The organism is Lelliottia sp. SL45 (genome assembly GCF_026672535.1).
GTDB lineage: Bacteria > Pseudomonadota > Gammaproteobacteria > Enterobacterales > Enterobacteriaceae > Enterobacter > Enterobacter nimipressuralis.
On the sequence record NZ_JAPPRH010000003.1, the window covers coordinates 2,218,347 to 2,333,689 of the forward strand.

The window sequence follows — 115,343 nt, forward strand, 5'->3', positions numbered from 1 at the left end:
CGTGATCCTGCCGGGCGCGCTGCCGTCGATTATGGTCGGCGTGCGTTTCGCCCTCGGTCTGATGTGGCTGACGCTGATTGTGGCGGAGACCATCTCGGCCAACTCTGGGATCGGCTATCTGGCGATGAACGCCCGCGAATTTCTGCAAACCGACGTGGTGGTGGTGGCCATCATTCTTTACGCCCTGCTCGGCAAACTCGCCGACGTCAGCGCCCAGTGGCTTGAGCGTAGCTGGCTGCGCTGGAACCCGGCCTATTCCACGAAGGAGGCAAACGCATGAATACGGCTCGTTTAACCCAGGGGACACCGCTGCTGCTTAACGGCGTCACCAAACGCTACGGGGATAACACTATCCTGAACGCGCTGGATCTGCATGTCCCTGCCGGACAATTTGTTGCGGTTGTCGGGCGCAGCGGCGGGGGCAAAAGCACCCTGCTGCGCCTGCTCGCCGGGCTGGAGGCACCGAACGGTGGGGAATTGCTGGCGGGCAATACGCCGTTGGCGGATATTCAGGACGATACCCGCATGATGTTTCAGGATGCGCGCCTGCTGCCGTGGAAAACGGTTATCGACAACGTGGGGCTGGGGCTGAAAGGTAACTGGCGGGATAACGCACGTCAGGCGCTGCGCGCCGTCGGCCTCGAAAACCGTGCGGACGAGTGGCCTGCTGCCCTCTCCGGCGGCCAAAAACAGCGTGTGGCACTGGCGCGCGCGTTGATCCACCGGCCAGGCCTGCTGCTGCTGGACGAACCGCTCGGGGCGCTTGATGCCCTGACGCGCATCGAAATGCAGGATCTGATCGCCTCCCTGTGGCAGGAGCACGGTTTTACCGTGCTGCTGGTGACGCATGATGTGAGCGAGGCCGTGGCGATGGCGGATCGGGTGCTGTTAATTGAAGAAGGCAAAATCGGCCTGGATCTGGCAGTGGATATTCCTCGTCCACGACGGCTCGGTTCTGTAAGACTGGCCGAGCTGGAAGCAGAAGTGCTGGAGAGAGTGATGAAGCGTGGGGCAACTGAAGAGAAGGCCCGGCGTCATGGATAAAGAAGGCAATGCTTGAAAGCCTCTCCCGCAGAAAACGGTTAAACCCATAAAAAACGGCAACTTGCGTTGCCGTTTTGTTTTTACTTACCAGTGCTACCCGGTATTAACGTCAGGCCAGCGCCTTCGTAATCTTCTCGAACAGGTCGCCCGACAGATTTTCCAGCCCTTTTAACTGCTCAAGCGCAGCACGCATTTTCGCCTGACGCGCTGCGTCGTAGCGTTTCAGGCGGATCAGCGGCTCAATCAGACGCGATGCCACCTGCGGGTTACGGCTGTTAAGCTCAGTCAGCATTTCCACCATAAACTGATAACCGCTGCCGTCTTCCGCATGGAAGGCCGCTGGGTTGCTGCTGGCAAACGCGCCAATCAGGGAACGCACGCGGTTCGGGTTGCTCATGGTGAAAGAGCGGTGTTTAAGGAGATTGCGTACATTGCTCAGCACATCCGCCGCCGCGCTGGTGGCTTGCAGGATAAACCACTTATCCATCACCAGGCCGTCCTGATGCCACTTATCATCGTACTCTTGCATCAGCGCATCACGGCACGGCAGCTCTGCCGCCACGCTCGCCGCCAGGGCCGCTAAGGCGTCGGTCATGTTATCGGCTTCGTGATACTGCTTACTGACAAGCGCGTTCGCCAGTTCCGTTTCACCAAATGCCAGATAGCGCAGACAGGTGTTACGCAGGGAACGCTTGCCGATATCCGCGTGTTCCACACGGTATTCGTCAAGCTTGTTGGCGTTGTAAATGGCCAGGAATTCATCGGCCAGTTCGGTCGCCAGCGTGCGGGTCAGGGCTTCACGCACGGCGGTAATGGCGATGGGATCGATAATCTCGAACAGCTCGGCGATTTCGCTCGCGGACGGCAGCGTCAGGATCTCTGCGGCCAGCGCCGGATCGATTTTCTCATCCAGCAGAATAGCGCGGAACGCATCGGCAACGTGAACCGGGAGCGACAGCGGCTGACCCTGTTGGTGACGGTTCACGTTCAGTTTGATGTAGGTCGCCAGCAGACTCTGCGCCGCATCCCAGCGGGAGAAATCGTTGCGCGCATGACGCATCAAGAAGGTGAGCTGCTGATCGCTCCACTTATATTCCAGTTTCACCGGTGCGGAGAATTCGCACAGCAGCGCCGGAACCGGCTGGAAGTAGACGTTATCAAAGATGAAGGTCTGTTCCGCCTGGGTTACGTTCAGCACGTGATGCACCGGATGACCGCCCTTCTGCAGCGGGATCACGTTGCCTTCGTTATCGTACAGCTCAATGCTGAACGGAATGTGCAGCGGGTGCTTCTCTTCCTGCTCAGCCGTCGGCGGCGTGCGCTGGCTGATGGTCAGGGTGTACTGCTCGGTTTCCGGATTGTAGTCATCTTTAACGCTGACGATCGGCGTACCGGCCTGGCTGTACCAGCGGCGGAAATGCGACAGGTCGACGTTGGACGCATCTTCCATCGCCTGGACGAAATCGTCGCACGTCGCCGCGCTGCCGTCGTGGCGTTCGAAATAGAGCTGCATCCCTTTCTGGAAGTTCTCTTCGCCGAGCAGGGTGTGGATCATACGAATGATTTCAGAACCTTTCTCGTACACCGTCAGGGTGTAGAAGTTGTTCATCTCAATCACTTTGTCAGGGCGAATCGGGTGCGCCATTGGGCTGGCGTCTTCGGCAAACTGCAGGCCGCGCATGGTGCGCACATTGCTGATGCGGTTGACGGCGCGTGATCCCAGATCGGAGCTAAACTCCTGATCGCGGAACACGGTCAGGCCCTCTTTCAGGCTCAGCTGGAACCAGTCGCGGCAGGTGACGCGGTTCCCGGTCCAGTTGTGGAAATACTCGTGACCAATCACGCGTTCGATATCGAGATAATCTTTATCGGTGGCGGTGTCGGTACGGGCCAGCACGTATTTGGAGTTAAAGACGTTCAGGCCTTTGTTCTCCATCGCGCCCATATTAAAGAAGTCGACGGCGACGATCATATAGATGTCGAGATCGTACTCCAGGCCGAAACGCTCTTCGTCCCACTTCATAGAGTTAATCAGGGACGTCATCGCCCACGGCGCGCGGTCGAGGTTGCCACGATCGACAAACAGCTCCAGCGCGACGTCGCGGCCGGAACGGGTTTTAAACGTATCGCGCAGCACGTCGAAATCACCCGCGACCAGGGCAAACAGGTAGCATGGTTTCGGGAACGGATCCTGCCACTGTGTCCAGTGACGGCCATTTTCCAGCTCGCCCTGCCCCACACGGTTACCGTTGGAGAGCAGATACGGATAACGCTTTTTATCGGCAATAATTTTGGTGGTGAAACGCGCCAGAACGTCCGGGCGGTCCAGATACCAGGTAATATGGCGGAAACCTTCGGCTTCGCACTGGGTGCAAAGCGCCACGCCTGACTGATACAGGCCTTCCAGCGCCGTATTGGACGCCGGGCTGATTTCAGTCACGATGCGCAGGGAGAAACGCTCTGGCAGATTGTTGATGACCAGCTGGTTCTCTTCTTCTTTATAGTCAGACCAGGCTTCGTCGTTCACGTGGACTGAGACCAGCGTCAGGTCTTCGCCATCGAGACGCAGCGGAACAGCCGTCGCACTTTGGCGTGTGACCTGGCTTACGGCCGTGACAACGGTTTTGGTGGCATCCAGGTCAAAAGTCAGATCGATATCGCTAATCAGGTATTCCGGCGCACGGTAGTCGTGGCGGTATTTGGCTTGTGGCTGTTGTGTCATAGAAAACCTTATGCATCGTTTGTCGAATAACGAATCCAGTCTATTCCTGTTGTGTAAAACGCGCTACGCAGAATGTTCATCTTTTCAGGCGGAAAAACCATTTTTGCTACATTTGTATAACACGGGGCACGAAATGCCCTCGACCATAACGGCAGCTTATGTTGTGATCGGGGTTCAATAAATCGCTAAACAAGGTATACTCCAGCGGTTTCAATAGTTGTTTATTGTACTAAACGCTCCCGTGAGAGGATGCTACTGCGCACCTATGACTCAATTCGCTTCCCCTGTTCTGCATACACTGCTGGATACCGATGCGTATAAACTGCATATGCAGCAAGCCGTTTTTCACCATTACTATGATGTAGAGGTAGCGGCTGAATTTCGCTGCCGCGGTGATGACCTGCTCGGTATTTACGCTGATACCATCCGTGAACAGGTCGATGCCATGCAGCATCTGACTCTTCAGGACGACGAATACCAGTGGCTCTCTGGTCTCCCCTTTTTCAAAGCCGACTATCTCAACTGGCTGCGCGATTTTCGCTACAACCCTGAACAGGTTACCGTCACCAACAATAATGGCAGGCTGCACATTCGCCTCGCCGGCCCGTGGCGTGAAGTGATCATGTGGGAAGTGCCGCTGCTGGCGGTGATTAGCGAGATTGTGCACCGCTACCGTTCTCCCGAAGCGAGCGTTGAACAGGCGCTGGCGACGCTGGAAAGCAAGCTGGTTGATTTCCACCAGATGACAGAATCGATTGATATGTCCCGTTTCCGACTGATGGATTTCGGCACGCGCCGTCGTTTCTCCCGCGAAGTGCAGCAGGCGATTGTGGAACGTCTGCAGCAAGAGCCGTGGTTTGTCGGGACCAGCAACTATGATTTGGCGCGTCGCCGTAATCTGACGCCGATGGGTACACAGGCTCACGAGTGGTTCCAGGCGCATCAGCAGATAAGCCCCGATCTTGCCACCAGCCAGCGCGCGGCGCTCGCCGCATGGCTCGAAGAGTATTCAGATCAGCTGGGTATTGCCCTCACCGACTGTATTACCATGGATGCATTCCTGCGCGATTTCGGCCCGGAATTTGCCAATCGCTATCAGGGTCTGCGCCATGACTCCGGGGATCCGGTTGAATGGGGTGAGAAAGCAATCGCCCATTATCAGAAGCTCGGCATCGATCCGCTCACCAAAGTGCTGGTCTTTTCCGACAATCTGGATCTGACAAAAGCGGTCGATCTTTACCGCCAGTTCTCCTCCAGGGTTAACCTCAGCTTTGGCATCGGTACCCGCCTGACGTGCGATATCCCGCAGGTAAAACCGCTGAATATCGTCATCAAACTGGTGGAATGTAACGGCAAGCCGGTCGCCAAGCTCTCTGACAGTCCGGGTAAAACCATCTGCCATGATAAAGCGTTCGTGCGCGCACTGCGTAAAGCCTTCGATCTGCCACAGATTAAGAAAGCCAGTTAATCCTCTTCAGGGGGGCTTATCGGCCCCCCGTCCAAATTTTTACTAATTTCTCTCTTTTCCCTGCGAAATCTGCTTGTCTGATGGCGGATGCCAGGTAACATAGATATCCCCCTATAAGGGTGAACAAGTGTCTATTTTTTCCGACTATTAACAGAGAGAATATTATGAGCGTTGTGCCTGTAGCCGACGTACTCCAGGGCCGCGTCGCCGTTGACCAAGAAGTCACCGTGCGCGGATGGGTGCGTACTCGCCGAGATTCTAAAGCTGGCATCTCCTTCCTTGCCGTCTATGACGGTTCCTGCTTTGATCCTGTACAGGCCGTTATTAATAATTCTCTGCCCAATTACAATGACGAAGTTCTGCGCCTGACCACCGGCTGTTCCGTTATCGTGACGGGTGTCGTGGTTGCGTCTCCAGGCCAGGGTCAGAGCTTCGAAATCCAGGCGACGTCTGTTGAAGTGACCGGCTGGGTTGAAGATCCAGACACCTATCCAATGGCGGCAAAACGCCACAGCATCGAATATCTGCGTGAAGTGGCTCACCTGCGCCCGCGTACCAACATGATTGGTGCCGTCGCACGCGTTCGTCACACGCTGGCGCAAGCGCTGCACCGCTTCTTCGACGAGCAGGGTTACTTCTGGGTCTCCACGCCGCTGATCACCGCGTCCGATACCGAAGGTGCGGGCGAAATGTTCCGCGTTTCTACGCTGGATCTGGAAAATCTGCCGCGCACACCAGAAGGCAAAGTGGATTTCGACCAGGACTTCTTCGGTAAAGAGGCGTTCCTGACCGTTTCCGGCCAGCTTAACGGCGAAACCTACGCCTGCGCCCTGTCAAAAATCTACACCTTCGGCCCAACCTTCCGTGCTGAAAACTCCAACACCAGCCGCCACCTGGCGGAGTTCTGGATGCTGGAGCCAGAAGTGGCGTTTGCCGATCTGAATGACGCGGCGGCTCTGGCTGAAGCGATGCTGAAGTATGTCTTCAAAGCGGTTCTGGAAGAGCGCGCAGACGACATGAAATTCTTCGCCGAGCGTGTCGACAGCGATGCGGTTGCCCGTCTGGAGCGTTTCGTCTCTGCGGACTTTGCGCAGGTCGATTACACCGACGCGGTAGCGATCCTGGAAAAATGCGGTGAGAAATTCGAGAATCCGGTTTACTGGGGCGTGGATTTATCTTCTGAACACGAACGCTACCTGGCTGAGAAACACTTCAAAGCACCGGTGGTCGTGAAAAACTATCCGAAAGACATTAAGGCCTTCTACATGCGCCTTAATGAAGACGGTAAGACCGTTGCGGCGATGGATGTGCTGGCGCCGGGCATCGGTGAAATCATCGGTGGCTCTCAGCGTGAAGAGCGTCTGGACGTACTGGACGCGCGTATGGAAGAGATGGGCCTTAATCCAGCGGATTACAGCTGGTATCGCGACCTGCGCCGTTACGGTACCGTGCCACACTCAGGCTTCGGTCTGGGCTTTGAACGTCTGATTGCATACGTCACCGGCGTTCAGAACGTGCGTGACGTGATTCCATTCCCACGTACTCCGCGTAACGCCAGTTTCTAATCCTCACAATTAATAACGGCCAGCAACTGCTGGCCGTTATTTTATTCTGTACTGTCAGTTTATGTCAGTTGAAAGTCAGTATCTTCAAAGTGCAACCCCGCCAAATATTCCACCTGTTACGTTTTATTTCCATGAAATATCTACGAACAAAAAATAAACCCCATTCTTATTGCGCCTTATTACCTTTGCGTGCTTTAGCACAAAAAATACCCACTTACACAGCCCTCTGGATGGCTAATGTATACAATAAGAAAAAGTGGATTGTTTAACTTCTGTTGATACGAAAAGCCTTTATCAAAATTAAATATAAGCAATTCATATATATAGGAATGGGTTAGTGTTTTTATTCAGCAATCAGTTCCGAAATTTGAGGTGCTTCACAAAGTTCCGAATAATACACATTTAGTTACACATAATTTCTTTTTGTTACTCAATCTTTATCTTTGTAGCACTTTCAGGCTAGCGAAACGGTTATATGAATGGAAAGATGCCTGTCAGATACATAAAGACACCAAACTCTCATCAATAGTTCCGGAAATATTTATTGACAGAATTTATTGTGGGCAGTGGCGAGTGTCATAAAAAAACCAATGAGGGTAATAAATAATGATGAAGCGCAATATCCTGGCAGTGGTTATCCCTGCCCTGCTGGTAGCCGGTGCAGCAAACGCTGCAGAAATCTATAACAAAAACGGCAACAAACTGGACTTCTACGGTAAGGCTGTAGGTGAACACCAGTGGACTACCAACGGTGACTCTAACAACAATGACACCACCTATGCCCGTATCGGCTTCAAAGGTGAAACCCAGGTTAATGACCAGCTGACCGGTTACGGCCAGTGGGAATACAACATGGATGCTTCCGCACAGGAAGGCGCTCAGGGTACTAAAACCCGTCTGGCATTCGCTGGTCTGAAAGGCGGCGACTACGGTTCATTCGATTACGGCCGTAACTACGGTGCGTTCTACGATGCACTGGCATCTACCGATATGTTCGTTATCTGGGGTGGCGACTCCCTGGCAGCAACAGACAACTTCATGACTGGCCGTAGCACCGGTCTGGCAACTTACCGTAACTCCAACTTCTTCGGTCTGGTTGACGGTCTGAACCTGGGTCTGCAATACCAGGGTAAAAACGAATCTGGTCACACCCCAGCTCGTCAGAACGGCGACGGCGGCAGCTACTCTCTGGGTTATGACTTCGCTGAAGGCTTCAACGTAACTGCAGCATACACCAACTCTGACCGTTCTTCTGATCAGTCTGCTGACGGCAAAGGTAAACGCGCTGAAGGTTGGGCAACTTCTGTTAAATACGATGCGAACAACCTGTACGCATCTGTTATGTACGGCGAATCCCGTAACATGACCCGCGAAAACGACGACGAATTCGCAAACAAAACTCAGAACATTGAAGCAGTAGTACAGTACCAGTTCGACTTCGGCCTGCGTCCATCCCTGGGCTACGTACAGTCTAAAGGTAAAAACCTGAGCGACCGTAACGGCTTCGCTGGTGGCGACGCTGACCTGGTTAAATATATTGAGCTGGGTACCTGGTACTACTTCAACAAGAACATGAACGTATACGCGGCTTACCGTTTCAACCTGCTGGACGATAACAGCTACACCCGTGCGGTGAGTCTGTCTACCGACGACCAGGCTGGTGTTGGTATCGTTTACCAGTTCTAATAAGCAGCCCTCTCTGCTAAATGCCTTAAAAACAGGACTTCGGTCCTGTTTTTTTTATGGCTGAAAGCAAAAAGTAGCGACTTTTGAAAAGGCGCACGCTTTTCGTCGCAAACGGTTGGCATTTTGTAAATCTACCGTTAACCTGATAGCGGATTTCACTTCTGTAATCACAATGGAACCTCGTCATGTTTGAGAACATTACCGCCGCCCCTGCCGACCCTATTCTGGGCCTGGCCGATCTGTTTCGTGCCGATGACCGCCCTGGAAAAATCAACCTGGGTATTGGTGTCTATAAAGATGAAACCGGCAAGACTCCGGTCCTGACCAGCGTTAAAAAAGCTGAGCAGTATCTGCTGGAAAACGAAAACACCAAAAACTACCTCGGTATCGACGGTATCCCGGAATTTGGTCGCTGCACTCAGGAGCTGCTGTTTGGAAAAGGCAGCACGATCGTTAGTGATAAGCGTGCCCGCACAGCCCAGACCCCAGGCGGTACCGGCGCATTACGCGTCGCGGCGGATTTCCTCGCGAAAAACACCGCTGTGAAGCGCGTTTGGGTGAGCAACCCAAGCTGGCCGAACCACAAGAGCGTGTTTAACTCTGCGGGGCTGGAAGTGCGTGAATATGCTTATTATGACGCGGCAAACCATACGCTCGACTTTGACGGCCTGCTCTCCAGCCTGAACGAAGCACAGGCGGGTGACGTGGTGCTGTTCCATGGCTGCTGCCACAACCCAACCGGTATCGATCCGACGCTGGAACAGTGGGAACAGCTGGCAAAACTGTCTGTAGAAAAAGGCTGGTTGCCGCTCTTCGACTTCGCCTACCAGGGCTTTGCTCGCGGTCTGGAAGAAGATGCAGAGGGCCTGCGCGCCTTTGCTGCTGTTCATCAGGAACTTATCGTCGCCAGCTCCTATTCCAAGAACTTTGGTCTGTACAATGAGCGTGTTGGCGCCTGTACGCTGGTGGCGGCCGATGAGCAAACCGTTGATCGTGCGTTCAGCCAGATGAAATCGGTGATTCGTGCTAACTACTCCAACCCACCGGCACACGGTGCGTCTGTCGTAGCGACCATCCTCAGCAATGACGCCCTGCGCGCCATCTGGGAACAAGAGCTGAACGACATGCGTCAACGCATCCAGCGCATGCGTCTGCTGTTTGTGAACACGCTGGCAGAAAAAGGGGCGGATCGTGACTTCAGCTTCATCATCAAACAGAACGGGATGTTCTCGTTTAGCGGCCTGACCAAAGAACAGGTTCTGCGTCTGCGCGAAGAGTTTGGTGTGTATGCTGTCGCTTCTGGACGTGTGAACGTCGCGGGAATGACGCCAGACAACATGGCACCGCTGTGCGAAGCGATTGTCGCTGTACTGTAAAATTAGTACGCAGTACGCACAAAAAAGCCTGCTGATAGCAGGCTTTTTTAATGGAGTTTACCAGACAGGCATTTCATCCTGCAGGAACGGGTTGTGCACCCGCTCATATCCTAGCGTCGACAGTGGGCCATGGCCTGGAATAAACGTCACATCATCACCTAACGGTAATAACTTCTGTTTAATCGACTGGATCAACTGACCGTGGTCGCCGCGCGGGAAGTCGCTGCGTCCTACGCCGCCTTTGAAAATCACGTCACCCGAGACGAGCAAACGCGATTGATCGTCAAAGAAGACGATGTGCCCCGGGGTATGGCCCGGGCAATGCAACACCTGTAGCGTCACGTTTCCGACGTTAACGCTCTCGCCTTCATTCAGCCAGCGATCGGGCGTCAGAGGCTGACACTCATCAAGACCAAACATACGGCTTTGGGCAGGCAAGCCCTGCAGCCAGAACTCATCTTCTTTTTCCGGTCCAATGACTGGCACACCGTAATGTTGTGCCAGCTCTGCCGCAGCCCCCACATGGTCGAGGTGACCATGGGTCAGCAAAATCTGCATCAGCGTCACACCGGACGCGTCGACTTCCTGCTTGATCTTCTCAGCATCTCCGCCGGGATCGACAAGCGCGGCCAGTTTGGTTTGTTCACACCAGATTAATGAACAGTTCTGGGCGAACGCAGTCACCGGAATAATACGATAGTTCATACTGCTCCTTCATTATTACCAGTGCCGTGTTGGCCCGGTATCAATATGCACAAAGTTGCTACGTGGATAATATCCTACACCACCTGCGCGCATAGATAACGCAGCTTTGCGAATATTGGCTAATGAAACGCCTTCGATATGAAAGTCCATCGCCTGTCCTTTAGTGTGATAGCTTTTTTTGGCTACCCCACGGCTATGGGCGCGCAGTTCGTTATTGGTATCAATAGAGCGATAACCGGAAACGAGTTGCACCGGCTTGCGGGTTCCGAGCAGGCCCTGGAGGCGGAAAAGCTGATCAAATAATCCTGGGTCGATGGCTTTTATTTTATTCGCGCGGTAATCACGGAAAAAATGGTTGAGTCTTGCTAATTCATCCTGAATATAGCCTCTGCCATCGAAAAACTCCGCTTTTAACGTCTCACCAGTGTGAAGATTGTTGAGCGTTAAAATACGCGGACGTGGTGTCGAGAGGGTGGCAAATGCTGGCGTCGGTAAGATGGCCGCTGCGCCCAGCGCAACACCACCTAACGCCAGCAGCTTGCGGCGATTAGCGTCAAATTTGTCCATGATAATCAGGTCTACAGGTCAATGTTATCGTAAATATGCTTAGCGCACGAAGGGCACCATAACCGCCAGAACAGCCAACGTCAAGGCACCCAACCCCAGTAGATACGGGGCTTACAGCGATATAGCCTCTTCTCTACCATAACTTACGACAATCATTTTTCCCGAACTACTTCATTTACCTGATTAATTGTTCGGCTTTTGGCAAAATTTGTGCGCCAGATCGCGCGGTGAGATCGTAATTGTAAATATCTGTACGATATTGGGTACGTCCATCAGCACCAACAAACGCGGTCAGATAGTAAAGATTGACCGGAATATTTTGTCGAATATTCACGTAGCGCGTATTCCCTTCTTTCAGCGCATCGGATATCCGCGTGTTGTTCCAGCCTGCGTCACCCAACAGCATATTCGCCAGTTCGGAGGCCTTATTTACGCGAACACAGCCGGAACTGAGCGCGCGCGTATCTTTCTGGAACAGGTTGTGGTTGGGCGTGTCGTGCAGATAGATTGCATCGGAACTTGGCATATTAAATTTATAGCGGCCAAGCGAGTTACGCTCACCCGGAGCCTGCTGGAAACGGAATGGCAGATTTGTCGCCGTAATCGTCGACCAGTCGACCTGATACGGGTCAATCGCCTGATTGCTGTTCCAGCCGCGCATCACCGTATAACCGTGGCGTTCGAGATAACCCGGGTCATTCCACAACTTCGGCAGAATATCTTTGCGCGCAAGCGTCGGCGGGACGTTCCACGGCGGATTCACCACCACGTTGTTCAGCGCGCTGCTCATCATCGGCGTTTTACGATCCGGTCGTCCGACAATGACTCTGGAGGCCAGCACTTCGCTGCCATTCTGGTAATAAACCAGCGAATAGGCCGGTATGTTCACCATAATTCCGGTAGAAAGGGTTCCTGGAAGCAGGCGTAAACGCTGAATATTCAGGGCCAGCACGCCTGCGCGCTGCGCCGGTGATACGTTCAGCCAGTCGCGCGTTGACTGTCCAATGACCCCGTCAGCCCCCAGGCCCTGAGCCGTCTGGAACGCTTTTACTGCAGCAACCAGTTCACGGTCATAGGCAGCAGGTTTATCGACCGGAACGGCAGATTTTTTCTTCTGTACAGGCGCTGATGGGCTGACCACCACGCTTTGCGGATCATCCCCCGGCAGCGCAATTTTCGGCCCTGCATCGGCCTCACCAGAGCGGCGAAGAATTTCGCGCAGCGCAGGAACATCACTGCTCCACTGTCCTGGACGCAGCGTAGAGGTGCCACGCAGCTGCGGCCACGGGCGCGTATCCGCCACCAGTTGCAGCAACGACTGATGCATGGTGGCATATTGCGGATGGGCCGGTGCCAGACTGGCGATAAAGCGTACAAGCGTGCCCTTATCCAGCGACACTTGCCACTGGTTGATCACAGAGAGTGCGGGTGTCGCCAGCTTGTAAGGTTTTTCGCTGTACAGCCAGCGATTGCCATTGACCGGAATACCCGCCACAAACTGCAGATAGCCCATCATGGCATCGGAAAGAACTACGTCGCGCGCCATCCCCGTCACCGTCGGGTCAGTCAAAAGCTCAACCCACGCGGTAAACTGCGGCTGGAAACCGGCGATAGCCACTTCCGCCAGCTGCTGCTGGAAAGCGCGCACCGCATCGCGATCGTCCCACATCGGTTTCATCTCGCGCGCGGCATACAGTAAGGTCAACTGATTAAGATAGGCGGGCGTGTAGCCGGACGGCAGTCCGGATTGCAGCTGCTGGCGCACGGCTTGCGTATCCACATCCGCAGGCAGCGTTTTGATACCTGCCATAATGGCGGTCGCGGAAGATTGTTCCAGTGGTTGCAGCAGCGAAGTGGGCTGTGCGCCCATCGTCGCCGAACTGTCGACAGGAACCACTTCAGGCTCATCAGCCTGGGCATTAAACAGTGGAGCGAATATTAACGTCAGGCACACACTGAGTGCGGATAGCTGACGACCATGAATTTTCTTTAGCAACATCCCTTGCCCCCTGTTTGCTTTACGACCTGCCCACAACACCGGGGCTTTTCTTCAGTATAGAAAGGCATAGACGCTACTGCCTTGCCTTATGTAAAGAAGTTTAAAGATAACGCAGCCCTGAGCGCAAGTTAAGCAAATAAAAAGGGCAGCACCTGTGTGCCGCCCTTTTTATCAAAACGCGTTAAGACGCGTCAGCCGTACCCGGTAACGACTCCGGCGGCTGCGGCGCAAAACCGCGCAGCCCCACGACGTGAACATGTTCGGTATTATTAAACACTTTACGCACCAGTTTGTACGTCGTGCCTTTTTCCGGACTGATGTTCTCAGGTGCCGCAATAATCAGCTGCATATCCAGACGGTCGCACAGCTCAAACAGCGTTGCGATTGAACGGGCATCCAGACGCGCGGCCTCATCGAGGAACAGCAGGCGACACGGCGAGATATCTTTGCCACGCAGGCGGCGCGCTTCATCTTCCCAGCTCTGCACGACCATCACCAGAATCGACATCCCGGTACCGATCGCTTCGCCGGTAGAAAGTGCGCCGGATTCTGCACGCAGCCAGCCGTCAGAACCACGGTTAACCTCAACTTCCATTTCCAGATAGTTACGGTAATCCAGCAGCTCTTCACCAATGGTTTGCGGCGTACGCTGGCCCATATCAATCTGCGGATTCAGGCGCTGATACAGTTTCGCCAGCGCTTCGGAGAAGCTGAGACGGTTGCTGTTAAACAGATCCTGATGCTGCTCGTGCTGCTCAGAGAGCACATCCAGCAGCGTGGCGTGCGCTTCACGGACGTTAACGTTCAGACGAACGCTGTTCACCTGGCCGAACGACACACTCTGCAGACCCTGGTTGAGCATCCGGATACGGTTCTGCTCGCGCTGAATCGTTTTGCGAATAATGTTCGCCACGCTGCGAGAGCTGATGGCCAGCTTCTGTTCGCGGGAGGTCAGCTCTTCTGTCAGGCGACCCAGTTCGATCTCCATCTGTTCGATCGCTTCGACCGGATCGTCCGTGCGAATGATGTCCTGGCGAATACGTTCACGCAGGTGCTGATAAACCGCCACGAAGAACTGAATTTTGCGCTCAGGACGTTTTGGATCTTCAGACATACGCAGCACATCGCGCAGATGTTCGTTGTCCGCCACCGCAAGACGTAGAGCACCCAACGCTTTATCCGACATCGAACGCAGCTCATCGCCAGAGAGATAGGCCAGCTCGCGACGGTGCAGACGACGCTCGACGCCATTGTCTTTCACCATGCGCATCACCGCACACCAGCCCGCCTTGGCGGTCACGACCTGCTCGCGCATCTCGTGGTAATCGCGTTCCAGCTTACGCAGGCGACGGGTCAGGTTATCCATCTCCGCTTCGCACAGTGTCAGGGCTTTTTCCAGCTGGTGACGGCGTGAACGGTTATTGCTCAGCTGGCTGTGCAACTCATCGCGGCGAATGCGCGCGCGCTCTTCCGCCCCGCTGTCCGCGCGAACGCCGATATCCTGCAACTCTTTATGCAGATCGGTGAGCAGCTCTTTCTTGGTGTCGAAGGAGCTTTTCAGCGATGCCAGCACCTGATTGTACTGACTCAGCTGTGCGGCATGGCTGCGCAGCGCATCGCGGCTGCGGCTACGTTCTGCTTCTGCCTGCTCCAGACGCTGGCGCAGTTTTTCGTTCAAATCACTGTTGCCACTCAGCATTTCTGCCGAGTCGCTATAACCAAAGTGCGCGCGACGCTGCACCACTTCGGTCAGTGCGAACGCCTGCTGGCGCGCATCACGCTGCACCTGCTGGGAGTACGCATAATCTTCTTTCAGCTGTTCATACTGTTCCGGATCGCTTTGCAGAACCGACAGCACAGGCTCCAGTTTCGCGAGCTGATTGCCGTGCTGCTGGACGAAGCGCGCGGCTTCCTGAGCTTCATCCAGGCGTTCCTGAATTTCATCCACGCGATCGGCGAGGGTTTCGTCACCCAGCAGATTCAGACGCGGCAGGATACGGTTCAGGGCGGCAACGCCCTCTTTCGCCTGTTCAAACTGTACGCGGCTCTGCTGATTATCATTTTCATGATTGCTCAGGGCGCGCTCAAGTTCGCCGCGACGGGTATTGAGTTTACGGATCTCAGCTTCCGGATCCGGCTCAAAGGCAACCGCAACGTGGCTGCCGATAAAGCGGCTGAAGGCCTGGTGCAAACGCTGGGTTTTCTGCACGTCAAACGACAGGGTCGCAAAGCGTTCAGACAGGGTTTCACGTTCGGCATGCAGGTTTTCGATGCGGTTTTCACGCGCGGCGCGGCCAAAGATCGGCAGCGTCGGGAAGCGAGAATAACGCCACTGGCGATCGGCAACTTTCACGACCACCGCTTTTTCCAACTCATCGACGCTGAACACGCTATCATCGAAGGACTGCGGATCCCCTTCGATCAAATAGAGATCTTCCGGACACTCTTCCAGCCCTTCCAGCTGATCGGCAATCAGCGATAAATCCGGCACGACGATCGCATGACGGGACGGGCCATACAGCGCAGAGTAATACGGCGCATCTTCAAGGCTGACGTCGTCGTAAATTTCGGACAGCAGCACGCCACCAAAACGTTCCGCCAGCGCATTAAGACGCGAATCTTCCGCGCCGCCTGGCTGACTTAAACGTTCAATCTCTTCATCGACGGCATTTTTACGCGCGCCGATTTCGTCACGCTCAACAATGGCTTCGCGCTCGCGCTCAAGCAGCTGTTGCAGGTATTCGGTTACTTCTGAGCTAGACTCGAACTCTTCGCCACACTGCTCGCTCAGCTGGTTCAGGCTGCTTTGCGCAGCCAGCCAGACTGGCGCACGTCGCAGCAGCGTCTGGGTGCGCGACTGTAGCTGTTCCAGCTCCTGGCGCAGAACCATGCGCTGCTCGCTGGCGCTGGAGACGCTATCAGACAGAGACGCGATACGCGCTTCCAGCTCCTGATGCAGCGTTTCCAGATCGTCGATATCGACATGCTTACCCTGGCGCTTGCAGAATTCGGCCAGCAGGCGTTCCGCCTCTTGCTGTTCACGCAGACGCTGTTCAAGCTCGTTCAGACGCATACGCAGCGGCTGAACCTGCTCCGCCAGATGGCGCTGATTGACGCCATCGCGCAGCAAGTCGCGCGCCACTTCCCAGGCATCACTGCGCGCCAGCGGGCCGTTGATCGCCGCAACCAGCTGATATGCCTGTTCGAACTGACTGTGCGCGGCCTGCGCCACGCTCATTTTCTGATCGAGGGAGAGCAATTTCTCCGTCGCTTCCTGTTCTTTTGCCTGGAAGGTCTCCAGCCACTCGTCGGCACTATCCGGCGTTAAATCCGGGAGGTGGCACAGCTCTTTCGCACGTTGCAGCGCCTGTAATGCCTGGGTGTACTGGATGGCACGGGTTTGCTGAACATCGAGAGCCTGCTGGTAGTCGGCCAGCTGGTTTTTCAGCTCATCCACTTCCAGCTCGGCGGCCTCGGCGCGCGCCTCTTTCTCTTCCTGCATATCGGCGGCTTCTGCCACCACTTCGTTTTGCTCTTCGAGACGGATCTGCAGCTCATCGAGATCGGCTTCGTAGCGCTCGATTTTCTCCTGCTGACGCAGGGCAGTTTGCACCAGATTCAGATGATCGCTGGCCGCCTGATAATCGGCTTCCAGATCGCCTTCGGCACCGTTGTGTTCGCCCAGCTCGCGGGCCATCTCAACGTGTTTGTACTGCTCGGCCACCAGCTGCTTACGGGAGGTAAACAGCTCGCGACGGTACTCCAGCGCTTTATCCAGATGAATGCGACGCTCGTTGGCGTGACGCATGTAGTCCGCCGCCACGTAGTTGGTCGCTTCGCTGATCAGATGTTTAAACAGATCGCGGTCAGACTGGGTGACGCGAATCGCTTCCAGCGTCATGCGGTTTTCACGCAGCGCCGCTTCCATATCCTGGAAGGCTTTGCGCACGCCGCTGTTTTCCGGCAACAGGTAGTCGCGCAGGGAGCGGGTGATGGCGCTGGAAATCCCGCCGTACAGGGAGGCTTCAATCAGGCGATAGTATTTGCTGCGGTCCGACGCGGTGCGCAGACGACGCGCGACAACGCCCAGATCGAACATCAGCGAGTGATAATCAGTGATCGAGTTGAACTGTTTAAACTGGACGCCTTCAATCGCTTCGAGCTTTTCTTTCAGTTCATTCAGCGGCAGCACGCGCGCCTGACGATCGTTAAGGGTTTCCGTCAGCAGTGACGTCGGTTGAACCGACGTTGGCAGCCCCTGGATGGCGAAAGGTTTGATATCGACTTTACGGTCGCGGCCCGCAATTTGTTGCAGGCGCACACCGACCACCACACGCTGGTGTCGGGAGTTGATCACATCCAGCACCGAATAACAGACGCCCGCCTTCAGCTTACCGTGCAGACCTTTATCACGAGACCCGCTCGTCGCGCCCGCTTCGGTGGTGTTACGGAAGTGTAGCAGCGTCAAATCAGGGATCAGCGCCGTGACGAACGCCGCCATGGTGGTGGATTTACCCGCCCCGTTACCGCCGGAGAGCGTGGTGACCAGCTCATCCAGATCGAAGGTTCGGGCGAAGAAACCGTTCCAGTTAACCAGCGTTAGCGAACGAAATTTACCGCGTTCAATCATTACTCTTCCTCCCCGCTATCCGGCTGACTCTCTTCATTCTCATCATTGAGCTGCAAATTATTTTCGATTGGCATGGCTTCACCGTCGCGGATCATGCGCAGCTGCGCTTCACGCGGGTCGTCGCCAGTGCGCACATCAGCGCCAAAGCGGAACACGGATTCAGTAATGCGGAATTTGCTGCTGTCGTGGCCCATAAACCAGACCATCCCCAGACGGCGCAGGCGGTTCAGGGAAGAGCGCACTTTTTCCTGTAACTTCTGGCGGTCAAGATCCGACCCGGTGGAGCGGTTGTTCACAAGCTTAAGCAGTTTGCCTTCGTCTGCGAGGCTCATCAGCTCGTCATACAGCTCTTGCTGAGTGAAGATGCCTTCGTTGGCCAGACGTTCCGGGCTGAGGTAGAGATAGCAAAGAATTTTGCCCACCATCATGTCCAGCTCAGACAGCACAGAGCGTGGGATCAGCGTCGTGGAGCGCGGGCGCAGGTAGAAAAAGCCTTCTGGCGCGCGGATCAACTCGACGTTGTAACGGGTATAAAACTCTTCCAGATACTCCTGGAAGTCCATCAGAAAAGCGTGATTATCCAGCTCGTCAAGACCAATGTGACGACCGGCACGCAGCTGGCTGTCCAGCGCCGGAAATAACGGATTTGCCAGCGCCTGGGCCAGTTTAACTGGCATCACTTGTTCAATATTTGTCAATGACATGCGCCTGTACCTTGGCTCCGTAATCGTTAATCGGCTGCCACTTCGGCGGCAGTCCGGTGAAATCTGCTTGCGCGACGCCCAGGCGAACGGCCTGGTCGACGACGATGCGGGCGATATCAAAATGGCGCGCACGCGGGTATTGCACCAGATAGTCGCGCACCACGAGGCCGAGATCCAGCGGCACTTGTCTGGTTTTGTAGACGGCCAGCTGTTCTTCGATCATCGCGGCAAGTTGCTCACGAATTTCGTTGAATTCTTCAAACTCCAGATCCGGCGGCAGTTCGCCGGTGACCTCTTCGTCGCGCAGTGCCATCTCTTCGTCGCGCATATCCAGCAGACGATCGGCGTTGGCGTAGGTCAGCGCCCATGGCGCATCGAAATAGCTTTGTACCGACTGACGCAGACGCTGGGCGAACACGCGGTTCTTGTCCATGTCGATGGCGGTACGGATGAATTTATGCACGTGGCGGTCATAGCCGATCCAGAGATCGATCGACTGCTGGCCCCAGCTGATAATACGGTCGAGTTTGCTTTGCAGATCGAATACCAGGCGATCGACAAAATGCAGATCGTCATGCGCCAGCGTCGCATCCTGGATGCGCAGCAGATTCGCCTGGAGTTTATCCCCTGCAGCTTCAAGCGTGTCCTGCAGTTCACGCAGGGTCCCGGACGTTTCAGACAACAGCAGTTCACAGCTTGAGATAGCCGCACGCCAGTCTTTATTCAGCAGCTGTGCGATATCGTCTTTCACCTGCTGCTGCTGCTCGTCCATCAGACGCTGGGTGAGATCGATACTGTCGAAAATTTCGGCCACCGAGTATTTCAGCGGCGCGTAGACATTTCGATGCCAGTGGAATTCATCCCCATTTTCGTCCGCAGCATCCGCCGCCCGTTTAAGCTCGCCCGCCACAATCGACAGCTGCATGGAGAGGCGCAGCGTGGAGAATTCGCGCTGACGGATGTAATAGTCCGTAATGCCGATGCCCAGCGGTGTCAGACGGTAGATAGCGTTTCCTTCCGCCTGCTCGCTTGTAAAGCGGTTCAGCAGACGTTGACGCACCATCTCGTTGATCGCGTTGTTGGCACGCACGCTAATGGTTTCGCTGGTTTGCTCAAACGCATCACTGACATGGCGGAACGCGTCCACCAGTTCACCCTCGCTCATTTCTCCATCCAGGCGTTCGCCGTTAAGCGTAGCGACCGCCAGCAGGAAAGAGAGCCTGTCTACCGGCAGCGAGATGGAGAAATCGTTTTTCCTGGCCCAGGCAACCAGTTCGGGGACTGTCTGGGAAAATTCACTCATAAATTATCCTTGCTTCTGCGGCTTGCGCGCGATGACGTGAATATATCGCCCAAGACTGATAAAGGGTTCCTGACGGCAATACCGCGTTTCTATTTCTGTTAAAGCGTCAAGACAGTCATGCTGTTTTTGTTTATCGCGCAGATAATCATGAAAAACCCTGACGCCCGTTTTCCCGGTGATCTCCCACCCCATCTCTTCCAGCCAGCCATAGACCTGCTGCGGATCGCGTGGAAAATCCGGCGAAAGCGTGCGCCGTTTCTTTTTATACATGCCCTGTTGCACATAGCCGAAATTGCCCACCAGCACGTTACGCATCAGCAGGCCGTTAGCATTGTAGAACATCAGCGACAACGCGCCGCCGGGCGTAAGCACAGACCACAGAGTTTTTAACATTTCCTGAGGTTCGGCGACCCATTCCAGCACAGCATGAAACAATATCAGATCAACCTGAGTTTCCAAATGCTGCGCAATGTCCTGAGCGGCGCAATGTATAAAATGCATGTTGTCGCTCACACCTTTCTCTTCTGCCGCACGTTTCGCACGCGCCACCATTTCAGCAGAAAGATCGCAAAGCGTGACGTGATGGCCGCGCTGCGCCATTAAAATGGCCGTCTGACCTTCACCGCCGCCCGCATCCAGTACCCGCAACTTTCGGTCACCAAAGGTGGCCAGCACGTTATCCAGATCCTGCCAGAGGATCGTCTGACGTAACTGCCCCTTGGTGGTGCCGTAAATGTTCCGCGAAAACTTTTCCGCGATGTCATCAAAATTGCGATCCCGCATTGGGAGAGTTCCATCCGCTAGCAGCAAAACCGCTATTTTGTCACACCCGCGCGGAGAATGAACCTCTCTGGTGTAATATCGCGTGTAATCACCTGCTGTATGGTTAAAAAAGGAACCAAAAAGGATGCTTTTTACCCTAAAGAAATACATTGGAGGGATGATGCTTCCCCTCCCTCTCCTGCTGATGTTCATTGCGCTCGGGCTGCTGCTGGTGTGGTTCACCCGTTTTCAGCGAAGTGGCAAAATCGTGATCACCACCGGCTGGCTGGCGCTACTGCTGTTAAGCCTGCAACCGGTTGCGGACAGGTTGTTGCGCCCCATCGAAAACACGTACCCGACGTGGCAGGGAAATCAGAAAGTGGAGTACATCGTGGTGTTGGGCGGCGGTTATACCTGGGACGATAAATGGGCGCCCAGTTCCAACCTGATTAACAACAGTTTGCCGCGCCTCAACGAAGGGATCCGCCTGTGGCTGAGCAATCCGGGATCGAAAATGATCTTTACGGGTGCCGCCGCTAAAACGAATCCAGTCAGCACCGCAGAGGCTGGTGCGCGGGTGGCAGAATCGCTCGGCGTGCCGCGCTCGGCGATTATTACCCTCGACAGCCCGAAAGATACGGAAGAAGAGGCCGCGGCCGTGAAACAGGCTATCGGCAATGCGCCTTTCCTGCTGGTGACGTCCGCCTCGCATCTGCCGCGAGCGATGATTTTCTTTGAACATGCCGGATTGCATCCCCTGCCCGCGCCGGCGAATCAGCTGGCGATCGACGCGCCGCTTAATCCCTGGGAGCGCGTGATCCCGTCGCCGGTCTGGCTGATGCACAGCGATCGCGTCGGGTATGAATCCCTCGGGCGACTCTGGCAATGGCTCAAAGGCTCGTCAGGCGAGCCAGGGCAAGAGTGATTTTGTAGCCATATCGAAGTTCGCGCGGTTAAAACGCCCGGTATTAACGAGCTGCGCGACTTCATCCCACAACAGATACAGCCAGCGGCGCCAGAGGAAAGATTCCGAGACTGGCGCTCGCTGCAGATAGTGCCACATTAAGCTCTCTGCCAGCGCGCTTTCGCCTAAGCGGAACAGTTCATATTCGCGCGGCGCCCACAGCATAATCCCCGGCCCTACCATCGCCAGAAGCTGATCGCTTCGGGCGTCTTTCAGCATGCTGCGAAGGGTAAAGTTGCCGTGAACCAGCACGCAGTTATCGTTAAAGCCCTCAAACATCGTCGGCAAACATTCGCGGGTGCGGAATAAAATACGCTTATCCTGCATGCTCAGGCCGGTATTGTTGAACTGGTTGAGGGTGCCCCAGAGCACTTCGACCCGCTGGCGATACCACAGTGGCCAAAGGTTTTCCTGAGTGCTGTCTACCGGCCCGACCAGCCCACGGCTGTCCTGTCGGTGCCAGGACAGTAGCCCTTCGACGATTTGATCTTTAAGCTGCTCCCAACGATCCGGTGTTCTTGCGGGCGCTTCGACCGGGACACCGCGCAGGCGCTCAATCAGCAGCACATCCGGGCCGGGATGTTCTTCGTGGGTCATAACCCCATACACCGTCGGCATCCGCACCGTCCCGCTACGTGCCAGCATCGACATTTTCCAGGCCAGCTGCCTGGCGACGCCGGGGGAGGTAAAGCTTCTCGCCATTAACGGCATGGGATTTCCGTTACTGTCGTACAGCGACCACAGGGAAGTGTCCGCTTTCTCACTCACGCACTCCACCCGACTGAGTTTCTCACCCAGCAGGTGGCTCAGCTCAGCACGCAACTGTTCCATATGAGATTACCCCCATCAAAACTACTGCTTTCATAATGAGCGTGTAGCTGACAGATGTCACCCTTATGAGATCAATTTGAACGTAGAAAAATGCGATAAAAACGAGGCGGTAGAACATCCCCCCAGAACGGGGGGATGCGGGAGATTTATTTCAGTTCCGCGCGTACGCGTTCGAGATCTTCCTGGGTATCGACGCCGGTTCCAGGCACTTCCTGTGCAACAGCCACATGGATTTTTTCGCCGTACCACAGCACGCGCAGCTGCTCGAGCATTTCGATGTGCTCCAGCGGGCTTGGTGCCCAGGTCACGTAGCGGCGAATAAAGCCCGCCCGGTAGCCGTAAATGCCCAAATGACGCAGGAAAGTATCGCCAATGGCCTCTTTGGACTGCGCAAAACGATCGCGATCCCACGGAATAGTCGCACGAGAGAAGTAGAGCGCGTAACCTTCCGCGTCCATCACCACTTTGACGGCATTGGGGTTAAACGCTTCTTCCGCGTGGTGAATCGGCACGGCCAGTGTTGCCATTCCGACCTGGCGCTGCGCGAGATTTTCCGCGACCTGGCGGATAATCACCGCCGGGATCATCGGCTCGTCGCCCTGCACATTAACGATTACCGTGTCATCGCTAAAACCGCATTTTTCGACGACTTCGGCCAGCCTTTCGGTGCCCGACTGGTGATCCGCGCGCGTCATGCACACTTCGCCGCCCGCCGCTTCGACCGCACGCGCAACCTCTTCATGATCCGTGGCCACAATCACGCGCTCGGCACCCGATTCACGCGCCCGCTCGAGAACGTGAACAATCATCGGCTTACCGTTAATATCGACCAGCGGTTTGCCCGGTAAACGAGTGGATGCGAATCGTGCCGGAATGATGACAACAAAACTCATGGTCTGCTCTCTTCTGCCGCCAGCGTACGGGCTTCGGTTTCCAGCAGGACAGGAATGCCGTCACGAAACGGGAAAGCCAGATTATCCAGTTTGCAAATCAGCTCTTGCTTATCCTGGCTGTAATACAGTTTGCCGTTGCACACCGGGCAGGCAATAATTTCAAGTAAACGGTGATCCATAGTTCCTCCGTATAGGTAATCGTTAAAGCTTACCACATTCCTTTTTCAGGCTATGTCTATTTCCCAGCCACTCCGACAGTCCTCAAATAACCCGTCCGGCAGTCGCCCCAGAGTGATTTGTCGGGCCTGCTGCCAGATGGCGAATTCGTTGAGCGCCAACGTGAGACCTTTTTCAAGCGTTGCACTGACTTTAACGCCCGCTTCCAGATACAACGCAATGACTTCCAGCACGCCTGTCTTGCGGTGCATTTTCGCGTCCATCCGCCCGACCAACCGCCCCTTATGCAGCAGCGGTAACACGAAATAGCCGAACTGGCGTTTCGGCGCGGGCGTGTAACATTCGAGGCGATAGGTAAAATCAAACAGCTGTTCTGCGCGTTTACGATCCCAGACCACCGGGTCGAACGGCGACAATACGGCGCTGTGCGTCGCGGTCAGCTTATCGGCCTGAGCCTGCGCCAAAAGTGGGAGGAGATCCGCATGGAGCCACATTTCCCCCAGCGTTTCCACCTCGACGCGCACGACGCGTTGGTTTTCCTGCCAACGTTCAAGCAGCGGTTTCAGCGCCGGCTGACGCAGACGATAGTAATCCGCCAGCCACTGCGGGCGAAAAATCCCCAGGCCACGGGCACTGTTTTCCAGCATGATCGCTTCGGCAGCGGTTTGGTCCAGCAGATCGCGTTCGTCGTCCCAGTGCGGCATCACCCGGTGGGTGAGATCGTACACGCGCTGAAAATTACGTCGCTCCACCACCATGACTTTTCCCGAGGTAAACAGCCCCTCAAGATGACGCTTATGCGGTTTCCACTCCCACCAGCCGCTCGTGCCTTTACGCGGATGTTCGAAATCGGCAGAACGCACCGGGCCGTTGTCCTGAATATGCGCAATCAGCTGGTCGATTTCGTCGGCATTTTCATGCATCCATTCCTTCCGATACTTCCAGCCCATGTTCTCCGGCAAGAGCATCCGATGCCGCACCAGCCCGAAATCGGTACGCGGCAGAAAACAGGCTTCATGCGCCCAGTATTCCATCAGATCGCCCCGGCTTAGCGCATCATCCAGCCACTGAGCCGGATAATTCCCAAGGCGGCTAAAAAGCACCAGATAGGGACTGCGGGCAACAATATTAATGGTGTCGATTTGCAGCAGGGACATGCGCTGGATTGCAGAGAGAATATCGGCAGGCTGTGCGCGACGGCGGGGCTTTTTCAGTAGACCTTGCGCGGCAAGATGCAAATGTCGGGCGGCGCTAAGTGAGAGTTGCGGTAGTGACATGCGTTTTCCTGTAAGTCATCGCGCTACCAGAACCGCATTCGACTTAGCGCACCAGCGCTATCAGTTCCTGGAGCAGGCGTTCTGGCTGTTCGCCGCTGAGCTGTGCATCAACGGGCAGATACCACCAGTTGGCTTTGGCAAAGGCGCGGCATTTAACGGCGTCTTTTTCGGTCATGATCAGATTCTGCTGAGAAGTCGCCAGAGGTTCAACGCTCTCCAGCGTCAGCGCCTGATGGTCGGCGAGAGGAATTCGATTTTCAAGCTTTGCCCCGCCGCTTTCCAGGGTGGCAAAAAACCGCGGAGGATGACCGATACCGGCCATGGCGACCAGACAAGGCAACGCGGTTATGTCCCGCTGTTCACCGGTCAGTAGATTAACCGCCTGTCCGGGCTTTAATGCCATGGGGATTTCGCCAGCCCGTGCTTCGCCGCCATTCACAATAACGGCATCGACGGAGCGCAGACGAGACGCACGTTCGCGCATTGGCCCGGCAGGTAACCACCAGCCGTTGCCGAAACGACGCTCACCGTCAATCACCACGATCTCTTTGTCTCTCGCCAGGGCGTAATGCTGTAAGCCGTCGTCGGTGATGATAATTTGCAGCGGATGTTCGGCCAGCAATGCCTGAACGGCTTCGCTGCGATTAGGAGAGACAGCGACAGGCGACCCGGTACGCTGAAAGATCAATACCGGTTCGTCTCCGGCCTGTGCCGTGGTGGTCTGTGAGGTCAGGAGCAGTGGATACTGCTCGGCTTTTCCACCGTAACCTCGTGAGACCACGCCGACACGCACACCCCGTTTTGCCAGCTGTTCCACTAGCCAGATCACAACGGGCGTTTTACCGTTGCCTCCGGCGGTAAGATTCCCGACGACCACAACCGGCACCGGTGCTCGCCAGGCTTTTTTCAGCCCCAGGCGATAGCACAAACGGATGATGCCGCTCACCAGGCCGTATAGCCAGGAGAGCGGCAACAGCAGTAGCCAGAGAGGTGATTCCCCGGACCAGATGCGTGCAATCATGCGCCAAACTGCATTTTATGAAGCTGAGCGTAAACGCCGCGATGCTCAATGAGATCCGCATGACTTCCGCGTTCAACGATCAGACCGTCTTCCACAACCACGATTTCATCCGCCTGCTCGATAGTCGACAGACGGTGCGCAATCACCAGCGAGGTGCGGTTTTTCTGCAGTTCATCCAGCGCCGACTGAATGGCGCGTTCAGACTCGGTATCGAGTGCCGAAGTGGCTTCGTCGAGGATGAGAATCGGGCTGTCACGCAGCAGCGCACGGGCAATCGCGATACGCTGGCGCTGGCCACCGGAGAGGAGCACGCCGTTTTCGCCGATCACGGTATCAAGACCGTTATCCATCTTATTGATGAAGTCCATCGCGTAGGCCATACGCGCGGCGTTTTCGATGGCTTCGCGGCTGTACTCTTCGGTACGAGCGTAAGCAATGTTGTTGGCGACCGTATCGTTGAACAGATGAACGTTCTGCGAGACGAGCGCGACCTGATTACGCAGCGACTGCAGGGTATATTCCCGCAGATCGTGACCGTCGAGGAGGATTTCGCCTTCGTCGATGTCGTAGAAACGGGTCATCAGGCTGGCAATGGTCGATTTACCTGAACCAGAGCGCCCCACCAGCGCAACCGTTTTACCGGCTGGAATGTTCAGGTTGATATTACGCAGCGCAGGCGTTTCGCGGCCTGGATAAGTAAAGGTCACATTGCGGAATTCAACGTCACCGTTGGCGCGGTCGATCACGCGTTTGCCTTCGTCTTTTTCCTGTTCCGTATCCAGAATGCTAAACAGCGTCTGGCAGGCGGCCATACCGCGCTGGAACTGGGCGTTGACGTTCGTTAGAGATTTCAGCGGACGCATCAGTGCAATCATCGACGAGAAGACCACGGTGATGGTACCAGCGGTTAAGGTCTCCATGACGCTAGGGAAGCTCGCGGCATACAGTACAAATGCCAGCGCCAGAGAGGCAATCAGCTGAATGATCGGATCGGAGATGGAAGAGGCCGAAACCATTTTCATCCCTTGCAGACGCATTTTGTTGCTGACCTTATCAAAGCGCTTGGTCTCGACATTCTGACCGCCAAAAATAAGCACTTCTTTGTGGCCTTTCAGCATCTGCTCTGCGCTGGTGGTCACCTGCCCCATGGTGTTCTGCATATTTTTACTGATATTGCGGAAACGCTTGGAGACGACGCGGATAGCGATCGAGACAATTGGCGCCAGCACGATGAGAATGATCGACAGCTGCCAGCTGTAGTAGAACATCATGATAAACAGGCCGATGATCGATGCGCCTTCACGCACTACGGTAATCAGTGCGCTTGACGATGACGACGCAACCTGCTCAGAATCGTAAGTGATGCGCGACAGCAAGGTCCCGGTGGACTGTTTGTCAAAGAAGGAGACCGGCATGCCCATCATATGGCTGAACAGTCGACGGCGCATGGTCATGACCACTTTTCCCGATACCCAGGAAATACAGTAGCTGGAGATATAGCTGGTGACGCCGCGTAAGATCATCAGTCCGATAACCACCAGAGGCATCCATAGCAACACTGAGCGATCCGTTTTACCAAAACCGTCGTCCAGTAACGGTTTGAGGAGCGATAGCATGAAGGTATCACTTGCTGCGTTGAGGATTAACGCGACACCCGCCACGATCAGACCTGTTTTAAAGGGTGCAATCATCGGCCAGAGTCGGCGGAAGGTCTGCCACGTGGAGAGATCTTTGTCGTTATGCATTCAAAAAACCAGCATTTGTTGAAATAGCCGCATATTCTACCCGTTATCGACGGGCGCGCCAAACCACTGATGATACCAACGAGGTAAAATTTGATCTCGTAAGCGTCGGATTTGCCAGCCATGTGGCGAAAAATGTACCGATATTTGCCCAGATTGCGGTGTATCGAGCCAAGAATAGCCCTCCTTTATGTAGCGTCGAACGACTTTTGCTGATGGAAAATGCCATGCGTTATAGCGTGCCGCAGAGGCCAAAGCGACCTTCCCTTCCACGCGCTGAATGAGCGTCAGTGATGACGAGGTATTACTCCCATGATGCGGCACCTGGATAAGTGTAGACGTTAGATATTGCCAACGATGACTTAACATCAACTGCTCGGCTTTCGCCTCAATATCGCCGGTGAGTAATACGCTGTGCTCACCGTCATCAATTTTCACTACGCACGAGCGGTTATTTCCCTGCACCTGATACCCTTTCGGCGGCCAGTGCGCCGTAAAGGTCAGGCCCTGCCACTGCCATTGCTCGCCACGAAAACAGGGCTGATGTCCGCCCCAGCCGAGTGGACTTCTTATCCATATTGACGGCCATGCTTTTTGCAGAGAGCGTAATCCGCCAATATGGTCCATGTGTTCATGACTGATAATCACCCCTTCAGGCGTCAGATGGTGCCAGCGCAGCCAGGGGATAATTTGCTGTTGTGCACTGTCGCCCCCCGGCCAGGCTAAGCCGGTATCATACAAAATCGCCCTTCCCTGTTGCTCAACTACCATGGCCAGTCCCTGGCCGATATCCAGCATATGCACCGTCCAGCCCTCGGTTTTCTGAGAGCGCCACAAGGGAAACGTCAGCAATACGCTGATTGCAAGACAGACTGCGGGGGCTGACCGCCAGGCACGTAAACGCCATGCCATCACGGCAATCCACGGAAGACAGGTGACGGCGAGCCAGCGCTCATCAATATCAATCCAGCCATCCGGTAATTTTTTTAGCAATCCAAAAAGCAGATCCAGCGATTTATCAGCCAGAAACCAGCCCTTGATTTCCAATACATTCAACGCACAAAGATGCAGCAACATTCCGGCCAGGATCAAGGGGACGGATATGAATGTAACCAGCGGCACGGCAAAGAGATTCGCGATTACAGAAGAAAGACTCATGCCATGAAAAATGCTGACCTGTAGCGGCAGTAGTAAAAACAGCATCCCAAGTTGCAAATGCAACAGTGCTGGCAGAGGTTTTAACCACCGCGGAAGTTGCCATTTTGGCAGGGGCAGCCACTGATACCAGAAAATAAGGGTTGCAACGGCGAAGGCGGAGAGTGCCAGGCTTTGTGAAAGTACGGCCAATGGATCGATAAACAGGATCGCTGCGACACAACATAACCAGACCTGCCACGGTGACCATTGCCGTCCACTCAGACGCAGCAATGCCAGCACGGTAAGAGAGACGACAGTCCGTAACGCTGGCGGCTGCATTCCTGTAAGCCAGGCATAAAACGCCGCGAAGTAGACTCCGGAGAGTAATGGTGTGCGCCAGTTAATCCAGTGGCATGGGAGTAAAAATTGAAGTCCACGAACGATGAGCCAGACAATCGAGGCTGCAAGCGCAATGTGCAGACCCGAAATCGCCATCAGGTGCAAAGTCCCGGTCTCACGCATCAATTTTTTCACGTCTTGTGAGACTGCCAGACGCTCCCCCATTCCCAACCCAAGAATGACAGAACCCCAGGTATAGGGTGTCAGCGTTGAGGTAAGAGATGTGAGATAGCGGGAGCGCAGGCTGCACGTGGTATCAATCGCCTCGGCATGAGTGAAGCGACCGGTCAGAGGCTGATGCGAAGCAAGCGCATAACGCTGCGAATCAAAACCGCCTTCGTTAAGCTCACCATGCACCGCGCGAAGACGCAGCGTCACCGCCCAGCGTTGCCCTGCACAGACCGCCTGCGGCAAGTAATTTCCGTAGAGTGTGACACCTGTCGTCGAGAACCAGGGCTTGCCGCCAAGGCTGACAATCCTGGCCTGATGGGTGGTGGCGCCATCTGTACCTGTGATGACGATTTCTGCCCGCTGTGGCCCGGCCGTCAGGTTTTGCATCGGCCATACGCACTCAAGCGCCGCCAAGACTCCCCAGGCAAAAAAAACCAGCCATAGCCCCGCATACCGCAGATAAACCAGACGTTGCAGTGCCAGTAAGATGCCAACTGCAATGCACACCCAGACGACTGGCAAACCGGGGAGCGAAGGCAGCCAAAGTAATGGCAAGATAGCTGAAATTAAACATGCACTGATGACCGGAATACCCACACATACCTCCCTGTTTAGGGACAGTTTGCTGTATGGCGTTGGGCGAGTCAGGCAGGAAAATACGCGATTGCAGCCATTGCCGAAGAGAATCTTTCAGGTTGCAGAAACAGCCATGCTGAGTTGCAGCGCTGCTTCAGATATTTAAAAATAGATAAGAAAAAAGCACCCGAAGGTGCTTTCTTTTGAAAACCCAGTTCGCCCGAGGGCTAAAACTCAGTTTCCGTAAATATTGGCGCGATCGCGCAGTTCTTTACCCGGCTTAAAGTGCGGAACGTATTTGCCTTCCAGGTCGACTTTATCGCCAGTCTTCGGGTTACGCCCGGTTCGTGGAGCACGATAATGCAGAGAGAAACTACCGAAACCGCGGATTTCAATGCGCTCGCCTTGTGCAAGAGTCGAGGCCATATGCTCTAGCATCTCTTTCACTGCATCTTCCACTGCTTTTGCGGGGATGTGCGATTGTTGGCTGGCAAGTCTTTCAATCAATTCTGACTTGGTCATGATTCCTCCGGTTCCTTCAAACCAATTAGCTGAACAGCTTATTAAACAAGGGCGGCCGTAGCCGCCCTTTGTTATTGATTACAGAACGAATCCTGCAATCTGTCAAGTCTGCTCGTCATCCTTCGAGCGGTCACTGCGTTAACTTCGCCTTTTACACTCCAGTCATTTACGTGAGTAAGTGGCTGGGGCTTTCAGGCTCGTTGCCTTGTTACCGCCCAAACGATTTAGAGAACTTGAATTACTCGCCTTTAGCTGCTTTGAAAGCTTCAGCCATTGCGTTGTTAGAGAAACCTGCATCTTCCTGTTTGTTAACAGTTGCGATTGCATCTTTCTCATCAGCTTCGTCTTTAGCACGAACAGACAGGCTGATTGCACGGTTCTTACGGTCAACACCGGTGAATTTAGCTTCAACGTCGTCGCCAACGCTCAGAACCAGAGTTGCATCTTCAACGCGGTCACGTGAAGCTTCAGAAGCGCGCAGGTAACCTTCAACGCCGTCAGCCAGTTCTACGGTTGCGCCTTTAGCGTCAACTGCAGTCACTTTACCGTTTACGATTGCGCCTTTCTTGTTCAGTGCAACCCAGTTGTTGAACGGATCTTCTGCGAGCTGTTTAACGCCCAGAGAGATACGCTCACGTTCTGCGTCAACCTGCAGAACAACTGCAGCGATTTCGTCGCCTTTTTTGTATTCACGTACTGCTTCTTCGCCTGCAACGTTCCAGGAGATGTCAGACAGGTGAACCAGGCCGTCGATGCCGCCGTCCAGGCCGATGAAGATACCGAAGTCAGTGATAGACTTGATTTTACCTTCAACACGGTCGCCCTTGTTGTGGGTTTCCGCGAACTGCTGCCATGGGTTGTTTTTGCACTGTTTCAGGCCCAGGGAGATACGACGACGTTCTTCGTCGATATCCAGAACCATCACTTCCACTACATCACCAACGTTAACAACTTTGGATGGGTGGATGTTTTTGTTGGTCCAGTCCATTTCGGAAACGTGCACCAGGCCTTCAACGCCTTCTTCGATTTCAACGAAGCAGCCGTAGTCGGTCAGGTTGGTAACGCGACCAGTCAGTTTAGTACCTTCTGGGTAACGTTTAGCGATAGCGACCCATGGATCTTCGCCCAGCTGTTTCAGGCCCAGGGATACACGAGTGCGCTCGCGGTCGAACTTCAGCACTTTAACAGTGATTTCGTCGCCAACGTTCACGATTTCGCTTGGGTGTTTAACGCGTTTCCACGCCATGTCGGTGATGTGCAGCAGGCCATCAACGCCACCCAGATCAACGAATGCACCGTAGTCAGTGAGGTTCTTAACGATACCTTTAACTTCCATGCCTTCCTGCAGGTTTTCCAGCAGCTGATCGCGCTCTGCGCTGTTCTCGGACTCGATAACGGCACGACGAGAAACAACAACGTTGTTACGCTTCTGGTCCAGCTTGATTACTTTGAACTCAAGCTCTTTGCCTTCCAGGTGCAGCGTGTCGCGAACCGGACGAACGTCTACCAGAGAACCTGGCAGGAACGCGCGAATACCGTTCAGCTCAACAGTGAAGCCACCTTTAACTTTGCCGTTGATAACACCGACTACAGTTTCAGCTTCTTCGTAAGCTTTTTCCAGCGTGATCCAAGCTTCGTGACGTTTAGCTTTCTCACGGGACAGCAGAGTTTCACCGAAGCCGTCTTCTACTGCATCCAGTGCAACGTCAACTTCGTCACCAACCTGGATTTCCAGCTCGCCCTGGGCGTTTTTGAACTGCTCTGCCGGAATGGCAGACTCAGATTTCAGACCGGCGTCAACCAGTACGATATCTTTGTCGATAGCAACAACAACACCACGAACGATGGAACCCGGACGGGTTTCGATTGTTTTTAAGGATTCTTCAAATAGTTGAGCAAAAGATTCAGTCATGTTTAATCTTCAGGTTAATATAACGTCCACCTGGCTCCATGCCGGATGGGGTTGTTTCACATACCCACCGTCAATCCATTGCAGCGGGGCACTACGAATCTGTCGCGATTAAGCGAGTGCCAATTTCTGGCGCGCGTATTGTAACGCTTTTTCAATCACTTGCTCAATAGTTAATCGGGTAGAATCGAGCACTAAGGCATCGTCTGCCGGAACAAGTGGCGCTACAGCACGATTACGATCGCGGTCATCGCGCTCTTTTATCTCGGATAAAAGGCGATCAAAGTTAACACTAAAGCCCTTTTCCTGCAACTGAAGCATACGACGTTGCGCGCGTTCTTCCGAGGAAGCGTCAAGGAAAATTTTCACCGGCGCATCAGGAAACACCACCGTTCCCATGTCACGACCATCCGCAATCAGGCCCGGCGCTTCACGGAAGGCTCGCTGACGACGTAAGAGCGCTTCACGAACGCGCGGGAACGCCGCCACCTGCGAAGCCGCATTTGCCACTTCCTGGGTGCGGATTTCACCGCTCACGTCTTCCCCTTCAAGGATGACTTCAAGATTGCCGTTGGTCGACACAAAGCGGACATCAAGGTGCGCAGCCAGAGGCACCAGCGCCTCTTCAGAAGCCATGTCCACATGATGATGCAACGCCGCTAACGCCAGTACGCGATAGATCGCGCCCGAATCTAAAAGATGCCATTGCAATGCTTCCGCCATCGCTTTGCACAAGGTGCCTTTACCCGCACCGCTTGGCCCATCAATGGTAATTACCGGGGCAATTGCTGTCATCGTTCTCTCCTTCATTAAAGGCGTCAGTTACATAAACGCCGCGCATTATACGCGCCATTGCCCGCAACCGTTAATGTTGCTTGCAAATAACGGAATGTTTGAAGGTGAGTGTAGAAGAAATAGGCATCAAAGGACGGACTGGCGTAAAACCAGCCCGTAAGTCAAAGCGTTACTTCTTATCTGCCGCAATACGGTCGCGGATATGCTGCGCACGTTCTGTCGATGGCGGATGAGAATCAAACAGGGATTTAGCGTGGGCGCTGTCGAGGGCAGCCAGTTTATCGAAACTGCTGGCTAAACCCGCGGTGCTGATTTTACGTTGTTTGAGTAAATCGTAGGAGAAATCATCTGCCTCAGACTCCTGACTGCGCGAGAATGCAGAATTTATCGCCCCTTCCGCAATATCACCTAACTGAGACTGCGTGAGCTGAGACGCCACCCCGCTGGTTGCCGAAACAGCATCGCGAGCGGCAACAGTCGCATAGGCCGTCTGCATCGCTTTACGGGAATGGCCCAGCGCCACGTGCCCCAGCTCATGGCCTAACACCCCTTCGACTTCATTGTCCGTCATCATATCCATCAGACTGCTGTATACACGAACGCAGCCATTGGCCATTGCCCAGGCGTTGATGTCGCTGGTCAAATAGACCTTATAGTTAACCGGCGTGCCGTTAATAGTGTTCCCTAGCGCCTTCGCTATTTTATTGATGCGCTTAGTATATTTGCTTGAGGCGCCCGCAATCTCATTTTGGCTGTCCAGTTCTTTACAGCCGCCGTTGGCGATGGCTTTCGCATCAGCGTCAGAGAGCGTCGCGGCTTTATAGGCCGACATACCGGCGCTCGCAATCCCGTTAGGATCGACGCCGTTCATATTTTTACAGCCAGCAAGAAGCGTAGCGGCAATGGCCAGAGATAAAAGCAGTTTACGATTTTTCATATCTATCTTCCGTTGATTAACATATTGAAAAATTATGGATTAACCCACAACGTTCACGGGAAGATAGCACTCCACGATGTCATGAAAAAAGTTTGAAACGGGACATAAAAAAAGCCGACTCGTGGTCGGCTTTTTCATCTCATCCAGGGAAGAATCAGGCAAGTGTGCTAATGCGCGCCAGCTGTTCGAAATAGTCCGGGAACGTTTTTGCGGTGCATTTCGGGTCCAGAATGGTCACTGGCGTATCGGACAAGGCCACCAGCGAGAAACACATCGCCATACGGTGATCGTTGTATGTCCCGATCTCTGCAACCTGCAGTTTGGCTGGCGGCGTCACGCGAATGTAGTCTTCGCCCTCTTCCACTTCAGCGCCCACTTTACGTAGCTCCGTCGCCATCGCGAATAATCGGTCGGTCTCTTTTACGCGCCAGTTATAGATATTACGTAGCGTTGTGGTGCCTTTGGCAAACAGTGCTGCTGTAGCAATGGTCATCGCCGCATCAGGAATATGGTTCATGTCCATATCGACCGCGTTCAACTCACCGCGGGTACAGGCGATAAAATCATCGCCCCAGGTGATGACGGCGCCCATTTTTTCCAGCACGTCGGCAAAGCGAATGTCGCCCTGAACGCTGTTACGCCCGATTCCGGTGACTTTCACCGTACCGCCTTTAATCGCACCGGCGGCGAGGAAATAGGAGGCGGATGACGCATCCCCTTCCACCAGATAGTGGCCCGGCGACTGATACTGTTGCGCACCACGCACCACGAAGCGCTGATACGCCTGGTTTTCCACCTCGACGCCAAACGTCTTCATCAGATGCAGGGTGATATCAATGTAGGGTTTGGAAACCAGATCCCCTTTGATGGAGATCACCGTATCCTGAGACGCCAGCGGTGCCGTCATCAGCAGCGCCGTCAGGAACTGGCTGGATACGCTACCGTCTACCGCTACGTCGCCGCCCGTAAATCCACCGCGAAGGCGCAGTGGTGGGTAATTTTCCTGCTCCAGATAGTCAATCTGCGCGCCGCCCTGACGCAGGGCATCCACCAGATGGCCGATCGGGCGCTCTTTCATGCGTGGCTCGCCGGTCAGCACAACATTGTTGCTGCCCAGGCACAGCGCCGCCGCCAGAGGGCGCATCGCCGTACCCGCGTTGCCGAGAAACAGCTCCAGCTCGTCGACAGTTTGCAGCGCACCGCCGTTGCCCGTCACTTCACAACGCGTACGATCGGCTGAAAGCGTGTACTGAACACCTAACGCGTTCAGCGCATTCAGCATATGGCGAACGTCGTCACTATCCAGCAGGTTAGTGAGAACAGTGGTGCCATTTGCCAGAGCAGCCAGCAGCAGGGCGCGGTTCGAGACACTTTTTGAACCAGGCAGATTAATGGTGCCATCTACCCGCGCGATCGGTTGTAACGTCAGGGATTCCATGAAACTTAACTCTCAAATCAACATAATAAAAACCCCGCAGCGAAGCTACGGGGGTGAAAAACTCGCGCAATTAACCGTGGCGACGTTCGAAGTCGGCCATAAAATCAGTCAGCGCTTTGACGCCTTCCAGCGGCATCGCATTGTAGATGGAAGCACGCATGCCGCCGACCACGCGGTGGCCTTTCAGGGCATGCAGACCCGCCGCGAAGGACTCTTCGAGGAACAGCTTATCAAGATTGCTGTCAGCCAACTGGAACGGCACGTTCATGCGAGAACGATTCGCGCTGGCCACGTCGTTGCGATAGAAGCCGCTGCCATCAATCGCGCTGTACAGAAGGGTCGCTTTTTGCTGATTGATCTTGTCCATCTGCGCCACACCGCCATTTTTCTTCAGCCATTTGAAGACAAGGCCAGAAAGATACCAGGCGAAGGTCGGCGGGGTGTTAAACATGGAGTCGTTATCATTCAGAACGGTATAGTCCAGAATCGACGGGCAGGCCTGGTGCGCTTTGCCCAGCAGATCTTCGCGGACAATCACTAACGTTAAACCAGCCGGGCCAATGTTCTTCTGCGCGCCAGCATAAATCACGCCGTAGCGGCTGACATCCAGCGGGCCAGAGAGAATGGTTGAGGACAAATCAGCCGTGACAACGACGTTGTCGCCAAAGTTCGGCTCTTCGTGAATGGCGATCCCGTCGATAGTCTCGTTCGGGCAGTAGTGAAGATACGCTGCGTCGCTGGACAGCTGCCATTCACTCATCGGCTTCACGCCGCGCAGGCCATCAACAGTGATTTTGGCGTCGATAACATTCGGGGTGCAGTATTTTTTGGCTTCTTTCACTGCGCTGGCGGCCCAGTAGCCGGCATCAACGTAGTCTGCGGTGGTTTTGTCGCCGAGCAGATTCAGCGGGATGCCCGCAAACTGACCGCGCCCGCCGCCGTGGCAGAACAATACTTTGTAGTTCGAGGGAATATTCAGCAGATCGCGAAAATCTGTTTCTGCCTCTTCCGCCACATGGATAAACTCTTTTCCACGATGGCTAATTTCCATCACCGATGTACCGAGACCCTGCCAGTCGCAAAGCTCCTGCTGAGCCTGTTTAAGCACATCCGCCGGTAGCATTGCCGGACCTGAACTGAAATTAAAGACCTGAGCCATTTACCCTCACCACGCTAAAAGCCATAAGTTATAACTGTGGATATCGGTTTTATCATTCAGTGACACGCGCCGCAATGTCTAAAACTTATGACCGGGAAAATGTGTCCCCGCTCACACAAAACAATCTGCCAGCACGTTGTCACAAAACCGACAAATTGGCTGTCAGGTGACGCGTTTAGCCCGGCTCACCTTCGTCCATACTGGATTCGCACAGCGAGGGCAAAGTTGATGATCGCCCGGCTGCATCGTCAGAACATGGCTACAGCGTCGACAGGCGTACTCTCCTGCCTCCGGGACGGTGGTAAAGCGTTCAACGTATTCATCCGGCAAAATGCATAAACCCGGCTTCACGTCATCGTCGTCATAGTAGTAGACGCTAATCTGCCCGTTCGTTTCCATGATCGCCAGCCGCACCTGGCCCAGCTGTTCCACGCTGTTTAAGCGCAGCTCCATGAAAAACTCAAATTCAGTCATGTTGGCGCTGCGCACCTTCTCCCAGGCCAGTTGCCCCTCTTCGACAATCACCACCGGCTTGCCTTCCAGCAGATCCTCGATTTTTTCGCTTTTCGACATCAGCCACATCACCAGCCGATAGAGCAAGCCCAGCGTGACAAAAACGATCAGCACCGGAATCATCGGCACATCATCATAAAACGCGACGTCACCGGCCGCAGAGCCGAGTGTCAGAATGATCAGGACTTCAAAAAGCGACATCTGTCGAACGCCGCGCCGCCCTGTGATTTTGAGAAACAGAAACACCAGAATAAAGGTGTAGAGGCTGCGCAAAGCCACTTCCCCTAAGAACTCAAGCGGGACTTTGTCGAACGCCATCCGCTGAAGATCGAACGCTTTCATTTTTATTCGCCTTAACAGTAAGTTACTGCTGATAAGCATAGCTGAGTCTTTTATTTTCGCTCTTCTCCTCGCGAAGATAGCGCCTGCCACGCAAAACCCGTATCATTGCGCGCTTTACGTACGATAAAAGTGATCGCCATGACTCAAACATTTATCCCCGGCAAAGACGCCGCTCTGGAAGATTCCATCGCTCGCTTCCAGCAGAAACTGACCGACCTGGGTTTTAATATCGAAGAAGCCTCCTGGCTCAACCCGGTACCTCACGTCTGGTCTGTCCATATTCGCGACACCGACTGTGCGCTGTGCTTTACCAACGGTAAAGGCGCCACCAAAAAAGCGGCTCTGGCTTCTGCCCTGGGGGAGTATTTTGAGCGCCTGTCCACCAACTACTTCTTCGCCGATTTCTGGCTGGGCGAAACCATCGCCAACGGCCCGTTCGTACACTACCCGAACGAAAAGTGGTTCCCGCTGACGGAAGATGACACGCTGCCAGAAGGCATTCTGGATGCGCGTCTGCGCAAGTTCTACGATCCGGATAACGAACTGACCGCCGGTATGTTGGTCGATCTGCAGTCCGGTAACGACGAGCGTGGTATTTGCGCCCTGCCGTTTACCCGTCAGTCTGACGATCACACTGTTTATATCCCGATGAACATCGTCGGCAACCTGTACGTGTCCAATGGCATGTCCGCAGGTAACACCCGTAACGAAGCCCGCGTACAGGGGCTGTCCGAGGTGTTTGAGCGTCATATCAAAAACCGTATTATCGCCGAGTCCATCAGCCTGCCGGAAATTCCGAGCGAGGTGCTGGCGCGCTATCCGGGCGTGGTGGAATCTATCGCTAAATTGGAAGCAGAAGGTTTCCCAATCTTTGCTTACGACGGCTCTCTGGGCGGTAAATACCCGGTAATCTGCGTCGTGCTGTTCAACCCGGCGAACGGCACTTGCTTCGCGTCGTTTGGCGCCCACCCTGACTTCGGCGTGGCGCTGGAACGTACCGTTACCGAGTTGCTTCAGGGCCGTAGCCTGAAAGATCTCGATGTCTTTACCCCACCAACGTTTGACGACGAAGAAGTGGGCGAACACACCAACCTCGAAACGCACTTCATCGATTCAAGCGGTTTGATCTCCTGGGATATGTTCAAGCAGGACGCCGACTATGAATTCGTGGACTGGAGTTTCTCTGGCACCACGGAAGAAGAGTTCGCCACGCTGATGGCAATCTTCAAAGCAGAAGATAAAGAAGTGTACATCGCCGATTACGAGCACCTGAGCGTCTACGCTTGCCGTATTATCGTGCCGGGCATGTCCGACATTTATCCGGCAGAAGATCTGTGGCTGGCCAACAACAGCATGGGCAGCCATCTGCGCGAAACGCTGCTGGCTCTGCCGGGTAGCGAGTGGGAAAAAGAGGATTATCTGAACCTGATCGCCCAACTGGACGACGAAGGCCACGACGATCTTACCCGCGTACGCGAACTGCTGGGCCTGGCAACCGGAAAAGACAATGGCTGGTACACCCTGCGTGTGGGCGAGCTGAAATCCATGCTGGCCCTGGCCGGTGGCGATCTGGATCAGGCTCTGGCCTGGACGGAATGGACCATTGAGTACAACCAGTCGGTCTTCAGCCCGGAGCGCGCTAACTATTATCGTTGCCTGCAAACCCTGCTGCTCCTGTCTCAGGAAGAGGATCGTCAGCCGCTGCAATATCTCAATGCGTTCGTGCGGATGTACGGTGCCGACGCTGTTGAAGCCGCCAGCGCCGCACTGAGCGGTGAAGCGCCATTCTATGGCCTTCAGGCTGTCGATAGCGATCTGAAAGCCTTCCCGGCCCATCAGTCACTGCTCAGAGCTTACGAAAAACTGCAGCGCGCGAAAGCGGCCTACTGGTCAAAATAAGCGCACATAGCATTACAGACAGTAGGCGTATTTCAACGTCTGGGCTATATTACGGGGCAATTTCATTGCCCCGTTTTTTTATTTCTTTTGCAATGAATTTTGATTGTAATAATAAAGTTAATCACGGGTAAATATAATTATGCTTACCTGGGCTTTACTGTTACTTTTTAGGGTAATTACTCCATTTTAATTAACTGCTTCGGGAGAGGTTACAGGAAATAATTCAACTCTTTTCATAACTTTTAAAATTTATTTTTATACGGATAATCAAAAACTTACTCCGCATTTGTTGCAAAACCATGCGCTTTGCGGGCCTATAAGCCAGGCGAGATATGATCTATATCAATTTCTCTTCTATAATGCTTTGTTAGTATCTCGTCGCCGACTTAATAAAGAGAGAGTTAGTGTGAAAGCTGACAACCCTTTTGATCTATTACTCCCAGCTGCGATGGCCAAAGTTGCCGAAGAAGCGGGTGTCTATAAAGCAACGAAACACCCGATGACGACGTTCTATCTGGCGATTACCGCTGGTGTGTTCATCTCCATCGCCTTCGTCTTCTACATCACTGCGACAACCGGTACTGCTGCGATGCCTTTCGGTATTGCAAAACTGATTGGCGGTATCTGTTTCTCACTGGGCTTGATTCTGTGCGTCATTTGCGGCGCCGACCTCTTTACCTCAACGGTGCTTATCGTGGTGGCAAAAGCGAGCGGAAGAATCACCTGGGGTCAGCTGGCGCGCAACTGGATTAATGTCTATGTTGGCAACCTGATTGGCTGTTTGCTCTTTGTACTGCTTATGTGGTTATCCGGCGAGTATATGACCGCCAACGGTGGCTGGGGACTCAACGTCCTGCAAACCGCTGACCACAAAATGCATCACACCTTTATCGAAGCCGTCGCTCTCGGCATCCTCGCAAACCTGATGGTCTGCCTGGCAGTCTGGATGAGCTACTCTGGCCGCAGCCTGATGGACAAAGCCATGATTATGGTTCTGCCGGTTGCGATGTTCGTTGCCAGCGGCTTTGAGCACAGTATCGCAAACATGTTTATGATCCCGATGGGTATCGTAATCCGCAACTTTGCGAGCCCGGAGTTCTGGACTGCAGTTGGTTCAACGCCGGAAAGTTTCTCTCACCTGACTATTATGAACTTCATCACAGATAACCTGATCCCTGTCACTATTGGGAACATTATCGGTGGGGGTCTGCTGGTTGGGTTGACATACTGGGTCATTTACCTGCGTGGCGACAATCATCACTGATGGTTTCTCAGGCAGTAAAGAAAAATCCACTTAAGAAGGTAGGTATCACATGTCCGAGCTTAATGAAAAGTTAGCCACAGCCTGGGAAGGTTTTGCGAAAGGTGACTGGCAGAAAGAAGTCAACGTACGTGACTTCATTCAGAAAAACTATACCCCGTATGAAGGTGACGAATCCTTCCTGGCTGGTGCTACTGACGCAACAACCAAGCTGTGGGACAATGTTATGGAAGGCGTCAAACTGGAAAACCGCACTCACGCGCCAGTTGATTTCGATACTTCCGTTGCCTCTACCATCACTTCTCACGACGCTGGCTACATCAACAAAGCCCTTGAGAAAATCGTTGGTCTGCAGACTGAAAAACCACTGAAACGTGCAATTATCCCGTTCGGTGGCATCAAAATGGTTGAAGGTTCCTGCAAAGCGTATAATCGCGAGCTGGACCCAATGCTGAAGAAAATCTTCACCGACTACCGCAAAACTCACAACCAGGGCGTGTTTGATGTTTACACCAAAGACATCCTGAACTGCCGTAAATCCGGTGTTCTGACTGGTCTGCCAGATGCGTATGGCCGTGGCCGTATCATCGGTGACTATCGTCGCGTTGCACTGTACGGTATCGACTTCCTGCTGAAAGACAAATACGCACAGTTCCTGTCACTGCAATCTGACCTGGAAAACGGCGTAAACCTGGAAGCGACTATCCGTCTGCGTGAAGAGATCTCTGAACAGCACCGTGCGCTGGGTCAGATCAAAGAAATGGCTGCTAAATATGGTTGCGATATCTCTGGTCCTGCTACCAACGCTCAGGAAGCTATCCAGTGGACTTACTTCGGCTACCTGGCTGCTGTTAAGTCTCAGAACGGCGCAGCAATGTCCTTCGGTCGCGTATCCACCTTCCTGGATGCTTACATCGAACGTGACATCAAAGCAGGCAAAATCACCGAGCAAGACGCACAGGAAATGATTGACCACCTGGTCATGAAACTGCGTATGGTTCGTTTCCTGCGTACCCCAGAATATGATGAGCTGTTCTCCGGTGACCCAATCTGGGCAACTGAATCTATCGGTGGTATGGGCGTTGATGGCCGCACTCTGGTAACCAAAAACAGCTTCCGTTTCCTGAACACCCTGTACACCATGGGTCCGTCTCCGGAACCGAACATCACTGTTCTGTGGTCAGAAAAACTGCCTCTGAACTTCAAGAAATTCGCTGCTAAAGTCTCCATCGATACCTCTTCTCTGCAATACGAGAACGATGATCTGATGCGTCCTGACTTCAACAACGACGACTACGCTATCGCTTGCTGCGTAAGCCCAATGGTTGTTGGTAAGCAAATGCAGTTCTTCGGTGCTCGTGCTAACCTCGCGAAAACCATGCTGTATGCAATCAACGGCGGCGTTGATGAAAAACTGAAAATCCAGGTTGGTCCTAAATCTGAACCAATCAAAGGCGACGTTCTGAACTTCGACGAAGTAATGGACCGCATGGATCACTTCATGGACTGGCTGGCTAAGCAGTATGTCACCGCCCTGAACATCATCCACTACATGCACGACAAGTACAGCTACGAAGCTTCTCTGATGGCTCTGCACGACCGTGACGTGGTTCGCACCATGGCATGTGGTATCGCAGGTCTGTCCGTTGCTGCTGACTCCTTGTCTGCTATCAAATATGCGAAAGTTAAACCAATTCGTGACGAAGATGGTCTGGCGACTGACTTCGAAATCGAAGGCGAATACCCGCAGTTTGGTAACAACGACTCTCGTGTCGATGACATGGCCGTTGACCTGGTTGAACGTTTCATGAAGAAAATTCAGAAACTGACTACCTACCGCAACGCTATCCCGACTCAGTCTGTTCTGACCATCACTTCTAACGTTGTGTACGGTAAGAAAACCGGTAACACCCCAGACGGTCGTCGCGCTGGCGCTCCATTCGGTCCAGGTGCTAACCCAATGCACGGTCGTGACCAGAAAGGTGCAGTTGCCTCTCTGACTTCCGTTGCTAAACTGCCGTTTGCTTACGCGAAAGATGGTATTTCTTATACCTTCTCCATCGTTCCAAATGCGCTGGGTAAAGACGACGAAGTGCGTAAAACCAACCTGGCAGGTCTGATGGACGGTTACTTCCATCACGAATCTTCCATCGAAGGTGGTCAGCACTTGAACGTGAACGTGATGAACCGTGAAATGCTGCTCGACGCGATGGAAAACCCGGAAAAATATCCGCAGCTGACCATTCGTGTATCTGGCTACGCAGTACGTTTTAACTCCCTGACTAAAGAACAGCAGCAGGACGTTATCACCCGTACTTTCACTCAATCCATCTAACTGGAATTGACTGAAATCACGCAGTAAAAAGCGTACAATAAAGGCTCCACGTCAGTGGGGCCTTTTTAACACCCTCTCCACACCAGTCTCTTTTGTCCGCTATCTATATACTTAATGGATAACAGCCAAAACAGACTCGACATAGCCGATGAGCTATGCACATAAACAGGTCCCGGACGGACCGAATCTGGAGATATCACCGCAATGTCAACTATTGGTCGCATTCACTCCTTTGAATCCTGTGGCACCGTCGACGGCCCAGGCATCCGCTTTATTACCTTCTTCCAGGGCTGCCTGATGCGCTGCCTGTACTGCCACAACCGCGACACCTGGGACACCCACGGCGGCAAAGAGATCACCGTTGAAGAGTTGATGAAAGAAGTGGTCACCTATCGCCACTTTATGAATGCATCCGGTGGTGGCGTGACGGCCTCAGGTGGCGAAGCAATCCTGCAGGCGGAATTCGTTCGCGACTGGTTCCGTGCCTGCCGCAAAGAAGGTATTCACACTTGCCTGGACACTAACGGTTTTGTCCGTCGCTACGATCCGGTGATTGATGAACTGCTTGAAGTGACCGATCTGGTGATGCTCGATCTGAAACAGATGAACGATGAGATCCACCAGAATCTGGTTGGCGTCTCGAACCACCGTACTCTGGAATTTGCCAAATACATTGCCGATAAAGGAATCAAAACCTGGATTCGCTATGTGGTGGTTCCGGGCTGGTCAGATGATGATGACTCCGCGCATCGCCTCGGCGAATTTACTCGCGACATGGGCAATGTCGAGAAAATCGAGCTGCTGCCCTATCACGAGCTGGGCAAACACAAGTGGGTGGCGATGGGCGAAGAATACAAACTCGACGGCGTTAAACCACCTAAGAAAGAGACGATGGAACGCGTCAAAGGCATTCTCGAACAGTATGGTCACAAAGTGATGTACTAAAAGAGGTCTGAATGACAAAAGCCCGGGCAGTGTGCTCCGGGCTTTTTAGTATCAGGCATGCGCCACTGGCGTCGGATGCTCCCCTGCTTTTCGCAGCAGCATCAGGAGATAGATAAACGACACGCTGGCGATCATGATAAACAGCAGATTATCGGAATAGCTCTGCATCAGCATGGACGTAAACGTCGGACCCAGTAGGCTGCCGATGGTATAGCTCAGAAGCAGTGCCTGATTCATCGCTACCAGCTGGTGATGCTCGACTTTTTCACAGGCCCAGGCCATCGCTACCGGATAGAGCGTAAAGCCCGCAGCCCCCAGGATAAACAGCGCCGGGGCCATCGCCGCATTGCTCAACATCGCCAGACAGCCCATGATCACCACGAAAACCTGCACGCGCAGCACTAGCAGACGACCAAATTTATCGGCCAGTTTACCGATAGGCCATTGCCCCACAATGCCCGCGCTGACCATCACGGCCATCCAGAAACCAATACCGGAATCACTCACACCTTTATGATTCAGGTACAGCGGCATCAGGCCGTACAGCGAGCCGAGTACAATCCCGGAGATAATACAGCCGTTGATACCCAGGCGTGCATGACGCAATCTGAGCATCGGCCAGACCTGCGTCGCTTCCTGATGTTCGCTACCCTGGTTAACAATTCGGGTAAAGAGCAGAGGCAGCATCGCCGCCAGCACCATACCGGTCACCCACGGCAGGACGCTCATCAAATCGGTAGGCAGTTTGCTGATCATCAACTGGCCCAGCACCGTCCCCACGTAATAGACCATCATGTACGCCGCCAGTAAGCGGCCACGATTGCGGGATGTCCCACTGCACATCAGTGCGCTTTCCACCACCACCCAGATCATCGCGCAGCCGACGCCAGCAATAAAACGGAAGCTCATCCAGCTCCAGAATCCGACCATCACGCCCAGACCCACGCAACCGGCCGCGAAGATCAGCGAGGCCAGGTAATAACTGCGGTTGAACCCGAAACGTTTGATCAGTTTACCGGTCAGTAAAGTACCCAGCAGATTACCGGTAAAATAGGATGAGCTGACCATCCCCACCTGCCATGTCGGAAGGTTTTCATGGGCGAGCCAAAGCGGGACGAGCGTATTTAATACCGCTATCGCCAGGGTCAACAAAAGCAGGCCACAGAGCAAGAGCAGCACTGGGCGGGTGTAGGTGGTCATGGATTTTAACCGTGAGGAAGTAAAGATTCGAGCGCATCATGCCACCGGCAAAAACAAAGTCAATCCATGCAGTTAGCGGCCTCGCACGATTTGTTCGCTGTCGATTTAAAAAATTCATCCTCCGTGCACAGCCAATACAATACGTAATAATTATCTGATTGTTTTTATTAATCTCTGAGGCAAATTAACGGCCGCGCTCAGTTGAAAAATTTCATGATAGAAAATAAAAAAGCCGGAGCAATTGCCCCGGCTCGATATAACCAAACGATCGTTTAACTGGCGACAGCCATACCTACCGTCATATGCAGACCGTAGAACACACCGCGACCAATCAGCTCCCCTGCCAGTACCAGCACGAAGGCCAGAGACAGCAGCGGAACGGCCGGTTGATACCCTTTCACCTGCGGGATTACCCAGCAGGCCAGAGCCGCAACCAGCAGTGCGATACGCCAGGCCATCAGCGAACCGTAATCCGGTACCAGCGCCGACGCTTGCTGAATAGAGCTATGGATAGCCGCCAGCTCAGCGCCCTGCATCAGCGCAACCATTGCACTGATCACCAGCGCCAGCAGTGATACCGCCGGCAGAAGGCGCATTGCCCAGCCATCGACACCCGCCACGCGCAGCAGCAGGAAGCCCAGCAGCGGACCACCAATAAACATGGTCAGGAAGAAGCTCATTGGTGTCCAGACGCTGTACCATGTAGGAACGGTATCGATGGTGTTATAGACGCGTACCATCATCCAGACAAATACGACCCCAAGCACCATAGTCACGATCAGCCACACACCGCGCAACCCTGACGGTAACTTCTTCAGTGCTGCCAGCAGCCAGCCAAGACCACCGACAGCAAAGAAGATCGCCCCACTCGCAATTTCATTACTGAGCGAAGAGGCGCCGATACGGTTCAGGGAGTTAAATGCGCGCAGCGGCGAGCCGAGGTGGAGCGTGGAGGCGATAAAGCCAATCCCCATCAGAACCCACAGGCCGAACATACCCAGTATCAGACGCTGTTGCTGTTCAGCGCGTAAATCACCTTTAAGCAATGCCAGAGCGAGGACAATAAACCCGCCCACCACGCACTGTCCGAAGACGGTGAAAATCATCAACGGCCATTCATGCCATCCACTTCCCATCTCACACCTCCTTCGGATTGGCCAGGTAGCCGGTGGTATCACCCGTCGGACGGCTATTGGCATTCGGTTTAATAACGATACTTGGCTTCGTGAAGTGCGCAGACGGCAGCGGCGCGACAGCGGCGAGCTGACCGTGTTTCTGACGCAGCTCTTCAATCGGGCCAAAGTCCAGCGCGCGCAGCGGGCAGGACTCCACGCAGATCGGCTTTTTACCGTCTGCGACGCGGCTGTGGCAGCCGTCGCATTTGGTCATGTGGCCTTTCGCAGCGTTGTACTGCGGCGCGCCGTACGGGCAGGCCATATGGCAGTAGCGGCAGCCGATGCAGACATCTTCGTCCACCACCACAAAACCGTCGTCACGCTTGTGCATCGCGCCGCTTGGGCACACTTTGGTACACGCGGGATCTTCGCAGTGGTTACAGGCGATCGACAGATAGTAGGCAAACACGTTCTGATTCCAGACGCCGTTGTCCTCCTGCCAGTCGCCGCCTGCGTATTCGTAGATACGGCGGAAGCTGACATCAGGAGTTAAATCTTTGTAATCTTTACACGCCAGCTCGCAGGTTTTGCAACCGGTGCAACGACTGGAATCAATGAAAAATCCATACTGGGTAGTCATCGGTTACTCCTTATACCTTTTCAACCTGAACGAGGTTCGTGTGGGACGGATTGCCTTTCGCCAGAGGCGACGGGCGCTGCGTGGTCAGCACGTTAATGCTGCCTGCCTGGTCGATGCGATTGGCATCCGGGTTGTACCAGGCCCCTTCCCCCAGCGCGACCACGCCTGGCATCATACGTGGCGTCACTTTCGCCTCGATATGCACCTCTCCGCGATCGTTAAAGATACGAATGCGATCGCCATTGGCAATGCCACGTTTCTGCGCATCCATCGGGTTCATCCACATCTCCTGGCGGCACGACGCTTTCAGCACATCGACGTTGCCATAGGTAGAGTGAACGCGCGATTTATAGTGGAAACCGGTGAGCTGCAGTGGGTATTTGGCGATGAGCGGATCGTTATAGTTCTCAAAACCAGGGGTGTAGATCGGCAATGGATCGATGACATCCCCTTCTGGCAGCTCCCAGCTGGCGGCAATTTTTGCCAGTGCTTCAGAGTAAATCTCGATTTTGCCAGACGGCGTAGTCAGTGGATTCGCCTGCGGATCTTCGCGGAACGCTTTATAGGCCACATGATGCCCTTGCGGATCGCGCTGTTTGAACATCCCTTGCTTACGGAAGGTGTCAAAATCAGGCAGTTCAGGCATCGCCTTACGGGAGAGTTCATACAGATGACGCATCCACCCTTCCTGAGTACGGCCTTCCGTGAACTGCTGCTCAACGCCGAGACGTTTAGCCAGTTCCGTGGTCATCTCGTAGATGGTTTTGCATTCAAAGCGCGGTTTGATTGCCTGGTCGGCAAAGATGACGTACGACATGTTGCCGCAGGAGGCATCCAGCGCGAAGTCCATCTGCTCAGAGGCGGTGCAGTCCGGCAGCAGGATATCGGCATATTTTGCCGACGAGGTCATATGGCAGTCGATCACCACAATCATTTCGCATTTTTTGTCATCCTGAAGGATGTCATGCGTGCGGTTGATGTCTGAATGCTGATTAATAATGCAGTTACCGGCATAGTTCCAGATCATCTTGATCGGTACATCCAGTTTATCTTTGCCGCGCACCCCGTCACGCAGGGCCGTCATTTCCGGGCCGCGTTCAATCGCATCAGTCCACATAAACATGGAGATACTGGTCTGCACCGGGTTTTCCAGCGTTGGCATGCGTTCGAATGGCAAAGAATAAGAGCCTTCACGCGCGCCGGAGTTACCGCCGTGGATGCCGACGTTGCCCGTTAAAATTGAGAGCATCGAAATCGCGCGAGTGGCAATTTCACCGTTCGCATGGCGCTGCGGGCCCCAGCCCTGGCTGATATAGGCCGGTTTCGCCGAGCCAATTTCACGCGCCAGCTGCACAATACGCTCAACGGGAATGCCTGTGATGGTGGATGCCCATTGCGGCGTTTTCGCCACGCCATCGCTGCCCTGTCCAAGGATATACGCCTTGTAATGACCGTTAGCCGGGGCGCTGGCTGGCAAGGTTTTCTCGTCATAACCGACACAGTATTTGTCGAGGAATGGCTGATCGACGAGATTCTCTGTGATCATCACCCACGCCAGCGCGTTCACCAGCGCCGCATCGGTACCGGGGCGAATCGGGATCCATTCATCTTCACGACCGGCACCGGTATCCGTATAGCGCGGATCGACGATGATCATCCGGGCATTAGATTTTGCGCGCGCCTGCTCGAGGTAATAGGTCACCCCACCGCCGCTCATACGCGTTTCACCCGGATTGTTGCCGAACAGAACCACCAGTTTGCTGTTTTCGATATCGGACGGGCTGTTGCCGTCGGCCCAGCCGCCGTAGGTGTAATTCAGCCCTTCGGCGATTTGCGCAGAGGAGTAATCACCGTAGTGATTGAGATAACCGCCGCAGCAGTTCATCAGACGGGCAATCAGCGTTTTTCCCGGTGGCCATGAGCGAGTCAGGGTGCCACCGAGCGTGCCGGTACCGTAGTTCAGATAGATGGATTCGTTGCCGTGCTCTTTGATCAATCGCTGCATATTCCCGGCGATGGTATCAAAGGCCTCTTCCCAGCTGATGCGCTCAAACTTGCCTTCACCGCGTTTGCCCACGCGTTTCATGGGATATTTGAGGCGATCCGGATTGTAAACACGACGACGCATCGAGCGACCACGCAGGCAGGCACGAACCTGATGTAACCCTTCGTAGTTATCATCCCCGGTGTTGTCGGTTTCGACATATTTGATTTCACCATCGACAACGTGCATTCGCAGCGGGCAACGGCTGCCACAGTTGACGGTACAGGCGCTCCAGACCACTTTATCCGGGGCACTCAGCGGCGCGATAGCTTCAGCCGCGGTTGCCATCCGTGAAAAAGGGAGAGTGAACGCGCTGCTGGCAACGGCCAGGCCACCAATCGCCGTCGTTTTGACTAACCCGCGACGACTCACCTCGGCAGCCAGAAGAGCATCAGGCGCTTTGATTTTCATAGAAACTCACTTTGGTTGCTCACAAATAAATAAAGGTGCGGCACACGCCGCTATATAGTTTTTTATATAACGATTTGATTCGTTATTAGATTTTTATGCTAATAATGAGTGAGGTGAGTATTACTACTTTAGGAGGATAAGTTATTGTCTGGAGTCAAAACGCAGGCATAAAAAAAGCGCCATCAGGCGCTTTTTTGTTTTAGGGCAAATCAACCAATGTACTGCTGGCCTTTCATGTACGGGCGCAGCACTTCAGGGATCTCAATACGGCCGTCTGCCTGCTGGTAGTTTTCCAGCACCGCAACCAGCGTACGGCCCACAGCCAGACCAGAACCGTTCAGGGTATGAACCAGACGGGTTTTCTTGTCAGATTTGCTGCGGCAACGCGCCTGCATGCGACGTGCCTGGAAATCCCAGACGTTAGAGCAGGAGGAGATTTCGCGGTAGGTGTTCTGCGCAGGGACCCAAACTTCCAGGTCGTAGGTTTTACAGGCACCAAAGCCCATATCACCCGAGCACAGCGCCATACGACGGTACGGCAGACCCAACAGCTCAAGCACTTTCTCTGCATGGCCGGTCATCTCTTCCAGCGCATCCATCGACTCTTCCGGGCGAACAATCTGAACCATCTCGACTTTGTCGAACTGGTGCATACGAATCAGACCACGGGTATCACGACCGTAGGAACCCGCTTCAGAACGGAAGCACGGAGAGTGTGCAGTCAGTTTGATTGGCAGATCGTCTTCGTCGATGATTTCATCGCGAACAAGGTTGGTCAGCGGCACTTCAGCCGTTGGGATCAACGCATAGTTGCTGCTGTCTGCTTCTTCGTCCAGCGGACGGGTGTGGAACAGATCGCCTGCAAATTTCGGCAACTGGCCAGTACCGTACAGCGTATCGTGGTTAACCAGATACGGAACGTAGGTTTCACTGTAACCATGCTGCTCGGTGTGTAGATCCAGCATGAACTGCGCCAGCGCACGGTGCAGATGCGCGATCTGGCCTTTCATCACCACAAAGCGAGAACCGGTCAGTTTCACCGCAGCGGCAAAATCCAGACCCGCGTGCATTTCACCGAGGGTGACATGATCGCGCACATCGAAGTCGAATTCACGCGGGGTACCCCAGCGTTTCACTTCAACGTTATCATTTTCGTCTTTGCCGACAGGAACGCTATCGTCAGGAATGTTCGGGATCGCCAGCGCGATATCACGAATTTCGGTCTGAAGAACATCCAGTTCAGCTTTCGCCTGATCCAGCTCTTCACCCAGTTTGTTCACTTCCAGACGCAATGGCTCAATGTCTTCCCCGCGTGCTTTCGCCTGGCCGATGGATTTCGATCGAGAGTTACGCTCAGCCTGCAGATTTTCAGTTTGTACCTGCAGAACTTTACGACGCTCTTCAAGAGCGCGCAGCTTATCTACATCCAGCTTAAAGCCCCGGCGTGCCAGTTTTTCAGCGACTGCGTCTGGCTCGTTACGCAGCAGATTGGGATCGAGCATGCTTATCCTGTGCTTATCGAATTAAAAGAGGAAAAGTGACCACAGCCTGCGGTCACAGGGATACATTGCCAACATTACCGCAACGATCGCGCTAACGGTAGCGTTTTATAGGGCTATTTTGATCCTGTCCGGTAAGCCAGGCGAGCTTTTCACCAATCTTGCCTTCAAGACCTCTGTTAGTCGGGCGATAATAGCGCGTTTGTGCCATTTCCTGCGGGAAATATTCCTCCCCAGCGGCATAGGCATTCGGCTCATCGTGGGCATAGCGATATTCCTGGCCGTAGCCCATCTCTTTCATCAGTTTGGTCGGCGCATTACGCAGATGTACCGGCACATCATAGTCCGGCCGATCGCGAGCATCGGACATCGCTGCTTTAAACGCGGTGTAGACAGCATTACTTTTCGGCGCACAGGCCAGATAGACAATCGCCTGGGCAATGGCGCGCTCGCCCTCTGCCGGCCCTACGCGGGTAAAACAGTCCCAGGCAGAAATCGCCACCTGCATGGCGCGCGGATCGGCATTACCGACATCTTCGGATGCAATCGCCAGACAGCGGCGCGCGACGTAGAGCGGATCGCCACCGGCGGTAATAATGCGTGCATACCAGTAGAGCGCAGCATCTGGCGCACTGCCCCGCACGGATTTGTGTAATGCCGAAATGAGATCGTAAAAACGATCGCCTTTGTTGTCGAAACGCGCGCTGCGCTCTCCGGCAATTTCGGTCAGTAACTCCGCCTTCAGCACCCGCTTACCGGATGCGTCCAGCTCGGCCATATCGGCCATCATTTCCAGCGTGTTTAATGCCCGGCGCGCATCGCCATTGACCAGTTCGGCAATCGCACGACGCGTGTCATCCGGCAGAACGATATCCTGTCCGCCGTAGCCGCGCGATTTGTCTTCCATCGCCTGAGTCAGTACCTGCTCGATATCGTCCGTGGTGAGCGATTTCAGCAGGTAGACGCGCGCACGCGACAGTAGCGCCGAGTTGAGTTCAAAAGAGGGGTTTTCGGTAGTCGCACCGATAAAAAAGATCGTTCCATCTTCAATGTGCGGCAGAAACGCATCCTGCTGGCTCTTATTGAAACGATGGACTTCATCAACAAACAGGATCGTACGACGACCGGCATTGCGGTTTTGACGGGCGCGCTCAATGGCTTCACGAATCTCTTTCACGCCTGACGTGACGGCAGAAAGACGCTCCACGTCCGCATCTGCATAGCGAGCAATCACTTCGGCCAGCGTAGTTTTACCCGTACCGGGAGGCCCCCAGAGGATCATCGAGTGCAGATGCCCGGCTTCGATAGCGCGCGGCAACGGTTTCCCGGAAGCCAGCAAATGCTGCTGACCAATGTACTGCGCTAAATTTTCTGGCCGCATACGCGCGGCCAGAGGTTGAAACGCATTGTCAGAAAAATCGAGCGACAGGTTGCCCACTCACGCCTCTTACTTATTGCGTTGATCGTCCACCGTTACGCCCTGCGGCGGGGTAAAGGTGAATTTCGATGCGTCAATAGCGCCATTTTGCTGAGACTTGAGCTGGTAGCTGCTGCGCTGCTCATCCTGCTCAACGGCGCTGAATTGATTGATAGTCCCGTTGCTGCTCACATTAATGGTGAACTGCTTGAGGTTGCCGTTATTGCCTTTCGGCGTCAGTACAAAATCATCGCCATTCTGCTTAATGTTGTACTGCTGCCAGTCGCTGGTCTGATTACGGGCGATGAGCATGAACGGTGTATTGCTGGTCGCGTCTTTCAGCAACGTTGCCGTCGCCTGCTCCACAAACGGATTGTAGAACCACAGGGTTTTGCCATCGGAAACCAGAATACTTTCATCCGGTTGCGTCATGTGCCAGTTAAACAGATTAGGACGTTTCACCCAGAGATCGCCCTGACCTTCCTGCACCGCATTACCGCTACCATCCGTCACTTTCTGTGTGAAGCTGGCATGGAAGCTGCTGACTTTATCCAGGCGGCTTTTAAGGTCGCTTGCGGCATCAGCCCAGACGCTGCTGGCAACAAAGCTGGTCAGTAGTGCTCCGACGATTGCGATTTTTTTCATTATTAATCCTTAAAATTCGTCATCCCCGAATGGGGTTCTGTCCTCTATTCTGGACCTGCCCGCAGGCAGGCGACAGAAGAAAATGCTTAATTTTTGCTGATTTACCCATCTTTGCAATCGGCGACAGATTACTCGAACGGCGGTGGTGCCAGCACTTCACGGTTACCGTTGTGCCCCTGCTCACTCACAATGCCCTGCGCTTCCATCTGTTCGATGATGCGTGCGGCACGGTTGTAACCGATGCGGAACTGACGCTGTACGCCCGAGATTGAGGCTTTACGTTTTTCCGTCACAAAGTTAACTGCCTGGTCGAATAACGGGTCCAACTCTTCCGCACCGTCAAAACCGCCACCGCCGCTCTCGCTTTCACTTTCAGAGGTGATGCCGTCAATGTACTGAGGACGACCGCGCGCTTTCCAGTCCTGGACCACTGCGTGGACTTCCTGGTCGCGCACGAAAGCACCGTGAACACGCACTGGCGTCGTGGAGTTCGGGCCGGAAAAGAGCATATCACCCATGCCAAGCAGCGATTCTGCACCGGCCTGATCGAGGATGGTACGGGAGTCGATTTTGCTCGAAACGGTGAAGGCGATACGCGTTGGAATGTTCGCTTTAATCAGACCGGTGATGACATCAACGGATGGACGCTGCGTCGCGAGCACCAGGTGAATACCTGCCGCACGCGCTTTCTGCGCCAGTCGGGCGATCAGCTCTTCCACTTTCTTGCCCACGGTCATCATCAGGTCGGCGAATTCATCCACCAGCACCACAATATACGGCAGTTTTTCCAGAACCGGATGCTGAGCATCCATGCTGTCGCCCGGCTTCCAGTATGGGTCCGGGATCGGACGACCCATGCGCGCGGCTTCAGCAATTTTATCGTTATAACCGGCAAGATTACGCACGCCCAGAGCCGACATCAGCTTGTAGCGGCGTTCCATCTCATTGACGCTCCAGCGCAGTGCGTTGGCGGCATCTTTCATATCGGTCACAACTTCGGTGAGCAGATGCGGAATGCCTTCATAGACAGACAGTTCCAGCATTTTCGGGTCGATCATAATGAAACGCACATCTTCCGGCTGCGCTTTGTACAGCATGCTCAGGATCATGGCGTTTACACCCACGGATTTACCGGAACCCGTGGTCCCTGCAACCAGCAGATGCGGCATTTTCGCCAGATCGGCCACCACAGGCTCGCCCGCGATATCTTTGCCCAGCACCACGGTGAGCGGCGACGGATTATCGCGGAACTTAGCGTTATCCAGCACTTCGCGCAGATAAACGGTATGGCGTTTCTTGTTCGGCAGTTCCAGGCCCACGTAAGGCTTGCCTGGAATGACTTCTACCACACGCACAGCCACGGTTGACAGTGAGCGTGCCAGATCGCGTGACAGGTTAGAAATACGTGCCGCTTTAACGCCAGGCGCCAGGTTTAACTCGAAGCGCGTAATGACCGGGCCTGGCGAGTAGTTCACAACATCCGCTTTGATACGGAAATCGGCCAGACGTGTTTCAACCAGACGCGCCATTTGCTCCAGCGCGAAGGTATCCACCGGCTCAACTTCCGTCGGCGGAGAGGTTAAGAGATCCAGCGACGGCAGCGGCGTAGTCGGTCGTTGCACTGGACGACTGTCACCATTGCGCATCAGCAGCGGGTGAATCAGGCTTTCCTGCGGCTGTACGACAGGTTGCTGCGGTTGTGCATATTGCGGTGGTGCAGCAACGGGCTGCTGTGGTTGCGCGTATTGCGGTGGTGCAGCAACGGGCTGCTGCGGCTGCGCATATTGCGGTGGTACAGCGACTGGCTGCTGCGGTTGTGCATATTGCGGTGGCGCAGCAACGGGCTGCTGTGGTTGCGCATATTGCTGTGGAGCGGCAGGTTGTGGAACGTGCGCAGGCTGAGCAGGCGCATAGTGCTGGCGCGGCGGTTCAGCTTCCGGCATAACACTCGGCGTAAACAGCGGTTCACTCGGCGTGTCATCCACCAGATCTTTCATTGGTGAGAATTCAAAATCTGACAGAGAGAAAGGATTCGCATTGGCTGGCTGTTCGCCAGAGTAACGCTGCTCCTGCGAGGCGGCAAACTGACGAGCCAGCTCCGCTTCGGCGGCATCATCTTCGTCGTCCTGAACACCCGGCTGATACTCTTCGCCGTAGCGCTGATGTTGCTGAGCAGCAAACTGGCGGGCCAGTTCGTCCTGCTGCATTTCGTCGGCATCATCTATGTCATCAGGATCGCGCGCTTTTTCCTCAGCCATACGCTGGGAAGGCAGTTTAATCCCGTAGGACGCCAGCTCGCGACGGGTCGGAACGCGCACGCGATTTGGACGTGGCAACTGCGGACCGATACCCTCTTTAACCTGCGGACGCGGCGCGCCGCCCGTAGCCAGACTGAACGCTGCCGCAGAGGCAGTCGCTTGCTTAATACCAGCCGCAACAGGTGCCACGGATGCGGTCGGGTCGAGATCGGGTGTACCAAAAGACGCAGGCGACGCAGAAGGCGTGACAACAGGCTCACTCACTGGCTCCGGCACAGGCTGATACCAGGCCGCAAGCTGCTCGCGTTCACGGGCACGCTTCTCTTCCACTTCTTCAAAATAGTACATCGGTGGACGGGCCGGTTTTACCTCTTCGACTTCAACCTGCGGCTCGACGACGGGCTCAGGCGTGTATTCCTGATAAGTCTGAACCTGAGGCTCAGCATACTGCGGATAAGTTTCTGATTCGTAAACCGGCTCCGGCTGATACGGCTGCTGCCACTGTTCTTGCGGCTGAACGGGCACGTAGCTTTCTGGCTCAGGAGCAATGGTTGGTTCTGGCGTGTGAACGCCTGGCGCCGTTTGCCAGTCGACTACAGGCTGCTGCATTGCAGGCTCGGGTGTCTGCACCGGCGCAGCAGGCATGACAGCTTCGACAGGTGCGGCATAGGCTTGCGCAGCCGTCGTCGCAACAGCCGCAGCGGCAACAGGTGCCGTAACGGAATGACCGTTTAACAGCGGATCGTATTCATCGAAATCACCCGGCGTCGCCCGATTACCGGAGAACAGCACGTCATCCGGATCGGCAGCAACACCGCCCGCGCTGTAGGAGATCTGCTCGTCATCATCCATGCGCTTGCCGGAGAAGAGTGCAGCGTCCGTTTTACGCGCCACAGGATTGGTGAATTTGTCTGCGATGCGTTTACGACGCGCCAGCGCACCACGCATAATGCGCGTACGGCGAGATTCAGTACGATTAGCGGATGACGTCTCTTCTTCATAGTCGTCATCTTCGTATTCTTCTTCATCCACCCAGGTGTCGTCACGACGGGTGCGATTACTGGCGAAAGTCAGAATATTGAGGATAAAGCCGCCAAGTTTCTCGGCGATGCTCACCCACGACCAGCCGGTAAAGAGGGTAAGCCCGGCGGCCCAGATACAGAGCAGCGTAATGGTACCACCGCTACTGTGAAGCATAGGCTTAAGCGCCGTGCTCAGCAGGCTGCCAATCACGCCACCGGAGGCGAAATACCAGATATCATCGGCGTTAATCGCGGCCAGCCCACAGGACGTGAGGATCAGCGCCAGCGCGCCAATCAAACGCAGCGAAACGGCAAAATAGTCGATGTACTCTTCGTTTTGACGGTGACGCCAGGCAAACCAGCACCCGCCGACAATAATGATCGGAATGGTGTAGGCCATCACGCCAAACACGAAGAACAGCGTGTCCGCCAGCCATGCGCCAGGCACCCCGCCCAAATTATGGATCGGTTCATGCCATGCCGTTTGTGACCAGCTGGGATCGGAAGGATTGAAACTGAGTAAGGCGGCCATCAACCAGACGGCAAAAAGGGCAACAAGAATCAGTAACGCCTCAAGGAGTCGGCGCCCGCTGCTTAACTTCGTTAACGTGACTTCTTTGTCTTCAGTATATTCCTGGCTCAAAAAAGGCTCTCCAGGTACCAGGCATTTCCTGCCTGTTTGCTAAAACGGACAACAGCGCCGGGATACCCGGCACTGTTGCTGTATGGATTAACAGGAGTGTAATCAAATTACGCTGATTTTGCACCTGTTCCGTATTAGCGCGTCTTAATAACCAGACGATTGCTCTGTTTGACCTCTTCCATCACCACGTAGGTGCGGGTGTCATTCACGCCAGGCAGTCGCAGCAGGGTTTCACCCAACAGTTTACGATAGGCTGACATGTCCGGTACACGGGTCTTCAACAGGTAGTCGAAATCACCAGAAACCAGATGACACTCTTGAATTTCTTCAAGTTTTTGCACAGCGGTGTTAAATTGCTCAAACACATCCGGCGCGCCACGATTCAGAGTAATCTCAACAAATACCAGAAGTGAGGCATCCAGATAATGCGGGTTCAACAGAGCCGTATAGCCCTGAATAAAACCCTGTCTTTCCAGTCGGCGCACACGCTCAAGGCATGGCGTCGGAGAAAGTCCCACACGTTTTGAAAGCTCGACGTTGGAAATACGCCCATCCTTTTGCAATTCATTCAGAATGTTACGATCGATACGGTCGAGATCTTTGCCAGGGCGCTTCTTGCTATCTACCATTATTATTGTCTCTCTGTATTCCTTCCCTACTCCTGCCTGGACCCTGTGCACATCACTGTTCAGAGCCTGTACCCGTTGCTTATCACATCGCCTTTTATAATTTGTACGCGATGCAGATTCGGGTTCTACGGTGAGAAGACCGTTGCCAGAAGGCTGTCACCGACATCACGCATGGCATCTGTCCACACCATGCGTAGATTTCACTGACCCGGTAAAAATGGCGTTTCCGTGCATGTCTATGCGACACAACGTTAGCGCGGCTTTTTTTTCTTCCTTCAATGTTTTCGCAAAAGCGCAGGGGATTGTCAAAGCAAAACATCGTTTTTTAGTACAACATGCCAGTTATTCATTGCGACCGGGTATTAATCCTCATTCTGACGCCGTATAAACGACCGTTTTTCACCGATAGTGTGATGTTATTACGCCCGAAAAGGGCGTCTCATCGTCCCCGGCTATTACACAAATCGTTTACAAAATTGCTGTGCTCTTTTTTTAAGGCAACAAATTCCCTACAATCCGAGCAAATGTCTGCCAACAACAATGGGGATCTCATGGGCACGGCTAAACACAGTAAGCTGCTAATCCTTGGTTCTGGACCTGCGGGCTACACCGCAGCGGTCTATGCTGCACGCGCTAACCTGCACCCGGTATTAATCACCGGCATGGAAAAAGGCGGTCAGTTGACCACCACAACTGAAGTGGAAAACTGGCCAGGCGATCCGAACGACCTGACCGGGCCGCTGCTGATGGAGCGTATGCACGAGCATGCCATCAAATTCGAAACCGAAATTCTGTTTGATCACATCAACAAGGTTGATCTGCAAAACCGTCCGTTCCGTCTGACGGGCGACAGCGGCGAGTACACCTGCGATGCGCTGATTATCGCAACCGGCGCGTCCGCGCGTTATCTCGGTCTGCCGTCCGAAGAGGCGTTCAAAGGCCGTGGCGTCTCTGCCTGTGCCACCTGCGACGGTTTCTTCTATCGTAACCAGAAAGTGGCCGTGATCGGTGGCGGTAACACCGCGGTTGAAGAAGCGCTTTATCTGGCAAACATTGCCTCTGAAGTGCATCTGATCCACCGTCGTGACACCTTCCGCGCGGAAAAAATCCTCATCAAACGTTTGATGGATAAAGTGGAGAGCGGCAACATCGTGCTGCACACCCACCGCACGCTGGAAGAAGTCACTGGCGATCAGATGGGCGTTGCTGGCCTGCGTCTGCGTGATACGCAAAACAGCGACAACATTGAGTCGCTGGAAGTGGCGGGTCTGTTTGTGGCTATCGGCCACAGCCCGAACACCGCTATCTTCGACGGTCAGCTGGAGCTGGAAAACGGCTACATCAAAGTGCAGTCTGGTATTCACGGCAACGCGACCCAGACCAGCATCCCAGGCGTCTTCGCCGCAGGCGACGTGATGGACCATATTTACCGTCAGGCAATCACCTCCGCAGGCACCGGCTGTATGGCTGCACTGGATGCGGAACGCTACCTGGATGGGCTGGCTGAATTAAGTAAATAATCTTTACAAGTCAGCAACAAACGTAAATAAAGGCGGCCACTGGTCGCCTTTATTTTTTCCCACGTGTAACATGCGGTTGTCTAATTTCTTATAACTCACCTGCAAAGCGCGTAATGGAAAAAACCCGTCAACAAGAGTTAACTCGCTGGCTTAAACAGCAAAGCGTTATTTCCCGCCGCTGGCTGACTATTTCCCGTCTTTTGGGTCTTATCAGCGGTTTGTTGATTGTTGCCCAGGCATGGCTGCTGGCCCGCATTCTTAACCATATGATTATGGAGAACATTCCGCGCGAGGCATTATTGATGCCGTTTGTCGTGCTGGTGCTGGTCTTTGTTCTTCGCGCCTGGGTGGTCTGGCTGCGCGAGCGTGTGGGCTTCCACGCCGGACAAAATATTCGCTACGAAATCCGCCGTAAGGTTCTGGATCGTCTCCAGGAAGCAGGCCCGGCCTGGATTCAGGGCAAACCAGCCGGTAGCTGGGCGACACTGATCCTTGAACAGATCGACGATATGCACGACTACTACGCCCGCTATCTGCCCCAGATGGCGCTGGCAGTCTGTGTTCCGCTGCTGATCGTGCTCGCGATTTTCCCCTCTAACTGGGTGGCGGCGTTGATTCTGCTCGGCACCGCGCCGCTGATCCCGATGTTCATGGCGATGGTCGGCATGGGCGCGGCAGATGCCAACCGCCGTAACTTCCTCGCGCTGGGTCGCCTGAGCGGGCATTTCCTCGACCGCCTGCGCGGAATGGAGACGTTGCGCGTCTTTGGTCGTGGCGAAGCCGAAATCGATAATATCCGTCTCGCCTCACAGGACTTCCGTCAGCGCACCATGGAAGTGCTGCGTCTGGCGTTCCTCTCCTCCGGCGTGCTGGAGTTTTTCACCTCACTTTCCATTGCGCTGGTCGCGGTTTACTTTGGGTTCTCCTACCTTGGCGCGCTGGATTTTGGCCACTACGGCACCGCGGTAACGCTGTCTGCCGGTTTCCTCGCCCTGATCCTGGCGCCTGAGTTCTTCCAGCCGCTGCGCGATCTGGGGACATTTTATCACGCCAAAGCGCAGGCCGTGGGCGCGGCTGACAGCCTGAAAACCTTCCTTGAAACGCCGCTGGCACACCCGGAGCGTGGAGATATCACGCTCAACAGCAAAGAACCAATCACCGTTCACGCCGAAGATTTCTCCATCCTGTCTCCGGAAGGCAACGTATTGGCCGGGCCGCTCAACTTTACACTCTCGGCGGGCCAGCGCGTGGTGCTGGTTGGCATCAGCGGCTCGGGGAAAAGCTCGTTGCTGAATACGTTATCCGGCTTTATGGCGTATACCGGCTCGCTGCAGATCAACGGAACGGAACTGCGCTCGCTTGAGCCTGATGCCTGGCGTAGGCAGCTGAGCTGGGTGGGACAAAACCCACAGCTGCCGGCCGCGACGCTTCGCGAAAACGTCCTGCTGGCCCGCCCCGATGCCCGCGAAGATGAGCTGCAATCGGTGCTCGACCGCGCCTGGGTCAGCGAGTTTCTGCCGCTGCTGCCAAACGGCGTGGACACTGTTGTCGGCGATCAGGCGGCAGGACTCTCTGTCGGCCAGGCCCAGCGTATCGCCGTGGCGCGCGCATTGCTGAATCCAAGCCAGTTAATGCTGCTCGACGAACCTGCCGCAAGCCTTGACGCCCACAGTGAACAGCGCGTCATGCAGGCGCTGAATGATGCCTCTCGCCAGCAAACGACGCTGATGGTCACGCACCAGCTCGAAGGTATTGCCGACTGGGATCAGATTTGGGTAATGGAAAACGGGCGTATTGTTGAACAAGGTGATTACGCCACGCTCGCCGCCGCGCAGGGGCCATTTGCCTCTCTGCTGGCTAATCGTCAGGAGGATATTTAATGCGCGCCCTGCTGCCGTACCTCGCATTGTATAAACGCCATAAATGGATGCTGACGCTGGGCATTGTGCTGGCTATCGTCACCCTGCTGGCCAGTATCGGATTATTAACACTCTCTGGCTGGTTCCTGTCGGCTTCTGCCGTCGCGGGCGTTGCCGGGCTCTACAGTTTTAACTACATGCTGCCCGCTGCGGGCGTGCGCGGCACTGCGATTGCCCGTACCGCCGGGCGCTATTTTGAGCGTCTGGTCAGCCATGATGCGACCTTCCGCGTTCTGCAACATCTGCGTATTTTCACCTTCAGCAAACTTCTGCCCCTCTCCCCTGCCGGGCTGGCGCGTTTTCGTCAGGGTGAACTGCTGAACCGCGTGGTGGCCGATGTCGATACGCTGGATCATCTCTATCTTCGCGTGATCTCCCCGCTGGTTGGCGCGTTTGTGGTGATCGTGACCGTCACGCTGGGCCTTTGTGTGCTCGACGTGCCTATCGCTCTCACCCTGGGCGGCATTATGCTGCTCACGCTGCTCCTGCTGCCGCCGCTGTTTTATCGCGCCGGGAAATCCACGGGTGAAAACCTGACCCGTCTGCGCGGCGACTACCGCCAGCAGTTAACGTCCTGGCTGCAAGGCCAGGCAGAACTGACGATTTTCGGCGCCAGCCGCCGCTACCGCGCTCAGATGGAAAGCACGGAGCTGAGCTGGCACGAAGCCCAGCGCCGACAGTCCGAGCTGACGGCGCTGTCCCAGGCGGTGATGATGCTGATTGGCGGTGTTGCGGTGATCGCGATGCTGTGGATGGCATCAGGCGGCGTGGGCGGAAATACGCAGCCCGGCGCGCTGATCGCGTTGTTTGTCTTCTGTGCGCTGGCAGCGTTTGAAGCACTCGCGCCGGTAACCGGCGCGTTCCAGCACCTCGGCCAGGTGATTGCCTCGGCGGTGCGCATTACCCAGATTACCGAACAGAAACCGGAAGTGGCGTTCACCGCACAGCACGATGTGGCTCCTCAGTCCGTGGCGCTGCAGCTGAAAGACGTGACGTTTGCCTACGACGGGCAGGCGCAAAACGCGCTCGATGCCATCAGCCTGACAATTCCGGCCGGCAAGCACGTTGCCGTGCTCGGCAGAACCGGCTGCGGTAAATCGACACTGCTGCAATTACTGACCCGCGCCTGGGACCCGAGTCGGGGCGAAATTCACTTTAACGACACACCGCTTACGGAATTTAGCGAGCCCGCCCTGCGTAAGGCTGTCAGCGTAGTTCCGCAGCGCGTGCATCTGTTTAGCGCCACGCTGCGCGATAACCTGCTGCTGGCGTCGCCGCAAGCCTCTGACAGCGACTTAAGCGCCGTGCTGGAACAGGTCGGCCTGCAGAAACTGCTCGAGGATGACGGCTTAAACAGCTGGCTCGGAGAGGGAGGTCGTCAGCTTTCGGGTGGAGAGTTACGTCGTCTGGCGGTAGCACGTGCTCTGTTGCATGACGCGCCGCTGATGCTCCTGGATGAACCGACGGAAGGTCTGGACGCCACAACCGAAAGCCAAATCCTTGATTTACTGGCGCAAGTCATGAAAAACAAAACCGTGCTGATGGTGACGCACCGCCTGCGCGGACTGGCGAATTTTGACCAAATAATTGTAATGGACAACGGGCAAATTATTGAGCAAGGTAGTCACGCAGAGCTGTTGGCGAAACAGGGTCGCTATTACCAGTTTAAACAACGTCTGTAGACTATATTTGAACCGATCCTAACTCGCGTATTGGAGTTTCGCAGTCATGCGCCTGGTCCAGCTTTCTCGTCATAATATTGCGTTCCCTTCGCCAGAGGGAGCGCTACGTGAACCCAATGGGCTTCTGGCGCTTGGCGGTGATTTAAGCCCGGCACGTCTGCTGATGGCCTACCAGCGCGGCATTTTTCCGTGGTTCTCACCCGGCGATCCGATTCTTTGGTGGTCGCCCGACCCGCGCGCAGTGCTGCTGCCCGCGCAGTTTCACCTGAGTCGCAGCATGAAGCGCTTCCATGCGAAATCCCCATATCGGGTGACGCTCAATCACGCGTTCGGGCAGGTGATCGAAGGGTGCGCCCGCGATCGTCATGAAGGCACCTGGATCACACACGACATTATCGACGCTTATCACCGCTTACATGAACTGGGCCACGCCCACTCCATCGAAGTGTGGGAAAACGAGGCGCTGGTTGGCGGCATGTACGGCGTGGCGCAAGGCACCTTGTTTTGCGGTGAGTCGATGTTCAGCCGCGCCATTAACGCTTCCAAAACGGCCCTGCTGGTCTTTTGCCAGGAGTTCTCTCTGCGCGGTGGTCAACTGGTCGATTGTCAGGTGCTGAACGAGCACACCGCCTCGCTGGGCGCCGTTGAAATATCACGTCGACATTATCTGGAACAGCTGGATGCCATGCGTTTGCAGAAGCTGCCACAGAACTTTTGGGTTCCCAGAACGCTCTTTATCTCTCAGGCATAAATGTTTTCCGCCCATTTCTGATGAGGAGTGTTATAATTGGTGCCGCAGAGTAGGTTCAGCCTGTTGCCCCGCCGCCGTTTGGGAATCCTTCGCACCAGATAACGTCCTTGCGTTTATCCTGTCGCCTCCCCTTTACGAATGCGCTTCTCGTACGGTTATACCGTGACGACTGGGCAATACGCCGAAACTGTTTTGTTGCGTTTTAAACGCGCAATTCTTTACTTAATTGATGAATTTCGGCATTATCTTGCCGGTTCAAAACTTGGTAGTGATACCCCAGAGGATTAGATGGCCAAAGAAGACAATATTGAAATGCAGGGTACCGTACTTGATACGTTACCTAACACCATGTTCCGCGTAGAACTGGAAAACGGTCACGTGGTAACCGCGCACATCTCCGGTAAAATGCGCAAGAACTACATCCGTATCCTGACGGGCGACAAAGTGACTGTTGAGCTGACCCCGTACGACCTGAGCAAAGGCCGCATTGTCTTCCGTAGTCGCTAATTGTTTTCGCCAGTAAAGGCGTAGAGATATTTAAAAAGGTCGGGGAATCCCCGGCCTTTTTTATTTCCGCTATATACCGCGCCAGGCCGAAAATCTATTACCGTCAGAGACCTCGCCACCGCCTGCGTTATATCCGAACCGGTCACATGCGACAGCCTGACGCGTTCAACCTGCGACCCCCACAAAACACAGGCATAAAAAAACCGGGCTTTCACCCGGCTTTTATTTACGCGATATAACTCAGTGTGCCGCTTCTGGCTTATGCTTCTGCGCACTCTGGAAGTCATACGTCAACTCCCCTTTCGCCTGATCCAACGCGACGGTCACCTGGCCGCCATCCACCAGCGAACCAAACAGCAGTTCGTTGGCCAGCGGTTTTTTCAGGTTGTCCTGAATGGCTCGCGCCATCGGACGTGCGCCCATCGCACGGTCGTAGCCTTTCTCGGCCAGCCAGTTGCGGGCCTCCTGGCTCACTTCCAGCGATACGCCTTTCTGATCCAGCTGGACCTGCAGCTCGACGATGAACTTGTCCACCACCTGATGGATCACCTCGGTAGACAGGTGATCGAACCAGATAATGTTGTCCAGACGGTTACGGAACTCTGGCGTAAAGATCTTCTTGATCTCTTCCATCGCATCGGTGCTGTTATCCTGGTGGATCAGGCCGATAGATTTGCGTTCCGTTTCACGCACACCGGCGTTGGTGGTCATCACCAGCACCACGTTGCGGAAGTCCGCTTTGCGCCCGTTGTTGTCGGTCAGCGTCCCGTTGTCCATCACCTGAAGCAGGATGTTGAACACGTCCGGGTGCGCTTTCTCGATCTCATCGAGCAGCAGAACCGCGTGCGGATGCTTGATCACCGCATCGGTGAGCAGGCCGCCCTGGTCAAAGCCCACGTATCCTGGAGGCGCACCAATCAAACGGCTGACGGTGTGGCGTTCCATGTACTCGGACATATCAAAGCGCAGCAGCTCAATGCCCAGCGCTTTAGACAGCTGCACCGTTACCTCGGTTTTACCGACACCGGTTGGACCGGCAAACAGGAAGGAGCCAACCGGTTTATGGTCGTGTCCCAGCCCGGCACGGGCCATCTTGATGGCTTCGGTTAAGGCCTCAATGGCTTTATCCTGGCCAAACACCAGCATTTTCAGGCGGTCGCCGAGGTTTCTCAGGGTATCGCGGTCGCTCTGAGAGACACTCTTCTCAGGGATACGCGCGATGCGAGCTACCACGGATTCAATGTCCGCCACATTAACGGTTTTCTTGCGCTTGCTGGCCGGCATCAGACGCGCACGCGCGCCCGCTTCGTCGATCACGTCAATCGCTTTATCCGGCAGATGACGGTCGTTGATGTACTTCACCGCCAGCTCCACCGCCGCACGCACCGCTTTGGCGGTGTAACGCACGTCGTGGTGCGCTTCGTACTTCGGTTTCAGGCCGTTGATAATCTGCACCGTTTCCTCAACGGACGGCTCAGTAATATCAATTTTCTGGAAGCGGCGCGCCAGCGCACGATCCTTCTCGAAGATATTGCTGAATTCCTGATAGGTGGTCGACCCCATCACGCGGATCTTGCCGCTCGAGAGCAGCGGTTTGATCAGGTTAGCCGCATCCACCTGGCCGCCAGACGCCGCACCTGCGCCGATGATGGTGTGAATTTCATCGATAAACAGGATGCTGCTGGTGTCTTGCTCCAGCTGTTTCAGCAAGGCTTTGAAGCGTTTTTCGAAATCACCGCGGTATTTCGTGCCCGCCAGCAGAGAACCGATATCCAGCGAGTAGATGGTGCAATCGGCCATCACTTCCGGAACATCGCCCTGCACAATACGCCAGGCCAGCCCTTCAGCAATCGCGGTTTTACCCACGCCCGATTCCCCCACCAGTAGCGGGTTGTTCTTACGGCGACGGCACAGGACCTGAATCGCGCGTTCCAGCTCTTTATCGCGGCCAATCAGCGGGTCGATCCCACCGACGCGAGCAAGCTGGTTAAGATTGGTGGTGAAGTTTTCCATACGATCCTCCCCGCCTGCTTGCTCTTCATTATTATTGACCTGATTGCTGGAATCCGACGCCTGATTCGGCTCGTCTTTTCGCGTTCCATGAGAAATAAAGTTCACCACGTCGAGTCGGCTGACTTCGTGTTTACGCAGCAGGTACGCAGCTTGCGACTCCTGCTCGCTAAAGATGGCAACCAGCACATTTGCGCCAGTCACTTCGCTACGGCCAGAGGACTGGACGTGGAACACCGCACGCTGCAGCACGCGCTGGAAGCTGAGCGTCGGCTGAGTGTCGCGCTCCTCTTCGCTGACGGGTAGCACCGGTGTCGTTTGTTCGATGAAGGCTTCGAGTTCCTGACGTAACGCCACCAGGTCCACGGAGCAGGCTTCCAGCGCTTCGCGGGCGGATGGGTTGCTGAGCAGTGCAAGCAGCAGGTGCTCAACGGTCATAAACTCATGACGGTGCTCACGCGCTCTGGCGAAAGCCATGTTTAAACTGAGTTCCAGTTCTTGATTGAGCATAGGCACCTCCCCCAATTTTATGCCTTTTCAGGCTTTTTCCAGCGTACACAGCAACGGATGCTCGTTCTCCCTTGCATACTCGTTCACCATCGCCACTTTGGTTTCGGCTACTTCGGCAGTAAAAATGCCGCAGATGGCTTTGCCGCGATAGTGAACGGTGAGCATCAATTGCGTTGCACGTTCAACATCATAAGAAAAGAACTTTTGTAGCACGTCAATAACAAATTCCATCGGCGTGTAATCATCGTTCATTAACATAACTTTATACATAGATGGCGGTTTTAGCGCGTCGCGCACTTTGTCTTCCGCCAGCTGGTCAAAATCCAGCCAGTCGTTCGTCTTACCCATTGTCAGTCGTCATCATCGGTTACGGTTTCCGGCAGAACATTTTTCGCTGACAGGCATTGATACATATTCTGAATCTACCTCAGATATCAGATAACAAACATCTATTACTGCCATCCGCGATGTCTGTCACATTCCCGTCAATAGCGTTAACTGCTTCAAATTTTGGTTGATTATTGTCCCAACTCCAGCGCCTGACACTTGACGATAAGGCTGGTTTATCTAAATTGTACAAGCGTGAGTTGGCGAGGTTTTGAACAGCCCCCACTCCACCACCGGTTCATTCCATCTTACTTAATAAGATATACGAAGGATGTCGAAGCATGGAAATGGGTACTGTTAAGTGGTTCAACAACGCCAAAGGGTTCGGGTTCATCTGCCCTGAAGGCGGCGGCGAAGATATCTTCGCTCACTATTCCACCATTCAGATGGATGGATACAGAACACTAAAAGCCGGACAGTCGGTTCGGTTTGATGTTCACCAGGGGCCAAAAGGCAATCATGCCAGTGTCATTGTGCCCATTGAAGCAGAAGCTGTCGCTTAGCCCTCTGATTCATTGTGTACATCCTGTCGGCAAAATGCCAGCCCGATCGGCTGGCATTTTTATTTCCAGCACCGGTCGCGCGACGGCGCGTAACCCGGTAAAACTCACTCGCGGGCCAACGCATCCACCGGATCGAGCCGCGCCGCATTGCGCGCCGGTAGCCAGCCAAACAGCACGCCCGTCGCCGTCGAACATAAAAATGCCGTCAGCAGCGCAAAGGGTGAGAAACCGATCTCCCAGCCCGGTAAAAACAGCTGCAGAGTAAAGGCGATCAGCATCGAAAGCGTGATACCAAACGCACCGCCCACCAGACAAACCAGCACCGCTTCAATCAAAAACTGTTGCAGGACATCGCTTGCCCGCGCGCCAACCGCCATTCGGATGCCAATCTCGCGCGTGCGCTCCGTCACCGACACCAGCATGATATTCATCACCCCAATCCCACCGACGACCAGCGAAATGACCGCCACCAGCGTCAGGAACATCTGAAGAGTACGTGTGGTCTTTTCCGCCGTTTTCAAGACGCCGTCCATATTCCAGGTGAAGAAATCTTTCTTCCCGTGGCGCAGGGTGAGCAGTCGTTCGATCTGCTGTTCGGCCTGAGTGCTGTCGTAACCCTCTTTCACCCGCACGGTGATGGAGTTAAGCCACGACTGCCCCATGATACGCCCGGAAATGGTGGTGTACGGCAGCCAGACGCGCAGGATTTTACTGCTGCCAAACATCGACTGCTTCTCTTCCGCCACGCCAATCACCGTTGCGGGCATATTACCGACCAGAATCACTTCACCGACGACGTTGGTTTTATTCGGGAACAGCTGACGACGCGAGTTATCGTCCAGCACCACCACCTGCGCGCGGCCTGCAAGCTGCTCTGCGTTAAAGGTTGCGCCCTGGCTGAAGGTCATCCCGTAGACGTTAAAATAGTCGCCGCTCACGCCGTTGGCGCTGGCCGCTACGTCAATATTGCCATAGCGCAGACGCAGGTTTTGCGATACCGCTGGGGTGGCCGAGTTCACCCACGGCTGTTTTTGCAGCGCCACCAGATCGTCATACTTCAGCGCCTGCTGGTTTTGCGGTTCATCGTCACCAAAATCTTTGCCCGGATAGACATCGATGGTGTTGGTCCCGATGGCGCGGATATCCGCCAGCACCAACTGTTTCGCCGCATCGCCCACCACCACAATCGATACCACCGATGCAATGCCGATGATAATGCCGAGCATAGTCAGCAATGTGCGCATTTTGTTCGCCACCATCGCCAGCCAGGCCATGGTTAACGCCTCGCGGAATCCGCTGACAAACTGCCCCCAGCCCGTCGGCGGCGGCAGGATCGTTTTCTGCACGCCGACGTGATTGTTCTTCGCCGGCGGGTTGCTTATCAGTTCACCGTCGTGAATTTCAATGATTCTCTCCGCCTGCGCCGCCACCTGCGGATCGTGGGTGACGATAATCACCGTATGCCCCTGATCGCGTAGTTGGTGCAGGATCGCCATCACCTCTTCCCCGGAATGGCTGTCCAGCGCGCCCGTCGGTTCATCGGCCAGAATCACCTGCCCGCCGTTCATCAGCGCGCGGGCAATACTCACTCGCTGCTGCTGGCCGCCAGAGAGCTGCGATGGCTGATAATCGACACGCTCGGCCAGACCCAGACGCGTCAGCAGCGCATGGGCGCGCTCAAGGCGCTTCTTGCGTTCCACACCGGCATACACCGCCGGGACTTCCACGTTTTGCGCCGCCGTCAGATGCGAAAGCAGATGGTAGCGCTGGAAGATAAAGCCAAAGTGTTCACGGCGCAGTTTGGCCAGCGCATCGCTGTCGAGGGTGGAAATATCCGTCCCCGCCACGCGATAGGTGCCGCTGGTCGGTTTATCCAGGCAGCCGAGAATGTTCATCAGGGTGGATTTTCCGGAGCCGGACGCCCCGACGATCGCCACCATCTCCCCGGCTTCAACGCGCAGGGTGATGCCCTTCAGCACCTCCACCGCCCCCTCCCCGGAAGGATAGCTGCGGCGGATATCGTTCAGTTCAAGCAATGCCGTCATTTCGCGGCCCCGGACTGGCTTTCACCCGTCACCACTTCGTCGCCCTCTTCGAGTCCTTTGACGATCACGACGTCCGTATCATTACGCTCGCCAATCTCCACCTCGCGCTCGCGGGTTTCGCCGTTACGCAGCACTTTCACTTTATAACGGTTGTTGCCTGCCGGTTCGCCCAGCGCCGCCAGCGGGACAGTCAGCACATCTTTCACGCCCGTCAGCTGAATATGCACCTGCGCGGTCATATCCAGACGCAGCACGCCTTTCGGGTTTGGCACTTCAAAGCGGGCATAGTAGAAAATCGCGTCATTGACCTTCTCCGGCGTCGGCAGAATATCCTTCAGCACGCCCTCATAGCGGGTATTCGGATCGCCCAGCACCGTGAACCAGGCTTTCTGACCGGGCTTGAGATGGATAACGTCGGCCTCGGAAACCTGCGCTTTTACCAGCATGGTGCCCATATCCGCCAGCGTCAGGATGTTTGGCGCCTGCTGAGCGGCGATAACCGTCTGGCCCTGCAGGGTGGTGATTTGCGTCACTTCCCCGGCCATCGGTGCCACGATACGGGTGTAATCGAGGTTAGTTTTGGCCGTATCCAGGGAGGCCTGGTTACGTTTGATTTGCGCGTCAATGGTGCCAATCTGCGCCTGTTTTACCGCCAGTTCCGTCGTCGCGGTATCCAGATCCTGACGGGAAACGGCCTGCGTTTTTGCCAGCGCCTGCTGACGTCCAAGCGTCACCTGTGCCAGCTTGCGCTCGGCTTCGGCCTGGCTGCGCTGGGCGCGTAATTCCATAAGCGTGGCTTCTACTTCGCGGATCTGGTTTTCTGCTTGCTCAGGATCGATCACCCCCAGCAGCTGACCTTTTTTCACTTTGTCGCCAATCTCAACCGACAGCGTTTTAAGCTGACCGCTAACCTGCGCGCCGACGTCGACTTTTCGCAGAGCATCCAGCTTACCGGTTGCCAGCACGCTTTGTTGCAGCTCGCCCGGCCGCACAATCAGCGTCTGGTACTGCGGCACAGGTGCGTTGAGGACCTGCCACAGCCAGTATCCGCCCACCAGCACGACGACGGCCAACAGTAAAAACAGCTTCCTGCGTTTTCCCTTGAGATTCATAAATATTCCAAATAAATGTTCTGGCAATTATAAATGTCGATTCTATCTAAACTGTTCCTCAACGAAACCCCCGTTTTTTTATCTCTCACCTCATTTGTTGACGAGATGTTGATTAAATGGCTGCTGAAATAGAGATCTCATCCAGAAGCCAGGAATAATCATGTCTTCCATCGCCGATCTACCTTCTTCACAGCTGTCGCAGCCAAAATCAGGCTGGCAGCTTTTCCAGAGCCTTGCATCAGGCGAATTAACACCGGGGCTTGCGTGGCAGAACCCCTCCTATCGGCGTAAATTCATGCTGCGTTCGCTGGCGGCACCGTTCAGCACTGCGCGCCTGCTGGCAAGCCTGGCAAAACAACCGCGATTAATGCAAATGTTGAACGTGCAGCCAGGACTGCCGTGCCGTCTGCACCGCCCATGGCTCTCTGTAGACATGAGCCGTCAGCGCGCGCTCGAGGCGCTGAACTGGCACTACCAGACCATGAGCAAAACCCTTCCGGCAACGCTGATGAACGGGTATTTATCCAAACATGGTGTCACCCTGTTAACGCTGACCGGCAAAGACGAACGCCAGTTTACGATCCGCCTGTGTGCCGATGCGTTCCTCGATAAAGAGGGCGAAGCGACGCTGGCCTTCTGCGATCACCAGAATACGGTGTTGGCCGAGATGACCTTCACCCTGTGTCAGCTCGACGGGAAAACCACCCTGTTTATCGGCGGCCTGCAAGGAGCAAAAGCTTTTGTGCCTCACGAGCTGATCCAGGGTGCAACCAAAGCCTGTCATGGCCTGTTCCCGAAACGTCTGCTGGTGGAAGCCGCTATGACGCTGGGCACCGCGTTCCCGGTGGAGCAGATCTTGGCCGTCAGCAACGCCACGCATATCTATCGCAGCTGGCGCTATCGTAAGAAAAAAGAGGGCAAACTGCTGGCGGATTACGACAGTTTCTGGCGCTCAATGAGTGGCGAACCGCTGGCGAGCGGTCACTTCCAGCTACCGCTCGAGATGGCGCGCAAACCGATGGAAGAGATCGCGAGCAAAAAACGCTCTGAATACCGTCGCCGCTATGAACTGCTGGATAGCCTGATCGAGCAGATCAATCAGGCAACCCGCCGCTAGTCAGCTTTCCCGCGTGCCAGCCACAGCACGCGGGAGAACATTTTACGCAGTAATGTCGGCACCGCCTCGACCCCTCTCCGTCCTGCTTCCGCTGACACTTCAATAGCCAGATCCGGCTTCGATGAGCGATGAATCGCTTTGGCGATCACCCGTCGCATATTCATCGGCACGCCCGGCGGGATCATGGCCACGCGGTGAAACACATCGTCAAACCCCTGACGATACATAAAGTGTTCCATATCCATCGCCGGTAATTCCGTGAGGTGCTCCCGCTCCTCTTCCCGGTTGTTGTTCAGCAAACCGCGTACGGTACTGGCATACTTTTTCCCGGCCTCATCGCCATCCACCAGCACATGCCATTCGATCCCCATCCGGCGGGCAAATTTAATCAGCGGTTTTAATCCCGACTGGGCAAACTCAATGACTTTGATCCCTTCGGCGTCGAAATGGTGTCCACACTGACGCGCCAGTTCGTTGATCACCCAGGTCTCCGTTTCCCCCTCAACCAACAGCCAGCAGCGGGCAAACAGCGACGACGCACGGTTAAAGCGGATATGAAACGCGATACGGCGGCCATCTTCCGGGTTTAATCCACCCGGCCCCAGACGAAACGCGGTGACGCGTGAGGATTCACGCACCAGACGGCAGACATGCTCCACCGGCGTCAAAGAGAGCAATTCCCCGGAGTTAGTGGTCGTGATGCGCTGAAGGGGCAGCAGATTCAGGAGATGCCAGGCCACCGACAGCATGATCGGATGCAGCCGCGTTTCAGGATCTTCCACCAGCAATAAAGGACGCGCGTCGCGGTCCAGCCGTACCGCCCCTTTCGCCTGCAGCAGCGTGGAGAACAGCCCCAGCAGAATCACCCGATGCGCGCGCCCACCGGGTTTGTCGATCATACGGTTGATGATATCCAGATAGCGCCAGCTGCGCTGCTCATCGTGAGAGCGCCTGCGCATCAGGCGGTGGCGGGTTTGTGTCGTGCCCTGTTCGGAAAAGTAGTGTTCCAGCAACTGCACCATCGCCGACAGCCCCTGGCGAATCTGCCCGTCCGTGAGATTTTGCGGACGCGCCACCAGCTCGCGCGCCAGAAAATCCAGCTCGCGGGCGGTGACTTCAACGTCGGGCAAATTAGGCACCGAGCCGTTACGGATCCGGCGCATAAAGCGCGCATCCCGCAGGCGCAGCACCGGCATCAGACGCACCAGATGGGCGGCCTGAGCGTCAATATCCTCCAGCTGAATAGGCTGCCCACGGGCATCCATAAACCCGCGCAGGGTCATCACACTCTCATCTTCCGCCAGCTCGCCTTCCAGGCGATAAAAGATACGTTGATAGCCATCATCGGAGGGCGTCCAGCAGGGAGAAAGTGGCCGGTAGCGGCGAACGCGATGGCGACCGGGCTCCAGCTCGCGAAAGGTCAGAACGATATGCAGATGGTGCTCGCGCCCCTGAATATCCCCCGGCGGAAACCAAAAGTCCTCCCGAACGAAGCTGTAAAGGTCTGCCTCCGGCGAAAGCAGAAGGGTCAGCGCATCCAGAAGGCTGGATTTACCCCAGGCGTTTTCACCGATCAGCACGTTGTTCTGTTCCAGCATTAACGATAAACGGTTAATGCCGCGAAACCCGACGATCTCCACACGTTCGAGAAACATAATGCCCCCTGAAATGCTCACTTTTTCCTTCAAGTTATCAGCAGTATAGCGGCAGGCGGTGTGACAGGACACATTAAGATCGACGGATTATTTCAGGGCGGAGCCTAAAATTCAGAATTTACACCACGACTTTCGTTTGAAACATATTTTCCGGCATAAGATACTTCGCATTCCGAATTGGACTATGCTTTAAATCCATCCAGTCCGAACAAGGATTAACATCACATTGCCATAAATCAAATTAAACAGATTTATTTAACTGGCGAAGGGGTGTTGTTGGTTTTTAAAATAATGGCTCTTTGAGTCGTCATCCCTTTTAGGCGATTTAGTAGCCCGCGCGCAGGACCGCGTGCGGAAATTAACGAGGTGGTTATGTTTAGAAAATTAGCGGCAGAATGCTTTGGTACATTCTGGCTGGTGTTTGGTGGTTGCGGTAGCGCCGTTCTGGCTGCGGCATTCCCGGAATTAGGTATTGGTTTTGCGGGCGTGGCATTAGCCTTTGGCTTAACCGTATTAACGATGGCATTTGCTGTCGGCCATATTTCCGGCGGGCATTTTAACCCGGCCGTGACATTAGGCCTGTGGGCTGGCGGTCGTTTCCCGGCGAAAGACGTGATTGGCTATATTGTGGCTCAGGTGGTTGGCGGCATTATTGCGGCAGCGGTCCTGTACGTTGTGGCCAGCGGTAAAGCGGGCTTCGACGCGGCGGCAAGCGGTTTTGCTTCTAATGGCTATGGCGAACACTCACCGGGCGGCTTCTCTATGCTGTCTGCGATTGTTATTGAAATCGTCCTGACCGCGGGCTTCCTGCTGGTGATTCACGGTGCCACTGACAAACACGCACCCGCCGGTTTTGCCCCTATTGCTATCGGCCTCGCGCTGACTCTGATTCACCTGATCAGCATTCCGGTAACGAACACCTCCGTGAACCCTGCGCGCAGCACCGCAGTGGCGATCTTCCAGGGTGGCTGGGCGCTGCAGCAGCTGTGGCTGTTCTGGGTAATGCCGATTGTCGGCGGTATCCTCGGCGGGCTGCTGTATCGTACGCTGCTGGAAAAACGCGACTGAGTGTACGGCTGTGATGCCGGGTGGCACGTCGCGAACCCGGCTAACAGGTGCAGTCATCCAGGCCGGGTAAGGCGTCACCGCCACCCGGCCTCTATTTTGTACTTTGACTGGCAGACCGGAATTGGGTAGTGTCACTGGCGCTATTCAGACACACAAAAGGACCCGGCTGTTCATGTTTTCAGGACTCTTAATCATTCTGCTGCCGCTGGTAGTGGGCTATCTTATTCCCCTCCATCATGAGTCGGCATTAAAACTCATTAATCGCTTCCTCAGCTGGATTGTCTACGTCATCCTGTTTTTTATGGGAATAAGCCTCGCGTTCCTGGATAACCTGGCCGCTAATTTACTCTCTATTCTCCATTATTCTGTTGTTACTATTGTGGTGATTCTGCTGTGTAATATTGCGGCGCTATTTTGGCTTGAGCGCGCATTGCCATGGAAAAACCATCATCAACAGGAAAAATTACCCTCGCGAATTGCCATGGCGCTGGAGTCATTAAAACTGTGCGGCGTGGTCGTGCTCGGCTTTTTGCTTGGCCTGACCGGTTTAGCGTTTTTACAACACGCCACCGAAGCCAGCGAATATACCCTGATCTTCCTGTTATTCCTGATCGGTATTCAATTACGCAATAACGGCATGACGCTGAAACAGATTGTGCTCAATCGACGCGGAATGATTATCGCGGTGGTCGTGGTGGGCAGTTCGCTGATTGGCGGTGTGATTAACGCATTTATTCTCGACCTGCCGCTGAAAACCGGGCTGGCGATGGCCTCCGGTTTTGGCTGGTATTCCCTGTCAGGGATTTTAATGACCGAATCCTTTGGCCCGGTGATTGGCAGCGCGTCATTCTTTAACGATCTGGGCCGCGAGCTGATCGCCATTATGCTTATTCCGGGGCTGGTACGTAAAAGCCGCTCCACAGCGGTTGGCCTGTGCGGTGCGACGTCGATGGACTTTACCCTGCCCGTTCTGCAGCGTTCCGGCGGGCTGGAACTGGTTCCTGCCGCCATCGTCCATGGCTTTATTTTGAGCCTGCTGGTGCCGATTCTGATGGCGCTGTTCACCGCTTAATACCTCTCTGGCGGTAGGCTTCTGCCGCCAAAATTGCGTTAAATCAATCTCCCTTTACTTTGTCGAAGAAAGACCTTTTCTCTGTTCGGTCACAGGCATAACCTTAAACATGTATCTAAAATATAACTTTAACAGGTGTGATTATGTTTTGTGTGCAATGTGAACAAACCATCCGTACCCCAGCTGGCAACGGCTGCTCCTATGCGCAGGGCATGTGCGGTAAAACCGCAGAAACGTCTGACCTGCAGGATCTGCTGATTGCAGCCCTGCAAGGCCTCTCCGCCTGGGCGGTAAAAGCGCGCGAATATGGCATTATCGACCACGACATCGACAATTTCGCGCCGCGCGCATTCTTCTCCACGCTGACCAACGTCAACTTCGACTCCCCTCGCATCGTGGGCTACGCGCGCGAAGCCATCGCCCTGCGTGAAGCGCTGAAAGCGCAAAGCCTGAGCGTGGACCCGAACGCTGCCGTCGATAACCCCATGGCTGGCCTGCAACTGGTGAGCGACGATCTGGGCGAACTGCAGCGTCAGGCGGCGGAATTCACCCCGAACAAAGACAAAGCGGCGATTGGCGAGAACATTCTAGGCCTGCGTCTGCTGTGCCTGTACGGCCTGAAAGGGGCGGCGGCCTATATGGAACACGCCCACGTTCTCGGTCAGTACGACAACGACATTTATGCCCAGTACCACAAAATCATGGCGTGGCTCGGCACCTGGCCTTCCGACATGAACGCCCTGCTGGAGTGTTCAATGGAAATCGGCCAGATGAACTTCAAAGTGATGAGCATTCTGGATGCAGGCGAAACCAGCACCTACGGCCATCCGACGCCGACTCAGGTCAACGTCAAAGCCACTGCCGGGAAATGTATTCTGATCTCCGGCCACGACCTGAAAGTTCTCTACAACCTGCTGCAACAGACCGAAGGCACGGGTGTGAATGTCTACACCCACGGCGAAATGCTGCCTGCCCACGGCTACCCGGAACTGCGTAAATTTAAGCACCTGGTCGGCAACTACGGCAGCGGCTGGCAGAACCAGCAGGTGGAGTTCGCCCGCTTCCCTGGCCCTGTCGTCATGACCTCCAACTGCATCATCGATCCGACCGTCGGTGCCTATGATGACCGTATCTGGACGCGCAGCATCGTCGGCTGGCCGGGCGTAAGCCACCTCGAAGGCGATGATTTCACCCCGGTTATCACCCAGGCGCAGCAGATGGCAGGCTTCCCGTTCAGCGAAATAGAACATCTGATCACCGTCGGCTTCGGTCGCGAAACCCTGCTGGGTGCGGCGGATTCCCTGATCGACCTGGTGAGCCGCGAAAAATTGCGTCATATCTTCCTGGTCGGCGGCTGTGACGGCGCGCGCGGCGAACGTAACTACTTTACCGATTTCGCCACCAGCGTGCCGCAAGACTGCCTGATCCTGACCCTGGCGTGCGGGAAATACCGCTTCAACAAACTGGACTTCGGCGATATCGAAGGCCTGCCGCGTCTGATCGATGCCGGTCAGTGTAACGATGCCTACTCGGCGATCATTCTGGCGGTGACGCTGGCCGAGAAACTGGGCTGCGGCGTGAACGATCTGCCGCTGTCACTGGTGCTCTCCTGGTTCGAACAAAAAGCGATCGTGATCCTGCTGACGTTGCTGTCGCTGGGCGTCACCAATATTGTGACCGGCCCGACGGCACCGGGCTTCCTGACCCCGGATCTGCTGGCGGTGCTGAACGAAAAATTTGGTCTGCGTTCCGTGACCACCGTAGAAGAAGATATGCAGCAACTGCTGAGCGCGTAAGGAGTTTTTCATGACGATGCCAACCTCACAATGCCCGTGGCGGATGCAGGTTCATCACATCCATCAGGAGACGCCGGATGTGTGGACGCTGTCGCTGTTGTGCCATGATTTTTACCCGTATCGCGCCGGTCAGTATGCGCTGGTGAGTGTACGCAATTCTGCGGACACACTGCGCGCCTACACCCTGTCCTCGACGCCGGGCGTGAGTGAGTACATCACGCTCACCGTGCGTCGAATCGATGACGGTGCCGGTTCACAGTGGCTGACGAACGAAGTGAAGCGCGGGGATTATCTCTGGCTCTCCGACGCCCAGGGGGATTTCGTCTGCGACGATAAAGCTGACGATAAATTCCTGATGCTGGCGGCGGGCTGCGGCGTGACGCCGGTGATGTCGATGCGTCGCTGGCTGGCGAAGAACCGTCCGCAGGCTGACGTACAGGTGATTTTCAGCGTTCGCTCACCGGAGGATGTCATTTTCGCCGACGAGTGGCGCAATTATCCGGTCACCCTGGTCGCCGAGAATAACGCGACTCACGGATTTGTCGCGGGCCGTCTGAGCCGCGAACTGCTGCAAAGTGTGCCAGATATCGCCTCGCGCACCGTGATGACCTGCGGCCCGGCGCCGTATATGGAAATCGTGGAGAACGAGGTGAAAGCGCTCGGCGTGACCCGCTTCTTTAAGGAGCAGTTCTTCACGCCAGTGGCCGAAGCCGCCACCAGCGGGGTGAAATTCACTAAACTGCAGCCTGCGCAGACCTTCTTCGGCCGCGTCGGTACCACGCTGCTGGAAGCGCTGGAGAGCAATAATGTTCCGGTCGTTGCGGCCTGTCGCGCGGGCGTGTGCGGGTGCTGTAAAACGAAAGTGGTTTCTGGCGACTACACCGTGAGCAGTACGATGACGTTGACGGATGCGGAAATTGCCGAGGGTTACGTGCTGGCCTGTTCTTGTCATCCGCAGGGTGATTTGGTTCTGGCATAAACTGTGCACCATATACTATGCACACTATGCCGGGCAGCTTTGCGGTTGCCCGGCCTAACCTTTTCTGGCCCGGTAGATATTAGGCTACCGGGCTTTTTTTATTCTCAACGCCAGGCCGGATCGCGCGCCAGTGAATAACGCCCTGCGCCCATAAAGGCCAAGGCCAGTGCGCCAATAAAGAAATAGACCAGACTTTCAATCGCCCATGCGCCTACCGCATCCAGCGCAAAGGTTTTACCGGTGCCGACCATCAGCCAGGCAACGATCATCGTAAACGCCAGCACCAGCGCCGCCGGACGGGTCAGGATCCCCAGCACAATCAGAACCGGTGCCACCACTTCGCCAATCAAAACGCCATAGGCGATAAACCCCGGCAGCCCTTTTTCCACCAGCATGCCGCTAATAAACCCCACGCCGCCAAACAGCTTGTGCAAACCGTGGAACAGCATCAACCCGCCGACCGCCAGACGTAATAACAATTTGCCAAAATCATCATGCGTTAGCGTTCTATTAACAGCAATTAACAATGATTTAACCATCTGAAATGATTCCTGTTTTCACCCTGTGTGCCATCAGAATATGACGAAAGGTTGTACAAAGAAAGTCACTATTAATCAGGGGGATTAAACGGGCATAACGCCCAGTTTCTTCTAAGCTTGTAAGCGTTATCACAAAACGGAGATGGACAACCATGAAACAGACCGTAGCGGCCTACGTAGCAAAAACCCTGGAACAAGCTGGCGTCAAACGCATCTGGGGCGTCACCGGCGATTCTCTCAACGGCTTAAGCGACAGCCTCAACCGAATGGGCACCATTGACTGGATGCCGACGCGCCACGAAGAGGTGGCGGCCTTTGCCGCAGGCGCGGAAGCGCAGCTGACGGGCGAGCTGGCGGTATGCGCGGGTTCGTGCGGGCCGGGCAACCTGCATCTGATTAACGGTCTTTTCGACTGTCACCGTAATCACGTCCCGGTGCTGGCGATTGCAGCGCATATTCCGTCGAGCGAAATTGGCAGCGGCTATTTTCAGGAGACGCATCCCCAGGAGCTGTTCCGTGAATGTAGCCACTACTGCGAGCTGGTTTCCACACCGGAGCAGATCCCGCAGGTCATGGCGATCGCCATGCGCAAGGCGATCCTCAATCGCGGCGTGTCGGTGGTGGTTCTGCCGGGCGACGTCGCGCTCAAAGCCGCGCCCGAAGGGGCCAGCACCCACTGGTACCACGCCCCGCAGCCGGTGGTAACGCCTGCGGAAGAGGAGCTGAAAAAGCTGGCGCAGCTGCTGCGCTACTCCAGCAATATCGCGCTGCTGTGCGGCAGCGGCTGTGCGGGCGCGCATAAAGAGTTAGTCGAATTTGCCGGGAAAATAAAAGCCCCCATCGTTCACGCGCTGCGCGGCAAAGAGCATGTGGAATACGATAACCCGTACGATGTCGGCATGACCGGCCTGATTGGTTTCTCGTCCGGGTTCCACACCATGATGAACGCCGACACCCTGGTGCTTCTCGGCACCCAGTTCCCGTACCGCGCGTTCTATCCGAGCGACGCAAAAATCATTCAGATCGACATCAATCCCGGCAGCATTGGCGCGCACAGTAAGGTTGATATGGCGCTGGTGGGCGATATCAAAGCCACGCTTACCGCCCTGCTGCCGCATCTGGAAGAGAAAACCGACCGCAAGTTCCTCGACAAAGCCCTGAGCGACTACCGTGACGCGCGCAAAGGGCTGGACGATCTCGCCAAACCGAGCGACAAAGCCATTCACCCGCAGTACCTTGCGCAGCAGATCAGCCATTTCGCCAGCGACGACGCCATCTTTACCTGCGACGTGGGCACCCCCACCGTCTGGGCGGCGCGCTATCTTAAAATGAACGGGAAACGCCGCCTGATCGGTTCGTTCAACCACGGCTCGATGGCAAACGCAATGCCGCAGGCGCTGGGGGCACAAGCCACTGCACCGGAGCGTCAGGTGGTGGCCATGTGTGGCGACGGCGGGTTCAGCATGCTGATGGGCGATTTCCTCTCCGTCGTGCAGATGAAACTCCCGGTTAAAATCGTGGTGTTCAACAACAGCGTGTTAGGTTTTGTGGCGATGGAGATGAAAGCCGGGGGCTATCTGACGGACGGCACCGAATTGCATGACACCAATTTCGCGAAGATCGCCGAAGCCTGCGGGATTCCCGGCATCCGCGTGGAAAAAGCCGCGGACGTGGATGAAGCCCTACAGCGCGCCTTCTCCATCGACGGCCCGGTGCTGGTGGATGTGGTCGTAGCCAAAGAGGAGCTGGCGATCCCGCCGCAGATCAAACTGGAGCAGGCGAAAGGCTTTAGCCTGTACATGCTGCGCGCCATTATCAGCGGGCGCGGCGACGAAGTGATCGAACTGGCAAAAACCAACTGGCTCAGGTAAAACATCTCACATCACCTTTAAAACTATAGGGATGTGAAATGATAGACCTGCGCAGTGATACCGTAACCCGTCCGAGCCGCGCCATGCTCGAAGAGATGATGGCCGCCCCGGTCGGGGATGACGTTTACGGTGACGATCCCACCGTAAACGAACTTCAGCGCTACGCCGCCGAATTAAGCGGTAAAGAGGCGGCGCTGTTCCTGCCAACCGGCACCCAGGCGAACCTGGTGGCGCTGCTGAGCCACTGCGAACGCGGCGAAGAGTATATCGTCGGCCAGGGTGCCCATAACTACCTGTATGAAGCCGGTGGCGCTGCGGTGCTCGGCAGTATTCAGCCGCAGCCGATTGATGCCGCGCCCGACGGCTCACTGCCGCTGGACAAAGTCGCTGCCAAAATCAAAGCCGACGATATTCACTTCGCCCGTACCAAACTCCTGAGTCTGGAAAATACCCACAACGGCAAAGTGCTGCCGCGCGAGTATCTGAAGGCCGCATGGGAATTTACTCGCGAGCGCAAATTGGGTCTGCACGTCGACGGCGCGCGTATTTTTAACGCCGTCGTGGAGTATGGCTGCGAGCTGAAAGAGATCGCCCAGTATTGCGATTCGTTCACCATTTGCCTGTCGAAAGGGCTGGGGACGCCGGTCGGCTCACTGCTGGTCGGCAATGCGGATTACATCAAGCGCGCCAACCGCTGGCGTAAAATGACCGGCGGCGGCATGCGTCAGGCCGGAATTCTGGCGGCAGCGGGGCTGTACGCGCTTAAACATAACGTTGCCCGTCTGCAAGACGATCACGATAACGCGGCATGGATGGCGGCGCAGCTGCGCGAGATCGGCGCGGATGTGATGCGTCACGACACCAATATGCTGTTTGTTCGCGTTGGCGAAGAGAACGCGGCGCAGCTGGGTGAGTATATGAAAGCGCACGGCGTGCTGATGAACGCCTCACCGGTTGTGCGTCTGGTGATGCATCTCGACGTGAGCCGCGAGCAGCTGGCGGAAGTGGTAAAACACTGGCAGACCTTTTTACAGCGTTAAGGAGCACAACGTGCCGCAACGTATTCTGGTGCTCGGTGCCAGCGGTTATATCGGTCAGCATCTGACGACGGCGCTCAGCCAGCACGGACATCAGGTGCTGGCGGCGGCACGCAATGTGGAACGGCTGCAAAAACTCGCGCTGCCCAACGTCACCTGTCACACGGTGGATCTCAACTGGCCAAAAGAGCTACCGACGCTGCTGGAAGGCGTCGATACGCTCTATTATCTGGTACACAGCATGGGCGAAGGCGGTGACTTTATCGCCCATGAGCGTCAGGTGGCGCTGAACGTGCGTGACACGCTGCTGCAAACGCCGGTAAAGCAGATTATTTTTCTCAGTTCCTTACAGGCTCCTGAACACGAGCAATCGGACCACCTGCGCGCCAGGCAGCTGACGGGGGAAATGCTCCGTAGCGCAGGGATCCCACTGACGGAGCTGCGGGCGGGCATTATCGTCGGCGCGGGTTCTGCCGCCTTCGAAGTGATGCGCGATATGGTTTATAACCTGCCGGTGCTCACGCCGCCGCGCTGGGTGCGCTCACGCACCACGCCGATTGCGCTGGAAAACCTGCTGCACTATCTGGTCGAACTGCTGAATCATCCGACGGAAAGCCATCGCGTGCTGGAAGCCGCCGGGCCGGAGGTACTGAGCTATCAGGAGCAGTTCGAACACTTTATGACCGTCAGCGGCCGTCGTCGCTGGCTGGTGCCCGTCCCCTTCCCGACCCGCTGGATCTCGGTGTGGTTTTTGAATGTCATCACCTCCGTTCCACCCACAACCGCCAAAGCGCTGATTCAGGGGCTGAAGCACGATCTGCTGGCCGACGACCGCGAGCTGCGAAAGCTGATTCCACAAAATCTGATCCGCTTTGACGATGCGGTACGCAACACCCTCAAAGAGGAAGAGGAGCTGATGAACTCCAGCGACTGGGGTTATGACGCTCAGGCCTTTGCCCGCTGGCGGCCAGAATACGGCTATTACCCGAAACAGGCCGGTTGCACGGTGAAAACAACCGCCAGCCTGGCGGCGCTGTGGGAGGTGATCAACCAGATCGGCGGCAAAGAGCGCTATTTCTTTGGCAATATTCTCTGGGAAACGCGCGGGATGATGGATCTGCTGGTCGGGCATAAACTGGCAAAAGGCCGCCCTGCGCACCCATACTTGCAGACGGGCGATAGCGTGGACAGCTGGAAGGTGATCATCGTTGAGCCGGAAAAACAGCTGGCGCTATTGTTCGGCATGAAAGCGCCGGGTCTGGGCCGCCTCTGCTTTACCCTAAAAGACAAAGGCGATCACCGGGAGCTGGACGTTCGCGCCTGGTGGCATCCGCACGGAATGCCAGGGCTGTTCTACTGGCTGTTCATGATCCCAGCGCACCTGTTTATCTTCCGGGGGATGGCAAAGCGTATTGCGCATCTTGCAGAAGGAATCACGGAAAAAGTCTGATTTAAACTCTGATTCTTTCACCTTTCCCATTGCATCGTGACGTAATTCACGGAAGAATGCGCACGAAATTCTTTTCAACACAGTGGATAGATATGAAGGTACTGGTTACCGGCGCCACCAGCGGCTTAGGCCGAAATGCGGTCGAGTTTTTGCGTCAGAAAGGCATCAGCGTCAGAGCCACCGGTCGCAACGAAGCGATGGGTAAACTCCTGCAAAAAATGGGCGCGGAATTCATCCACGCCGATCTGACAGAGCTGGTGTCTTCGCAGGCCAAAGTCATGCTCGCCGGAATCGATACACTGTGGCACTGCTCCAGCTTTACCTCTCCCTGGGGAACGCAGCAGGCGTTCGACCTGGCCAACGTTCGCGCCACTCGCCGCCTCGGTGAATGGGCCGTCGCCTGGGGCGTACGCAACTTTGTGCATATCTCCTCCCCGTCGCTCTATTTTGATTATCACCACCATCGCGATATTCAGGAAGATTTCCGCCCGGCGCGTTTCGCCTGTGAGTTCGCGCGCAGCAAAGCGGCCAGCGAAGAGGTGATCGATCTGCTGGCGCAGTCAAACCCGCACACCCGTTTCACCGTTCTGCGTCCACAGAGCCTGTTTGGGCCGCACGACAAAGTGTTTATCCCGCGTCTGGCGCAGATGATGCACCACTACGGCAGCGTGCTGCTGCCGCGCGGCGGCGATGCGCTGGTGGATATGACCTACTACGAGAACGCGATTCACGCGATGTGGCTGGCCAGTCAGTCCGAGTGCGATCATCTGGTGTCCGGCCGCGCCTACAACATCACCAATGGCGAGCCGCAGACGCTGCGCAGCATTGTCCAGCGCCTGATCGATGAGCTTAACATTCACTGCCGCATTCGTTCTGTGCCCTACCCGATGCTGGACATGATCGCCCGCAGCATGGAGCGCTTTGGCAATAAATCGGCGAAAGAACCGGCGCTGACCCACTACGGCGTGTCAAAGCTAAACTTTGATTTTACGCTGGATACCACGCGTGCTGAAACCGAGCTGGGTTATCAGCCCATCGTCACGCTGGATGAAGGGATCGTGCGCACAGCGGCCTGGCTGCGCGACCACGGCAAACTGCACCGGTAATTATCCCTGGCCGTATTTCTCTAACAACGCGCTGGCAATCGCCAGCGTTTCTGCATCGGCAATGCCGTTCCACAGCTGGGGACGGTAGTGCATCTGGAAGACCATAATCACCCGTTTTTGCTGCGCCTCGGAGCTGTTCTCCGGCACGTCATAGCCGTAGCGCGCCAGCAGATCGAGCAATACTGTCGTCTCTACGCGCTCATACTTCGACTTTCCGTTGAGATAAAACGTCACGCGGGCGGGATCGGGCCAGGCACCAATGCCCTGCTGTGCCAGCTGATGCCAGGGGAACAGCGGGCCGGGATCGTCTTTACGCTGCGGGGCAATATCCGAATGGGCCACCACGTTTTCCGGTTTGATGTCATAGCGGGCAATAATGTCTTTGGCGAGGGGAATAAGCGCCGCGATTTGCGCCGGTTCAAACGGGGTGAAGATTTTCTCGCCGTTCGACTTTTGCCAGCCACGGTTTTCCAGCTCAATACCAATCGAGGTATCGTTGATGCGATTCGTTCCGCGCCAGAAACTGATCCCCGCGTGCCAGGCTAAATCCTTCTCCGGCACCAGCTGCCAGATACGCGGTTTGCCGGACGGCTCAGGCGGTCTGGCCGGAATCAGGTAGTGGGAGCTGACGTTTTTGTCCGTGAGCGTCGCAAGTGAGCTGTCAAAATCATCGGCGGTATAGTGAATGACCAGCACTTTGATCCGCGGATACGCCGCCTGCGCCTGATGCCGCGTGTCCAGCTCGTAGGCCCCTTTATCGATAATCCCTTTCTCTGCGCAGCCTGCCAGCAACACCGCCAGCAGGAGCGTGGACCACAAACGTTTCATCGGCGCGTTTTCACCGCCGTACCGCTGACGCTCACCATCAGCATGCTGGCGTCTTTGCCGACCGTTTCGTAGTCGATATCAATGCCCACAACGGCATCCGCGCCCAGGGATTTGGCCTGCTCGCCCAGCTCTTTAAACGCGATTTCCCGTGCTTTGCGCAGCTCTTTCTCATACGCACCCGAACGCCCGCCGACGATATCGCGGATCCCGGCAAAAAAGTCGCGGAAGATGTTCGCGCCAAGGATGGCTTCACCGGTGACAACGCCGCAATACTCGACAATCGGCTGTCCTTCCAGAGTCGGGGTGGTGGAAAATTGCATGTTTATCTCCTTCAATACTCAAAATAGTCACGTAGTCACAAGGCGGCACGTGAGAGAATCCCCCGTAGCTGACCTGAGTCAGTGAACGGGTGAACGAACGCGTTAAATGCATCGGCATGCGGAAGTATGACGATTATTTAACGTTCAATGCGTTAGCGGATTAACTCAGCCGCATTATCGGTTCGTTACGCTATTATTGAAAGGATAGTTAATCATTAAGGAAATCAACATGCGCTATTCTGCTTTGACGCTTTTAGTGCCGTGCGCGCTGCTGCTCAGCGCCTGCACCACCACGGTGACACCGGCTTTTAAGGATATCGGGACACGCAGCGGTCCGTGCATTGACGGCGGCCCGGATGCCGTGGCTCAACAGTTCTATGATTACCGCATTTCGCATCGCAGCAGCGATCTCACCGCTCTGCGCCCGTACCTGAGTGACAACCTGGCGAAACTGCTTAACGATGCCTCGCGCGATCCACAGCACAACGCGCTGCTGAAATCCGATCCGTTCTCCAGCCGCACCACGCTGCCTGACCGCGCAGACGTCTCCAGCGCCTCTACCATCCCGAACACCGATGCGCGCAACATCCCGCTGCGAGTCAAACTGACGCAAGGCAGCCAGACCTGGCAGGATGAAGTGCTGATGATCCGTGAGGGCCAGTGCTGGGCCATCGACGACGTGCGCTACATCGGCGGCAGCGTCCACGCCCCAGCCGGTACGCTTCGCCAGTCGATAGAAAACCGTTAGTCCAAAAAAGTTTCCCCCGTAAAATGTGCGGCATTTCGCGAGGAATGCCGACATTTATTCTCGCCCCCTATGCCCTTCGCTATTTTGTGCTATGTTTAAACGTGAATACGGTTTATATTTAACTTTTAACGCATAAATATTGCATAACTATTCTGTCAACGGTACTATCTGCGGCCTCAATTGCTATAGATTGCCTGGATGAGTAAAGACTGCCCCGATGAGTATTCAACTAAACGGCATTAACTGCTTCTACGGCGCACACCAGGCGCTGTTCGACATCACGCTGAACTGCCCAGAGGGCGAAACGCTGGTTTTGCTCGGCCCAAGCGGTGCGGGCAAAAGCTCACTGCTGCGCGTCCTCAATCTGCTTGAAATGCCACGTTCCGGCACGCTCGCGATTGCCGGAAATCATTTCGATTTCGCCAAAGCCCCTTCTGATAAAGCGATCCGCGATCTGCGTCAGAACGTCGGCATGGTGTTTCAGCAATACAATCTCTGGCCGCACCTCACCGTGCAGCAAAACCTGATTGAAGCGCCCTGCCGCGTGCTGGGTTTAAGCAAAGATCAGGCCCTCGCCCGCGCTGAAAAGCTGCTCGAACGTCTGCGCTTAAAACCTTACAGCGATCGCTATCCGCTGCACCTGTCCGGTGGACAGCAACAGCGTGTCGCCATTGCCCGTGCGCTGATGATGGAGCCGCAGGTACTGCTGTTCGATGAGCCTACCGCCGCACTGGACCCGGAAATTACCGCCCAGATCGTCAGCATCATCCGCGAGCTGGCCGAAACCAATATCACACAGGTGATCGTGACCCATGAAGTGGAAGTGGCGCGCAAAACCGCCAGCCGCGTGGTGTACATGGAAAACGGTCATATTGTTGAACAAGGTGATGCGAGCTGCTTTACCGCCCCGCAAACCGACGCCTTTAAAAACTATTTATCTCACTGATGTGTTAGGGAAAATGACAATGAAAAAAGTACTGATAGCCGCGCTGCTTGCCAGCGTCAGCCTTTCCGCTACCGCAGCACAGACGATTCGTTTTGCCATGGAAGCGTCTTACCCTCCGTTTGAATCCATGGATGCCAGCAATAAGATCGTAGGCTTCGATGTGGATCTGGCGAACGCGCTGTGTAAAGAGATCGACGCCACCTGTACCTTTACCAACCAGGCGTTCGACAGCCTGATCCCAAGCCTGAAGTTCCGTCGTTTCGACGCGGTGATTTCCGGAATGGACATCACGCCAGAACGTGAAAAACAGGTGCTGTTCACTCAGCCGTACTATGAAAACTCGGCCCTGTTCGTCGGTCAGAAAGGCAAAATTGCTGATATCGCCGCGCTGAAAGGCAAAAAAGTCGGTATGCAGAACGGCTCCACGCACCAGAAATTCATCACCGATAAGCACCCGGAAATCACCGTTGTGCCTTACGACAGCTACATGAACGCCAAGCTGGATATGCAGAATGGTCGTATTGATGCCGTGTTCGGTGACACTGCCGTGGTCACCGAGTGGCTGAAAGCCGATCCGAAACTGGCCGCTATCGGTGACAAAGTGACGGACAAAGATTACTTCGGTACCGGTCTGGGCATCGCTGTTCGTCAGGGCAACACTGACCTGCAGCAGAAGCTCAATACCGCGCTGGATAAAGTGAAAAAAGACGGCACGTACGAAACCATCTATTCCAAATGGTTCCAGAAGTAAGATCTGATGAACGAAATTTTTCCTTTAGCAAGTGCCGCCGGGATGACCGTCGGCCTTGCCGTTTGCGCACTCATTATCGGCCTTGTGCTGGCGATGTTCTTTGCGGTCTGGGAGTCAGCCAAATGGCGCCCGGTCGCATGGGCGGGATCAGCGCTGGTGACGGTTCTGCGCGGGCTGCCGGAAATCCTGGTGGTTCTGTTTATCTATTTCGGCTCCTCACAGCTGCTGCTAACGCTGTCGGACGGCTTTACCCTTAATCTCGGCTTTGCGCAGATCCCGGTGCAGATGCAGATTGAAAACTTTGACGTCAGCCCGTTCCTGTGCGGCGTGATTGCCCTTTCTCTGCTCTACTCCGCCTATGCGTCTCAGACGCTGCGCGGCGCGCTGAAAGCGGTGCCCGTGGGTCAGTGGGAATCCGGCCAGGCGCTGGGCTTATCGAAAGCCGCCATTTTCTTCCGCCTGGTGATGCCGCAGATGTGGCGGCATGCCCTGCCGGGTTTGGGCAACCAGTGGCTGGTGCTGTTGAAAGACACCGCGCTGGTGAGCCTGATTAGTGTGAACGATTTAATGCTACAAACCAAAAGCATCGCCACCCGCACCCAGGAGCCTTTCACCTGGTATATCGTTGCGGCGGCTATCTACCTGGTGATCACGTTGCTGAGCCAATACGTTCTCAAACGTATTGATCTGCGCGCAACGCGTTTTGAACGGAGACCAGGCTGATGCTTGAGTATTTACCGGAGCTGATGAAAGGGCTGCACACCAGCCTGACGCTGACCGTGGCGTCAATCGTGGTGGCGCTGATTCTGGCCCTCTTTTTCACCATCGTGCTGACGCTGAAAACGCCGGTGCTGGTGTGGGTGGTTCGCGCCTATATCACACTCTTTACCGGTACGCCGTTGCTGGTGCAGATCTTCCTGATTTACTACGGACCGGGCCAGTTCCCGTCGCTGCAGAACTACCCGGTTATCTGGCATCTGCTGTCTGAACCCTGGCTGTGCGCGCTGATTGCGCTCTCCCTGAACAGTGCGGCGTATACCACGCAACTGTTTTATGGTGCGATTCGCGCCATTCCGGAAGGCCAGTGGCAGTCCTGCGGGGCGCTGGGCATGAGCAAGAAAGACACGCTGGCGATCCTGCTGCCGTATGCGTTCAAACGCGCGCTCTCTTCCTACTCCAACGAAGTGGTGCTGGTGTTTAAAAGTACCTCTCTGGCTTACACCATTACGCTGATGGAAGTGATGGGGCACGGCCAGCTGTTGTACGGACGCACCTATGATGTGATGGTCTTTGGCGCAGCCGGTCTGGTTTACCTGGTGGTGAACGGCCTGCTGACCCTGCTGATGCGTCTTATCGAGAACAAAGCGCTGGCCTTTGAGCGTCGAAACTAACTGCATAATCACTGCATCACGAAAACGGGTAAGTCTAACGACTGCCCGTTTTTTTTATTTCGATAAAAATACTTAATCATAATTATTGCATACAAATTCACTAACTGGCATTGTACATCCATGCCGCAGACACGGCGCATAATGACAAGATTGACAGACGGGAGCATTAAAATGAAAAAGTTAGTTCTGGCTGCATTACTGGCAACATTCGCCGCAGGCGCATCGGCTGCAGATAAAATCAATTTCGGCGTTTCAGCGACCTATCCGCCGTTCGAATCGCTGGATGCCAGCAACCAGATCGTGGGTTTTGATATCGACCTCGCCAAAGCGCTGTGCAAACAGATGCAGGCCGACTGCACATTCACTAACCACGCGTTCGACAGCCTGATCCCGTCTCTGAAATTCAAAAAATATGACGCGGTGATTTCCGGTATGGACATCACGCCAGAGCGTAGCAAGCAGGTCTCCTTTACCGACCCGTACTACGCCAACTCCGCGGTGGTGATTGCGAAGAAAGGGGCTTACACCTCTTTTGATCAGCTGAAAGGCAAACGCATCGGGATGGAAAACGGCACCACGCATCAGAAATACCTGCAGGATAAGCATCCGGAAGTGAAAACCGTGGCCTATGACAGCTACCAGAACGCGATCATCGACCTGAAGAATGGCCGTATTGACGGGGTCTTTGGCGATACGGCGGTGGTGAACGAGTGGCTGAAAACCAATCCACAGCTGGGCACCGCGACCGAGAAAGTGACCGATCCGCAGTATTTCGGCACCGGTCTGGGTATCGCTGTACGCCCGGATAACAAAGCCCTGCTGGAAAAACTGAACGGCGCGCTGAAAGCGATTAAAACTGACGGGACTTACCAGAAAATTAGCGACCAGTGGTTCCCGCAGTAATTTTCAAATGATAGTGCCGGGTGGCGGTTGCGCCGCCCGGTTTTTCTTAAAGCGGCACAAAAAAGCGGAATGTCGCCCCCGGTTCAGAATCCAGCAGACTGATCCCGCCCCCATGTAGCTCCAGCATCTTTTTCACGATTAACAGCCCTAACCCACCGCGATTCTCCCGCGACGCCTGCTGGCTTAACGCCGAGGGACGCTGGAACAATTCTTCGCGCAACGACGCCTCAATGCCCGGCCCGCTGTCGGTCACTTCTACCTGCAGCTGTTCATTCTCCTGCCACACGGAGAGCCGGATATCGCCGCCCGACGGCGTATGACGCACGGCGTTATCCAGCAGATTCGTCACTACCCGCTCGATCATCGACACATCGGCAAACACCAGCGGCAGCGGCCCCGGCACGTCGATATGCAGCCGAAGCTGGCGCGTCTGGGCGGTCAGTTCAAATTTTTGTGCCACGTCAGAGATCAGTTCCGCCATTGCAAAACGCTCGCGCTGCGGCTTGATGCCGCCGTGCTCCAGCCGGGCCAGCTCAAACAGCTGCTGTGAGAGATGACGCACTTTTTGCCCCTGTCTGAGCGCCGTCGCCAGATACTGCTGATGCTGCGCGGCGCTCAGGGTGGCGGATTTCAGCGACAGGGTTTCCAGATAGCCCAGTAACGACGTCAGCGGCGTGCGTAAATCGTGAGAGATATTGGCGATAAATTCCCGGCGCTGCCGGTCGCTGTCGGCCAGCCGGTTCCACTGCGTGGTGATCTGGCGCGCCAGCTCGATAAAGGTATTGCGCAGTTGCGTCACTTCATCCGCCGAACCCGGAACCGGCGTTTGCGCAGCCAGCTGTTTAATGGCGCTGATACTGTCCTGCTCCAGCCCGGACACTTCCGCCGTCAGCCTTTTTACCGGCCGCGTGACCCAGTACCAGACCAGTCCGCCCGCCAGCAGGGCAAAGCCCGCCACCAGCAGCAGAGACCACATTACCGTGCTCCAGAGCGTCTTGTGCCACGCCATATCCGCCAGAGCGTTAAACTCCTCGCCCTGCAGGATAATATACAGATAGCCGCGCAGCTCCCCGTCCTGGCGCAGCGGCGTTACGCTAAACACTTTCTGTTTATCCAGGCTGCGCGGATCGTCACCGTACACCGGCCAGCTGGTGCCACTGAGAAAGGTTTGCAGCGGCGCGATGGCGATTTTTTGCCGCTTAATATGCCCCGGCGGTGCGGCGTCGGCCAGCAGATCGCCATCGGGTGAGATCACGTACAGTTCAACGCTGGGATTAAAGGTCATCAGCCGATCAAACAGCGGTTTCAGGCGGCTGCGGTCAACGCCCCCTTCGGCGTCCAGCACCGGCTCGCGCTGAAGGATCTGCTGCGCCAGACTGCTGGAAAGACGCTGCACCATGGCGTTACCGTACTGTTTGCTGGCGTAGAGCTGCACCACACAGGCCACGGTGGCACAGAGGATCAGCAGCAGGATAAACAGCAGCGTCAGCCGCTGACTGAGGCTAAGACGTCGCATCATGGTTCAGTTCCGCAAATTTGTAGCCTTTGCCCCAGACGGTGCGAATAATTTCCGGCTCGGCGGCATCTTTTTCGATTTTGATCCGCAGGCGGTTAATGTGGGTGTTAACGGTGTGCTCGTAGCCTTCGTGCTGATACCCCCAGACCTGTTCCAGCAGCGCCAGCCGCGAAAAGACCTCGCCGGGGTGACGGGCAAAAAACCAGAGCAACTCGAATTCTCGCGGCGTGAGATCCACCTCTTTGCCGTGCAGACGCACGCTGCGGGCGAGCGGATCAAGCGTCAGCCCGTGCGCGACAATTGTGCCACTGGTCTGCGCCTGCCCCATCGCCTGCTGGCGGCGAAACAGGGCTTTGATACGGGCGATCAGCTCCTGGACGGAGAAGGGTTTGGCCAGGTAATCGTCGGCGCCGGTTTCAAGCCCGGTGATGCGGTCGGTTTCACTGCTGCGGGCGCTGATGATGATAATCGGCAGATAGCGGGTAAGCTGACGGATGCGGCGGCAGATCTCCAGGCCGTCCACGTTCGGGAGCATCAGATCGAGGATCACCGCGTCCCAGTGGGTGCGGTCGAGCAATTGCAATGCCCGCGCGCCGTCCGCTTCGTGCGTGATCGCATAGCCTTCGTCTTCGAGGTTTAATCGCAGCAGTGACGCGATATCGCTGTCGTCTTCCACCAGCAGGATGTGCTTCATCGGTAAGCCTTACTTCATCGTGAATAGTTCAAGCTTACCTGATTTTAGGGCGTGGAAGAGTTCACATTTTGTTGAAGATTGTGCGGGAGGGGGTCGGGCAGCGCTGCGCTGACCCGACTTATCTTTTTTATCTGCGAGTCAGCAGCGTCAACACTTCATAGTGCGCCGTATGCGGGAACATATCGAAAAGCTGTACCCGCTCGACGCGATAGCCCGACAGCATCGCGATATCTTTGGCCATGGTCTGCGCATTGCAGCTGGAGTAGATAAGGGTGTTTGGCGCCATCTGGCTCAGGTATTCGCAGAGAGCTTTACCGATGCCGCGACGCGGAGGGTTCACCAGCACCAGGTCCGGGACGCTGCCCTGCCCCGTGGCGAACTGCGTAGAGTCCAGCGCCTGGAAATGGAGATCCGTTAAGCCCAGCTCGGCGGCAGACTGCTTCGCGCAGGCAATCGCCTCGGCGGAGATCTCGATCCCGGTCAATTTCATGTTCGGCGTCGCGCAGTGCAGGCCAAACCCGCCGACCCCGCAGAAGAGATCCCACATATGATCGATATTTAACGCCTGCACCCAGTCACGCGCCGTGGCGTACAGTCGGCTGGCAACGACCGGGTTGGTCTGGAAGAAACTGTGCGGGCGGATCCACAACGGCACGCCGTTGAAATTCTCGGCCAGCGCCTGCTGTTCAGTGAAGAAGATCTCTTTCTCCCCTTCCATGATCGCCATATGCACCGGCTGAATGTTCGCGGTAATCAGCTTCAGCTGCGGCAGCTGCTGTTGCAGCCAGGGGAGCGCTGCGCGCAGTTGTTCAAGCTTTGTTTCAGAGCGCAGCACAAAGCGGAGCATCATCCCGCCGTCGAGCTGGCTTTCCGTCAGCAGGAGATATTTCAGCTCACCGCGCTGGCGGGCGACGTTGTAAGGCGTCAAACCGGCGCGGGCGATAAAGGGTTTCAGCGCGGCAAACACCGGCTCAAAGGAGGCGGGATAGAGCGGACAATCCGTGAGATCTTCTGGCGTGCCGTCGCGATGCAGCATGCCGAGCAGCGGCCTTTCGACGCTACCGCTGACCACCATTTTGGCTTTATTGCGAAAGCCCTGCTCCGGTCCACTGACGGGCGCGCACCACTCCGCGACCGGATGTTCAGCAAGCAGGTGCTGGAGATCGGCCATTTTGGCGGTAAGTTGCTGGGAAACCGGCTGTTCTATCCACTGACAGGAGCGGCAGCGACCGGCGTCATAAAGTGCGCACTGCATAGGAAAACCTCATTGTTCGCGAGGGCAGCGATTATACACATTATTGCAGGCGGAAGAACCGTCGGCTGGATGCCGGGACAAACAGCAGGAACAGCACCAACAGATCAGGCAATTTCTGCATCACCAGTGAACGGAAAATTTCCCGCTTCGACTCTCCGGCAATACTGAACAGCTCAGGGTAGCCGTATCCAATCGAGGCGGCCCACAAATACCCCGTGGCGATCACCTGAGTCAGCAGGTAGACCCAGCGCGCCCAGTTGCGCCCTTTTGCCAGGGAAAAGGCGCAGTAAATCTCGACGAACACCAGCACCAGGCTTGCGAAAAAGACCAGCGTCAGATTCCATGTCTGTACGCTGCGATGGATAAACTCGACCACGCCCCGCACGCCGAGCATGTTAAACACCATCAGCAAATCCAGGCAGCGAATCAGAATAATGGCGAGCGCAGCTACCTGCACCAGTGCAGGTACATTGAGGCGCGCATGCGAATGTCGTGATTTGGTAAACAGTCCCAATGTTTTTACTTCCCTGAAAAACAGTGCCGCGACAGGCGCGGCACTTCATTGAGAATTTTAAATGCTTCAGCCGCGTCTTGCACGCTGGATATCACGCACACGCTGTTTTTCCGCCCGCGCCATCAGATACCAGGCGATAAAACCGACAATACCCACCACACCGAGGATGATCGACGCCAGGGCGTTGATCTCCGGGTTAACGCCCATTCGCACGCTGGAGAAGACCAGCATCGGCAGCGTGGTCGCCCCAGGCCCGGAGACGAAGCTGGCGATCACCAGATCGTCCAGAGACAGGGTAAACGCCAGCAGCCAGCCGGAAATCACCGCAGGCATGATCATCGGAAGCGTAATGATGAAGAAGACCTTCAGCGGCGTTGCACCGAGATCCATCGCCGCCTCTTCGATGGAGTGATCCAGTTCGCGCAGGCGCGACGAAATCACCACAGCCACATAGGCGGTACAGAAAGTCACATGCGCCAGCCAGATTGTCAGCATGCCGCGATCAGCCGGCCAGCCGATGGCGTGCGCCAGCGCGACAAACAGCAGCAGCAGCGACAGACCGGTAATCACATCAGGCATGACCAGCGGCGCGGTGATCATAAAGGCAAAGCCGTTCGAGCCGCGGAAGCGACCAAAACGCACCATCACCATCGCTGCAATCGTGCCGAGAATCGACGCCATGGTCGCTGCACAGGCGGCGATGGTCAGACTCAGCCCTACCGCGCTCATCATCGCGTCGTCGCGGAACAGTTCGCCGTACCAGCGCGTCGACCAGCCCGCCCAGACCGTTACCAGTTTGGAGCTGTTAAACGAGTAGATGACCAGCATCAGCATCGGCGCGTAGAGGAAGGTAAAGCCGAGGACCAGAATCACAATTCGCCACGGGGAGCGCACCACCGGTAAGTTGTTCATCCGTGATCTCCCATCTGTTTTTGCTGATGTTTGTGGAACCACATGATCGGCACGATCAGCAGAAGCAACATCACAATCGCCACCGCTGACGCCACCGGCCAGTCGCGGTTATTGAAGAACTCCTGCCACAGCACGCGGCCAATCATGATGCTGTCCGGGCCGCCGAGCAGTTCCGGGATCACGAACTCGCCCACCGCCGGGATAAAGACCAGCATAGACCCCGCAATAATCCCGCCTTTGGTCAGCGGCACAATCACCTGGAAGAAGGTTTTCAGCGGACGCGCGCCGAGATCCAGCGAAGCTTCCACCAGCGAGTAGTCAATCCGCGTCAGCGCCGTGTAAATCGGCAGCACCATAAACGGCAGATAGGCGTACACAATCCCGATATAGACCGCCAGATTGGTGTGCAAAATCGTCAGCGGCTGATCGATAACGCCGAGCCACATCAGGACATTATTCAGCACCCCGTTGTTTTTCAGAATGCCCATCCAGGCATACACGCGGATTAGGAACGAAGTCCACGACGGCAAAATTACCAGCAGCAGCAGGATGTTCCGTGTCGAGGGTTTGCTGTGCGCCACCGCCCAGGCGAGAGGATAGCCCATCGCCAGACAGCATATCGTCGAGATCGCCGCCACCTGCAGCGACTGCAGATAAGCTTCAAAATAGAGCGGATCGTCTGTGAGCTGAAGGAAATTCCCGAGATTAAGGGTGATCGACAGCTGGCCGTCGGCCCACTCCATCAGATTGGTGTACGGCGGGATAGCACGCGCCATCTCCGCGAGGCTGATTTTAAAGACGATCAAAAACGGCAGCAGGAACAACAGGATCAGCCACACGTACGGCATGGCAATCACCAGCTTACGGCCATGCGCCATCTGCATGCGCGTCAGCCACTGCGCGAAACCGCCCGATTTTTGCACGCGGGCCGGTGGTTCAAGTGTATTCATGGCCACTCCTTATACCGTCAGCACAACGCAGCTGTCCGCATCCCAGCACAGGCGCACTTCGTCGCCCCAGGTCGGCAGCCCCTTACGGTAGCGGTGTTCATTCTGCAACTGGGCGCTGATCATCTGCCCACTTTTGAGGCGCACGTGATAGATCGAGAGATCGCCCAGATAGGCAATATGGACCACTTCGCCGACGGCAAAGTTATAGCCATCCGCAGGCGGCTCTTCGCAAAGCATGATTTTTTCCGGGCGCAGGGCCACGTAGACCGGGACGTTGTCGACAATCGACGCGTCCGGATCGACTTTGAGCGGATGCACCAGCCCCGGCGAGTCAATCACCAGACCGTCCTCCTGACGATCCTTCAGCAGCCCTTCGAAGACGTTGACCGAGCCAATAAACTCGGCGCTGTAGCGGGTGGTCGGATGCTCATAAATCTCTTCCGGCTCGCCGATTTGCACAAACTTGCCGCGATTCATGATCGCGATACGCCCGGCCATGGTCATCGCCTCTTCCTGATCGTGGGTGACCATCACGCAGGTCGCGCCGACGCGCTCAAGGATATCCACCACTTCGAGCTGCATGCGGTCGCGCAGTTTTTTATCGAGCGCCCCCATCGGCTCGTCGAGGAGCAACAGTTTCGGGCGTTTTGCCAGGCTTCTTGCCAGCGCCACGCGCTGACGCTGGCCGCCGGAAAGCTGATGCGGCTTACGTTTCGCAAACTCCTGCATGTGCACCAGGCTCAGCATTTCCGCCACGCGCGCGGCGATTTCCGCTTTCGGCAGCTTGTCCTGCTTGAGGCCAAAGGCAATGTTCTGCTCCACCGTCATGTGGGGAAACAGCGCGTAGGACTGGAACATCATATTGATCGGGCGTTCATAAGGTGGAACGCGGGAGAGGTCGACACCATCCAGCATAATTTGTCCGGACGTCGGTTGTTCAAATCCGGCCAGCATGCGCAGCAGCGTGGATTTCCCGCAGCCTGATGCGCCTAGCAGCGCAAAAATTTCGCCTTTATAAATCGTCAGACTGACGTCGTCCACGGCGTGCTGGCCGTCGAACGATTTGGTCAGATTACGGACTTCGAGGAGCGGAGTCAGCGCTTTACGGGTTTTCGCCTGCGGGCGGGGGATGGTTTCATTCACGGGGTGCTCTCCGGCAGAAATCTAAAATAGTGCAAACGCACCCGAACGGTGCGTTTTGCCGGGCAGCGCAACGCGTGCCCGGCCTGCATAACCGCTGTTATTTACCGCTTTTCACCTTCGTCCACGCGCGGGTACGCACGCGGTCGATTTTCGGATCCTGCACTTTCAGAGTGAACATTTTGGCGCGCACGTCAGCCGGTGGATAAATCCCCGGATTATCACGCACTTCCGCGCTCACCAGCGGTGTCGCTTCTTTATTGGCGTTGGCGTAGAAGACGTGGTCAGAGATATGCGCAATCACGTCCGGACGCAGCAGATAGTTAAGGAACTGATAGGCTTCGTCTTTGTTTTTCGCATCCGCAGGCATCGCGAAGACGTCGAAGAAGGCCATCGCCCCCTCTTTTGGAATCGAATAGGAGATGTTCACGCCGTTTTTAGCTTCTTTCGCGCGATTCGCCGCCTGCCAGACATCACCCGCCCAGCCAATCGCCACGCAGATGTCACCGTTGGCGAGATCGTTAATGTACTGGGAGGAGTGGAAGTAACGTATGTTTGGACGCAGCTTCAGCAGCAGATCCGTCGCCGGGCCGGTGTAGTCATCGGCTTTGGTGCTGTTCGGATCTTTGCCGAGGTAGTTCAGCACGGTGGCGAACACCTCTTCAGGCGCATCAAGGAAGGAGACGCCGCAGCTTTTCAGTTTTTCGAGGTTTTCTGGTTTCAGCACCAGATCCCAGCTGTTCACCGGCGCATCTGCACCCAGCGCTTTTTTCACTTTGTCGACGTTATAGCCAATGCCGGTGGTCGCCCACATGTACGGCATGGCGAATTTGTTTTCCGGGTCATGTTTGGCGATAAGCTTCAGCAGCTCAGGATCGAGGTTTTTCCAGTTTGGCAGTTTGCTTTTGTCCAGCGGCTGGAACACGCCCGCGGTGAGCTGACGCTCAAGGAAGCTGGCTGACGGCACGACCAGGTCGAAACCGGTGCTGCCTGCCATCAGTTTGCCTTCCAGCACTTCGTTAGAGTCGAAGACGTCGTAAACCACTTTAATCCCGGTCTCTTTTTCGAAATTCGCAACCGTGTCCGGCGCGATATAATCAGACCAGTTATAGACATGCAGCGTTTTTTGTTCCGCAGCGAGCGTGCCGGCAGAGACAGCCATCAGAGCACCCGCAACCAGACCCGATAACCATTTTTTATTCAAGGCGATCATATCGTTATTCCTTATGAAAGCTCGTTAACTGTTGTTAACAAACGAACTACAACCATGCAATTGGTGATATGCAAGAATCATGCATACTTTGTCGCTCTGCCTGACACAAAAGAAAAAATCTTTTGGCAGTTTTTGCTCGCTTTTTTAAGCTCCGCAAGAATAACTGTAGCCCGTGCCCCAGGCTATAGCCCAGATTAAAAAACGCCTTTTATCAATTTTTTATGCAGGATCTGTCTATGTGATAAGCCGAAATGGCCTGCGATGAGGTGAATAATTCTTTAAAGAAAGGTTACAGCTAGAGGAAAATTTTGTGATGCGCAGCCGCCATGGCAGCGACTGCGTGCAGGTCGGAAAGGCTTAGTGCAGGAACGATTCGCGTGAATCGTTATTCTCCATTTCCTCTTCCGTGGTAAAGAGTAAATGGTGCGCGCTGGCTTCCAGCATGACCATGGAAATCTGCTCTTCGCTCTGGCGCATAAACCAGGCAAACTGCTTAAACGACACCCCTGCCCCGGCGAATAAAGACTGGCAAACCACCAGCTTTGGCAGATTATCATCCTGTATGTCGAGAAATGCTTTCACCGTCAAAGAACCGGCATTAATGGCCGACAAATCAGACGCCAACGCCAGTAATGCCGAGGGCTTGACCTCCGCCAGCGCCGAGAAAAGCACAACGTCGTTAATCAGATCGATTTTGGCATCAAACACGCCGTCGAAATTTTGCATATGTGGCAGGTGCAACGCCTGACAGGAATCACACTCAAAATAGGTGATGCCTGCATCGTCGAGCCATTGACGTAACGTATCCAGTGTTGGAACGACCTGTAAATCCATAGCAGTGCAGCCTCTTAGATAAAAACTTCGCTTAGATTACGCAAAAAATGCAGCCCTAACCACCCGTTTTCAGGCAAAAGCCCGGCGTGGCGTGGCGTTCGATCCAGGAGATCATTTTACCGGCGATATCTATTCCGGTGGTTTTTTCGATGCCTTCAAGGCCGGGTGACGCATTGACTTCCATCACCAGCGGCCCGCGATGGGCGCGCAGAATATCGACGCCAGCAATATCCAGCCCCAGGGTTTGCGCCGCTTTGATGGCAATCTCGCGTTCGCGATCGCTGATGTCAGCGATACGCGCCACGCCGCCCCGGTGAAGATTCGAGCGAAAATCACCGTCTTTCGCCTGACGTTCAATGGCAGCCACCACTTCGTCGCCGACCACCAGGCAACGAATGTCGCGCCCTTTCGCCTCTTCAATATATTCCTGCACCAGAATGTGAGCGTTGAGACCGCGAAAAGCGTCGATCACGCTCTCGGCAGCCTGGCGCGTTTCTGCGAGCACCACGCCGATACCCTGTGTGCCTTCCACCAGTTTCACCACCAGCGGCGCGCCGCCGACCATGTCGATCAGATCGCTGGTGTCGTCTGGCGAATGGGCAATGCCGGTGACAGGCAGATCGATTCCCTGACGGGCGAGCAGTTGCAGGGAGCGGAGCTTGTCACGCGCACGGGTAATGGCGACGGATTCATTCAGCGGATAGCTGCCGAGCATTTCAAACTGGCGCAGCGCGGCGGTGCCGTAGAAGGTAATTTGCGAGCCGATGCGGGGGATCACCGCATCGAAGTGCGGCAGATGGCGGCCTTTGTAATGTATCGAGGACGCCGCCGGGCTGATGTTCATATAGCACGACAGCGGGTCGAGGATCTCAACCAGATGGCCACGCTTATTAGCTGCCTCAAGCAGACGTTTACACGAATAGAGCGTTCCATCCCGGGACAAAATGGCAATTTTCACCCTGCACCTCTCTAAAGACTCGATAAAAGCCTGCGTATCATACACGCAGGCTGGCACAGGATGAATGGACTTAACGCACAGCCCAGCCCTGTTTATGCAAATAGTCGAGAATAAACGGACGGTTTTCTTTAATGATGGTGCGACGGATGTGATCGCTCCAGGTATCGCGGCGATTATTGCTTCCGCGCGACAGATAGTAGCTGGCGAGTTCTTCGTCATACTGGGCGAGAACCTGCGCATCCACCGGCTGGTAGTGATTTTCGTGCACAAGCATCGCCGCTGGCATACGCGGCTTGAGATCCGGGTTATCTGCCGGCCAGCCGAGGCACAGGCCAAACAGCGGTAAAACATGTTTTGGCAACGCCAGCAGTTCGGTCACGTCGTTGATATTGTTTCGCAGGCCGCCAATGTACACGCCGCCTAATCCCAGGGATTCCGCCGCCGTCAGCGCATTTTGCGCCATCATCGCCGTGTCCACGACGCCAAGCAGCAGTTGTTCCGCCAGGCCCAGTTGGGCGTCCGGGCAGATTTGCAGATGGCGGTTGAAGTCGGCACAAAACACCCAAAACTCCGCGGCCTGCGCCACGTGCGGTTGTCCGCCGGTGAGTGTCACCAGCTTTTCACGCATTGCGGGGTCGGTAATACGAATAATCGATGTGCACTGCAAAAAGCTGGAACTGGAGGTTGCTCTCGCGCTGTCCACGATCGCCTCGCGCTCGGCGTCGCTGATGGGCCGATCGGTAAAATGGCGGATGGAACGGTGGGCGCGAATGGTATCAATAGTCGGCGTCATTGGGTCTCTCTGTTGTCTGTCTGAACGCGGTTTGACAGCCAGTATAGGCAAAGAAAAGTGTGATGTAATTGGCAAAACATAGTCTGTAAGTATTAAAGCGACAGGTAAAACCTGCTTTCCATGAGCAAGGGTTATCGGGCACACTAAGCGCCATTCGCCGTCGGGCTTACGTTTTGAGGAGAGAGATATGTTTGCAGTGATTTTTGGACGTCCGGGATGCCCTTACTGCGTCCGCGCTAAAGAACTGGCAGAAAAACTGACCGCCGAGCGCGATGATTTTAACTTCCGCTACGTGGATATCCACGCGGAAGGCATCAGCAAAGCCGATCTGGAAAAAACCGTGGGTAAACCTGTTGAAACTGTTCCGCAGATTTTCCTCGATCAGACGCACATTGGCGGCTTCACCGATTTCGAAGCCTACGCGAAAGAAAATCTGGGACTGTTTGCAGCCCAGTAACGCGATAACGCCCTCTCAGGAGGGCGTTTTTATTTGTGTCGCCAGCGATGCACCAGGCTGCGCACGAACATAAAACAGAGCGCGCCTAGCGCACACCAGAAAATCCCGCTCAACAGCCACGCCAGCTCTTGCCATAACGAGCGCGGCGAGACAAAAACGAGACGCATCACCACCAGACATAACGGTGCCGCAAGCATCGCGCCAATCAGCGGTTTGACCACTTCTCCCCCGCGCGAGAGGAAACTCGCCACCACGCCTGGCAAAATGAAAAAGAGTAAACCCAGTTCAGGATGGCCTGATGCCCTGAATGCCCCCTTCACATGGAAGGCTAATGAAAGGCAAACCGCGATAAACAGTAGAAAACAGCAGACGACACCTGTCCAGTTCCGCTTGATGTTCAAAAATCCTCCTGACTCCATCACTATCGAATACACATTCGTCCAGAGGACGCCCAGTCAGATAATGCAATGTGGCATTCCTTGCCAAAGCTCATAGATTGTTACGCGATCTTTTCTGGCCCTGGATATCTAATACGATTAGACTATCGGCCAGTTATTGTTCTGTGGGATATATTCTGTATGGGCGAAAGGGAGAATCCCTTCACTCACATGGGATAAAACAGTAGCCTAAATCCCCCATCCTTTCAACAGCTTAACGGTAAACAAGAAGTTAGCCTCCGTGAATATAAACGTCGCAGATTTGTTAAATGGGAATTACATCCTGTTATTATTTGTTGTACTGGCACTGGGACTGTGTCTGGGTAAATTACGCCTGGGTTCCGTTCAACTTGGTAATTCCATTGGCGTTTTAGTGGTCTCATTATTATTAGGCCAGCAGCATTTCAGCATTAACACGGATGCGCTTAATCTCGGTTTTATGCTGTTTATTTTTTGTGTTGGCGTGGAAGCAGGGCCGAACTTTTTTTCAATTTTTTTCCGCGACGGCAAAAATTATCTGATGCTGGCGCTGGTGATGGTCGGAAGCGCCCTGGTGATAGCGTTAGGGCTGGGTAAACTGTTTGGCTGGGATATCGGCTTAACCGCCGGGATGCTGGCCGGTTCGATGACTTCGACGCCGGTGCTGGTCGGTGCGGGTGATACGTTGCGCCACTCGGGTATGGAGAGCGGTCAGCTTTCGCTGGCGCTCGACCACCTGAGTCTCGGCTACGCCCTGACCTATCTGATTGGGCTGGTGAGCCTTATCGTCGCTGCGCGTTACCTGCCTAAACTCCAGCATCAGGATCTCCAGACCAGCGCCCAGCAGATTGCGCGCGAGCGCGGTCTGGACACCGACACCAAACGTAAAGTCTATCTGCCCGTCATTCGCGCCTATCGCGTCGGGCCGGAGCTGGTTGCCTGGGCCGACGGCAAAAACCTGCGCGAACTGGGTATCTACCGCCAGACGGGCTGCTATATCGAACGTATTCGCCGCAACGGTATTCTGGCTAACCCGGACGGTGATGCAGTGCTGCAGATGGGGGATGATATCGCCCTGGTCGGCTACCCGGACGCGCACGCGCGCCTTGACCCGAGTTTCCGCAACGGTAAAGAGGTCTTCGACCGCGACCTGCTCGACATGCGTATCGTCACGGAAGAGATTGTGGTGAAAAACCATAACGCCGTCGGACGTCGTCTGGCACAGCTGAAGCTGACGGATCACGGCTGCTTCCTGAACCGGGTCATCCGCAGCCAGATTGAGATGCCCATTGACGATAACGTCGTGCTGAACAAAGGCGACGTTCTTCAGGTCAGTGGCGACGCGCGTCGCGTGAAAACCGTCGCCGACCGCATCGGCTTTATCTCCATTCACAGCCAGGTTACCGACCTGCTCGCCTTCTGCGCCTTCTTTATTGTCGGCCTGATGATTGGGATGATCACCTTCCAGTTCAGCAACTTTAGCTTCGGCGTGGGTAACGCTGCGGGTCTGTTGTTCGCCGGGATCATGCTCGGCTTCCTGCGAGCCAACCACCCGACCTTCGGCTATATCCCGCAGGGCGCGCTGAACATGGTGAAAGAGTTTGGCCTGATGGTCTTTATGGCGGGCGTGGGTTTGAGCGCTGGCAGCGGCATCGGACACAGTCTGGGTGCCGTCGGCTGGCAGATGCTGGTCGCCGGGTTGATCGTCAGCCTGCTGCCGGTGGTAATCTGCTTCCTGTTCGGTGCATACGTGCTGCGCATGAACCGCGCAATGCTGTTTGGCGCCATGATGGGCGCGCGCACCTGTGCACCGGCGATGGAAATCATCAGCGACACCGCCCGCAGCAACATCCCGGCGCTGGGCTACGCAGGCACGTACGCCATCGCCAACGTCCTGCTGACGCTAGCCGGTACGCTGATCATCATTATCTGGCCCGCGCTCGGATAACTCTGAAGTTTGCGCATCACCGAATTATTTTCGCGATGCGCAGAACTTTTTGTATATGAGGCAGTCATAACTATTGCCACTGCTTTTCTTTGATGTCCCCCATTTTGTGGAGCCCATCAACCCCGCCATTTTGGTTCAAGGTTGATGGGTTTTTTGTTGCCTGAAATTCACAGCCATGTCAAACCCGCTCCGTCACCCTACTTTCCTGCGCCATCAATATCACCGTCGCACTAGCACCATTACCCCATGATATAAGCTGTAACCAGTTCCTGTTTCCTCCGCTTGCCCCCACCCCATTTGCACCCATACTTTGAACTATCCCTGCCTCTTTGATTGAGAAAAGGCCATGCTGATGAAAACCAAAACCGTTGTCATTTTCGGTGCAAGCGGCGCGATAGGTAGCGAAACAGCGCGAGTACTGGCGCGAGAGGGAGCGCATGTTTTTCTCGTCGCCCGAAATCGGGATAAGCTGGAGCGCGTGGCTAACGACATCCGTTCTGCCGGTGGAATCGCAGAATCACGTGTCATCGACGTCCTTGATGAACGTTCTGTTCTTGAGCAAACCGCGAAACTGGCTCAGCAGACTGGCGGCATTGATGTGGTCGTTAACGCAACAGGGTTTATGCACGATCAAGGCAAACGCCTCGCAGAGTTATCCCTGGCAGAGTTCAGGCAGGGATTTGATCCGTTTCTCACCGCCCTTTTCACTCTCTCAAAGGCCGTCGTCCCCCATATGGGTGGCGATCGCGAGGGCGTGATAATCACCGTTGTCGCACCGGCAGGCCCGATGGCGATACCCGGTCATCTTGGGCATATCGTCGGCTGCGCGGGCATTGAGGCGTTCGTCAATGCGCTCGCCAGCGAACTGGGGCCGAAGAACATCCGCGTTACGGGCGTACGCTCTCATGCTATCAGCGGCGCGGTTCAGGCGGGTTCTTACACAGGAGAGTTATTTGCGATAAAAGCGCAGTCGATGGGAGTGACGGTCGAGCAGTTTATGGAAGGTGCCGCGCAAAGCACAATGCTCAAGCGGCTGCCAACCCTGCCGCAGGTGGCCGGTGTGATTGCATTTTTGGCCTCTGAACATGCCCGAGCGATGACCGCAACGATGGTCAACGTGACGGCGGGTGCGACCCTCGGCTAATGCTAAAATCCTGCGATGCGCCTCACCATAGCCCTGATCTCTTCGCGTGACAGCGGCTCCCGGTCCGTCACAAAATGCAGGGTCATACCCTCGATAAACGCATCGAGCGCACGCGTCGTCACCGGGTCAAACCACTGCTCAAGCGTGCTCTGGCTGGTTTGCATCCAGTCCTGCATCACTTTTTTAAGCGCTGGTTTACGGCTCATCAGCGCATACAGCTGGTACATCAGCTCCATATTGTGCGGCGTGGTCACTTCTGAGCTGTGGATCAGAGTGGTGATCGCCTCACAGGCCATTTCCGGACCGGTAACGCCGGCAAAAAATTCGCGGTATTGCAGCGACATTTGCTGGGTAAATCCGGTAAACGCCTCTTCGAGCAGCGAGTCTATCCCGTCGAAATAATAGGTCATCGACCCCAGCGGCACGCCCGCGCAGCTGGCGATTTTACGGTGCGTCACGGCATTGATGCCATGCTCTGCAATGGACTCCAGGGTGGCCTGAAGGATCCGCTCCCGACGCTGCGGATCGTTTGGTCGTCTGCTCATCTTTTCCCCTTTCGGTTTGTGTACAAATGTACACAAACTTGCTAGTGTTGTCGCTATTATTGTACTTCTGGTGCTCCTCAATGACGTTGATCTCTCCCCGTAAAGCCCTGCAGCGCCGCCTGTGGGCACTGTTTATGTTCTTTTTCATCCCCGGATTGCTGATGGCGTCCTGGGCGACGCGCACCCCCGCGATCCGCGATATTCTGTCGGTCTCAACGGCAGAGATGGGCATCGTGCTGTTTGGTCTGTCGATCGGTTCGATGAGCGGTATTCTCTGCTCGGCATGGCTGGTGAAGCGCTTTGGTACGCGTAAAGTGATTCGTACCACCATGTGCAGCGCCGTGGTCGGCATGCTGATCCTCAGCGCCGCCCTGTGGTTTGCATCGCCGGTAATGTTTGCCTTTGGTCTGATGGTCTTTGGTGGCAGCTTTGGTGCAGCAGAAGTGGCGATTAACGTCGAAGGCGCCGCCGTCGAGCGCGAGCTGAATAAAACCGTGCTGCCGATGATGCACGGCTTCTACAGCCTCGGCACGCTGGCCGGTGCCGGTGTGGGCATGGCGTTGACCGCCTTTGGGACCGCCGCGAGCCTGCACATTTTACTGGCGGCGCTGATCTGTATTTTGCCGATTTTGACCGGTATTACCTTCATTCCTGACGGCACGGGCAAAAACAGCGCGGAAGAGCAAAAGTCGACCGAGAAAGGGTTACCTTTTTATCGCGATATGCAGCTGATGCTGATTGGCGTAGTGGTACTGGCGATGGCGTTTGCTGAAGGCTCCGCGAACGACTGGCTGCCGCTGCTGATGGTCGACGGCCACGGTTTTAGCCCTACCTCTGGTTCGCTGATTTACGCCGGGTTTACCCTCGGGATGACCGTCGGGCGCTTTACCGGCGGCTGGTTTATCGATCGTTACAGCCGCGTAGCCGTGGTGCGCGCCAGCGCGATGATGGGCGCGCTCGGTATCGCGCTGATTATTTTTGTCGACGTGGACTGGATCGCCGGTGTTTCGGTCATTCTGTGGGGCGCCGGTGCGTCACTCGGGTTCCCGCTCACCATTTCGGCGGCCAGCGATACCGGCCCGGACGCCCCGACGCGCGTCAGCGTGGTTGCCACCACCGGCTATCTCGCCTTCCTGGTCGGCCCGCCGCTGCTCGGGTTCCTTGGCGAACATTACGGGTTACGCAGCGCCATGCTGGTGGTGTTAGCCCTGGTCATTGTCGCCGCGCTGGTCGCAAAAGCCGTGGCAAAACCTACAACACAAGATTCAGCAATGGAGAAGGGATATGAGCGTTAAGTTAATCGCCGTCGACATGGATGGAACCTTCCTGAGCGACGACAAAACCTATAACCGTGAGCGCTTTCTGGCGCAGTATGCGCGCATGAAAGCACAAGATATTCGCTTTGTGGTTGCCAGCGGGAATCAGTATTACCAGCTCATCTCCTTTTTCCCGGAGATTGCCGATGAGATCGCTTTTGTCGCCGAAAACGGCGGCTGGGTGGTGAACGCTCGTGAAGATGTGTTTAACGGTGAACTCACCAAAAGCCAGTTCGACACCGTGGCGCGTTTTCTCTGCTCTCTGCCGGAAGTGGAAGTGATCGCCTGCGGCAAGAGCAGCGCCTATACCCTGAAATCTTACGATGACAGTCTCAAAGAGATGGCGGCGAAGTATTATCATCGCCTGGAAATGGTTGATAACTTTGACCATCTTGACGACATCTTCTTTAAGTTTGGGCTGAATCTGCCGGACAGCGAAATCCCGCGCGTGCAGGCGCTGATCCATCAGGAACTGAGCGACATTATGGTTCCGGTGACCACCGGCCATGGCAATATCGATTTGATAATTCCAGGCGTGCACAAGGCGAACGGGCTGCGGATTTTGCAGCGGCACTGGGGTATCGACGATAGCGAAGTGTTAGCGTTTGGCGACAGCGGGAATGACGTTGAGATGCTGCGTCAGGCGGGCTTTAGCTTTGCGATGGCAAACGCCAAGCCGCATATCAAAGCCGAGGCGCGTTTCGAGGCGCCGCACAATAGCGACGAAGGCGTGCTGGATGTGATCGAAAAAGCGTTGAACGGGGAAGCGCCGTTTAACTAGCGCACGAATTGCCCGGTAAGCGTTACGCCACCGGGCAACAACTTACTGTAACGCGCTGCCGACGCGTTTATCTTTCAGGAACATCACCATCAGCCCCAGCCACAGCACGCCATTGGCGAGGTTAAACAGGCTGAACAGCCCGTTACCGCCAAAGCTGTAGGCGTGTTTACTGACTTCAATGCCCACGGTAAAGATCAGCATCTGCAGCATCCCCATCGCGGCGGATACGGTGCCTTTACTCATCTCGCTGGCAAACAGCGTCAGGCGTACCAGCCCGGCATTCGCCAGACCAATCCCAAAGGCATAAATACTCAGCCCGGCTGTCATCCACAGATAAGCGTAGGAAGAGGCGACGGTCGCCACCGCTGCAACCACCAGCCCGGCCACAATCGGCCAGCCGCCCATAATGATCAGCGAGCGCACGCTGCGACGGGATGTGAGGCGTGCCAGCACCAGGTTACCGATAATCAGCGCGCCAAAAACAGGCACCTGCAGCAGACCGTATTCGTAGCTGCTGAGCTTCTCGCCGCTAATAATAATGACCGGTGACTGGGCAATCCACGCCAGCAGCGGCAGGCTGACAAACCCGGTGGCCAGCGCGCCCGCCACAAAGCGGCCATTTCTGAGCACCTCTTTATAGTCGCGCCCCAGCTCTTTTAGGGACAGTTTTTCGCCCAGTCGAGTGGCGGTCTCTGGCATTGCGCGGTGCAAGCCGAAGAACGAAATCGCCGCCAATGCCGCGAACAGCACAAACATCCCTTCCCACGGCGCAACATGCACCCACGCCGCGCCCACCAGCGGGCCGAGCAGCGGCGCAATCAGCGCCACGTTCGCCATCAGGGCGGTGATTTTGATACACACCGCCTCTTCGAAGGACTCCTGAATAGCGGCATACCCCACGGCGCCGATAAAGCACAGGCTCACCCCCTGCAAGAATCGCAGCAGCGTGAATTGTTCAATCGTTTGTGCCAGCAGAATGGCGAGGCAGGTGACGATAAACCAGACCACGCCGGTCAGCATCACCGGGCGACGGCCAATGCGATCCGACAGCGGCCCCAGCAGCCACTGTAAAAACATGCCGCCAGCCAGATAGGCGGTCATGGATGTCGGTACCCACTCGATCCCGGCGTTGTACTGCTCCACCACGGCCAGCATACCCGGCTGGATCATATCGTTGCCGATATAGGTGGAGAATTCGTAAAGCACCAGACACAGAGGGAAAAGTAACGCCTGACGACCCAGACGGTTACCGGAAGAAGAACGGTTTAACATGCAGTCTCTTTTTGATGAAAAAATCGCGATGAGTTTAATGAAATGCCCGGTCGCGAGATAGTGAATTATCGAAGATAAACAGAAATAAAGCACATATCGTCGTCGTTTAAGGTTTCCTTAAGTTGACACCTTTATGATGGGCCTATTTCCCGTCAATGAACGTCATTATGGCTCAACATACTGCCCCTTCGGATTTATCTAAGTCACCGACAACTAAGATAAAACCCCTTTACCGTTTACCGGTGCGCTTTTATGGTTATCAGCTTTTCGCGCTACTGCTGATGGCGGTGCTGTTTACCTGGCTTTCGCGCGATGAGACGCTCGACCGCTGGATCACAGGTTTCTGGTATGACGCCGCCAGCCACCATTTCCCGCTGCAGCAAAACGCGCTGCTGGATCTGCTGAACCATCGGCTGGCGAAGTACGTTGCGATTGCGACGGCGGCCGTGGCGCTGATTTATGGTGCCTTTCGTCGCAACATGCCGCTGGTCACCGGAGCGCTGCTGATGGGCCTTGGCACCCTGGTGGTCGGTGTGCTGAAAAGTACCAGCCATCACAGCTGTCCGTGGGATCTGCTGGAGTACGGCGGCAAAGCGGTTTCGTATCCGCTGTTTAGCAGTACGCCTGATGGCAGCGGCCCCGGTCGTTGCTTCCCCGGCGGGCACGCATCGAGCGGCTTTATGGTAATGGGGCTGTTTTTCGCCTTCTGGCGCGAGCGCCCTCGTCTGGCGTGGTGTTTCGTGGCGCTGGGTGCAGTGGCGGGCCTGACGATGGGCTTCGGCCAGGTCATGCGCGGCGCCCATTTCTTCTCTCACAACCTGTGGGCAGGTTGGTGGGTTTGGTTTTCTCAGGTCGTGGCTTACGGCCTTGTTTCTGCCTGGTTTGCAAAAGAGTGAGTTGGAATGCTAGAGAATCTCAATTACGGACTGTTTTATCTGATTAATGCCACCCCGGCGTCACCGGAGTGGATGATTATGTTTGCCAAATTTGTGGCGAAGGATCTGATTAACATCGTGCCCTTGCTGATCGCGATACTCTGGCTGTGGGGGCCGCGCAAGCAGGTCAGCGCGCAGCGTCAGCTGGTGATAAAGGTGGCGATGGCGCTGGCGGTTAGCATGACCGCCTCCTGGACGCTGGGGCATCTGTTCCCGCACGACCGTCCATTTGTCGATCATATCGGTTCGAACTTCCTGCACCATGCGGCTGACGACTCCTTCCCGAGCGATCACGGCACCGTGATTTTCACCTTCGCACTGGCCTTTTTGTTCTGGCACCGCGTCTGGTCGGGCGTGGTTCTGATGGCGATCGCACTCGGCATTGCCTGGTCGCGCGTCTATCTCGGCGTCCACTGGCCGCTGGATATGCTGGGCGGACTGCTGGTCGGAATGATGGGCTGCCTGAGCGCGCAAATCCTGTGGAATATCATGGGGCAGCAGATTTATCGCGGGCTGCAGCGCGTCTACCGTATCTGCTTTGCTCTCCCGATCCGCAAAGGCTGGATACGTGACTAATCCCGGTCCGACAGGTTACACTTGAACCCCCACATTGTGGGGGTTCACCTTTTCGCCCCGAGGATCTATGGAAACACGACGCGACGACCGCATCTCCCAGCTGCTGCAAGCCCTGAAGCGCAGCGATAAGCTGCATCTTAAAGAAGCTGCCACTCTGCTCGGCGTTTCCGAGATGACCATCCGTCGCGACCTGAACAGCGAGAGTGCCCCCGTGGTGCTGCTCGGCGGCTATATCGTGCTGGAGCCACGCAGCGGCAGCCACTATCTCCTGAGCGATCAAAAAACCCGCCTGGTTGAGGAGAAACGCAAAGCCGCACGGCTGGCCGCCTCCCTCGTGCAACCGCATCAGACCCTGTTTTTCGACTGCGGCACCACCACACCATGGATTATCGAAGCCATTGATAACACGCTACCGTTCACGGCGGTGTGCTACTCCCTGAATACCTTTCTGGCCCTCCAGGAGAAACCTGAGTGTCGGGTGATCCTCTGCGGCGGTGAGTTTCACGCCAGCAACGCCATTTTCAAGCCGTTGAATCTTCAGGACACCCTGAGCAATCTCTGTCCGGATATCGCCTTTTACTCAGCGGCAGGCGTGAGCGTGCGCCAGGGCGCAACCTGTTTTAACCTCGAAGAGTTAACGGTGAAACACTGGGCGATGAACGCCGCGCAGTATCATGTGCTGGTGGTGGATCACAGTAAATTTGGCAAAGTGCGTTCAGCAAGAATGGGCGATTTGGCACGCTTTGATGCGATTGTCAGCGACTGCCGCCCGGATGACGAGCTGGTCGCGCACGCCAAAGCGCAGCAGATTAAATTGATGTACTGAGTGGGGGTTTTGCCGGGCTTAGCCGCCAGCGCGGCCTGATGCTCTCACCTTATCCCTCCCCCGTCGGGGGAGGAGGCAAACACTCAAAACGATAACCTTGCGGTTATCGTTTTGCTTTTATGAGAACCAGCCACCAAACCACGAGTGGAATTTCATCATTACAAAGTCCCACATCCGGCTGAAGAATCCACCCTCTTCCACCGCTTCCATCACGATCAGCGGACGCTGCTCAATGGATTTGCCGTTAAGCTGGAAATCGATCGTGCCGACCACCTGGCCCTTTTTCAGCGGCGCGGTCAGCTGTGGATCGGTCAGGGTGTAGCTCGCTTTTAGATTTTTCAACTGACCACGCGGGATCGTCACAGAACCCGCTTCACCCGCGCCCAGATTCACTTCACTCTTATCGCCGAACCAGACGCGCTGGCTGATAAAGGTCGCATCAGGTTTAATTGGCGTCACCGTTTCGAAGAAGCGGAAGCCCCAGGTCAGCAGTTTTTCGGATTCATTAAAGCGGATGCGGTCGGTTTTGGTGCCGAGCACCACGGAGATCAAACGCATATCGCCCTGGGTCGCAGACGCCACCAGGTTATAGCCTGCGCCGGCGGTGGTGCCGGTTTTCATGCCGTCTACATTCACGTTGCTGCTCCACAGCAGACGGTTGCGGTTCGGCTGGCGGATCTTGTTGAACGTAAACTCTTTCTCTTTATGAATAGCGTACTCATCCGGCACGTCGTGGATCAGCGCTTTGCCCAGCAACGCCATATCGCGGGCGGTACTGAACTGCCCCGGCGCGTCCAGGCCGTGGACCGTTTTGAAGGTGGTTTTGGTCAGGCCGAGCTTTTGCGCGTAACCATTCATCAGGCCGATAAAGGAGTCCTGGCTGCCCGCGACGTAATCCGCCAGCGCGATACAGGCGTCGTTCCCCGACTGAATAATCACCCCTTTATTCAGATCCGACACGGAAACCTGGTCACCCGGTTTCAGGAACATCACGGACGAGCCGCGCAGGGCCGGGTTGCCGGTGGCCCAGGCGTCTTTGCCAATGGTCACCATGTCGTCGAGCTTAATTTTGTTTGCTTTGAGCGCCTGCCCGACCACGTAGCTGGTCATGATTTTGGTCAGACTCGCCGGATCGAGCTGTTCGTCCGCGTTGCCTTCCGCCAGCACTTTACCGCTGGCGTAGTCCATCAGGATCCACGCGCGCGCGTCGACCGGAGGCGCTTCTGGTGCCGCCGTTTCAGCCGCAAAAAGTGTGGGGGAAAACAGGAAAAGCAGTGCGGAGCCTGCCGCCAGGCTGCGCAGAGAAGAAGTTGTATGCGTCATAAATGCCACCCGAGTGTCCTTTCTAAAAAATCACGTCACATCACCGTGTCGCAAGAAGCGATGAGTAATAACGTACTAATGAGTCTAAAGAAACCTAAACCAGGTAAAGTTTTTAAAGTTTACGCAATAACGGGCCGGGGTGCTGTCCCGGATGCGATTTTTTTGTCTTCTGTTGCGTAAATGTTAGGTTTATCTCACCATGTGCAATCGCAGGCTTTGATTCACCACTCAGGTTATTTCACTCATTCAGGAGTCAATATGATTACGCTGTGGGGCAGGAACAATTCAACCAACGTCAAGAAAGTGCTCTGGACGCTGGAAGAGCTGGATTTACCGTTTAACCAGATCATGGCCGGTTTGCAGTTTGGCGTGAATAACGATGCCGAGTATCTGGCGATGAACCCCAACGGACTGGTGCCGCTGCTGCGCGACGACGAAACCGACTTAACCCTGTGGGAATCGAACGCCATTGTGCGCTATCTGGCAGCGCAGTACGGGCAAAATCGCCTGTGGGTGGACAATCCTGCCCGCCGTGCCGAGGGCGAAAAATGGATGGACTGGGCAAACCAGACGCTCTCCCCCGCGCACCGCCCAATCCTGATGGGCCTGGTCAGAACCCCCGAAGCCGAGCGTGATTATGCGGCGATCGACGCCGGAAAAGCGGCGTGCGAAAAACTGTTTGCCCTGCTGGATGACGCACTCGCTAACCAGCCGTGGCTCTCAGGCTCCGCGTTTGGCGTGGGCGATATCGCGGTCGCGCCGTTTATCTGGAACCTGACCAACATCGGTCTGGAGTGGGGATCGTATCCAAACCTGGAGCGCTGGTTCGCACAGCTCAAAGCGCGCCCGGCCTTCCAAAAAGCGATCATGATCCCCGTGAGCTAATCACGCCCCGGACGGGCTGACTTTCAACAGTTGCCCGTCTGATTCATCCGTTAATACATACAGATAGCCATCCGGCCCCACCCGCACATCGCGAATGCGGTTGCCTTTATCTCCCAGAATCCGCCCGTCTTCCGTCACCTTATTGCCGTCCACGCTCAGGACAATCACGTCTTTCTCTTTCAGCGCGCCCACGAACAGTTTGTTTTTCCACTGCGGAAAAACGTCGCTGTTGTAGAACGCCATGCCGCTCACCGCGGGCGATACTTTCCAGACAAACAGCGGCGGCTCCGTGCCTTCGACATGCTCGCCTTTGGCTTCCGGAATTTTCAGGCCGCTGTAGTTAATCCCGTGCGTCGCCAGCGGCCAGCCGTAGTTTTTGCCTTTTTCAGGGATATTGATCTCATCGCCGCCACGCGGGCCGTGCTCGTTCAGCCACAGCGCGTCGGTCCAGGGGTTCATCGCCATCCCCTGCGGATTGCGGATGCCGTAGGACCAGATTTCCGGGCGTGCGCCTGCTTTATCGACGAACGGATTATCTGCGGGCACTTTGCCCTGATCCGTCAGGCGTACCACTTTCCCTTGCAGCTTATCCAGATCCTGCGCCGTCGGACGCTGATTGTTTTCACCCAGGCCGATAAACAGATAGCCTTTTCCGTCGAACACCAGTCGCCCGCCGAAGTGATTTCCCGTCGACAGTTTTGGCATCTGGCGGAACACCACCTGGAAAGCCTCGACGCGCGAGAGATCCTCGCTCAGGCGGCCATATCCTACCGCCGTGCCCGCTTTACCGTCGTTGCCGACTTCGGCGTAGCTGAGCCAGATGCGGCGCGACTGTTCAAAATCCGGAGCCAGCACCACGTCTAACAGACCGCCCTGCCCGCTATCCCACACTTTCGGTATCCCGACGATCGGATCTGACAGCCCTTTTCCCGCCTGCCAGTGCTTGAGCTGCCCGCCCCTGAGGGTGATCAGCATGCCCTGATTATCCGGCAAAAAGGCCAGCGACCACGGGTGATCGAGTTTAGTTTGCAGCACATCGACGTTGACTGCGCCGGGTGCCGCCATTACGGAAGCGGAGAGAAAGAAGAGAGACAGAGGAATCAGCGAAGATCGGCGCATTACGCACTCCTTTTTTCGACGTTTGGCATAAAGAGTAGCCAGGCCGACCGGGCGCGTGAGCACTTTTACAAAAGCTTAATCAGAAGGGGGAGTCGCCTCCCCCGGAGTTTAGTGCTGATGGAGCGCGGCGTGCTCTTTCAGGCACATAATGCAGAGAGTCAGTGTCGTCAGGGAGTGTTCAAGTTTCTCCGCACTGACGGCGACAAACGTTGGACAATCATGGTGTCCGGTCATCAGGCATACGGCAGCTTTTGACAACGCGTCAGCCGCGCGTTGCAGGACAAGCTGTTCATCAGCGTCGTAATAATCCCGCAGGATCGGCGCTTTTTCACGCATGTAGTCACACAGTTCAAAACAATTATCGCGCAGATGGTCGCTTTCGCTGACTGACATATACCCTTTTGCCATCCTTAACTGCAGGTATGCCGCAAGGTCAATCCGGGCATTGATCAGCTTGTTCAGTAGATCGCGTTTCAGTCTGTCAACGGACATGCTATTTCCTCCCTTGTCAGCCATTGTGCACGATCAGAATAAGCTCATTTTTTGACCAGATTAATGCGTCAGGTCAATAAATCGCAACTGATTAACATTCTTTACAATGTTACAACGTCCGGCCCTCAGCCCTACCCTTTAATCTTCGGATCCAGTGCGTCGCGCAGGCCATCACCCAACAGGTTAAAGGCCAGCACGGTAAAGAAGATCGCGAGGCTTGGGAAAATCGCCACGTGGGGCGCAATCACCATGTCAGCCCGCGCTTCATTGAGCATCGCGCCCCACTCCGGCGTCGGCGGCTGTGCGCCTAATCCCAGGAATGAGAGACTCGCCGCTGAGATGATCGACACGCCGATACGCATGGTGAAATAGACCACAATGGACGAGACCGTGCCGGGCAGAATGTGGTTAAACAGGATGGTTGCATCGCTGGCACCAATACTGCGCGCCGACTCGATAAACGTCTGTTGCTTCAGCACCAGCGTATTTCCGCGCACCAGACGGGCAAACGCCGGAATGGAAAAGACCGCCACGGCGATGATCACGTTAGCCATCCCGCTACCCATTATTGCGACGACAGCGATCGCCAGCAAAATGCCGGGGAAGGCAAATAGCACGTCGCAGATACGCATGATGATGCGGTCCCACCAGCCTTCGTAGAACCCCGCCAGCAGGCCCAGCACCGTACCGATGGCAGCGCCAATCAGCA

98 protein-coding genes (2 of these 98 cut by a window edge) are annotated in these 115,343 nt (G+C 55.4%); 41 read left to right on the forward strand and 57 right to left on the reverse strand.

Translation table 11 applies throughout. The features are described from left to right. Both ssuC and ssuB read left to right on the forward strand, forming a co-directional pair. Positions 1-280 carry the 3' end of an aliphatic sulfonate ABC transporter permease SsuC gene (gene ssuC / locus OVA10_RS17045; RefSeq protein WP_100780699.1) on the forward strand. 512 nt of this gene lie to the left of the window's left edge, so 280 of the gene's 792 nt are visible here — the last part of the coding sequence; the start codon falls outside the window, past its left edge; the stop codon is at positions 278-280. Next, positions 277-1,044, forward strand: coding sequence for an aliphatic sulfonates ABC transporter ATP-binding protein (ssuB, locus tag OVA10_RS17050; RefSeq protein ID WP_100780700.1), 768 nt, complete (start codon positions 277-279; stop codon positions 1,042-1,044). Before ssuC ends, ssuB begins: the two co-directional genes overlap by 4 nt. A 109-nt stretch (positions 1,045-1,153) precedes the next feature. Here the strand turns inward: ssuB and pepN are convergent, their stop codons facing one another. Beyond that, a complete protein-coding gene (gene pepN / locus OVA10_RS17055; RefSeq protein WP_268196494.1) occupies positions 1,154-3,766 on the reverse strand; it encodes an aminopeptidase N in 2,613 nt (870 codons plus the stop codon). 265 nt (positions 3,767-4,031) lie between these two features. Between pepN and pncB the strand changes: the two genes are divergently transcribed. From pncB to OVA10_RS17075, 4 genes are all read left to right on the forward strand, one after another. Next, a complete protein-coding gene (pncB, locus tag OVA10_RS17060; RefSeq protein ID WP_268196495.1) occupies positions 4,032-5,234 on the forward strand; it encodes a nicotinate phosphoribosyltransferase in 1,203 nt (400 codons plus the stop codon). Between the two features lie 164 nt (positions 5,235-5,398). After that, the gene (gene asnS, locus OVA10_RS17065; RefSeq protein ID WP_100776978.1) at positions 5,399-6,799 is read left to right on the forward strand and encodes an asparagine--tRNA ligase; all 1,401 of its coding nucleotides are present in this window, start codon (positions 5,399-5,401) and stop codon (positions 6,797-6,799) included. A gap of 606 nt (positions 6,800-7,405) precedes the next feature. Continuing rightward, positions 7,406-8,485 carry a porin gene (locus tag OVA10_RS17070; protein ID WP_100776981.1) on the forward strand — a complete coding sequence of 360 codons (1,080 nt, stop codon included), beginning with the start codon at positions 7,406-7,408 and terminating at the stop codon, positions 8,483-8,485. Between the two features lie 185 nt (positions 8,486-8,670). Then, a complete protein-coding gene (locus OVA10_RS17075; protein ID WP_100776982.1) occupies positions 8,671-9,861 on the forward strand; it encodes an amino acid aminotransferase in 1,191 nt (396 codons plus the stop codon). Between the two features lie 57 nt (positions 9,862-9,918). On the opposite strand, the gene OVA10_RS17080 is transcribed toward OVA10_RS17075, so the two are convergent. From OVA10_RS17080 to cmoM, 7 genes are all read right to left on the reverse strand, one after another. After that, positions 9,919-10,566, reverse strand: coding sequence for an MBL fold metallo-hydrolase (locus OVA10_RS17080; RefSeq protein ID WP_100776983.1), 648 nt, complete (start codon positions 10,564-10,566; stop codon positions 9,919-9,921). A 15-nt stretch (positions 10,567-10,581) separates the two neighbouring features. Next, the gene (locus tag OVA10_RS17085; RefSeq protein ID WP_181827572.1) at positions 10,582-11,133 is read right to left on the reverse strand and encodes a YcbK family protein; all 552 of its coding nucleotides are present in this window, start codon (positions 11,131-11,133) and stop codon (positions 10,582-10,584) included. Positions 11,134-11,308: 175 nt separating this feature from the next. Next, the gene (ldtD, locus tag OVA10_RS17090; protein ID WP_268196496.1) at positions 11,309-13,132 is read right to left on the reverse strand and encodes a L,D-transpeptidase; all 1,824 of its coding nucleotides are present in this window, start codon (positions 13,130-13,132) and stop codon (positions 11,309-11,311) included. Between the two features lie 181 nt (positions 13,133-13,313). Beyond that, on the reverse strand, positions 13,314-17,762 hold the full coding sequence (gene mukB, locus OVA10_RS17095) for a chromosome partition protein MukB (protein WP_100776986.1): 4,449 nt from the start codon (positions 17,760-17,762) through the stop codon (positions 13,314-13,316). Then, a complete protein-coding gene (gene mukE, locus OVA10_RS17100; RefSeq protein WP_123429151.1) occupies positions 17,762-18,466 on the reverse strand; it encodes a chromosome partition protein MukE in 705 nt (234 codons plus the stop codon). The genes mukB and mukE overlap by 1 nt, the downstream gene beginning before the upstream one ends. Beyond that, complete coding sequence (gene mukF, locus OVA10_RS17105) at positions 18,447-19,769, reverse strand: chromosome partition protein MukF (protein ID WP_100776988.1); 1,323 nt, start codon at positions 19,767-19,769, stop codon at positions 18,447-18,449. Before mukF ends, mukE begins: the two co-directional genes overlap by 20 nt. A 3-nt stretch (positions 19,770-19,772) precedes the next feature. Next, entirely contained in the window at positions 19,773-20,552 is a 780-nt protein-coding gene (gene cmoM, locus OVA10_RS17110; protein ID WP_102105759.1) for a tRNA uridine 5-oxyacetic acid(34) methyltransferase CmoM, read from the reverse strand. A 124-nt stretch (positions 20,553-20,676) separates the two neighbouring features. Between cmoM and elyC the strand changes: the two genes are divergently transcribed. After that, positions 20,677-21,456, forward strand: a complete 780-nt coding sequence (elyC, locus tag OVA10_RS17115; protein WP_181827569.1) for an envelope biogenesis factor ElyC — start codon at positions 20,677-20,679, stop codon at positions 21,454-21,456. On the opposite strand, the gene OVA10_RS17120 is transcribed toward elyC, so the two are convergent. From OVA10_RS17120 to OVA10_RS17185, 14 genes are all read right to left on the reverse strand, one after another. Next, positions 21,433-22,326 carry a YcbJ family phosphotransferase gene (locus OVA10_RS17120; protein ID WP_100776991.1) on the reverse strand — a complete coding sequence of 298 codons (894 nt, stop codon included), beginning with the start codon at positions 22,324-22,326 and terminating at the stop codon, positions 21,433-21,435. The genes elyC and OVA10_RS17120 overlap by 24 nt on opposite strands. A gap of 146 nt (positions 22,327-22,472) precedes the next feature. After that, a complete protein-coding gene (kdsB, locus tag OVA10_RS17125; protein WP_100776992.1) occupies positions 22,473-23,219 on the reverse strand; it encodes a 3-deoxy-manno-octulosonate cytidylyltransferase in 747 nt (248 codons plus the stop codon). Next, on the reverse strand, positions 23,216-23,398 hold the full coding sequence (gene ycaR / locus OVA10_RS17130; protein WP_095281446.1) for a protein YcaR: 183 nt from the start codon (positions 23,396-23,398) through the stop codon (positions 23,216-23,218). The genes kdsB and ycaR overlap by 4 nt, the downstream gene beginning before the upstream one ends. Before the next feature lie 45 nt (positions 23,399-23,443). Further along, entirely contained in the window at positions 23,444-24,673 is a 1,230-nt protein-coding gene (locus OVA10_RS17135) for a winged helix-turn-helix domain-containing protein (protein WP_268196497.1), read from the reverse strand. Between the two features lie 43 nt (positions 24,674-24,716). Continuing rightward, complete coding sequence (gene lpxK, locus OVA10_RS17140) at positions 24,717-25,694, reverse strand: tetraacyldisaccharide 4'-kinase (protein ID WP_268196498.1); 978 nt, start codon at positions 25,692-25,694, stop codon at positions 24,717-24,719. After that, on the reverse strand, positions 25,691-27,439 hold the full coding sequence (gene msbA, locus OVA10_RS17145; RefSeq protein WP_100776995.1) for a lipid A ABC transporter ATP-binding protein/permease MsbA: 1,749 nt from the start codon (positions 27,437-27,439) through the stop codon (positions 25,691-25,693). The genes lpxK and msbA overlap by 4 nt, the downstream gene beginning before the upstream one ends. A gap of 36 nt (positions 27,440-27,475) precedes the next feature. Further along, positions 27,476-29,740: a ComEC family protein gene (locus OVA10_RS17150; protein ID WP_268196499.1), complete on the reverse strand. Its 2,265-nt coding sequence runs from the start codon at positions 29,738-29,740 to the stop codon at positions 27,476-27,478. A gap of 213 nt (positions 29,741-29,953) precedes the next feature. Beyond that, positions 29,954-30,241 carry an integration host factor subunit beta gene (gene ihfB / locus OVA10_RS17155; RefSeq protein WP_012016828.1) on the reverse strand — a complete coding sequence of 96 codons (288 nt, stop codon included), beginning with the start codon at positions 30,239-30,241 and terminating at the stop codon, positions 29,954-29,956. A 238-nt stretch (positions 30,242-30,479) separates the two neighbouring features. Then, positions 30,480-32,153, reverse strand: a complete 1,674-nt coding sequence (rpsA, locus tag OVA10_RS17160) for a 30S ribosomal protein S1 (protein WP_100776997.1) — start codon at positions 32,151-32,153, stop codon at positions 30,480-30,482. 108 nt (positions 32,154-32,261) lie between these two features. Further along, entirely contained in the window at positions 32,262-32,945 is a 684-nt protein-coding gene (cmk, locus tag OVA10_RS17165) for a (d)CMP kinase (protein WP_100776998.1), read from the reverse strand. 169 nt (positions 32,946-33,114) lie between these two features. After that, positions 33,115-33,882, reverse strand: coding sequence for a M48 family metallopeptidase (locus OVA10_RS17170; RefSeq protein ID WP_181827564.1), 768 nt, complete (start codon positions 33,880-33,882; stop codon positions 33,115-33,117). A gap of 154 nt (positions 33,883-34,036) precedes the next feature. After that, positions 34,037-35,320, reverse strand: a complete 1,284-nt coding sequence (gene aroA, locus OVA10_RS17175) for a 3-phosphoshikimate 1-carboxyvinyltransferase (protein ID WP_268196500.1) — start codon at positions 35,318-35,320, stop codon at positions 34,037-34,039. Between the two features lie 70 nt (positions 35,321-35,390). Next, positions 35,391-36,479, reverse strand: a complete 1,089-nt coding sequence (serC, locus tag OVA10_RS17180; RefSeq protein ID WP_268196501.1) for a 3-phosphoserine/phosphohydroxythreonine transaminase — start codon at positions 36,477-36,479, stop codon at positions 35,391-35,393. A gap of 162 nt (positions 36,480-36,641) precedes the next feature. Next, positions 36,642-37,334: a DUF421 domain-containing protein gene (locus OVA10_RS17185; RefSeq protein ID WP_100777002.1), complete on the reverse strand. Its 693-nt coding sequence runs from the start codon at positions 37,332-37,334 to the stop codon at positions 36,642-36,644. A gap of 138 nt (positions 37,335-37,472) precedes the next feature. Between OVA10_RS17185 and ycaO the strand changes: the two genes are divergently transcribed. From ycaO to pflA, 4 genes are all read left to right on the forward strand, one after another. Then, on the forward strand, positions 37,473-39,233 hold the full coding sequence (gene ycaO, locus OVA10_RS17190) for a 30S ribosomal protein S12 methylthiotransferase accessory factor YcaO (protein WP_100777003.1): 1,761 nt from the start codon (positions 37,473-37,475) through the stop codon (positions 39,231-39,233). A 406-nt stretch (positions 39,234-39,639) separates the two neighbouring features. Beyond that, on the forward strand, positions 39,640-40,497 hold the full coding sequence (focA, locus tag OVA10_RS17195; protein WP_123429160.1) for a formate transporter FocA: 858 nt from the start codon (positions 39,640-39,642) through the stop codon (positions 40,495-40,497). Between the two features lie 49 nt (positions 40,498-40,546). Then, a complete protein-coding gene (gene pflB, locus OVA10_RS17200) occupies positions 40,547-42,829 on the forward strand; it encodes a formate C-acetyltransferase (protein ID WP_100777005.1) in 2,283 nt (760 codons plus the stop codon). Between the two features lie 204 nt (positions 42,830-43,033). Further along, positions 43,034-43,774 (forward strand): pyruvate formate lyase 1-activating protein, encoded by a 741-nt coding sequence (gene pflA, locus OVA10_RS17205; RefSeq protein WP_100777006.1) that lies wholly within the window; start codon positions 43,034-43,036, stop codon positions 43,772-43,774. 51 nt (positions 43,775-43,825) lie between these two features. On the opposite strand, the gene OVA10_RS17210 is transcribed toward pflA, so the two are convergent. The 9 genes from OVA10_RS17210 to lrp form a co-directional block, all read right to left on the reverse strand. After that, positions 43,826-44,974 (reverse strand): MFS transporter, encoded by a 1,149-nt coding sequence (locus OVA10_RS17210; protein WP_123429161.1) that lies wholly within the window; start codon positions 44,972-44,974, stop codon positions 43,826-43,828. A 272-nt stretch (positions 44,975-45,246) separates the two neighbouring features. Then, positions 45,247-46,110 (reverse strand): dimethyl sulfoxide reductase anchor subunit family protein, encoded by an 864-nt coding sequence (locus OVA10_RS17215; protein ID WP_102105148.1) that lies wholly within the window; start codon positions 46,108-46,110, stop codon positions 45,247-45,249. A gap of 1 nt (position 46,111) precedes the next feature. Continuing rightward, positions 46,112-46,729: a DMSO/selenate family reductase complex B subunit gene (locus OVA10_RS17220; RefSeq protein ID WP_102105149.1), complete on the reverse strand. Its 618-nt coding sequence runs from the start codon at positions 46,727-46,729 to the stop codon at positions 46,112-46,114. Between the two features lie 10 nt (positions 46,730-46,739). Then, on the reverse strand, positions 46,740-49,184 hold the full coding sequence (gene dmsA / locus OVA10_RS17225) for a dimethylsulfoxide reductase subunit A (protein WP_102105150.1): 2,445 nt from the start codon (positions 49,182-49,184) through the stop codon (positions 46,740-46,742). A gap of 209 nt (positions 49,185-49,393) precedes the next feature. Further along, a complete protein-coding gene (serS, locus tag OVA10_RS17230) occupies positions 49,394-50,686 on the reverse strand; it encodes a serine--tRNA ligase (RefSeq protein WP_100777011.1) in 1,293 nt (430 codons plus the stop codon). Positions 50,687-50,777: 91 nt separating this feature from the next. Beyond that, the gene (gene rarA / locus OVA10_RS17235; RefSeq protein ID WP_100777012.1) at positions 50,778-52,121 is read right to left on the reverse strand and encodes a replication-associated recombination protein RarA; all 1,344 of its coding nucleotides are present in this window, start codon (positions 52,119-52,121) and stop codon (positions 50,778-50,780) included. Between the two features lie 9 nt (positions 52,122-52,130). Then, positions 52,131-52,745: an outer membrane lipoprotein chaperone LolA gene (lolA, locus tag OVA10_RS17240; RefSeq protein ID WP_100777013.1), complete on the reverse strand. Its 615-nt coding sequence runs from the start codon at positions 52,743-52,745 to the stop codon at positions 52,131-52,133. A 128-nt stretch (positions 52,746-52,873) separates the two neighbouring features. Then, a complete protein-coding gene (gene ftsK, locus OVA10_RS17245; protein ID WP_268196502.1) occupies positions 52,874-56,668 on the reverse strand; it encodes a DNA translocase FtsK in 3,795 nt (1,264 codons plus the stop codon). A gap of 134 nt (positions 56,669-56,802) precedes the next feature. Continuing rightward, the gene (gene lrp / locus OVA10_RS17250; protein ID WP_000228473.1) at positions 56,803-57,297 is read right to left on the reverse strand and encodes a leucine-responsive transcriptional regulator Lrp; all 495 of its coding nucleotides are present in this window, start codon (positions 57,295-57,297) and stop codon (positions 56,803-56,805) included. A 551-nt stretch (positions 57,298-57,848) separates the two neighbouring features. Here lrp and trxB point away from each other — a divergent pair. The 5 genes from trxB (at position 57,849) to infA (ending at position 63,676) form a co-directional block, all read left to right on the forward strand. After that, on the forward strand, positions 57,849-58,817 hold the full coding sequence (gene trxB / locus OVA10_RS17255; protein ID WP_181827557.1) for a thioredoxin-disulfide reductase: 969 nt from the start codon (positions 57,849-57,851) through the stop codon (positions 58,815-58,817). A gap of 113 nt (positions 58,818-58,930) precedes the next feature. Beyond that, positions 58,931-60,697, forward strand: a complete 1,767-nt coding sequence (cydD, locus tag OVA10_RS17260; protein WP_268196503.1) for a heme ABC transporter permease/ATP-binding protein CydD — start codon at positions 58,931-58,933, stop codon at positions 60,695-60,697. After that, positions 60,697-62,418 carry a heme ABC transporter ATP-binding protein/permease CydC gene (cydC, locus tag OVA10_RS17265; RefSeq protein ID WP_123429167.1) on the forward strand — a complete coding sequence of 574 codons (1,722 nt, stop codon included), beginning with the start codon at positions 60,697-60,699 and terminating at the stop codon, positions 62,416-62,418. The genes cydD and cydC overlap by 1 nt, the downstream gene beginning before the upstream one ends. Positions 62,419-62,464: 46 nt before the next feature. After that, entirely contained in the window at positions 62,465-63,169 is a 705-nt protein-coding gene (aat, locus tag OVA10_RS17270) for a leucyl/phenylalanyl-tRNA--protein transferase (protein WP_100777018.1), read from the forward strand. A 288-nt stretch (positions 63,170-63,457) separates the two neighbouring features. Then, entirely contained in the window at positions 63,458-63,676 is a 219-nt protein-coding gene (infA, locus tag OVA10_RS17275; protein ID WP_002211347.1) for a translation initiation factor IF-1, read from the forward strand. A gap of 240 nt (positions 63,677-63,916) precedes the next feature. On the opposite strand, the gene clpA is transcribed toward infA, so the two are convergent. Beyond that, positions 63,917-66,196: an ATP-dependent Clp protease ATP-binding subunit ClpA gene (gene clpA, locus OVA10_RS17280; RefSeq protein ID WP_100777019.1), complete on the reverse strand. Its 2,280-nt coding sequence runs from the start codon at positions 66,194-66,196 to the stop codon at positions 63,917-63,919. Positions 66,197-66,223: 27 nt separating this feature from the next. Beyond that, positions 66,224-66,544 carry an ATP-dependent Clp protease adapter ClpS gene (gene clpS / locus OVA10_RS17285; protein ID WP_025912927.1) on the reverse strand — a complete coding sequence of 107 codons (321 nt, stop codon included), beginning with the start codon at positions 66,542-66,544 and terminating at the stop codon, positions 66,224-66,226. Positions 66,545-66,864: 320 nt separating this feature from the next. On the opposite strand from clpS, the gene cspD reads away from it, so the two are divergent. After that, the gene (gene cspD / locus OVA10_RS17290) at positions 66,865-67,086 is read left to right on the forward strand and encodes a cold shock-like protein CspD (protein ID WP_100777020.1); all 222 of its coding nucleotides are present in this window, start codon (positions 66,865-66,867) and stop codon (positions 67,084-67,086) included. Positions 67,087-67,190: 104 nt separating this feature from the next. Here cspD and macB read toward each other — a convergent pair whose 3' ends face one another. After that, entirely contained in the window at positions 67,191-69,131 is a 1,941-nt protein-coding gene (gene macB / locus OVA10_RS17295) for a macrolide ABC transporter ATP-binding protein/permease MacB (protein WP_123429168.1), read from the reverse strand. Further along, a complete protein-coding gene (macA, locus tag OVA10_RS17300; RefSeq protein WP_100777022.1) occupies positions 69,128-70,243 on the reverse strand; it encodes a macrolide transporter subunit MacA in 1,116 nt (371 codons plus the stop codon). The genes macB and macA overlap by 4 nt, the downstream gene beginning before the upstream one ends. A 160-nt stretch (positions 70,244-70,403) precedes the next feature. On the opposite strand from macA, the gene OVA10_RS17305 reads away from it, so the two are divergent. Continuing rightward, on the forward strand, positions 70,404-71,360 hold the full coding sequence (locus tag OVA10_RS17305) for a VirK/YbjX family protein (protein WP_268196504.1): 957 nt from the start codon (positions 70,404-70,406) through the stop codon (positions 71,358-71,360). Here OVA10_RS17305 and OVA10_RS17310 read toward each other — a convergent pair. After that, positions 71,357-73,015: an ATP-dependent endonuclease gene (locus OVA10_RS17310; protein ID WP_268196505.1), complete on the reverse strand. Its 1,659-nt coding sequence runs from the start codon at positions 73,013-73,015 to the stop codon at positions 71,357-71,359. The two genes, OVA10_RS17305 and OVA10_RS17310, sit on opposite strands and share 4 nt — an antisense overlap. A gap of 366 nt (positions 73,016-73,381) precedes the next feature. Between OVA10_RS17310 and aqpZ the strand changes: the two genes are divergently transcribed. From aqpZ to hcr, 4 genes are all read left to right on the forward strand, one after another. Further along, positions 73,382-74,083, forward strand: a complete 702-nt coding sequence (gene aqpZ / locus OVA10_RS17315; RefSeq protein ID WP_256469555.1) for an aquaporin Z — start codon at positions 73,382-73,384, stop codon at positions 74,081-74,083. 172 nt (positions 74,084-74,255) lie between these two features. Continuing rightward, on the forward strand, positions 74,256-75,155 hold the full coding sequence (locus tag OVA10_RS17320; protein ID WP_102105158.1) for a lysine exporter LysO family protein: 900 nt from the start codon (positions 74,256-74,258) through the stop codon (positions 75,153-75,155). A gap of 143 nt (positions 75,156-75,298) precedes the next feature. Further along, positions 75,299-76,951 carry a hydroxylamine reductase gene (gene hcp, locus OVA10_RS17325; RefSeq protein WP_268196506.1) on the forward strand — a complete coding sequence of 551 codons (1,653 nt, stop codon included), beginning with the start codon at positions 75,299-75,301 and terminating at the stop codon, positions 76,949-76,951. A 10-nt stretch (positions 76,952-76,961) separates the two neighbouring features. Then, a complete protein-coding gene (hcr, locus tag OVA10_RS17330) occupies positions 76,962-77,930 on the forward strand; it encodes an NADH oxidoreductase (protein WP_102105160.1) in 969 nt (322 codons plus the stop codon). A 104-nt stretch (positions 77,931-78,034) separates the two neighbouring features. Here the strand turns inward: hcr and OVA10_RS17335 are convergent, their stop codons facing one another. Then, positions 78,035-78,469, reverse strand: a complete 435-nt coding sequence (locus tag OVA10_RS17335; RefSeq protein ID WP_181827551.1) for a DoxX family protein — start codon at positions 78,467-78,469, stop codon at positions 78,035-78,037. Between the two features lie 152 nt (positions 78,470-78,621). On the opposite strand from OVA10_RS17335, the gene poxB reads away from it, so the two are divergent. From poxB to OVA10_RS17355, 4 genes are all read left to right on the forward strand, one after another. Beyond that, a complete protein-coding gene (poxB, locus tag OVA10_RS17340; protein WP_181827550.1) occupies positions 78,622-80,340 on the forward strand; it encodes a ubiquinone-dependent pyruvate dehydrogenase in 1,719 nt (572 codons plus the stop codon). Between the two features lie 38 nt (positions 80,341-80,378). Beyond that, complete coding sequence (gene ltaE / locus OVA10_RS17345; RefSeq protein WP_268196507.1) at positions 80,379-81,380, forward strand: low-specificity L-threonine aldolase; 1,002 nt, start codon at positions 80,379-80,381, stop codon at positions 81,378-81,380. A 10-nt stretch (positions 81,381-81,390) separates the two neighbouring features. Continuing rightward, positions 81,391-82,827, forward strand: coding sequence for an SDR family oxidoreductase (locus tag OVA10_RS17350; RefSeq protein ID WP_268196508.1), 1,437 nt, complete (start codon positions 81,391-81,393; stop codon positions 82,825-82,827). A gap of 92 nt (positions 82,828-82,919) precedes the next feature. After that, positions 82,920-83,933: an NAD-dependent epimerase/dehydratase family protein gene (locus OVA10_RS17355; RefSeq protein ID WP_100777033.1), complete on the forward strand. Its 1,014-nt coding sequence runs from the start codon at positions 82,920-82,922 to the stop codon at positions 83,931-83,933. Here the strand turns inward: OVA10_RS17355 and OVA10_RS17360 are convergent, their stop codons facing one another. Together OVA10_RS17360 and OVA10_RS17365 are read right to left on the reverse strand one after the other, a co-directional pair. Beyond that, the gene (locus OVA10_RS17360; RefSeq protein ID WP_268196509.1) at positions 83,934-84,761 is read right to left on the reverse strand and encodes an N-acetylmuramoyl-L-alanine amidase; all 828 of its coding nucleotides are present in this window, start codon (positions 84,759-84,761) and stop codon (positions 83,934-83,936) included. Continuing rightward, complete coding sequence (locus OVA10_RS17365) at positions 84,758-85,081, reverse strand: heavy metal-binding domain-containing protein (RefSeq protein ID WP_100777035.1); 324 nt, start codon at positions 85,079-85,081, stop codon at positions 84,758-84,760. Before OVA10_RS17365 ends, OVA10_RS17360 begins: the two co-directional genes overlap by 4 nt. A 229-nt stretch (positions 85,082-85,310) precedes the next feature. Here OVA10_RS17365 and OVA10_RS17370 point away from each other — a divergent pair, with 229 nt between their 5' ends. The 6 genes from OVA10_RS17370 to artJ all read left to right on the forward strand — a co-directional run bounded on the left by OVA10_RS17370 (position 85,311) and on the right by artJ (position 89,820). Then, on the forward strand, positions 85,311-85,829 hold the full coding sequence (locus tag OVA10_RS17370; RefSeq protein WP_100777036.1) for a lipoprotein: 519 nt from the start codon (positions 85,311-85,313) through the stop codon (positions 85,827-85,829). Between the two features lie 217 nt (positions 85,830-86,046). Continuing rightward, complete coding sequence (gene artP / locus OVA10_RS17375; RefSeq protein WP_100777037.1) at positions 86,047-86,775, forward strand: arginine ABC transporter ATP-binding protein ArtP; 729 nt, start codon at positions 86,047-86,049, stop codon at positions 86,773-86,775. A gap of 19 nt (positions 86,776-86,794) precedes the next feature. Next, positions 86,795-87,526, forward strand: a complete 732-nt coding sequence (gene artI / locus OVA10_RS17380; RefSeq protein ID WP_102105164.1) for an arginine ABC transporter substrate-binding protein ArtI — start codon at positions 86,795-86,797, stop codon at positions 87,524-87,526. A gap of 6 nt (positions 87,527-87,532) precedes the next feature. Next, entirely contained in the window at positions 87,533-88,249 is a 717-nt protein-coding gene (artQ, locus tag OVA10_RS17385) for an arginine ABC transporter permease ArtQ (protein ID WP_100777039.1), read from the forward strand. Beyond that, positions 88,249-88,917, forward strand: a complete 669-nt coding sequence (gene artM / locus OVA10_RS17390) for an arginine ABC transporter permease ArtM (RefSeq protein WP_100777040.1) — start codon at positions 88,249-88,251, stop codon at positions 88,915-88,917. The genes artQ and artM overlap by 1 nt, the downstream gene beginning before the upstream one ends. Positions 88,918-89,088: 171 nt before the next feature. Next, complete coding sequence (gene artJ / locus OVA10_RS17395; RefSeq protein WP_100777041.1) at positions 89,089-89,820, forward strand: arginine ABC transporter substrate-binding protein ArtJ; 732 nt, start codon at positions 89,089-89,091, stop codon at positions 89,818-89,820. Positions 89,821-89,866: 46 nt separating this feature from the next. Here artJ and OVA10_RS17400 read toward each other — a convergent pair whose 3' ends face one another. From OVA10_RS17400 to nfsA, 11 genes are all read right to left on the reverse strand, one after another. Further along, entirely contained in the window at positions 89,867-91,339 is a 1,473-nt protein-coding gene (locus OVA10_RS17400; protein WP_268196510.1) for a sensor histidine kinase, read from the reverse strand. Further along, positions 91,323-92,030 (reverse strand): response regulator transcription factor, encoded by a 708-nt coding sequence (locus tag OVA10_RS17405; protein WP_100777043.1) that lies wholly within the window; start codon positions 92,028-92,030, stop codon positions 91,323-91,325. The genes OVA10_RS17400 and OVA10_RS17405 overlap by 17 nt, the downstream gene beginning before the upstream one ends. Before the next feature lie 127 nt (positions 92,031-92,157). Beyond that, positions 92,158-93,285 carry a 23S rRNA (uracil(747)-C(5))-methyltransferase RlmC gene (gene rlmC / locus OVA10_RS17410; RefSeq protein WP_268196511.1) on the reverse strand — a complete coding sequence of 376 codons (1,128 nt, stop codon included), beginning with the start codon at positions 93,283-93,285 and terminating at the stop codon, positions 92,158-92,160. A 40-nt stretch (positions 93,286-93,325) separates the two neighbouring features. Further along, on the reverse strand, positions 93,326-93,823 hold the full coding sequence (locus tag OVA10_RS17415; protein WP_228483451.1) for a YbjO family protein: 498 nt from the start codon (positions 93,821-93,823) through the stop codon (positions 93,326-93,328). Between the two features lie 42 nt (positions 93,824-93,865). Next, positions 93,866-94,711 carry a putrescine ABC transporter permease PotI gene (gene potI, locus OVA10_RS17420; protein WP_100777046.1) on the reverse strand — a complete coding sequence of 282 codons (846 nt, stop codon included), beginning with the start codon at positions 94,709-94,711 and terminating at the stop codon, positions 93,866-93,868. Further along, complete coding sequence (gene potH / locus OVA10_RS17425; protein ID WP_100777047.1) at positions 94,708-95,661, reverse strand: putrescine ABC transporter permease PotH; 954 nt, start codon at positions 95,659-95,661, stop codon at positions 94,708-94,710. Before potH ends, potI begins: the two co-directional genes overlap by 4 nt. A gap of 9 nt (positions 95,662-95,670) precedes the next feature. After that, positions 95,671-96,804, reverse strand: a complete 1,134-nt coding sequence (gene potG / locus OVA10_RS17430; RefSeq protein WP_100777048.1) for a putrescine ABC transporter ATP-binding subunit PotG — start codon at positions 96,802-96,804, stop codon at positions 95,671-95,673. Between the two features lie 97 nt (positions 96,805-96,901). Further along, entirely contained in the window at positions 96,902-98,014 is a 1,113-nt protein-coding gene (gene potF, locus OVA10_RS17435; RefSeq protein ID WP_100777049.1) for a spermidine/putrescine ABC transporter substrate-binding protein PotF, read from the reverse strand. 357 nt (positions 98,015-98,371) lie between these two features. Beyond that, positions 98,372-98,848 (reverse strand): YbjN domain-containing protein, encoded by a 477-nt coding sequence (locus OVA10_RS17440; protein WP_100777050.1) that lies wholly within the window; start codon positions 98,846-98,848, stop codon positions 98,372-98,374. Positions 98,849-98,903: 55 nt separating this feature from the next. Then, a complete protein-coding gene (gene rimK, locus OVA10_RS17445; protein WP_100777051.1) occupies positions 98,904-99,806 on the reverse strand; it encodes a 30S ribosomal protein S6--L-glutamate ligase in 903 nt (300 codons plus the stop codon). Between the two features lie 70 nt (positions 99,807-99,876). Further along, a complete protein-coding gene (nfsA, locus tag OVA10_RS17450; protein ID WP_100777052.1) occupies positions 99,877-100,599 on the reverse strand; it encodes a nitroreductase NfsA in 723 nt (240 codons plus the stop codon). A 187-nt stretch (positions 100,600-100,786) separates the two neighbouring features. Here nfsA and OVA10_RS17455 point away from each other — a divergent pair, with 187 nt between their 5' ends. Continuing rightward, positions 100,787-101,056: a GrxA family glutaredoxin gene (locus tag OVA10_RS17455; protein ID WP_095281388.1), complete on the forward strand. Its 270-nt coding sequence runs from the start codon at positions 100,787-100,789 to the stop codon at positions 101,054-101,056. Between the two features lie 29 nt (positions 101,057-101,085). Here the strand turns inward: OVA10_RS17455 and OVA10_RS17460 are convergent, their stop codons facing one another. After that, positions 101,086-101,457 carry an inner membrane protein YbjM gene (locus OVA10_RS17460; protein WP_107703957.1) on the reverse strand — a complete coding sequence of 124 codons (372 nt, stop codon included), beginning with the start codon at positions 101,455-101,457 and terminating at the stop codon, positions 101,086-101,088. Between the two features lie 277 nt (positions 101,458-101,734). On the opposite strand from OVA10_RS17460, the gene OVA10_RS17465 reads away from it, so the two are divergent. After that, positions 101,735-103,420, forward strand: coding sequence for an aspartate:alanine antiporter (locus OVA10_RS17465; RefSeq protein WP_100777054.1), 1,686 nt, complete (start codon positions 101,735-101,737; stop codon positions 103,418-103,420). A 346-nt stretch (positions 103,421-103,766) separates the two neighbouring features. After that, entirely contained in the window at positions 103,767-104,564 is a 798-nt protein-coding gene (locus OVA10_RS17470; RefSeq protein WP_194513491.1) for an SDR family NAD(P)-dependent oxidoreductase, read from the forward strand. 2 nt (positions 104,565-104,566) lie between these two features. Here OVA10_RS17470 and OVA10_RS17475 read toward each other — a convergent pair whose 3' ends face one another. Next, positions 104,567-105,109 carry a TetR/AcrR family transcriptional regulator gene (locus OVA10_RS17475; RefSeq protein WP_100777056.1) on the reverse strand — a complete coding sequence of 181 codons (543 nt, stop codon included), beginning with the start codon at positions 105,107-105,109 and terminating at the stop codon, positions 104,567-104,569. 80 nt (positions 105,110-105,189) lie between these two features. Here OVA10_RS17475 and OVA10_RS17480 point away from each other — a divergent pair, with 80 nt between their 5' ends. Together OVA10_RS17480 and OVA10_RS17485 are read left to right on the forward strand one after the other, a co-directional pair. Then, complete coding sequence (locus tag OVA10_RS17480; protein ID WP_100777057.1) at positions 105,190-106,404, forward strand: MFS transporter; 1,215 nt, start codon at positions 105,190-105,192, stop codon at positions 106,402-106,404. Continuing rightward, positions 106,394-107,206, forward strand: coding sequence for a Cof-type HAD-IIB family hydrolase (locus OVA10_RS17485; protein ID WP_268196512.1), 813 nt, complete (start codon positions 106,394-106,396; stop codon positions 107,204-107,206). Before OVA10_RS17480 ends, OVA10_RS17485 begins: the two co-directional genes overlap by 11 nt. A gap of 42 nt (positions 107,207-107,248) precedes the next feature. On the opposite strand, the gene OVA10_RS17490 is transcribed toward OVA10_RS17485, so the two are convergent. Next, positions 107,249-108,478: an MFS transporter gene (locus OVA10_RS17490; protein ID WP_268196513.1), complete on the reverse strand. Its 1,230-nt coding sequence runs from the start codon at positions 108,476-108,478 to the stop codon at positions 107,249-107,251. 167 nt (positions 108,479-108,645) lie between these two features. On the opposite strand from OVA10_RS17490, the gene OVA10_RS17495 reads away from it, so the two are divergent. The 3 genes from OVA10_RS17495 (at position 108,646) to deoR (ending at position 110,815) form a co-directional block, all read left to right on the forward strand. Then, positions 108,646-109,374 carry a phosphatase PAP2 family protein gene (locus OVA10_RS17495; RefSeq protein WP_107703961.1) on the forward strand — a complete coding sequence of 243 codons (729 nt, stop codon included), beginning with the start codon at positions 108,646-108,648 and terminating at the stop codon, positions 109,372-109,374. Between the two features lie 6 nt (positions 109,375-109,380). Beyond that, on the forward strand, positions 109,381-109,989 hold the full coding sequence (ybjG, locus tag OVA10_RS17500) for an undecaprenyl-diphosphate phosphatase (protein WP_129034304.1): 609 nt from the start codon (positions 109,381-109,383) through the stop codon (positions 109,987-109,989). A 67-nt stretch (positions 109,990-110,056) separates the two neighbouring features. Beyond that, complete coding sequence (deoR, locus tag OVA10_RS17505; protein ID WP_268196514.1) at positions 110,057-110,815, forward strand: DNA-binding transcriptional repressor DeoR; 759 nt, start codon at positions 110,057-110,059, stop codon at positions 110,813-110,815. A gap of 117 nt (positions 110,816-110,932) precedes the next feature. Here deoR and dacC read toward each other — a convergent pair whose 3' ends face one another. Then, positions 110,933-112,138: a serine-type D-Ala-D-Ala carboxypeptidase gene (gene dacC / locus OVA10_RS17510; protein ID WP_268196515.1), complete on the reverse strand. Its 1,206-nt coding sequence runs from the start codon at positions 112,136-112,138 to the stop codon at positions 110,933-110,935. Positions 112,139-112,396: 258 nt separating this feature from the next. Between dacC and OVA10_RS17515 the strand changes: the two genes are divergently transcribed. Next, on the forward strand, positions 112,397-113,023 hold the full coding sequence (locus OVA10_RS17515) for a glutathione S-transferase family protein (protein WP_181827534.1): 627 nt from the start codon (positions 112,397-112,399) through the stop codon (positions 113,021-113,023). Here OVA10_RS17515 and OVA10_RS17520 read toward each other — a convergent pair whose 3' ends face one another. The 3 genes from OVA10_RS17520 to gsiD form a co-directional block, all read right to left on the reverse strand. Continuing rightward, entirely contained in the window at positions 113,024-114,142 is a 1,119-nt protein-coding gene (locus OVA10_RS17520) for a PQQ-dependent sugar dehydrogenase (protein ID WP_268196516.1), read from the reverse strand. It abuts the gene before it with no gap. A gap of 108 nt (positions 114,143-114,250) precedes the next feature. After that, a complete protein-coding gene (gene bssR / locus OVA10_RS17525) occupies positions 114,251-114,634 on the reverse strand; it encodes a biofilm formation regulator BssR (protein ID WP_100777065.1) in 384 nt (127 codons plus the stop codon). Between the two features lie 131 nt (positions 114,635-114,765). Next, positions 114,766-115,343, reverse strand: the 3' portion of a protein-coding gene (gene gsiD / locus OVA10_RS17530; RefSeq protein ID WP_095281372.1) for a glutathione ABC transporter permease GsiD. The gene runs 334 nt beyond the window's last position; only the last 578 of its 912 coding nucleotides appear in the window; its start codon lies off the right edge, out of view; the stop codon is at positions 114,766-114,768.

Bases quoted from the DNA above. Each gene is read 5' to 3' on its own strand.
- cmoM (WP_102105759.1), bottom strand. From the start codon at position 20,552: ATGCGGGATCGCAATTTTGATGACATCGCGGAAAAGTTTTCGCGGAAC.
- kdsB (WP_100776992.1), bottom strand. From the start codon at position 23,219: ATGAGTTTTGTTGTCATCATTCCGGCACGATTCGCATCCACTCGTTTA.
- dacC (WP_268196515.1), bottom strand. From the start codon at position 112,138: ATGACGCATACAACTTCTTCTCTGCGCAGCCTGGCGGCAGGCTCCGCA.
- ihfB (WP_012016828.1), bottom strand. From the start codon at position 30,241: ATGACCAAGTCAGAATTGATTGAAAGACTTGCCAGCCAACAATCGCAC.
- hcp (WP_268196506.1), top strand. From the start codon at position 75,299: ATGTTTTGTGTGCAATGTGAACAAACCATCCGTACCCCAGCTGGCAAC.
- OVA10_RS17520 (WP_268196516.1), bottom strand. From the start codon at position 114,142: ATGCGCCGATCTTCGCTGATTCCTCTGTCTCTCTTCTTTCTCTCCGCT.
- OVA10_RS17440 (WP_100777050.1), bottom strand. From the start codon at position 98,848: ATGGATTTACAGGTCGTTCCAACACTGGATACGTTACGTCAATGGCTC.
- ycaR (WP_095281446.1), bottom strand. From the start codon at position 23,398: ATGGATCACCGTTTACTTGAAATTATTGCCTGCCCGGTGTGCAACGGC.
- mukE (WP_123429151.1), bottom strand. From the start codon at position 18,466: ATGTCATTGACAAATATTGAACAAGTGATGCCAGTTAAACTGGCCCAG.
- OVA10_RS17120 (WP_100776991.1), bottom strand. From the start codon at position 22,326: ATGGAACAGTTGCGTGCTGAGCTGAGCCACCTGCTGGGTGAGAAACTC.
- potI (WP_100777046.1), bottom strand. From the start codon at position 94,711: ATGAACAACTTACCGGTGGTGCGCTCCCCGTGGCGAATTGTGATTCTG.
- pepN (WP_268196494.1), bottom strand. From the start codon at position 3,766: ATGACACAACAGCCACAAGCCAAATACCGCCACGACTACCGTGCGCCG.
- OVA10_RS17360 (WP_268196509.1), bottom strand. From the start codon at position 84,761: ATGAAACGTTTGTGGTCCACGCTCCTGCTGGCGGTGTTGCTGGCAGGC.
- asnS (WP_100776978.1), top strand. From the start codon at position 5,399: ATGAGCGTTGTGCCTGTAGCCGACGTACTCCAGGGCCGCGTCGCCGTT.
- OVA10_RS17305 (WP_268196504.1), top strand. From the start codon at position 70,404: ATGTCTTCCATCGCCGATCTACCTTCTTCACAGCTGTCGCAGCCAAAA.
- macA (WP_100777022.1), bottom strand. From the start codon at position 70,243: ATGAATCTCAAGGGAAAACGCAGGAAGCTGTTTTTACTGTTGGCCGTC.
- OVA10_RS17075 (WP_100776982.1), top strand. From the start codon at position 8,671: ATGTTTGAGAACATTACCGCCGCCCCTGCCGACCCTATTCTGGGCCTG.
- OVA10_RS17405 (WP_100777043.1), bottom strand. From the start codon at position 92,030: ATGAAGCACATCCTGCTGGTGGAAGACGACAGCGATATCGCGTCACTG.
- pncB (WP_268196495.1), top strand. From the start codon at position 4,032: ATGACTCAATTCGCTTCCCCTGTTCTGCATACACTGCTGGATACCGAT.
- OVA10_RS17210 (WP_123429161.1), bottom strand. From the start codon at position 44,974: ATGACCACCTACACCCGCCCAGTGCTGCTCTTGCTCTGTGGCCTGCTT.
- cspD (WP_100777020.1), top strand. From the start codon at position 66,865: ATGGAAATGGGTACTGTTAAGTGGTTCAACAACGCCAAAGGGTTCGGG.
- ltaE (WP_268196507.1), top strand. From the start codon at position 80,379: ATGATAGACCTGCGCAGTGATACCGTAACCCGTCCGAGCCGCGCCATG.
- OVA10_RS17170 (WP_181827564.1), bottom strand. From the start codon at position 33,882: ATGAAAAATCGTAAACTGCTTTTATCTCTGGCCATTGCCGCTACGCTT.
- pflA (WP_100777006.1), top strand. From the start codon at position 43,034: ATGTCAACTATTGGTCGCATTCACTCCTTTGAATCCTGTGGCACCGTC.
- OVA10_RS17475 (WP_100777056.1), bottom strand. From the start codon at position 105,109: ATGAGCAGACGACCAAACGATCCGCAGCGTCGGGAGCGGATCCTTCAG.
- OVA10_RS17220 (WP_102105149.1), bottom strand. From the start codon at position 46,729: ATGACTACCCAGTATGGATTTTTCATTGATTCCAGTCGTTGCACCGGT.
- artQ (WP_100777039.1), top strand. From the start codon at position 87,533: ATGAACGAAATTTTTCCTTTAGCAAGTGCCGCCGGGATGACCGTCGGC.
- lpxK (WP_268196498.1), bottom strand. From the start codon at position 25,694: ATGATTGCACGCATCTGGTCCGGGGAATCACCTCTCTGGCTACTGCTG.
- artP (WP_100777037.1), top strand. From the start codon at position 86,047: ATGAGTATTCAACTAAACGGCATTAACTGCTTCTACGGCGCACACCAG.
- OVA10_RS17370 (WP_100777036.1), top strand. From the start codon at position 85,311: ATGCGCTATTCTGCTTTGACGCTTTTAGTGCCGTGCGCGCTGCTGCTC.
- cmk (WP_100776998.1), bottom strand. From the start codon at position 32,945: ATGACAGCAATTGCCCCGGTAATTACCATTGATGGGCCAAGCGGTGCG.
- clpA (WP_100777019.1), bottom strand. From the start codon at position 66,196: ATGCTCAATCAAGAACTGGAACTCAGTTTAAACATGGCTTTCGCCAGA.
- OVA10_RS17185 (WP_100777002.1), bottom strand. From the start codon at position 37,334: ATGAAAGCGTTCGATCTTCAGCGGATGGCGTTCGACAAAGTCCCGCTT.
- ldtD (WP_268196496.1), bottom strand. From the start codon at position 13,132: ATGTTGCTAAAGAAAATTCATGGTCGTCAGCTATCCGCACTCAGTGTG.
- msbA (WP_100776995.1), bottom strand. From the start codon at position 27,439: ATGCATAACGACAAAGATCTCTCCACGTGGCAGACCTTCCGCCGACTC.
- OVA10_RS17480 (WP_100777057.1), top strand. From the start codon at position 105,190: ATGACGTTGATCTCTCCCCGTAAAGCCCTGCAGCGCCGCCTGTGGGCA.
- artJ (WP_100777041.1), top strand. From the start codon at position 89,089: ATGAAAAAGTTAGTTCTGGCTGCATTACTGGCAACATTCGCCGCAGGC.
- lrp (WP_000228473.1), bottom strand. From the start codon at position 57,297: ATGGTAGATAGCAAGAAGCGCCCTGGCAAAGATCTCGACCGTATCGAT.
- serC (WP_268196501.1), bottom strand. From the start codon at position 36,479: ATGGCTCAGGTCTTTAATTTCAGTTCAGGTCCGGCAATGCTACCGGCG.
- OVA10_RS17400 (WP_268196510.1), bottom strand. From the start codon at position 91,339: ATGATGCGACGTCTTAGCCTCAGTCAGCGGCTGACGCTGCTGTTTATC.
- hcr (WP_102105160.1), top strand. From the start codon at position 76,962: ATGACGATGCCAACCTCACAATGCCCGTGGCGGATGCAGGTTCATCAC.
- mukB (WP_100776986.1), bottom strand. From the start codon at position 17,762: ATGATTGAACGCGGTAAATTTCGTTCGCTAACGCTGGTTAACTGGAAC.
- lolA (WP_100777013.1), bottom strand. From the start codon at position 52,745: ATGAAAAAAATCGCAATCGTCGGAGCACTACTGACCAGCTTTGTTGCC.
- mukF (WP_100776988.1), bottom strand. From the start codon at position 19,769: ATGAGTGAATTTTCCCAGACAGTCCCCGAACTGGTTGCCTGGGCCAGG.
- ybjG (WP_129034304.1), top strand. From the start codon at position 109,381: ATGCTAGAGAATCTCAATTACGGACTGTTTTATCTGATTAATGCCACC.
- OVA10_RS17365 (WP_100777035.1), bottom strand. From the start codon at position 85,081: ATGCAATTTTCCACCACCCCGACTCTGGAAGGACAGCCGATTGTCGAG.
- artI (WP_102105164.1), top strand. From the start codon at position 86,795: ATGAAAAAAGTACTGATAGCCGCGCTGCTTGCCAGCGTCAGCCTTTCC.
- OVA10_RS17215 (WP_102105148.1), bottom strand. From the start codon at position 46,110: ATGGGAAGTGGATGGCATGAATGGCCGTTGATGATTTTCACCGTCTTC.
- elyC (WP_181827569.1), top strand. From the start codon at position 20,677: ATGCTTTTTACCCTAAAGAAATACATTGGAGGGATGATGCTTCCCCTC.
- OVA10_RS17490 (WP_268196513.1), bottom strand. From the start codon at position 108,478: ATGTTAAACCGTTCTTCTTCCGGTAACCGTCTGGGTCGTCAGGCGTTA.
- rpsA (WP_100776997.1), bottom strand. From the start codon at position 32,153: ATGACTGAATCTTTTGCTCAACTATTTGAAGAATCCTTAAAAACAATC.
- OVA10_RS17135 (WP_268196497.1), bottom strand. From the start codon at position 24,673: ATGTCACTACCGCAACTCTCACTTAGCGCCGCCCGACATTTGCATCTT.
- OVA10_RS17080 (WP_100776983.1), bottom strand. From the start codon at position 10,566: ATGAACTATCGTATTATTCCGGTGACTGCGTTCGCCCAGAACTGTTCA.
- pflB (WP_100777005.1), top strand. From the start codon at position 40,547: ATGTCCGAGCTTAATGAAAAGTTAGCCACAGCCTGGGAAGGTTTTGCG.
- OVA10_RS17335 (WP_181827551.1), bottom strand. From the start codon at position 78,469: ATGGTTAAATCATTGTTAATTGCTGTTAATAGAACGCTAACGCATGAT.
- OVA10_RS17485 (WP_268196512.1), top strand. From the start codon at position 106,394: ATGAGCGTTAAGTTAATCGCCGTCGACATGGATGGAACCTTCCTGAGC.
- poxB (WP_181827550.1), top strand. From the start codon at position 78,622: ATGAAACAGACCGTAGCGGCCTACGTAGCAAAAACCCTGGAACAAGCT.
- OVA10_RS17495 (WP_107703961.1), top strand. From the start codon at position 108,646: ATGGCTCAACATACTGCCCCTTCGGATTTATCTAAGTCACCGACAACT.
- dmsA (WP_102105150.1), bottom strand. From the start codon at position 49,184: ATGAAAATCAAAGCGCCTGATGCTCTTCTGGCTGCCGAGGTGAGTCGT.
- rlmC (WP_268196511.1), bottom strand. From the start codon at position 93,285: ATGCAGTGCGCACTTTATGACGCCGGTCGCTGCCGCTCCTGTCAGTGG.
- bssR (WP_100777065.1), bottom strand. From the start codon at position 114,634: ATGTCCGTTGACAGACTGAAACGCGATCTACTGAACAAGCTGATCAAT.
- OVA10_RS17515 (WP_181827534.1), top strand. From the start codon at position 112,397: ATGATTACGCTGTGGGGCAGGAACAATTCAACCAACGTCAAGAAAGTG.
- ycaO (WP_100777003.1), top strand. From the start codon at position 37,473: ATGACTCAAACATTTATCCCCGGCAAAGACGCCGCTCTGGAAGATTCC.
- trxB (WP_181827557.1), top strand. From the start codon at position 57,849: ATGGGCACGGCTAAACACAGTAAGCTGCTAATCCTTGGTTCTGGACCT.
- potF (WP_100777049.1), bottom strand. From the start codon at position 98,014: ATGATCGCCTTGAATAAAAAATGGTTATCGGGTCTGGTTGCGGGTGCT.
- potH (WP_100777047.1), bottom strand. From the start codon at position 95,661: ATGAATACACTTGAACCACCGGCCCGCGTGCAAAAATCGGGCGGTTTC.
- infA (WP_002211347.1), top strand. From the start codon at position 63,458: ATGGCCAAAGAAGACAATATTGAAATGCAGGGTACCGTACTTGATACG.
- clpS (WP_025912927.1), bottom strand. From the start codon at position 66,544: ATGGGTAAGACGAACGACTGGCTGGATTTTGACCAGCTGGCGGAAGAC.
- serS (WP_100777011.1), bottom strand. From the start codon at position 50,686: ATGCTCGATCCCAATCTGCTGCGTAACGAGCCAGACGCAGTCGCTGAA.
- macB (WP_123429168.1), bottom strand. From the start codon at position 69,131: ATGACGGCATTGCTTGAACTGAACGATATCCGCCGCAGCTATCCTTCC.
- OVA10_RS17355 (WP_100777033.1), top strand. From the start codon at position 82,920: ATGAAGGTACTGGTTACCGGCGCCACCAGCGGCTTAGGCCGAAATGCG.
- ssuB (WP_100780700.1), top strand. From the start codon at position 277: ATGAATACGGCTCGTTTAACCCAGGGGACACCGCTGCTGCTTAACGGC.
- aat (WP_100777018.1), top strand. From the start codon at position 62,465: ATGCGCCTGGTCCAGCTTTCTCGTCATAATATTGCGTTCCCTTCGCCA.
- deoR (WP_268196514.1), top strand. From the start codon at position 110,057: ATGGAAACACGACGCGACGACCGCATCTCCCAGCTGCTGCAAGCCCTG.
- OVA10_RS17455 (WP_095281388.1), top strand. From the start codon at position 100,787: ATGTTTGCAGTGATTTTTGGACGTCCGGGATGCCCTTACTGCGTCCGC.
- OVA10_RS17070 (WP_100776981.1), top strand. From the start codon at position 7,406: ATGATGAAGCGCAATATCCTGGCAGTGGTTATCCCTGCCCTGCTGGTA.
- OVA10_RS17470 (WP_194513491.1), top strand. From the start codon at position 103,767: ATGCTGATGAAAACCAAAACCGTTGTCATTTTCGGTGCAAGCGGCGCG.
- cydC (WP_123429167.1), top strand. From the start codon at position 60,697: ATGCGCGCCCTGCTGCCGTACCTCGCATTGTATAAACGCCATAAATGG.
- OVA10_RS17320 (WP_102105158.1), top strand. From the start codon at position 74,256: ATGTTTTCAGGACTCTTAATCATTCTGCTGCCGCTGGTAGTGGGCTAT.
- artM (WP_100777040.1), top strand. From the start codon at position 88,249: ATGCTTGAGTATTTACCGGAGCTGATGAAAGGGCTGCACACCAGCCTG.
- cydD (WP_268196503.1), top strand. From the start codon at position 58,931: ATGGAAAAAACCCGTCAACAAGAGTTAACTCGCTGGCTTAAACAGCAA.
- aroA (WP_268196500.1), bottom strand. From the start codon at position 35,320: ATGGAATCCCTGACGTTACAACCGATCGCGCGGGTAGATGGCACCATT.
- nfsA (WP_100777052.1), bottom strand. From the start codon at position 100,599: ATGACGCCGACTATTGATACCATTCGCGCCCACCGTTCCATCCGCCAT.
- OVA10_RS17310 (WP_268196505.1), bottom strand. From the start codon at position 73,015: ATGTTTCTCGAACGTGTGGAGATCGTCGGGTTTCGCGGCATTAACCGT.
- OVA10_RS17085 (WP_181827572.1), bottom strand. From the start codon at position 11,133: ATGGACAAATTTGACGCTAATCGCCGCAAGCTGCTGGCGTTAGGTGGT.